The 112268-nt window shown below is 73.6% G+C and carries 103 protein-coding genes and 1 pseudogene (1 of these 104 cut by a window edge); 62 read left to right on the top strand and 42 right to left on the bottom strand.

Translation table 11 applies throughout. The features are described from left to right. The 3 genes from pucD to ACFYXU_RS26355 all read left to right on the top strand — a co-directional run. A protein-coding gene (gene pucD / locus ACFYXU_RS26365; protein ID WP_376516486.1) for a xanthine dehydrogenase subunit D crosses the window boundary here: on the top strand, positions 1–928 show its 3' portion. 1472 nt of this gene lie to the left of the window's left edge; the window shows 928 of its 2400 coding nt (coding positions 1473–2400); its start codon lies off the left edge, out of view; it ends in the stop codon at positions 926–928. 269 nt (positions 929–1197) lie between these two features. Further along, entirely contained in the window at positions 1198–2670 is a 1473-nt protein-coding gene (locus ACFYXU_RS26360; RefSeq protein WP_376516484.1) for an NCS2 family permease, read from the top strand. 40 nt (positions 2671–2710) lie between these two features. Then, complete coding sequence (locus ACFYXU_RS26355; RefSeq protein WP_389408570.1) at positions 2711–3847, top strand: XdhC family protein; 1137 nt, start codon at positions 2711–2713, stop codon at positions 3845–3847. A 123-nt stretch (positions 3848–3970) separates the two neighbouring features. Here ACFYXU_RS26355 and ACFYXU_RS26350 read toward each other — a convergent pair whose 3' ends face one another. Beyond that, entirely contained in the window at positions 3971–5284 is a 1314-nt protein-coding gene (locus ACFYXU_RS26350) for an ROK family protein (RefSeq protein WP_389460246.1), read from the bottom strand. Positions 5285–5485: 201 nt separating this feature from the next. Continuing rightward, on the bottom strand, positions 5486–6091 hold the full coding sequence (locus tag ACFYXU_RS26345; protein ID WP_329856972.1) for a TetR/AcrR family transcriptional regulator: 606 nt from the start codon (positions 6089–6091) through the stop codon (positions 5486–5488). Between the two features lie 115 nt (positions 6092–6206). On the opposite strand from ACFYXU_RS26345, the gene ACFYXU_RS26340 reads away from it, so the two are divergent. Then, positions 6207–7352 carry an acyl-CoA dehydrogenase family protein gene (locus ACFYXU_RS26340; protein WP_329856971.1) on the top strand — a complete coding sequence of 382 codons (1146 nt, stop codon included), beginning with the start codon at positions 6207–6209 and terminating at the stop codon, positions 7350–7352. A 127-nt stretch (positions 7353–7479) separates the two neighbouring features. Further along, the gene (locus tag ACFYXU_RS26335) at positions 7480–7932 is read left to right on the top strand and encodes a DUF6221 family protein (RefSeq protein WP_376516476.1); all 453 of its coding nucleotides are present in this window, start codon (positions 7480–7482) and stop codon (positions 7930–7932) included. 1 nt (position 7933) lies between these two features. Here ACFYXU_RS26335 and ACFYXU_RS26330 read toward each other — a convergent pair whose 3' ends face one another. Both ACFYXU_RS26330 and ACFYXU_RS26325 read right to left on the bottom strand, forming a co-directional pair. Further along, positions 7934–8113: a hypothetical protein gene (locus tag ACFYXU_RS26330; protein WP_329849237.1), complete on the bottom strand. Its 180-nt coding sequence runs from the start codon at positions 8111–8113 to the stop codon at positions 7934–7936. Positions 8114–8510: 397 nt separating this feature from the next. Beyond that, positions 8511–9692 carry an MFS transporter gene (locus ACFYXU_RS26325; RefSeq protein WP_389460244.1) on the bottom strand — a complete coding sequence of 394 codons (1182 nt, stop codon included), beginning with the start codon at positions 9690–9692 and terminating at the stop codon, positions 8511–8513. Between the two features lie 56 nt (positions 9693–9748). On the opposite strand from ACFYXU_RS26325, the pseudogene ACFYXU_RS26320 reads away from it, so the two are divergent. Further along, positions 9749–10294 (top strand): annotated as a pseudogene (locus ACFYXU_RS26320) (CGNR zinc finger domain-containing protein); the annotation flags it as partial. A gap of 120 nt (positions 10295–10414) precedes the next feature. Here the strand turns inward: ACFYXU_RS26320 and ACFYXU_RS26315 are convergent. The 3 genes from ACFYXU_RS26315 to cynR all read right to left on the bottom strand — a co-directional run bounded on the left by ACFYXU_RS26315 (position 10415) and on the right by cynR (position 12864). Next, a complete protein-coding gene (locus ACFYXU_RS26315; RefSeq protein ID WP_389408574.1) occupies positions 10415–11044 on the bottom strand; it encodes an ankyrin repeat domain-containing protein in 630 nt (209 codons plus the stop codon). A 37-nt stretch (positions 11045–11081) separates the two neighbouring features. Then, entirely contained in the window at positions 11082–11645 is a 564-nt protein-coding gene (locus ACFYXU_RS26310; RefSeq protein ID WP_389460557.1) for a heme-binding protein, read from the bottom strand. Positions 11646–11964: 319 nt separating this feature from the next. Then, on the bottom strand, positions 11965–12864 hold the full coding sequence (cynR, locus tag ACFYXU_RS26305) for a transcriptional regulator CynR (protein WP_389460242.1): 900 nt from the start codon (positions 12862–12864) through the stop codon (positions 11965–11967). Between the two features lie 83 nt (positions 12865–12947). Between cynR and ACFYXU_RS26300 the strand changes: the two genes are divergently transcribed. From ACFYXU_RS26300 to ACFYXU_RS26280, 5 genes are all read left to right on the top strand, one after another. After that, positions 12948–13544 (top strand): carbonic anhydrase, encoded by a 597-nt coding sequence (locus ACFYXU_RS26300; protein WP_376516467.1) that lies wholly within the window; start codon positions 12948–12950, stop codon positions 13542–13544. A 34-nt stretch (positions 13545–13578) separates the two neighbouring features. After that, positions 13579–14049, top strand: coding sequence for a cyanase (gene cynS / locus ACFYXU_RS26295; protein WP_389460240.1), 471 nt, complete (start codon positions 13579–13581; stop codon positions 14047–14049). Positions 14050–14289: 240 nt separating this feature from the next. Beyond that, positions 14290–15051, top strand: a complete 762-nt coding sequence (locus ACFYXU_RS26290) for an SDR family NAD(P)-dependent oxidoreductase (RefSeq protein ID WP_389460238.1) — start codon at positions 14290–14292, stop codon at positions 15049–15051. A gap of 88 nt (positions 15052–15139) precedes the next feature. After that, positions 15140–15847 carry a TetR family transcriptional regulator gene (locus ACFYXU_RS26285; RefSeq protein ID WP_329855072.1) on the top strand — a complete coding sequence of 236 codons (708 nt, stop codon included), beginning with the start codon at positions 15140–15142 and terminating at the stop codon, positions 15845–15847. Between the two features lie 131 nt (positions 15848–15978). Further along, a complete protein-coding gene (locus ACFYXU_RS26280) occupies positions 15979–16362 on the top strand; it encodes a zinc ribbon domain-containing protein (RefSeq protein ID WP_389460236.1) in 384 nt (127 codons plus the stop codon). A gap of 77 nt (positions 16363–16439) precedes the next feature. Here ACFYXU_RS26280 and ACFYXU_RS26275 read toward each other — a convergent pair whose 3' ends face one another. From ACFYXU_RS26275 to ACFYXU_RS26260, 4 genes are all read right to left on the bottom strand, one after another. Beyond that, positions 16440–17396 carry an electron transfer flavoprotein subunit alpha/FixB family protein gene (locus ACFYXU_RS26275; protein ID WP_329855070.1) on the bottom strand — a complete coding sequence of 319 codons (957 nt, stop codon included), beginning with the start codon at positions 17394–17396 and terminating at the stop codon, positions 16440–16442. Between the two features lie 33 nt (positions 17397–17429). Continuing rightward, complete coding sequence (locus ACFYXU_RS26270; protein ID WP_329855069.1) at positions 17430–18215, bottom strand: electron transfer flavoprotein subunit beta/FixA family protein; 786 nt, start codon at positions 18213–18215, stop codon at positions 17430–17432. Between the two features lie 28 nt (positions 18216–18243). Beyond that, positions 18244–19416 carry an acyl-CoA dehydrogenase family protein gene (locus ACFYXU_RS26265; protein WP_376514116.1) on the bottom strand — a complete coding sequence of 391 codons (1173 nt, stop codon included), beginning with the start codon at positions 19414–19416 and terminating at the stop codon, positions 18244–18246. A 150-nt stretch (positions 19417–19566) separates the two neighbouring features. Further along, entirely contained in the window at positions 19567–20223 is a 657-nt protein-coding gene (locus ACFYXU_RS26260; protein ID WP_389460233.1) for a ScbR family autoregulator-binding transcription factor, read from the bottom strand. 414 nt (positions 20224–20637) lie between these two features. Between ACFYXU_RS26260 and ACFYXU_RS26255 the strand changes: the two genes are divergently transcribed. The 5 genes from ACFYXU_RS26255 (at position 20638) to ACFYXU_RS26235 (ending at position 24528) form a co-directional block, all read left to right on the top strand. Then, complete coding sequence (locus ACFYXU_RS26255) at positions 20638–21231, top strand: TetR family transcriptional regulator (RefSeq protein ID WP_389460231.1); 594 nt, start codon at positions 20638–20640, stop codon at positions 21229–21231. 177 nt (positions 21232–21408) lie between these two features. After that, complete coding sequence (locus ACFYXU_RS26250; protein ID WP_376514121.1) at positions 21409–22140, top strand: DJ-1/PfpI family protein; 732 nt, start codon at positions 21409–21411, stop codon at positions 22138–22140. 201 nt (positions 22141–22341) lie between these two features. Next, complete coding sequence (locus ACFYXU_RS26245) at positions 22342–22548, top strand: cold shock domain-containing protein (RefSeq protein WP_329851982.1); 207 nt, start codon at positions 22342–22344, stop codon at positions 22546–22548. Positions 22549–22680: 132 nt separating this feature from the next. Continuing rightward, on the top strand, positions 22681–23058 hold the full coding sequence (locus tag ACFYXU_RS26240) for an ArsR/SmtB family transcription factor (RefSeq protein WP_376514123.1): 378 nt from the start codon (positions 22681–22683) through the stop codon (positions 23056–23058). Positions 23059–23139: 81 nt separating this feature from the next. Beyond that, complete coding sequence (locus ACFYXU_RS26235) at positions 23140–24528, top strand: MFS transporter (protein ID WP_389460228.1); 1389 nt, start codon at positions 23140–23142, stop codon at positions 24526–24528. On the opposite strand, the gene ACFYXU_RS26230 is transcribed toward ACFYXU_RS26235, so the two are convergent. After that, positions 24477–25205 carry a TetR/AcrR family transcriptional regulator C-terminal domain-containing protein gene (locus ACFYXU_RS26230; RefSeq protein ID WP_384568620.1) on the bottom strand — a complete coding sequence of 243 codons (729 nt, stop codon included), beginning with the start codon at positions 25203–25205 and terminating at the stop codon, positions 24477–24479. The genes ACFYXU_RS26235 and ACFYXU_RS26230 overlap by 52 nt on opposite strands. Before the next feature lie 142 nt (positions 25206–25347). On the opposite strand from ACFYXU_RS26230, the gene ACFYXU_RS26225 reads away from it, so the two are divergent. Both ACFYXU_RS26225 and ACFYXU_RS26220 read left to right on the top strand, forming a co-directional pair. Continuing rightward, complete coding sequence (locus ACFYXU_RS26225; RefSeq protein WP_389460226.1) at positions 25348–26847, top strand: MFS transporter; 1500 nt, start codon at positions 25348–25350, stop codon at positions 26845–26847. Positions 26848–26981: 134 nt separating this feature from the next. Next, positions 26982–28229 carry a serine hydrolase domain-containing protein gene (locus tag ACFYXU_RS26220; RefSeq protein ID WP_389460224.1) on the top strand — a complete coding sequence of 416 codons (1248 nt, stop codon included), beginning with the start codon at positions 26982–26984 and terminating at the stop codon, positions 28227–28229. 63 nt (positions 28230–28292) lie between these two features. Here ACFYXU_RS26220 and ACFYXU_RS26215 read toward each other — a convergent pair whose 3' ends face one another. Both ACFYXU_RS26215 and ACFYXU_RS26210 read right to left on the bottom strand, forming a co-directional pair. Further along, on the bottom strand, positions 28293–28994 hold the full coding sequence (locus ACFYXU_RS26215) for a sigma-70 family RNA polymerase sigma factor (RefSeq protein WP_389460222.1): 702 nt from the start codon (positions 28992–28994) through the stop codon (positions 28293–28295). 135 nt (positions 28995–29129) lie between these two features. Beyond that, a complete protein-coding gene (locus tag ACFYXU_RS26210) occupies positions 29130–29915 on the bottom strand; it encodes a hypothetical protein (protein ID WP_389460220.1) in 786 nt (261 codons plus the stop codon). Positions 29916–30205: 290 nt separating this feature from the next. Between ACFYXU_RS26210 and ACFYXU_RS26205 the strand changes: the two genes are divergently transcribed. Together ACFYXU_RS26205 and ACFYXU_RS26200 are read left to right on the top strand one after the other, a co-directional pair. Continuing rightward, positions 30206–31345 (top strand): MFS transporter, encoded by a 1140-nt coding sequence (locus tag ACFYXU_RS26205; RefSeq protein WP_389460554.1) that lies wholly within the window; start codon positions 30206–30208, stop codon positions 31343–31345. A gap of 174 nt (positions 31346–31519) precedes the next feature. Beyond that, positions 31520–32608, top strand: coding sequence for a sugar ABC transporter permease (locus ACFYXU_RS26200; RefSeq protein ID WP_389460218.1), 1089 nt, complete (start codon positions 31520–31522; stop codon positions 32606–32608). A gap of 98 nt (positions 32609–32706) precedes the next feature. Here ACFYXU_RS26200 and ACFYXU_RS26195 read toward each other — a convergent pair whose 3' ends face one another. Then, complete coding sequence (locus ACFYXU_RS26195; protein WP_389460216.1) at positions 32707–33873, bottom strand: acyl-CoA dehydrogenase family protein; 1167 nt, start codon at positions 33871–33873, stop codon at positions 32707–32709. Positions 33874–34027: 154 nt separating this feature from the next. On the opposite strand from ACFYXU_RS26195, the gene ACFYXU_RS26190 reads away from it, so the two are divergent. Both ACFYXU_RS26190 and ACFYXU_RS26185 read left to right on the top strand, forming a co-directional pair. Beyond that, on the top strand, positions 34028–35833 hold the full coding sequence (locus tag ACFYXU_RS26190) for a CoA transferase (RefSeq protein WP_389460214.1): 1806 nt from the start codon (positions 34028–34030) through the stop codon (positions 35831–35833). Beyond that, a complete protein-coding gene (locus ACFYXU_RS26185) occupies positions 35830–37803 on the top strand; it encodes a class I adenylate-forming enzyme family protein (RefSeq protein ID WP_389460212.1) in 1974 nt (657 codons plus the stop codon). The genes ACFYXU_RS26190 and ACFYXU_RS26185 overlap by 4 nt, the downstream gene beginning before the upstream one ends. Before the next feature lie 105 nt (positions 37804–37908). On the opposite strand, the gene ACFYXU_RS26180 is transcribed toward ACFYXU_RS26185, so the two are convergent. The 3 genes from ACFYXU_RS26180 to ACFYXU_RS26170 are packed head-to-tail and all read right to left on the bottom strand — an operon-like array spanning position 37909 to position 40201. Further along, entirely contained in the window at positions 37909–38712 is an 804-nt protein-coding gene (locus tag ACFYXU_RS26180) for an ABC transporter substrate-binding protein (RefSeq protein WP_389460210.1), read from the bottom strand. Then, a complete protein-coding gene (locus tag ACFYXU_RS26175) occupies positions 38661–39569 on the bottom strand; it encodes a metal ABC transporter permease (protein ID WP_389460208.1) in 909 nt (302 codons plus the stop codon). Before ACFYXU_RS26175 ends, ACFYXU_RS26180 begins: the two co-directional genes overlap by 52 nt. Then, complete coding sequence (locus ACFYXU_RS26170; protein ID WP_389460206.1) at positions 39566–40201, bottom strand: ATP-binding cassette domain-containing protein; 636 nt, start codon at positions 40199–40201, stop codon at positions 39566–39568. Before ACFYXU_RS26170 ends, ACFYXU_RS26175 begins: the two co-directional genes overlap by 4 nt. Before the next feature lie 146 nt (positions 40202–40347). On the opposite strand from ACFYXU_RS26170, the gene ACFYXU_RS26165 reads away from it, so the two are divergent. After that, complete coding sequence (locus tag ACFYXU_RS26165) at positions 40348–40734, top strand: VOC family protein (protein WP_329852005.1); 387 nt, start codon at positions 40348–40350, stop codon at positions 40732–40734. A 45-nt stretch (positions 40735–40779) separates the two neighbouring features. Here the strand turns inward: ACFYXU_RS26165 and ACFYXU_RS26160 are convergent, their stop codons facing one another. Beyond that, positions 40780–41946: an agmatine deiminase family protein gene (locus tag ACFYXU_RS26160; protein WP_361397508.1), complete on the bottom strand. Its 1167-nt coding sequence runs from the start codon at positions 41944–41946 to the stop codon at positions 40780–40782. Positions 41947–42270: 324 nt separating this feature from the next. Here ACFYXU_RS26160 and ACFYXU_RS26155 point away from each other — a divergent pair, with 324 nt between their 5' ends. Both ACFYXU_RS26155 and ACFYXU_RS26150 read left to right on the top strand, forming a co-directional pair. Next, entirely contained in the window at positions 42271–43803 is a 1533-nt protein-coding gene (locus ACFYXU_RS26155; RefSeq protein ID WP_389460204.1) for a serine/threonine-protein kinase, read from the top strand. A 119-nt stretch (positions 43804–43922) separates the two neighbouring features. Further along, positions 43923–44510 carry a TetR/AcrR family transcriptional regulator gene (locus ACFYXU_RS26150; RefSeq protein ID WP_376514151.1) on the top strand — a complete coding sequence of 196 codons (588 nt, stop codon included), beginning with the start codon at positions 43923–43925 and terminating at the stop codon, positions 44508–44510. A gap of 115 nt (positions 44511–44625) precedes the next feature. Here the strand turns inward: ACFYXU_RS26150 and ACFYXU_RS26145 are convergent, their stop codons facing one another. Both ACFYXU_RS26145 and ACFYXU_RS26140 read right to left on the bottom strand, forming a co-directional pair. After that, complete coding sequence (locus ACFYXU_RS26145) at positions 44626–46581, bottom strand: amino acid transporter (protein ID WP_376514153.1); 1956 nt, start codon at positions 46579–46581, stop codon at positions 44626–44628. Positions 46582–46756: 175 nt separating this feature from the next. Further along, positions 46757–48769, bottom strand: coding sequence for a sigma-70 family RNA polymerase sigma factor (locus ACFYXU_RS26140; RefSeq protein ID WP_389460202.1), 2013 nt, complete (start codon positions 48767–48769; stop codon positions 46757–46759). A 246-nt stretch (positions 48770–49015) separates the two neighbouring features. Here ACFYXU_RS26140 and ACFYXU_RS26135 point away from each other — a divergent pair, with 246 nt between their 5' ends. From ACFYXU_RS26135 to ACFYXU_RS26125, 3 genes are all read left to right on the top strand, one after another. After that, positions 49016–49756: a class I SAM-dependent methyltransferase gene (locus tag ACFYXU_RS26135; RefSeq protein WP_389460200.1), complete on the top strand. Its 741-nt coding sequence runs from the start codon at positions 49016–49018 to the stop codon at positions 49754–49756. 234 nt (positions 49757–49990) lie between these two features. Next, positions 49991–51337, top strand: a complete 1347-nt coding sequence (gene gdhA / locus ACFYXU_RS26130; protein ID WP_376514159.1) for an NADP-specific glutamate dehydrogenase — start codon at positions 49991–49993, stop codon at positions 51335–51337. A gap of 210 nt (positions 51338–51547) precedes the next feature. After that, positions 51548–52900 (top strand): diacylglycerol/lipid kinase family protein, encoded by a 1353-nt coding sequence (locus ACFYXU_RS26125; protein ID WP_389460199.1) that lies wholly within the window; start codon positions 51548–51550, stop codon positions 52898–52900. Positions 52901–53033: 133 nt separating this feature from the next. Here ACFYXU_RS26125 and ACFYXU_RS26120 read toward each other — a convergent pair whose 3' ends face one another. The 3 genes from ACFYXU_RS26120 to ACFYXU_RS26110 all read right to left on the bottom strand — a co-directional run bounded on the left by ACFYXU_RS26120 (position 53034) and on the right by ACFYXU_RS26110 (position 55575). Next, on the bottom strand, positions 53034–53990 hold the full coding sequence (locus ACFYXU_RS26120) for a tellurite resistance/C4-dicarboxylate transporter family protein (protein ID WP_389460197.1): 957 nt from the start codon (positions 53988–53990) through the stop codon (positions 53034–53036). Further along, complete coding sequence (locus ACFYXU_RS26115; RefSeq protein ID WP_376514165.1) at positions 53987–54592, bottom strand: histidine phosphatase family protein; 606 nt, start codon at positions 54590–54592, stop codon at positions 53987–53989. Before ACFYXU_RS26115 ends, ACFYXU_RS26120 begins: the two co-directional genes overlap by 4 nt. A 152-nt stretch (positions 54593–54744) precedes the next feature. Then, positions 54745–55575 (bottom strand): glycoside hydrolase domain-containing protein, encoded by an 831-nt coding sequence (locus tag ACFYXU_RS26110; RefSeq protein ID WP_389406410.1) that lies wholly within the window; start codon positions 55573–55575, stop codon positions 54745–54747. A 231-nt stretch (positions 55576–55806) separates the two neighbouring features. On the opposite strand from ACFYXU_RS26110, the gene ACFYXU_RS26105 reads away from it, so the two are divergent. The 3 genes from ACFYXU_RS26105 (at position 55807) to ACFYXU_RS26095 (ending at position 59836) form a co-directional block, all read left to right on the top strand. Further along, positions 55807–56955: a PP2C family protein-serine/threonine phosphatase gene (locus ACFYXU_RS26105; protein WP_389406409.1), complete on the top strand. Its 1149-nt coding sequence runs from the start codon at positions 55807–55809 to the stop codon at positions 56953–56955. A 314-nt stretch (positions 56956–57269) separates the two neighbouring features. Then, positions 57270–59162 carry a choice-of-anchor A family protein gene (locus ACFYXU_RS26100; protein ID WP_389460194.1) on the top strand — a complete coding sequence of 631 codons (1893 nt, stop codon included), beginning with the start codon at positions 57270–57272 and terminating at the stop codon, positions 59160–59162. Between the two features lie 188 nt (positions 59163–59350). Next, a complete protein-coding gene (locus ACFYXU_RS26095; RefSeq protein ID WP_389460192.1) occupies positions 59351–59836 on the top strand; it encodes a hypothetical protein in 486 nt (161 codons plus the stop codon). A gap of 85 nt (positions 59837–59921) precedes the next feature. Here the strand turns inward: ACFYXU_RS26095 and ACFYXU_RS26090 are convergent, their stop codons facing one another. Next, complete coding sequence (locus tag ACFYXU_RS26090) at positions 59922–60335, bottom strand: arsenate reductase ArsC (RefSeq protein ID WP_389460190.1); 414 nt, start codon at positions 60333–60335, stop codon at positions 59922–59924. A gap of 82 nt (positions 60336–60417) precedes the next feature. Between ACFYXU_RS26090 and ACFYXU_RS26085 the strand changes: the two genes are divergently transcribed. Both ACFYXU_RS26085 and ACFYXU_RS26080 read left to right on the top strand, forming a co-directional pair. Continuing rightward, on the top strand, positions 60418–60732 hold the full coding sequence (locus ACFYXU_RS26085; RefSeq protein WP_384569681.1) for an ArsR/SmtB family transcription factor: 315 nt from the start codon (positions 60418–60420) through the stop codon (positions 60730–60732). Between the two features lie 38 nt (positions 60733–60770). Beyond that, positions 60771–61577 carry an aquaporin gene (locus tag ACFYXU_RS26080; protein ID WP_389460187.1) on the top strand — a complete coding sequence of 269 codons (807 nt, stop codon included), beginning with the start codon at positions 60771–60773 and terminating at the stop codon, positions 61575–61577. A gap of 19 nt (positions 61578–61596) precedes the next feature. Here the strand turns inward: ACFYXU_RS26080 and ACFYXU_RS26075 are convergent, their stop codons facing one another. Beyond that, positions 61597–61959 carry an ArsR/SmtB family transcription factor gene (locus tag ACFYXU_RS26075; RefSeq protein ID WP_376513099.1) on the bottom strand — a complete coding sequence of 121 codons (363 nt, stop codon included), beginning with the start codon at positions 61957–61959 and terminating at the stop codon, positions 61597–61599. Positions 61960–62112: 153 nt separating this feature from the next. On the opposite strand from ACFYXU_RS26075, the gene ACFYXU_RS26070 reads away from it, so the two are divergent. Next, positions 62113–63477 (top strand): FAD-dependent oxidoreductase, encoded by a 1365-nt coding sequence (locus ACFYXU_RS26070; RefSeq protein ID WP_389460185.1) that lies wholly within the window; start codon positions 62113–62115, stop codon positions 63475–63477. A gap of 174 nt (positions 63478–63651) precedes the next feature. After that, positions 63652–64089, top strand: coding sequence for an NUDIX domain-containing protein (locus ACFYXU_RS26065; protein ID WP_389460183.1), 438 nt, complete (start codon positions 63652–63654; stop codon positions 64087–64089). Positions 64090–64348: 259 nt separating this feature from the next. Here ACFYXU_RS26065 and ACFYXU_RS26060 read toward each other — a convergent pair whose 3' ends face one another. Together ACFYXU_RS26060 and ACFYXU_RS26055 are read right to left on the bottom strand one after the other, a co-directional pair. Continuing rightward, on the bottom strand, positions 64349–64765 hold the full coding sequence (locus tag ACFYXU_RS26060) for a hypothetical protein (protein ID WP_389460181.1): 417 nt from the start codon (positions 64763–64765) through the stop codon (positions 64349–64351). Between the two features lie 187 nt (positions 64766–64952). Next, a complete protein-coding gene (locus tag ACFYXU_RS26055; protein ID WP_376513107.1) occupies positions 64953–66059 on the bottom strand; it encodes a magnesium and cobalt transport protein CorA in 1107 nt (368 codons plus the stop codon). A 168-nt stretch (positions 66060–66227) separates the two neighbouring features. Here ACFYXU_RS26055 and ACFYXU_RS26050 point away from each other — a divergent pair, with 168 nt between their 5' ends. Together ACFYXU_RS26050 and ACFYXU_RS26045 are read left to right on the top strand one after the other, a co-directional pair. After that, positions 66228–67346, top strand: coding sequence for a winged helix DNA-binding domain-containing protein (locus ACFYXU_RS26050; protein WP_389460178.1), 1119 nt, complete (start codon positions 66228–66230; stop codon positions 67344–67346). Then, positions 67343–67810, top strand: a complete 468-nt coding sequence (locus ACFYXU_RS26045) for an SUKH-3 domain-containing protein (RefSeq protein ID WP_389460176.1) — start codon at positions 67343–67345, stop codon at positions 67808–67810. The genes ACFYXU_RS26050 and ACFYXU_RS26045 overlap by 4 nt, the downstream gene beginning before the upstream one ends. A gap of 185 nt (positions 67811–67995) precedes the next feature. On the opposite strand, the gene ACFYXU_RS26040 is transcribed toward ACFYXU_RS26045, so the two are convergent. Further along, positions 67996–68820, bottom strand: a complete 825-nt coding sequence (locus ACFYXU_RS26040) for a helix-turn-helix transcriptional regulator (protein WP_329852038.1) — start codon at positions 68818–68820, stop codon at positions 67996–67998. A 91-nt stretch (positions 68821–68911) separates the two neighbouring features. Here ACFYXU_RS26040 and ACFYXU_RS26035 point away from each other — a divergent pair, with 91 nt between their 5' ends. After that, positions 68912–70600, top strand: a complete 1689-nt coding sequence (locus tag ACFYXU_RS26035) for an AMP-binding protein (protein ID WP_389460174.1) — start codon at positions 68912–68914, stop codon at positions 70598–70600. Then, the gene (locus ACFYXU_RS26030; protein ID WP_389460172.1) at positions 70597–72201 is read left to right on the top strand and encodes an AMP-binding protein; all 1605 of its coding nucleotides are present in this window, start codon (positions 70597–70599) and stop codon (positions 72199–72201) included. The genes ACFYXU_RS26035 and ACFYXU_RS26030 overlap by 4 nt, the downstream gene beginning before the upstream one ends. A gap of 98 nt (positions 72202–72299) precedes the next feature. Here ACFYXU_RS26030 and ACFYXU_RS26025 read toward each other — a convergent pair whose 3' ends face one another. From ACFYXU_RS26025 to ACFYXU_RS26010, 4 genes are all read right to left on the bottom strand, one after another. Continuing rightward, the gene (locus ACFYXU_RS26025) at positions 72300–74582 is read right to left on the bottom strand and encodes an NACHT domain-containing protein (RefSeq protein ID WP_376513116.1); all 2283 of its coding nucleotides are present in this window, start codon (positions 74580–74582) and stop codon (positions 72300–72302) included. 655 nt (positions 74583–75237) lie between these two features. Next, entirely contained in the window at positions 75238–75765 is a 528-nt protein-coding gene (locus ACFYXU_RS26020) for a GNAT family N-acetyltransferase (RefSeq protein WP_389460170.1), read from the bottom strand. A gap of 19 nt (positions 75766–75784) precedes the next feature. Beyond that, positions 75785–76615: a TIGR04222 domain-containing membrane protein gene (locus tag ACFYXU_RS26015; protein WP_389460168.1), complete on the bottom strand. Its 831-nt coding sequence runs from the start codon at positions 76613–76615 to the stop codon at positions 75785–75787. Positions 76616–76723: 108 nt separating this feature from the next. Continuing rightward, positions 76724–77989, bottom strand: coding sequence for a hypothetical protein (locus ACFYXU_RS26010; RefSeq protein WP_389460166.1), 1266 nt, complete (start codon positions 77987–77989; stop codon positions 76724–76726). A gap of 233 nt (positions 77990–78222) precedes the next feature. Here ACFYXU_RS26010 and gcl point away from each other — a divergent pair, with 233 nt between their 5' ends. Beyond that, complete coding sequence (gcl, locus tag ACFYXU_RS26005; protein WP_361397584.1) at positions 78223–80010, top strand: glyoxylate carboligase; 1788 nt, start codon at positions 78223–78225, stop codon at positions 80008–80010. Here gcl and ACFYXU_RS26000 read toward each other — a convergent pair whose 3' ends face one another. Further along, positions 80011–81030: an ArsR/SmtB family transcription factor gene (locus tag ACFYXU_RS26000; RefSeq protein ID WP_389460164.1), complete on the bottom strand. Its 1020-nt coding sequence runs from the start codon at positions 81028–81030 to the stop codon at positions 80011–80013. 58 nt (positions 81031–81088) lie between these two features. Between ACFYXU_RS26000 and ACFYXU_RS25995 the strand changes: the two genes are divergently transcribed. Continuing rightward, on the top strand, positions 81089–82321 hold the full coding sequence (locus ACFYXU_RS25995; RefSeq protein ID WP_389406392.1) for an MFS transporter: 1233 nt from the start codon (positions 81089–81091) through the stop codon (positions 82319–82321). A gap of 423 nt (positions 82322–82744) precedes the next feature. Here ACFYXU_RS25995 and ACFYXU_RS25990 read toward each other — a convergent pair whose 3' ends face one another. The 3 genes from ACFYXU_RS25990 to ACFYXU_RS25980 all read right to left on the bottom strand — a co-directional run bounded on the left by ACFYXU_RS25990 (position 82745) and on the right by ACFYXU_RS25980 (position 86158). Next, complete coding sequence (locus ACFYXU_RS25990) at positions 82745–84202, bottom strand: catalase (protein WP_376513127.1); 1458 nt, start codon at positions 84200–84202, stop codon at positions 82745–82747. Positions 84203–84389: 187 nt separating this feature from the next. After that, entirely contained in the window at positions 84390–85280 is an 891-nt protein-coding gene (locus ACFYXU_RS25985) for a 2-hydroxy-3-oxopropionate reductase (protein ID WP_389460161.1), read from the bottom strand. Positions 85281–85324: 44 nt separating this feature from the next. After that, positions 85325–86158 (bottom strand): TIM barrel protein, encoded by an 834-nt coding sequence (locus ACFYXU_RS25980; RefSeq protein ID WP_389460159.1) that lies wholly within the window; start codon positions 86156–86158, stop codon positions 85325–85327. Between the two features lie 137 nt (positions 86159–86295). Between ACFYXU_RS25980 and ACFYXU_RS25975 the strand changes: the two genes are divergently transcribed. The 9 genes from ACFYXU_RS25975 to ACFYXU_RS25935 all read left to right on the top strand — a co-directional run bounded on the left by ACFYXU_RS25975 (position 86296) and on the right by ACFYXU_RS25935 (position 94560). Beyond that, positions 86296–86550, top strand: a complete 255-nt coding sequence (locus tag ACFYXU_RS25975) for a hypothetical protein (RefSeq protein ID WP_329852054.1) — start codon at positions 86296–86298, stop codon at positions 86548–86550. Positions 86551–86594: 44 nt separating this feature from the next. After that, positions 86595–86933: a helix-turn-helix domain-containing protein gene (locus ACFYXU_RS25970; protein WP_389406465.1), complete on the top strand. Its 339-nt coding sequence runs from the start codon at positions 86595–86597 to the stop codon at positions 86931–86933. Positions 86934–87088: 155 nt separating this feature from the next. Beyond that, positions 87089–87613 (top strand): 2-oxo-4-hydroxy-4-carboxy-5-ureidoimidazoline decarboxylase, encoded by a 525-nt coding sequence (uraD, locus tag ACFYXU_RS25965; protein WP_329852055.1) that lies wholly within the window; start codon positions 87089–87091, stop codon positions 87611–87613. Beyond that, positions 87610–87999, top strand: coding sequence for a hydroxyisourate hydrolase (gene uraH, locus ACFYXU_RS25960; RefSeq protein WP_116158141.1), 390 nt, complete (start codon positions 87610–87612; stop codon positions 87997–87999). The genes uraD and uraH overlap by 4 nt, the downstream gene beginning before the upstream one ends. Positions 88000–88004: 5 nt before the next feature. Further along, a complete protein-coding gene (gene pucL / locus ACFYXU_RS25955) occupies positions 88005–88928 on the top strand; it encodes a factor-independent urate hydroxylase (RefSeq protein ID WP_329852057.1) in 924 nt (307 codons plus the stop codon). 70 nt (positions 88929–88998) lie between these two features. After that, on the top strand, positions 88999–90417 hold the full coding sequence (locus ACFYXU_RS25950) for a nucleobase:cation symporter-2 family protein (protein ID WP_389460156.1): 1419 nt from the start codon (positions 88999–89001) through the stop codon (positions 90415–90417). Between the two features lie 48 nt (positions 90418–90465). After that, positions 90466–91854 (top strand): 8-oxoguanine deaminase, encoded by a 1389-nt coding sequence (locus ACFYXU_RS25945; RefSeq protein WP_329852059.1) that lies wholly within the window; start codon positions 90466–90468, stop codon positions 91852–91854. A gap of 307 nt (positions 91855–92161) precedes the next feature. Then, entirely contained in the window at positions 92162–93610 is a 1449-nt protein-coding gene (locus ACFYXU_RS25940; protein WP_376513136.1) for a nucleobase:cation symporter-2 family protein, read from the top strand. 191 nt (positions 93611–93801) lie between these two features. Next, the gene (locus tag ACFYXU_RS25935; RefSeq protein ID WP_389406390.1) at positions 93802–94560 is read left to right on the top strand and encodes an aspartate/glutamate racemase family protein; all 759 of its coding nucleotides are present in this window, start codon (positions 93802–93804) and stop codon (positions 94558–94560) included. A 22-nt stretch (positions 94561–94582) separates the two neighbouring features. On the opposite strand, the gene ACFYXU_RS25930 is transcribed toward ACFYXU_RS25935, so the two are convergent. Continuing rightward, positions 94583–95215 (bottom strand): hypothetical protein, encoded by a 633-nt coding sequence (locus ACFYXU_RS25930; protein WP_376513140.1) that lies wholly within the window; start codon positions 95213–95215, stop codon positions 94583–94585. A 164-nt stretch (positions 95216–95379) separates the two neighbouring features. Here ACFYXU_RS25930 and ACFYXU_RS25925 point away from each other — a divergent pair, with 164 nt between their 5' ends. Both ACFYXU_RS25925 and ACFYXU_RS25920 read left to right on the top strand, forming a co-directional pair. Then, positions 95380–96318, top strand: a complete 939-nt coding sequence (locus ACFYXU_RS25925; protein ID WP_389406389.1) for a fibronectin type III domain-containing protein — start codon at positions 95380–95382, stop codon at positions 96316–96318. Positions 96319–96512: 194 nt separating this feature from the next. Continuing rightward, positions 96513–98330 (top strand): hypothetical protein, encoded by a 1818-nt coding sequence (locus tag ACFYXU_RS25920; protein WP_389460153.1) that lies wholly within the window; start codon positions 96513–96515, stop codon positions 98328–98330. A 155-nt stretch (positions 98331–98485) separates the two neighbouring features. Here the strand turns inward: ACFYXU_RS25920 and aceB are convergent, their stop codons facing one another. Together aceB and ACFYXU_RS25910 are read right to left on the bottom strand one after the other, a co-directional pair. Next, positions 98486–100108 carry a malate synthase A gene (gene aceB / locus ACFYXU_RS25915; protein WP_376513145.1) on the bottom strand — a complete coding sequence of 541 codons (1623 nt, stop codon included), beginning with the start codon at positions 100106–100108 and terminating at the stop codon, positions 98486–98488. Positions 100109–100333: 225 nt separating this feature from the next. Continuing rightward, positions 100334–100948, bottom strand: coding sequence for an NTP transferase domain-containing protein (locus ACFYXU_RS25910; RefSeq protein ID WP_389406387.1), 615 nt, complete (start codon positions 100946–100948; stop codon positions 100334–100336). 195 nt (positions 100949–101143) lie between these two features. Between ACFYXU_RS25910 and ACFYXU_RS25905 the strand changes: the two genes are divergently transcribed. From ACFYXU_RS25905 to ACFYXU_RS25870, 8 genes are all read left to right on the top strand, one after another. Then, the gene (locus tag ACFYXU_RS25905) at positions 101144–101461 is read left to right on the top strand and encodes a DUF5955 family protein (RefSeq protein ID WP_376513148.1); all 318 of its coding nucleotides are present in this window, start codon (positions 101144–101146) and stop codon (positions 101459–101461) included. 262 nt (positions 101462–101723) lie between these two features. Next, positions 101724–104408, top strand: a complete 2685-nt coding sequence (locus tag ACFYXU_RS25900; RefSeq protein WP_389406386.1) for a LuxR C-terminal-related transcriptional regulator — start codon at positions 101724–101726, stop codon at positions 104406–104408. Positions 104409–104597: 189 nt separating this feature from the next. Next, positions 104598–106235: an MFS transporter gene (locus tag ACFYXU_RS25895; protein WP_389406385.1), complete on the top strand. Its 1638-nt coding sequence runs from the start codon at positions 104598–104600 to the stop codon at positions 106233–106235. Between the two features lie 121 nt (positions 106236–106356). Then, positions 106357–106554, top strand: coding sequence for a hypothetical protein (locus ACFYXU_RS25890; RefSeq protein WP_329852098.1), 198 nt, complete (start codon positions 106357–106359; stop codon positions 106552–106554). A 46-nt stretch (positions 106555–106600) separates the two neighbouring features. Then, the gene (locus tag ACFYXU_RS25885; RefSeq protein WP_376513154.1) at positions 106601–107092 is read left to right on the top strand and encodes an SHOCT domain-containing protein; all 492 of its coding nucleotides are present in this window, start codon (positions 106601–106603) and stop codon (positions 107090–107092) included. A 33-nt stretch (positions 107093–107125) separates the two neighbouring features. Then, positions 107126–107566, top strand: coding sequence for a hypothetical protein (locus ACFYXU_RS25880; protein ID WP_389406384.1), 441 nt, complete (start codon positions 107126–107128; stop codon positions 107564–107566). Continuing rightward, a complete protein-coding gene (locus ACFYXU_RS25875) occupies positions 107563–108123 on the top strand; it encodes an amphi-Trp domain-containing protein (protein WP_389406383.1) in 561 nt (186 codons plus the stop codon). The genes ACFYXU_RS25880 and ACFYXU_RS25875 overlap by 4 nt, the downstream gene beginning before the upstream one ends. Before the next feature lie 128 nt (positions 108124–108251). Continuing rightward, a complete protein-coding gene (locus ACFYXU_RS25870; protein WP_329852104.1) occupies positions 108252–108476 on the top strand; it encodes a hypothetical protein in 225 nt (74 codons plus the stop codon). Here ACFYXU_RS25870 and ACFYXU_RS25865 read toward each other — a convergent pair. Then, a complete protein-coding gene (locus tag ACFYXU_RS25865) occupies positions 108466–109092 on the bottom strand; it encodes a response regulator transcription factor (RefSeq protein WP_329852105.1) in 627 nt (208 codons plus the stop codon). The two genes, ACFYXU_RS25870 and ACFYXU_RS25865, sit on opposite strands and share 11 nt — an antisense overlap. Before the next feature lie 2 nt (positions 109093–109094). After that, positions 109095–110267, bottom strand: a complete 1173-nt coding sequence (locus ACFYXU_RS25860) for a histidine kinase (RefSeq protein WP_389406382.1) — start codon at positions 110265–110267, stop codon at positions 109095–109097. 112 nt (positions 110268–110379) lie between these two features. Between ACFYXU_RS25860 and ACFYXU_RS25855 the strand changes: the two genes are divergently transcribed. Continuing rightward, a complete protein-coding gene (locus tag ACFYXU_RS25855) occupies positions 110380–111456 on the top strand; it encodes an ABC transporter permease (RefSeq protein WP_389406381.1) in 1077 nt (358 codons plus the stop codon). After that, the gene (locus tag ACFYXU_RS25850; protein WP_384572590.1) at positions 111453–112133 is read left to right on the top strand and encodes an ABC transporter ATP-binding protein; all 681 of its coding nucleotides are present in this window, start codon (positions 111453–111455) and stop codon (positions 112131–112133) included. Before ACFYXU_RS25855 ends, ACFYXU_RS25850 begins: the two co-directional genes overlap by 4 nt. The last annotated feature ends 135 nt before the right edge of the window (positions 112134–112268 follow it).

Below are 112268 nucleotides of genomic sequence, written 5' to 3'. Positions count from 1 at the left end.
CGAGGGCTTCGACGACTACTCGACCGCCAAGATCCGCATCGAGGTCATCAACGGCGAGGCCGTCGCCACGGTCCACACCGCCATGGCGGAGGTCGGCCAGGGCGGCGTCACGATCCACGCGCAGATCGCCCGTACCGAGCTCGGTGTCCAGCAGGTCACCATCCACCCCGCGGACACGCAGGTGGGCTCGGCCGGTTCGACCTCCGCGGGCCGCCAGACGTACATGACCGGCGGCGCCATCAAGAACTCCTGCGAGATCGTCCGCGAGAAGGTCCTGGAGATCGGCCGGCGCAAGTTCGGCTCGTACCACCCGGCCTGGGCGAACGCCGAACTCCTCCTGGAGGGCGGCAAGGTCGTCACCGACGGCGGCGAGGCCCTCGCCACCATCGCGGACGTCCTGGAGGACCAGGCCGTGGAGGTCGAGGAGGAGTGGAGGCACCGTCCCACCCAGGCCTTCGACCTCGTCACCGGCCAGGGCGACGGCCACGTCCAGTACGCCTTCGCCGCGCACCGCGCGGTGGTGGAGGTGGACACCGAGCTCGGCCTCGTCAAGGTCATCGAGCTGGCCTGCGCGCAGGACGTCGGCAAGGCGGTCAACCCGCTCTCCGTGGTCGGCCAGATCCAGGGTGGCACCACCCAGGGCCTGGGCGTCGCGGTGATGGAGGAGATCATCGTCGACCCGAAGACCGCGAAGGTGCGCAACCCCTCCTTCACGGACTACCTCATCCCGACCATCCTCGACACGCCGACCATCCCGGTCGACTACCTCGAGCTGGCCGACCCCAACGCGCCCTACGGCGTCCGGGGCATCGGCGAGGCCCCCACCCTGTCGTCCACCCCGGCCGTCCTCGCGGCGATCCGGGCGGCGACGGGCCTGGAGCTCAACAAGACGCCGGTCCGCCCCGAGGCGCTCACCGGCACCCTCTAGGACTCTCCGGGCGGTGCGTGCCTCCCAGGAACGTCACACTTCCCCCGCCCGCACCGCCCGGAGCATCCCCCCACCGCAGTACCCGCGTCACCAGCACCACCGCAGTACCCCCGCAGTACGGCAGTACCCCGCAACACGGCAGTACCCCGTTCGTCTCGGGCCGTCCCCCGGGTCGTGCAGCCAACGAAATATCCCAAATCCCGCGGCTTTTCACGTCAGAGCTACGAAGTCTGATGCGGGTGCCCCTTTGAACCTTGGGAGTAGGCCCCATGACCCAGTCGTCTGTGGAGCCCAAGACCGCCGCTGAGGAAGCGGGCTCCGGCTCGCGCACCCCCGCCGGACGCTCTTGGCTCGACCGGTACTTTCACATCTCGGAGAGAGGATCCACCGTCGCGACGGAGATCCGCGGCGGCATCACCACCTTCATGGCGATGGCGTACATTCTCCTGCTCAACCCGATCCTCCTGGGCGGCCCGGACGTCGACAAGCACGTCCTCGCCTCCTCCGCCGTCATCACGGCGACCGCCTTCGCGGCGGCGGTGACCACCCTGCTGATGGGCTTCGTCGGCAAGGTCCCGCTCGTCCTCGCGGCGGGGCTCAGCGTCTCCGGTGTGCTCGCGACCCAGGTCGTGCCCCAGATGACATGGCCGCAGGCCATGGGCATGTGCGTCGTCTACGGTGTGGTGATCTGCCTCCTGGTGGTCACCGGTCTCCGCGAGATGATCATGAACGCGATCCCGCTGCCGCTCAAGCACGGCATCACCATCGGCATCGGCCTCTTCATCGCGCTGATCGGCTTCAACAAGGCCGGCTTCGTGGGCGCGGGACCGCAGTTCGGCCCGCCCATCACCATGGGCTCCGGCGGCGAGCTCGTCGGCTGGCCGGTCCTGATCTTCGCGATCACCCTGCTCGCGATCTTCGCCCTCCAGGCCCGCAAGATCCCCGGCGCGATCCTCATCGGCATCGTCGGCGGCACCGTCATCTCCCTGATCGTCAACGCCGTCGCCGACGTCCCGGCCAAGGGCCCGGGCGCCTGGGCCAACGGCGCCCCCGAGCTCAAGGGCAGCGCGGTCTCCCCGCCCGACTTCTCGCTCTTCGGCGACGTCTCCTTCGGCGGCTGGGGCGACGTCGGCTACATCACCGTCGGCGTCATCGTCTTCACGCTCGTCCTCGCCGGCTTCTTCGACGCCATGGCCACCATCATCGGCGTCGGCACCGAGGCCAACCTCGCCGACGACAAGGGCCGCATGCCCGGCCTGTCCAAGGCGCTGTTCATCGACGGCGCGGGCGGCGCGATCGGCGGCGTCTCCGGCGCCTCCGGCCAGACCGTGTTCGTCGAGTCCGCCACCGGCGTCGGCGAGGGTGCCCGCACGGGCTTCTCCTCCGTCATCACCGGCCTGTTCTTCGCGGCCGCCATCTTCTTCACCCCGATCACCCAGATCGTGCCCCGTGAGGTCGGCTCCGCCGCCCTGGTCGTCATCGGCGCGATGATGATGATGAACGCCAAGCACGTGAACTGGGGCGACAGCTCCGTCGCCATCCCGGTCTTCCTGACCGTCGTCCTGATGCCGTTCACGTACAGCATCACCCCGGGCGTCGCGGCCGGCGTCATCGCCTACACCGTCATCAAGGTGGCGCAGGGCAAGGCCCGCGAGGTCGGAGCGTTCATGTGGGCCCTGACCGCGATCTTCATCGTGTTCTTCGCCCTCCACCCGATCGAGAGCTGGCTGGGCGTCAGCTGACGCCCGGCGACACCCTCCGCACACACCCAAGGAGACCGACATGCTGGACATCGCCGAAGAGCTGCACCGGTGGGTCGAGCAGGGACGCGCATTCGCCGTCGCCACCGTGGTGGCGGTCGGTGGCAGCGCGCCCCGGCAGCCGGGAGCCGCTCTCGCCGTCGACAGCGAGGGCACGGCGATCGGATCGGTCTCCGGCGGGTGTGTGGAGGGCTCGGTCTACGACCTGTGCGTCCAGGCCCTCGAAGACGGCAGGACCGTCGTCGAGACCTTCGGCTACAGCGACGAGGACGCCTTCGCGGTCGGTCTGACCTGCGGCGGCATCATCGACATCCTCGTCACCCCGGTCCGCGGCGGGGTCTTCCCCGCCGCGCTCTCGGCCGCCGCCACGGGGGAGGCGGCGGCTCTGGCACGGATCGTCGGGGGACCGGACGACCTGATGGGCCAGGCGCTCCTCGTCCACCCCGACGGCTCGTACGAGGGGAAGCTCGGCGGCCACCCCGAGCTGGACCGCACCGCGGCCGGCGAGGCCCGGGCGATGCTCGACGCGGGCCGCACCGGCACCGTGGAGATCGGCGAGGACGGCAGCCGCTGCGGACAGCCGCTGACCCTCCTGGTCGAGTCCTCCGTCCCCGCCCCCCGCATGATCGTCTTCGGCGCCATCGACTTCGCCGCCGCCCTCGTCAAGGTCGGCAAGTTCCTCGGCTACCACGTCACCGTCTGCGACGCGCGGCCCGTCTTCGCGACCGCGGCCCGCTTCCCCGAGGCCGACGACATCGTCGTCGACTGGCCCCACCGCTACCTGGAGTCGACCGAGGTCGACGGCCGGACCGTGCTCTGCGTCCTCACGCACGACGCCAAGTTCGACGTCCCGCTCCTCCGGATCGCCCTCAAGCTTCCCGTCGCCTACGTCGGCGCGATGGGCTCCCGCCGCACCCACGAGGACCGCAACGCGCGCCTCCGCGAGGTCGGCGTCACCGAGATCGAACTCGCCCGCCTGCGCTCCCCGATCGGCCTCGACCTCGGCGCGCGCACGCCCGAGGAGACCGCCCTGTCGATCGGCGCCGAGATCGTCGCCAACCGCCGCGGCGGCAGCGGCCTCTCCCTCACGGGCGCCCACACCCCGATCCACCACGACGTCCCCCGCGCACCGCACGGGCGCATCGGCTCCGTCGCCTAGGCGGTCCCCGGAGCCGGCGGCGAACCGGCTCCTGCGGAAGGCGGCGTCCGTCGTGGCTCCGTCGCCCGGGGGTGTCGGTCGCCGTCACCCGGGTGGCCCGCGCCGCCGCCGGCGGCGGCCGCCTCAGTGCGCCGCCCTGTCCCGTACGGTCGACGCCCACGCCGGCTGCGCCTCCACGGGCGTGTCCGATCCGGCCCGCCGTCCGCCCCGGGCGAAGAAGTCCGCGAGCGGCAGGATCGCCGCGCCGACGGTCACCGCGTCGGGGCCAAGGGTGCCCAGCCCGACGGTGACCCGGGCCGCCGGGTACCGCAGCGCGTACTCGGTCGCGTACCCCTTCACCGTCTCCAGGAAGCGGGCGCCGAGCTGGAGGCCGGCCCAGCCGCCGACCAGGATCCGCTCGGGCTGGAAGAGGTTGATCAGGTCGGCGAACCCGGCGCCCAGGTACTCGGCGGTCTCCTCCAGGACCCCGAGGACCGCCGCGTCGGGCGCCGTCCCCGGGTCCGCCGGGTACGCGGCCGCCAGCATCGCCGTCAGGGCCGTCTCCTCGTCCGCGCCCGCCGGCGGCTCCCCGCCCGCCTCGCGCCACCGCTCCAGCAGGGCCTCGGCCCCCGCGTACGCCTCCAGGCAGCCCCGCGCGCCGCAGCGGCAGCGGCGGCCGCGGACCCGGACCGTCAGATGACCCCATTCGAGCGCCTGTCCGGGCGCCATCGGGTCCGTGACCACGCAGGCGCCGACGCCGGAGCCGAAGAGCACGACGACCGCGCTGCGCGCGCCCCGGCCGGCGCCGAACCACATCTCCGCCTGGCCCAGGGTCTTGGCGCCGTTGTCGATCCAGTACGGCACCGAGGCCGGGAGGTCCACGCTCGCGCGGAGCAGCCGCTCCAGCGGGACGGCGTCCCAGCCGATCGTCTGGCCGTGCACCACCGCGCCCTCCTCGGTGCCGTGGGCGACGATGCCGGGCACGCCGACGCCGACGCCGAGCAGCCGCTCGGCGGGGACGTCCGCCTCCCGCAGCACCTCGGCGATGCCCTCGCGGACATGGGCCACCACGACCCCGACCTCGTACCGGTCGTGCGGCGCGGCACCGTCCACCGCCAAGGGGCGCTCGGTGCGCGCGAGTTCGGTCAGGGTGAGGTCGAACAGCTCGATGCGGACGCGGGTCTCGCCGACGTCCACCCCGATCATGCAGCCGCTGCCGGGGGTGACCCGCAGCAGCGTGCGGGGGCGCCCGCCGGCCGAGTCGACGCTGCCGGCCTCCTCCACCAGGCCCTCCGCGACGAGTTCGGCGACCACGTTGCTGACCGATCCGGAGCTCAGCCCGGTGGCGGGGCCCAGGGAGAAGCGGCTGAGCGGGCCGTCGAAGTACAGGCGCTGGAGGACGGCGGTGCGGTTCTCGCGTCGCAGGTCCCGCACGGTGCGGCCGTTCCGCATGGTCACTTGGCCCCCAGGTGGAGTAGTCCTGACCGCAAGATACCGCTGAAGGGGCCGGGGTGCCCTCTTCTCTTTTATTTTAAGTCACGACCTGAAATAAGCCGGGGGAGAGGCTGCTCCGCCTTCACCTCCTGAACGCGGCGGACCGCTCGCCCTCCCGCGTCCGGCGCCGGGCGTTCAGGCCCTGCGGAGTCCTGCGCCGGACGCTCAGGCCCTGCGGAGTCCGCTGAGCAGCAGCTCGGCCAGCTGCTCGTACGCCTCGGCGTCGGCGAGCCCCGTCGCCGCGGCCACCTGTCGCCGCTGGATGCGGACCATCACGGAGGAGATGACGTCGGCCGCGAAGGTCACGTGCACCTCGCGGAACACCCCGGCCCGCACGCCCTCCTCGATGAGCTGCTGCACCCGGCCCGCCGCCGCGCGGGTGTTGCGCTCGTAGACCTCCGCCGCCGGCTCGAAGGCGGCGACATCGTCGAAGAACTGCGGGGAGACGGGCGCCAGTTCGGCCGAGACCGCCCGCAGGTAGGCGGCGAGGCGCTCGGCCGGATCCGTCGCGGCGGCGAGGACCGCCTCGACCCGGGCCGTGGCGCGCCGGAAGAAGTGCACGACCGCCGCCCGGACCAGCTGCTCCTTGCTGCCGGCCAGGCCGTACAGCGTCCGCTTCGAGCAGCGCAGGCGCGCGGCGAGGTCGTCGAGCGTCAGCCGGGCGAAGCCCTCCCCGACGAGCAGGGCGACGAGGTCCTCGAAGAGGGCGGCGCGGCGCGCCGCCCCGCGGCCCGTCAACTGAGGGGCGTCGGCGGCGGAGGTCTCGATCACCCCGCCAGTATTCCAGGCCGCGCTTCCCGGGGGTTACGGCGGCACCCTTCTGCGCTACGCTAACCGGTACTGAAGTACCTTTCCCAGTACCACTTTGCGCGCCGCTGGAGTCGCCATGGATGTCGACCGCCTGCTTCCCACCCCCGAGGCAGCGGACCTCATCGCCCTCACCCGGGAGATCGCCGACAAGGAGCTCTCTCCCCGGGTGGACGAGCACGAGGCCGCCGAGACGTACCCGGAGGGTCTCTTCACGACCCTCGGCGAGGCCGGGCTCCTCGGCCTCCCGTATCCCGAGGAGTTCGGCGGCGGGGGCCAGCCCTACGAGGTCTACCTCCAGGTCCTGGAGGAGCTGGCCGCGCGCTGGGCCGCCGTCGCGGTGGCCACCAGCGTCCACACCCTGGCCTGCCACCCGCTCCACACCTTCGGCACGCGGGAGCAGAAGGAGCGGTGGCTCCCCGCGATGCTGGAGGGCCGCTCCATCGGCGGCTACAGCCTCTCCGAGCCCCAGGCCGGCTCCGACGCCGCCGCCCTCACCTGCAAGGCCGAGCGCCAGGACGACGGCAGCGGCTACCGGATCACCGGCACCAAGGCGTGGATCACCCACGGCGGCAGGGCCGACTTCTACGCCCTCTTCGCCCGCACCGCCCCCGGCGGCCACGGCATCTCCTGCTTCCTCGCCCCCGGCGCCGCGGACGGCCTCAGCTTCGGCGCGCCCGAGCGCAAGATGGGCCTCCAGGCGGTGCCGACGACGGCCGCGTACTGGGACGGCGCCCTGATCGAGGAGGACCGGCTCGTCGGCGACGAGGGCCAGGGTCTCCAGATCGCCTTCAGCGCCCTCGACAGCGGCCGCCTCGGCATCGCCGCCTGCGCCACGGGCCTCGCCCAGGCGGCCCTGGACGCCGCCGTCGCGTACGCCAACGAGCGCACCACCTTCGGCCGGCGGCTCGTCGACCACCAGGGCCTGGGCTTCCTCCTCGCCGACATGGCCGCCGCCGTCGACGCGGCCCGCGCCACCTACCTGGACGCGGCCCGGCGGCGCGACCTCGGCCGCCCCTTCAGCCGGCAGGCGAGCGCGGCCAAGCTGATCGCGACCGACACGGCCATGAAGGTCACCACGGACGCCGTGCAGGTCTTCGGCGGGTACGGCTACACCCGGGACTTCCCGGTCGAGCGCTACATGCGCGAGGCGAAGATCACCCAGATCTTCGAGGGCACCAACCAGATCCAGCGGCTCGTCATCAGCCGGGGCCTGGCGCGGTAGCCGAGCTCCCGCCGGGGACGCGGGGGACCTCTTCGTGCGTGGCTACCCTCGTACCGGGTCCTCCGTCCCCGCAGGAGAACCGCCTCGGCCGGCGGACCCGCCGATCCTCGACGGTCCGGGAGGGCCCATGAGCGACCTGATCGCGTTCCTCCGTGCCCGGCTCGACGGCGACGAGCGGGCCGCCCGCGCGGCTCACCGTCCGGCAGCCGGACCCCGGGACGTCGCGCCCGGCCGGGACGGCGGCGGGACGGGTGATGTCCCCGCCTCGGCCGAGGCGGACCACATCGCGCGCCACGACCCCGCGCGGGTGCTGGCCGAGGTCTACGTGAAGCGGCAGCTGATCGAGGCCTCCGCGGCGGGCTGCCCGCCGGTGTGCGGCGCCGAGGGACGGCACTCCTTCGGCAGGTCGTGCGCGCTCGCCTGGATGGGCCCGGTCGAGGAGGACGACGGCGGGCGCTGGATCCACGACGACACCGGGGCGAGGTTCGCCGCCCCGCCGGTCACCACCGAATGGACGCTCCGGCTCCTGGCCCTGCCGTACAGCCGCCACCCCGACTATCGCGGTGAGTGGCGTCCGTAGCTCAGGCCGCCAGCCCCTGACCCGCCTGCGTCGCCTCGGCCCACGCCGCCACGAGCACCTGATAGATCCGCTGCTCGTCTGCCGTCAGCGGGCGGCGCTGCTCCCCGGCGCGGGCCCACAGGGTGCGGATCGCGTCGTTCAGGGCGTCGGGGCTCGGGGTCTCTCTGTGCGCAACGGACATGACGACAAGAGTAGGGCCCCGGTCTGACAGCTCGGGCACTCCGCCGACGTGGGGTCCGCCACGTAGGCGCACGCGGACCCGGCCGAGGCGGCTCCCGCCCCCGTGCCCCGGGCGGGTCGGGGCGCTCAGTGCCAGCCGGTGTACCCGTCGGAGTGTCCTCCGCCACCTTCGCCCCGTGTCAGGCCGTACAGGAACAGCCCGAGCACGATCAGCGCGAGCAGCACGGTCCAGAAGGTGTCCGGGAAATCGCCGGGAGGCCCGGGGGCTCGGGGCGGAACATCGCCGGGAGGCCCAGGGGCCCGGGGCGGAACATCACCCTGGTCCTCGGTGTCGTCGCGTCCCTCGTCGCTCATGCCCCACCCCCGTGTACGCATGGCACCGCGCCCCGCGCCCGACGTCAAGCCTCCCGACGCCCCGGACGGGCCGGGAGCGGGGTCCGAGCGGCCCGTTCCCCCCTGCCGACCGCGAGGAGGGCCGTCGCCGTCGCCGCCGTCAGGGCGGCCGGGAGCGACCAGGCCGCCAGGGGGCCCGCCGCCGCGGCCCCCACCGCGAAGCCGGTGATCTTGAGGCTCGCGCCGGTGGTGAAGACCTGACCCCGCAGACGCTCCGGCGCCTCCCGGTGCCGCACCGCGAACAGGGCGGTGAGCTGCGGCCCCTCCCCGAGGCCCGAGACGAGGAACGCCGCCACCAGGAGCGCGGGCCGCCCCGTCAGGGCGAGCGCGGGAGCGAGGGCCTGGACCAGCGCACCGGCCCGTACCAGCGCGTCGGGCGTGAGGGGCGGCGGGAAGCGGGCGAGCAGGGCGTTGGCGGCGAGCGCGGAGACCGCCGCGCCGGAGAGCAGCGCCGCCCCGCGGCCCGCCCCGCCGAGGACCCGCTCGCCCAGGAGCGGTACGCAGGCCGTCAGCATGCCCTGGGCGACGCAGGAGACCACGGAGGTACGGGTCGCCCGGGCCAGGCTCCGGTTCCGGAGCACCGCGCGCGTCCCGGCGGCGAGGGCGCCGAGGACCGACCGGGACGTCCCGGTGGTCCGTGCCCGCGCGGGGAGGGCCCAGGCCGCCGGAGCGGCAGCGGCGACGAGGGCCGCCGCGAGCACCACGGCCGTGGGAGCCCCCAGCACCTCCGCCGCTCCGCCCGCGAGGACCGGCCCCGCGAGGGCCGCCGCGCCGAAGGTCATGGTGTCGAGGGCGTTGGCCCGGGTCAGCCGGCCCTCCGGCGCCACGGCGGGCAGCTGGGCGGACCAGCCGCCCGAGAGGGCCGGACCGGCCAGGCCCGTCAGGAGCGCCGTCGCCACGATGACGGGGAGGGGAAGGCGCCCCAGTCCCGCCAGGACGAGCGTGAGGCCCCCGGCGTACAGCACGAGCGCCCCGGCCAGCGGACGGCCCGGTCGCGCCGCCCGGTCCAGGAGCGCCCCGAGCACCGGCCCGCCGAGCGCGGCGGACAGGCTCAGGCCCGCGAGCAGCGCCGATGCCCCGGCGGTGGATCCGGCGACCGCGAATCCGGCGAGCAGCAGCGCCGGTCCCGCCGCCTCGTCCCCCGTACGGGCCACCAGGGCGCCGGTCAGATACGTGTGGGTCCGCATCCCCCGGACCGTACGGAGGTAACTCAAAACTCCGCAAGATGCGTTACATTCCGGGGATGCCCGCCCCCGAGGACGACTGGTCCACCCGTCACTCCGTCCTGACGACGGCCCGCCGCACGGCCGCCCTCCTCAACGCGCTCGCCGGCGACCGGCCCGACCCGGACCGCGTCGCCGCCGTCCTCGTGGAGTACGGGGAGGCCGGGCCCGTCGCGCTCGGACCCGACGAGGTCGCCGGAATGCGCGCGGCCGCCGCCCTGCTGCGCGAGGTCTTCGCCGCCCCGAGCGCCGACGAGGCCGCGACCGTCCTCAACCGGCTCCTGAGCGAGCACACCGGGCCGCTCCGACTGACCTCGCACGACGGCACCGCGCCCTGGCACGCCCACATCGACCGGGACGACGACGCGCCCTGGGCCGACTGGCTGCTCGCCTCGTCCTGCATGGCGCTCGCGGTTCTCGTCTGGGACCGGCAGCGCCCGCCCGGCGGGACGTGCGCCTCGGGCAGCTGCCGGAACGTCTTCGTCGCCCAGGGCAGCGGGCCGGAGCGCCGCTACTGCTCCCGTCGCTGCGCCACCCGCGAGCGGGTCGCGGCCCACCGGGTCCGGCAGTCGGCCGGGGGCCCGGGCGGGGAAGTACCGGGCGGGTCGGGCAGTTCCGCGCGCGGCGGGGGCTCCGGCGGGTCCGCGAGCGCCGGGGGCCCAGACCGTCTTGCGTCCGCCAGGGGCTCAGGCCGCTCCGTGCCGGGTCGGTCGTGAGCCCGGGGCCGCCGTCCTGAGGAGGGCGGCGATCCCGGTCAGGCCGTGACGCTCGGCGTGGTGGAGCGCCGTGCGGCCGTACGGGTCGGGGAGCTCGGGATCCGCGCCCGCCGCGAGGAGCAGCGCCACCACGTCCTGGTGGGCGCGGGCTCCCGAGCCGAGGATCACGGCCTCCAGGAGCGCCGTCCAGCCGAGCCGGTTGACGTGGTCGACGTCGATCGCCGTCTCGTGGAGCACCGCGCGGACGTACGGCACGTGGCCGCGCTCCGCCGCGGGGATGAGCGCGGTGCCGCCGTAGCGGTTCGTCAGCCGCAGGTCGGGGCCCGCCGGGAGCAGGGCCCGCATCATGGCGACGCTGCCCGTGACGCCGGTGACCAGCCACGGGCTGTCGGACCGGTCGTCCCGGGCGTTCGGGTCGGCGCCCGCGTCGAGCAGCGCCCGCGCGGCGGGGACGTGGTCGCGCAGCGCGGCCCGCAGCAGCGGGGTGCGGCGGTGCCCGTCCCGGACGTCGACGCGGGCGCCCGCGTCGAGGGCCGCGCGGACGGCGCGGGTGTCGCCGCGCGCGGCGGCCGCCAGAAGGGTGTGGTCGAGCGGGTTCATGGCGGGATTCCTCGTCCGCGGGCGCCGGCCCGGGGTCCTACCTGCCGAGGGAGGCGACGCCGGCCTGGGCGAACTTCTCGTCGAGGTCGCCGGAGGGGGCGCCGGCGACTCCGATGCCGGCGATGGGGGCGCCCTTCGCCGTGACCGGGGCGCCGCCGGCGAGGAAGAGGGTGCCGGGGATGTCCTTCAGGGTGGGGGCGTTGGCCAGGCGGCCGGCGAGGACGGAGGTGGGGGCGTTCCAGGAGACGGCGGTGAAGGCCTTGCGCTCGGCCGACTCGTAGGACTGCGGGCCGGCGCCGTCGCCGCGCAGGGTGACGATCGTGTTGCCGTTGCGGTCGACGACCGCGACGGAGACGCGCTGGTTCTCCTTCTCGGCGGCGTCCAGGGTCGCCCGCGCCGCCTTCGTCGCGGCCTCGATCGTCAGGTGCGTCGACGTCGTGGTGTTCTTGTTCCTGACGTCGGCCTTGGCGGCGGCGGCCGGCGCGGCGGCGGTGTCCTGGCCGGTGGCGCTCGCGGAGTAGGCCCCGAAGCCGCCGAGGGCGAGGGCGGCGACGAGCGCGCCACCGGTCACGACACGGGTGCGCGAGGAGGCCTTCTTCACGTGCTTCATGGGATCTGCTCCAGTGAACTCGGGGAATCGCGGGGGCCGTCGGGAAGCCGTGGCCCGCTCTCCCCTCCATCCTGGGCGCGCACCCCTCCGCCGTCCGTCGGCGTCCCGGCTGCCTCCGGGGCCCGCAACGGCCGACCCGGAGGTCATCCGATCGGTTGACCCCGCGATGCGAGGGGGTGTTGTCGCCGCTCCTACCCGGTGGGGCCCCTGCCGGAGTGGGAGTGTTGTCGCCGCTCCCGCCCGGTGGGGCCCCTGCCGGAGCCTCGCACGGCGCTCTGCCCTCCGTAGGCGCCCGCCCGGGGTCCCGCCCTCAGCGCCCCCGCGTCTCCGTGCCCCAGCGCGCCGCCACGTCGGCGAAGGCGCCCGCCGCCGCGCTCCGGTAGCCGGCCGCGCGCCGCAGCAGGGCGACCGCGCGGGCCGGGAGCGCGGGGGAGAGCGGCACCGGGGTCAGCCCCGGATGGTCGCGGGTGACGGCGTCGGGCAGGACCGTCGCCAGGGTGGTGCGCCGGACGATCTCGGTGAGCGCGGTCACGGAGTTGGCCTCCACCGCTACCACCGGCCGGACCCGGTGCCCGGACAGGTACGCGTCGATGTGCAGACGGGTGGCGAAGTCCGCGCTGAGCAGCGCGACATGATGTCCCGTCAGTTCGGCCGCCGCGACCGGCTCGGTCCGTCCGGAGAGGGGGTGCTCGGGGCCCACGACGAGCCCGAGGGTCTCCGTGAACAGCTCCGTGGCCTCGATGCCCGCGAGGTGCTCGCCGTGGAAGGCGATGCCCAGGTCCAGCCGGTCGGCGAGGAGTTCGGCCTCGATGCGGTCCTGCGGCAGCTCCCGCACCTCCACGCCGATGCCCGGATGGCGGGTGTGGAAGGCGGCGACGAGCGGGCCGGTGAGGTACGCGGTGAACGTGGGCGTGACGGCGAGCCGGAGGTGGCCCCGGGACAGGTCCCGCACGTCGAGCACCGCCCGCTCGCCCGCCGCCAGGTCCCGCAGGGCGCGCCGGGCGTGGCGCGCGTAGGTCTCCCCGGCGTCCGTGAGGCGCACGGTGCGGCCGGTCCGGTCCAGGAGCTGCGCCCCGAGGGCCTTCTCCAGCTGCTTGATCTGCTGGGACAGGGTGGGCTGGGCGACACGGAGCTCCTCGGCGGCCCGGGTGAAGCCGGCGTGCTCGGCGACGGCGAGCAGATAGCGGAGGTGACGGAGTTCCGGCTGCATGCGACCGACTATAGATCCCATCTATAGCAGACATCGACAGCAGGTCTTGGACGCTATAGGTCCTGGTCGTGCACGGTGGGGACATGCCCCACTTCGCCGAGGGAATCGCCCGCTTCCAGCGGGAGGTCTTCCCTGCCCAGGCCGGTCTCTTCGCCCGCCTGGCCACCGTCCACCGGCCCGGCACGCTGTTCATCGGCTGCTCGGACGCCCGTGTCGTACCCGAACTGATCACCCAGACCGACCCCGGAGAGCTCTTCGTCATCCGCACCGCCGGCAACCTCGTCCCCGCCCACACCCCGGGCACGGACGCCGTCACCGCCGGGGTCGAGTACGCCGTGGCCGTCCTGGGCGTGCGGGACGTCGTCGTCTGCGGGCACTCCGCCTGCGGCGCGATGACCGCGCTCGCCGAGGGCCACGACCTGACCGCCGCGCCCGCCGTCGCCGCCTGGCTGCGGCACGCCGACGCCTCCGTCGCCCGCGCGGCGGCCGCCGGGACACCCGACGTGGCCGCCCTGGTGCGGGAGAACGTCGCCGCGCAGCTGGCGAACCTCACCACCCACCCCTCCGTGGCCCGCGCCCTCGCCGCCGGCGAGCTGCGCCTGCACGGCTGGGTCTTCGACATCGCCGAAGGCACCGTCGAGGAACTCCCCGCCGCGGCCGCCCCCGCGCTCGCCGCCTGATCCACCGATCCCCTCAAGGAAGGACGTACCCCTCGTGGTGCACTCCCAGTTCGACCCCACCGCCCGTCGCGCCCTCGCGGTCGCCGCCGTCGACGCCAAGATCCGCGAGGACCTGAGCTGGCAGCAGATCGCGGACGTCTCCGGCCACTCCGTCGCCTTCACCACCGCCGCCGTCCTCGGCCAGCACGCGCTGCCGGAGGAGTCCGCCCGGGCCGTCGCGGGGCTGCTCGACCTCGACGAGGACGCGGTGCGCCTGCTGCGCACGATCCCGACCCGCGGATCCCTCGACGGTGCCGTCCCCACCGACCCGACCGTCTACCGCTTCTACGAGATGCTCCAGGTCTACGGCAGCACGCTCAAGGAGCTCGTGCACGAGCAGTTCGGCGACGGGATCATCTCGGCGATCAACTTCAGGCTGGACGTGAAGAAGGTCGCCGACCCGGAGGGCGGCGAGCGCGCCGTCATCACCCTGGACGGCAAGTACCTGCCGACCAAGCCCTTCTGACGCAGCCCCCGGGGCGGGTCCGGCCACCTCGGCCGGACCCGCCCCGGCGGAGGTCCGGCCGTGACCGGGGAAGCCGGGCCGGAGCGCGCGCGCCGGCCTCCGCTTCCGGGGGCGCTCCCCACGGTTCTATGGTGGGCGGCGCAGATCGCGCGGACCGCGCGGTCCTCCGCGGGCACGCGCCCGATCCGGCGGCCAACCCGGCGGCAGGGTCGCACCCGCACGACACGAACGAGGAGTTCCATGGACATCGCAGGCTCCGCCGCTCTCGTCACCGGCGCCGCCTCCGGCCTCGGCGCCGCCACCGCCGCCGCGCTCGCCGCCCGCGGCGCCACCGTCTACGGCCTGGACCTGGACAAGGCCGTGGCCGCCGCGGGAGAGGTCCCCGAAGGCGTCCGGCTGCTCGCCGCGGACGTCACCGACGAGGACCAGGTGCGCGAGGCGCTCGCCGCGGTCGACGCCGACGGCGCCGAGCTGCGGCTCGCCGTGAACTGCGCCGGCATCGCCCCCTCCGCCCGCATCCTGGGCCGCAAGGGACCGCACGACCTCGACCTCTTCCGTACGGTGCTCCACGTCAACCTGCTCGGCACCTTCAACGTGATGCGGCTCGCCGCCGAGGCCATCGCCCGCCACGAACCGGACAAGCACGGGCAGCGCGGCCTCGTGGTGAACACCGCCTCGATCGCCGCCTTCGAGGGCCAGGTCGGGCAGATCGCGTACGCCGCCTCGAAGGCGGGTGTCGCCGGCATGACCGTCACCGCCGCCCGCGACCTGGCCCAGTTCGGCATCCGTGTCGTCACCATCGCCCCCGGCATCGTCGACACCCCGATGATGTCCGGGTTCGGCGAGGACGTCCGGGCCGGTCTCGCCGCGAGCGTCACCTTCCCGCAGCGCCTCGCGCGTCCGGAGGAGTACGCCCGGCTCGTGACGATGATCGCCGAGCACGACTACCTCAACGGCGAGACCATCCGCATGGACGGCGCCCTGCGGATGACCGCCCGCTGAGCCTCCGTACCCCCGTGACAGCACTCGGTGTCGGAAGTCTCCGGCACCGAGTGCCGCGCGAGGGTGCGGTGGATGTTAGGTTCGGGCCATGGGAACAGCGTCGACGAACTCCACGAAGCCCGCGATGCGGGACTCCCTCATCGCCGCGGCCTTCCAGCTCTTCCTGGAGCGGGGCTACGAGCAGACCACCGTCGACGACATCGTCACGCTCGCGGGCGTCGGCCGGCGGTCCTTCTTCCGGTACTTCCCGTCGAAGGAGGACGTGGTCTTCCCCGACCACGAGCAGTGCCTCGCCGACATGACCCGCTTCCTCGCGGCGAGCGCCGACTCCGACGACCCGGTCGTCCGCGTCTGCGACGCCGCCCGGCTCGTCATGCGGATGTACGCCGAGAACCCCACCTTCTCCGTGCAGCGCTACCGGCTCACCCGCGAGGTGTCCGGACTGCGCACCTACGAGCTGTCGGTGGTCTGGCGGTACGAGAAGACCCTCGGCGACTACCTGCGCACCCGCTGGGCCGACCGCAGGGACGGCACCCTGCGCGCCAACGTCGTCGCGGCGGCCGTGGTCGCCGCCCACAACCACGCCCTGCGGCACTGGCTGCGCTCGGGCGGCGAGGGCGACCCGCTGGCCGAGGTCGACGGTGCCCTGGAGTTCGTCCGCTCCACCTGGGCCACCGGGCAGGTCGTGGACGCGCCGGCCGAGGAGACCGAGGACGTCGTCGTGGTGATCACCAAGCGCTCCACCCCCATGTGGCGCGTGGTGCGCGAGGTGGAGTCGAGCCTCGGAGAGGGCTGAGGGACCTCCGCGGAGTGCCCAGGGTTCTCAGTATCTCTAATTGAGGGAACTCAGGTCTTTATTTGATGGCACTCAGTGCCATATCTTTGCTCCATGCACGGTCGAGCCGCCGAGTGCGAGGAGAAGGCATCGTGTTCCACACGGGACTGAGGAGCGGGACCGCCGTCCAGGCCGACGAGCCGGCCCCCGACTCCGAGCTGTACTTCCAGCGCTGCCGCTGGTGCCACACCACCACCTTCCAGCGCCTGCTCTGTCCGACCTGCGGGTCGACCGACCTCGCGCCCGAACTCAGCGAGGGCGAGGGCGTGATCTCCGTGCGACGGGGGGTCGCCGCCGCCGACGCCGACCTCTGGCCGGTCCACATGACGGAGGGCTTCGTGGTCCGCTGCCGGGTCGACGGACCGCCGCACGCGGTGCGCCCCGGCGTCCGGGTCAAGGTCTCCGGCGCCGCGCTCTCCGGGGTCAGGCCGGTCGTGCGGCTCTGCGAGGAGGTTCCGCTCGACGGCTGGTACTGAGCGCGGACGTGACGGGAGGGGGCGGGTGGCACAGAGTGCCACCCGCCCCCTCCCGTCATGTGAGGACGACTCCGGAGTCAGCGCGTGCCGATCTCGTCCGTGAGCTGCGGCAGCACCTCGAAGAGGTCGCCGACCACGCCGTAGTCGACCAGGTCGAAGATCGGGGCCTCGGGGTCCTTGTTGACCGCGACGATCGTCTTCGAGGTCTGCATGCCGGCCCGGTGCTGGATCGCGCCGGAGATGCCCGCCGCCACGTACAGCTGGGGCGAGACCTGCTTGCCGGTCTGGCCCACCTGGTTGGCGTGCGGGTACCAGCCGGCGTCCACGGCGGCGCGCGAGGCGCCGACGGCCGCGCCCAGCGAGTCGGCGAGCTTCTCGACGACCGCGAAGCCCTCGGCCGCGCCCACGCCCCGGCCGCCGGAGACCACGATGGGGGACTCGGTGAGCTCGGGGCGGCCGCTGGAGACGCGCGGGGTGCGCGAGACGACCTTGGCGGCGTTGCCGGTGAAGGCGACGGTGACGTTCTCGACGGCGCCGGCGGCCGGGGCGGCCTCCGGGGCGGCGGAGTTCGGCTTGACGGTGATGACCGGGACGCCGTGCGAGACCGTCGACCGCACCTGGTACGAGGCGGCGAAGACGGACTGGGTGGCGACCGGGCCCGACGCGCCGGCCTCCAGCTCGACGGCGTCGGTGATCAGACCGGAGCCGAGGCGGAGCGCGACGCGGGCCGCGACCTCCTTGCCCTCGCCCGAGGAGGTGACCAGGACGGCGGCCGCCCCCTTCTCCTGGGCCAGCTGGGTCAGCGCGTCGACCTTCGGGACGACCAGCTGCTCGGTGAACTCGGCGCCGTCCGCGACGTACACGGTGGCGGCGCCGTACTCGCCGGCCGTGGCGGCGATCGAGGCCGCGGCCTCGCCGGCGCCGAGGACGACCGCCGAGGGCTCGCCGATGCGGCGGGCCAGGGTCAGCAGTTCGAGGGCCGGCTTGCGGACCGCACCGTCGGCGTGGTCCACGAGAACCAGGATCTCAGCCATGATTCCTTGCTCCTGAGGTGGGATGACGGTGGATCAGATGAACTTCTGGGTGGCGAGGAAGGCGGCGAGCTGCTTGCCGCCGTCGCCCTCGTCCGTGACGATCGTGCCCTGGGTGCGGGCCGGGCGGGCGGCCACGGCGTCGACCAGGGTCCAGGAGCCGCCGAGGCCGACCTCGTCGGCGTCGATGTCCAGGTCGTCCAGGTCCAGCTCCTGGACCGGCTTCTTCTTGGCGGCCATGATTCCCTTGAAGGAGGGGTAACGGGCCTCGCCGGACTGGTCGGTGACCGAGACGACGGCCGGCAGCGGGGCCTCCAGGAGCTCGGTCGCGGCGTCGCCGTCACGACGGCCCTTCACGAGACCGTCCTCGACGGAGAGCTCCGACAGCAGGGTGACCTGCGGCAGGCTCAGGCGCTCGGCGAGGAGCGCGGGCAGGACGCCCATCGTGCCGTCGGTCGAGGCCATGCCGCAGACGACCAGGTCGAAGCCGGTCTTCTCCAGGGCCTTGGCCAGGATCGCCGAGGTGGCGATGACGTCGGAGCCGTGGATGTCCTCGTCGTTGACGTGGACGGCCTTGTCGGCGCCCATCGACAGCGCCTTGCGCAGCGCGTCCTTGGCGTCGTCCGGGCCGACCGTGACGACGGTGACCTCGGCGTCGTCGGACTCCTCCGAGATGCGCAGGGCCTGCTCCACCGCGTACTCGTCGAGCTCCGAGAGGAGTCCGTCGACGGCCTCGCGGTCGGTCGTCAGGTCGTCGGCGAAACCGCGGTCGCCGGTCGCGTCGGGGACGTACTTCACACAGACAGCGATCTTCAGGGTCACGGCCTGTCTCCTTTCGAGGAACGGGTGGTTACGGGAGGTTGCGGGCCATGACGATGCGCTGGACCTGGTTGGTGCCTTCGTAGATCTGGGTGATCTTGGCGTCGCGCATCATGCGTTCGACGGGGTAGTCGCGGGTGTAGCCGTAGCCGCCGAGGAGCTGGACGGCGTCGGTGGTGACCTCCATGGCGATGTCGGAGGCGAAGCACTTGGCGGCGGCGCCGAAGAAGGTGAGGTGTTCCTTGGCGCCGTCGGCGCCGGTGGAGACGCGTTCGGAGCGGGCGGCGGCGGCGTAGGTGAGCTGGCGGGCGGCTTCGAGTTTCATGGCCATGTCGGCGAGCATGAACTGCACGCCCTGGAAGTCGGCGATGGGCTTGCCGAACTGCTTGCGCTCGGTGACGTAGCCCTTGGCGTAGTCGAGGGCGCCCTGGGCGATGCCGATGGCCTGGGCGGCGATGGTGATGCGGGTGTGGTCGAGGGTCTTCATGGCGGTGGCGAAGCCGGTGCCCTCGGCGCCGATCATGCGGCTCGCGGGGATGCGGACGTTGTCGAGGTAGACCTCGCGGGTGGGGGAGCCCTTGATGCCGAGCTTCTTCTCGGGGGCGCCGAAGGAGACGCCTTCGTCGGACTTCTCCACGACGAAGGCGCTGATGCCCTTGGAGCGCTTGTCGGGGTCGGTGACGGCCATCACGGTGTAGTACTCCGAGACGCCGGCGTTGGTGATCCAGCGCTTGACGCCGTTGAGGACCCAGGAGTCGCCGTCGCGCACGGCGCGGGTCTTCATCCCGGCGGCGTCGGAGCCGGCGTCGGGCTCGGACAGGGCGTAGGAGAACATCGCGTCGCCCTTGGCCAGGGGTGCGAGGTACTGGTGCTTGAGCTCCTCGGAACCGGAGAGGATCACCGGCAGCGAGCCCAGCTTGTTGACCGCGGGGATCAGCGAGGACGAGCCGCAGGCGCGGGCGACCTCCTCGATCACGATCACCGTGGCCAGCGCGTCCGCGCCCGCGCCGCCGTAGGCCTCGGGGACGTGCACCGCGTGCAGGTCGTTGGCGACCAGCGCGTCCAGGGCCTCCTGCGGGAACCGGCCCTCCTCGTCCACCGCCGCCGCGAACGGCACGATCTTCGCCTCCGCGAGGGCACGCACCGACTCCCGGAGCATGTCGTGCTCCTCGGAAGGCCGATACAGGTCGAAGTCCTTACCCATGATGTGGAGCTCCCCTAGACGCTTGTGGCACTGAGTACCCTCAGCAAAACACACTCAGTGCCATGACGCCAGAGCGCCCCGACGCTGTTCTGCGTCGGGGCGCTCTGTACCGGCCGGTCGGTTTTCCGTCCAGGGGTGCGTGCGGGGCGATCAGCCCGCGCGCCGGAGCTTGGTCGCGTCGTACTCCACGGCGAGCTGCCGGGCGCGACCCTCGGTCAGGTCGAGACCGGTCAGCAGGGCCGGCGTGCAGATGCTGGGCAGCAGGCACTGCAACAGGACCGCGACCCGGTGCAGGAGATCGTTGCGGTCACACATGATCTGGGACATCGTCTGGATCCCCGCGTACGCGCCCGCGAAGAGCTCTGCGGTGTCCGTCACGTCCACGTGGACGAGGAGTTCACCCCGCGACTTCGCGACGGTCATGATCTCCGACGCCTGGTCGACCCAGGCCCGGAAGGGCGCCGCACGGTCCACGCTGACGGCGCCGCTGTCCAGGGTCAGCGCCACGCTGGCGCGCACGAGGGCGTCGTGCTGGAGCCGGTGGGCCAGCAGGAAGGCCTGGTCCGCGAGCTCCTGGAGCTTGATGGGCTGGGGCGTCATCGGCTCGTCCAGCATCTGGGCGTTGAGCACGCCGAGGGCGAGGTCCTCCTTGGACGTGAAGTGGAAGTAGAGCGCCCCCTTGGTCACCCCGGCGCGCACCAGGATCTCCCCGATGGTCGTCCGCTCGTAGCCGCGCTCCGCGAAGACGGTCGCGGCCGACTCCAGGATCGCCCGTCGGGTCTTGATTGCACGCGCTTGCTGTGCCAAGGCGCCTCCCGCTGTATCGCTGTCTGTGCCCGTGGTGTGACGTGAAGCATTGAAAAGGAAACCGGGCTGTACGTATCCTAGGCGGGGCGGACCCGCTCCCCAGGGGTGCGGGGACTCTAACGGATCCCCCACTCCTCCCGGTTCCCCTTCACTGTTCGCCGGCCTGCCGCGCGCCCCTTCTTCTCTCCGGTGACGTGAGACCGTCGCGCCCCCGTGCAGGTGGCCGAGACGATACGCCAGGCGACCATGCTCCCCGCTCGGGCCGAAATCGGGGTACCCGCCGAGGATCAGTTCGTCATGTGGGCCTCCCGGAGCCACCGCACGGAGCCCCGCGGGGCGCCGTCCCGGTCGTGGGTGGACCGCGATCCGGGAGTCGACCCGTCGGCCGGTGCCCCGTGGATAGGCTGGGGCGCGATGACACGTTTCCGCGAGAGCGTCCGGTCCCTCCTGCGTGAGCAGGTGCTCGACGCCGCCCACCGGCTCGTCGCCGCCGACGGCTGGGGCGTGCTGCGCATGACCACCCTCGCGCGGGCCGCCGGCATCAGCCGCCAGACGCTCTACAACGAGTTCGGCTCCAAGGAGGCCATCGGCACGGCCCTGATCCAGCGCGAGCTGGAGGGGTTCCTCGTCGGCATCCAGCGCGAACTCGACTCCCATCGCGGGGAGTTGGAGGAGGCCGCCGCCGCGGGCGTCGGCTACACGCTCCAACAGGCCGTGGACAACCCCCTCGTCAAGAGCGTCCTGGTCGCGCCGCGCGGCGGCGAGGACGACCTCCTCGCCTACCTCACGACCCGCCCGGAGCCGGTCTTCGGCACGGCGATGGCGATGCTCGACGCGTACGCGGCCGAGGCCTGGCCCGAGGTCGACGAGGAGTCCCGGGGACTGGCCGTCGAGGCGATCGTCCGCCTCACGGTCAGCCACATCGTGCAGCCGGTGGCCCCGCCGGAGGAGTCGGCCCGGCGCATCGCCAGGATCACGGCGCGCATCGCCTGCCCGCGCGACGCCTGACCCGGCGGCGGGGTCGGTGGTGGGCCCGGTGTCGACCCTCCTGGCCCGACGGCGGGCGACGTGGGGAGCGGGACCGTCGGCGGGGCGACCCTCGGGGCCGGGAACCGGGAAGCGGCGGGGGCGACTGCCTCGACGCGACACAGAACGTCGGGACCTGCCACCTCCTGGGGGAGAACCATGAACCGCCGCGACCTGCTCCGCGCCACCTCCGCCCTCGGCGCCACGACCGCGCTCGGGGGCGTCACCGCCGCCGGGACCGCGCACGCCGCCGCCCCGGCCCCGGCGCGCCGCCCGCTCCGCGTCCACCTCGTCCTCTTCGACGGCGTCGAGGAGCTCGACTTCGCGGCCCCCTACGAGGTGCTCTCCGCCGCCGGGTTCTTCTCCGAGCGGCCGGTGGAGGTCCGGTACGTCTCGGCCGGCGGACCCGGCACCGTCACCGCCGCCTACGGGACGAAGGTCCGGGTCGAGCACTCCTGGGCCCCGGACGAGGCCGATCTGCTCGTCGTGCCGGGCGGCGGCTACGCGCGCCGGGACAGCCCGGGCGTCTGGGCCGAGATCGACCGGGGCACCCTGCCCCGCGCCCTCGCCGCCGCGGTCCGGCCGGGGCTCACCGTCGGCGCGCTGTGCACGGGCGTCATGCTGCTCTCCGCCGCCGGGCTGACCCGGGGCCGCCCCTGCACCACCCACCACAAGGCGCGGCCCGACCTGGAGCGGCAGGGCGGTGTCCTCAAGGGGGCCCGGGTGGTGGACGACGGCGACCTGGTGACCGCGGGCGGTGTCACCTCGGGTCTGGAGCTCGCCCTCTGGCTCGTCCGCCGCGAGCTCGGACCCGACGCGGCGAACGGCCTGGAGGCCATGCTCGAGTACGAGGCCCGGGGCACGGTCTGGGTGCGGCCGGGGCGGCGCTGACGCGGGCGCCGGGGAAAGGGTGAGGCCCGCTGACGGACACGGGGGATCTCCGGCAGCGGGCCTCTGTTGAATATTCTACTAGATCATCGGCGATGGTTCGCCCGGCCGTCGGCGGTGGCGAAGGGCGGCCCGGCGGGGTACACCTCCCCTGAGGCGTGCACACCCCCGACCGCCTCGCCCCCCGACGACGAGGAGGCCGCCGTGGAAGGCAGAAGCACAGGGTTCGTCCAGTCCTTCAACCGTCTCGGCGGGTACGGCTTCGTCGTCCCCGTGGGCTCGGAGGAGCAGGTGTACTTCAGCGCCGAGGACATCGAGGGCGAGGAGCGGACGGTCTCCGAGGGGCAGCAGCTCTCCTTCGTGCTGGTCCTCGGGGAGGGCCGCTTCGAGGCCAAGGAGATCCGCCTCTGACGGGACGGCCCCGCGCGGCGCCTCCTTTCACTGAAGGTGGCGGGAGGCGGCTGTACGCGACCCGCGCCGCCGCTCCGCCGGAGTCCGACGCGCGCCGCCTCCCCGTCCGTGCCCCCTGGGTACGGTGGGCCCATGCCCACGTCCGAGCCCCAGCCCCCGGCGACCGGCCCCGCGCCCGCCGCCCGCCCGCACGAGCGGAACCCGGGGGTACGCGAACTCGGAGCGGCGGCCGAGGTGTTCGGGCTGCTCTCCGACCCCACCCGGCTCCATCTGGTGTGGCTGCTCACCCGGGGCGAGGCCGATGTCACCGCCCTGACCGAGGCGTGCGGGGCCGCGCGGCCCGCCGTCAGCCAGCACCTCGCCAAGCTGCGCCTCGGCGGGCTCGTCACGACCCGCAAGGACGGCCGCCGGGTCGTCTACGCCATGCCGGACGGCCATCTGAAGCGCCTGGTGGTCGAGGCGATCAGCCGGGCCGACCACCAGGTGACCGGCGAGCCCTGGCACGACTGACGTAAACATGTGCGCACGCGTGCACATGTCCGCTACGGTGGAGGCCTCAGCCGTCCGCCGTGGCCGACCGGGGGCGTCCCCATGCTGTCCGTCCTGCGCAACCGCACCTACCGGCGCCTGTTCGCCGCCCAGGTCGTCGCCCTCACGGGCACCGGCCTCGCGACCGTCGCCCTGAGCCTCCTCGCGTACGACCTGGCGGGGGCCGACGCCGCCGCCGTGCTCGGCACCGCGCTCGCCCTCAAGATGGCCGCGTACGTGACGATCGCCCCGCTCGCCGGGGCGCTCGCCGACCGCCTGCCCCGGCGAGCGCTGCTCGTCTCGATGGACCTCGCGCGGGCGACGGTCGTGCTCGCCCTGCCGTTCGTGACCGAGGTCTGGCAGGTGTACGGCCTGATCCTCCTGCTCCAGGCCTCGTCCGCCGTCTTCACCCCGGCCTTCCAGGCGACGATCCCGCAGGTCCTGCCCGAGGAGCGCGCCTACACGGAGGCCCTCTCGCTCTCCCGGCTCGCCTACGACCTGGAGAGCCTCGCCAGCCCTGTGCTCGCCGCCGCGCTCCTCGCCCTCGTCCCGTACTCCTGGCTCTTCACCGGGACCGCGGCCGGCTTCCTCGCCTCGGCCCTCCTCGTCCGCACCACGGCCCTGCCCGAGCCGCCGGAGCCGGGTGCCGCACCCGCGCACCGGCTGCCCGCCCGGGTGGCCCTCGGGGTGCGGCTGGTGCTCGGCACCCCCCGGCTGCGCGCGCTCCTCGCCCTCGACCTCGCCGTCGCGGCGGCCGGGGCGGTGGTCCTCGTCGACACCGTGCTCCTGGTCCGCGACACCCTCGGGCGCTCCGCCGCCGACGTCCCGCTGGCGCTCGGCGCCTACGGCGCGGGCTCGATGGCCGTGGCGCTGCTGCTGCCCCGCGCCCTGGGCCGGGCGGACGACCGCGCCGTCATGGTGCGGGCGGCGTTCGTCCTGCCCGGCGCCCTCGCGCTGCTCGCCCTCGGTCTCGCCCCGGGGCCGGGCGCCGCTTCCTGGCCCGGGCTGCTCGCGGTGTGGCTGGTCCTCGGCGCCGCGGGGTCGGCGGTCCTCACTCCGGGCGGCCGGGTGGTGCGGCGCTCGGCCGACGGGGCCGACCTGCCGGCCGCCTTCGCGGCCCGGTTCTCCCTCTCGCACGCCTGCTGGCTGCTCACGTATCCGCTCGCCGGTGTGCTGGCCGCCGGGGCGGGTCCCGCCGTCTCGGCGGCCGTGCTCGGAGGTCTCGCTCTCCTCGGGGCCGTGGGCGCGGCGCGCCTCTGGCCCCGTGAGGACCCGGCCGAGCTGGCGCACGTCCACCCCGAACTCCCGGCCGGTCACCCGCACCTGGCCGGTGCGGGCGCGCACCACGTCCACGCGTTCCGCATCGACGCGCTGCACCGGCGGTGGCCGCCGGCGTCGGGTCAGCGCGGGAGCCGCATCTCCAGGCCGTCCAGGACCACGTCGAGGCCGTAGGCGAACTTGGCGTCCCGCAGGGCGACGGGGTCGGCCGCCGAGCTCGTGGCGGCGTCGGCGTACGCCTCGGCGAGGTGGTCGTGGCCGGCCGCCGCCTGCTGTGCGGCGGGCATGAGACGGGCGATGAACCCGGCCTCGGTCTCCCCGGAGCGGGCCACCGTGCCGAGCCAGGCGGCCTCCGTGGTGCTCATGCCGATGACGTACGACAGGAGGGTGTCGATCGCGCGGCTCGGCTCGGGGAAGCCGGCCGCCGTGAACAAGGCCGCGAGCCGCTCCGAGTACGACATCAGGTTGGGCCCCAGATAGGCGAGTCCCGCCTGCCCGAGGGTGGAGGAGAGCCAGGGGTGGCGCAGGGCCGTCGCGCGGAAGGACGTGGCGGCCTCGGTGGCGGCGGCCCGCCAGGGGCCGCCCGGGGGCGGCACGGTGATCTCGCCGGCGACCTCGTCCACGGCGAGCTCCATCAGCTCGTCCTTGGTGGCGACGTGGCGGTAGAGGGAGGTCGCGCCCGCGTTCAGTCGGGCGCCGAGCTTGCGCATGCTGAGCGCCTCGATGCCGTCGGCGTCGAGCATGACGACCGCCTCGCGGACGATCGAGGCCCGGCTGAGCGCCGGCTGGTCGGGGGCGGACCGCTCGCGGGTCCACACGGACGCGACGGGGTTCGCCTTGGCGGCGGTCATGATCCTCCTCGGTCTCTGCGTACAACGTGCGCATGCAGCGTACAGGCTACCGCTCTTGCGAACACTGTACGCAGCTGCGTACAGTGTTCGCATCGACGGGCGCTCCAGGGGGAGCGAACGAGAACCCGAGGGGGAACTCCCGATGGAAACCCGCAACCCACGCCGCTGGTGGATCCTGGTCGTGCTCTGCCTCAGCACCCTGGTCCTGGTGGTCGACAGCATGGCGCTCACCGTGGCGGTGCCGTCCATGACCGAGGACATCGGCGCGGACGCCCAGGACATCCAGTGGATCCTGGACTCCTACATCCTCGTCTTCGCGGGACTCCTGCTCACCTCGGGAAGCCTCGGGGACCGCTTCGGCCGCCGGAAGGTCATGGTCCTCGGCCTGCTGCTGTTCGGCGCGGCCTCGCTCGCCGCCACCGTCTGCACCACCCCGGGCGAGGTGATCGCCGCCCGCGTCGCCATGGGTGTCGGCGGCGCGCTGATCATGCCCTCGACGCTCTCCCTCCTCATCACCGTCTTCGACGAGGACGAGCGGCCCCGCGCCATGGCCGCCTGGGGCTCCGTGTCCATGCTGGGCCTCGTCGGCAGCCCCGTCCTCGGCGGCGTCCTGATCGACCACTTCTCCTGGCACTCGATCTTCTTCATCAACGTCCCGGTCGTCGTGCTCGCCGTCGCCGCCGCCCTCACCCTGATGCCCGAGTCCAAGGGCCCCTGGCAGAAGCCCGACCCGCTCGGCGCGCTCCTCTCCGCCGTCGGCATGACGGCCCTGATCTGGTGGATCATCGAGATCCCGCAGCACGGCGCCTTCGAGGGCCGCTCGCTCCTCACCCTCGCGGTCGCCGTCGTCACCCTCGGCGGATTCGTGGTCTGGGAGAACGTCACCCCGGCGCCGATGGTCCCGCTGGTCCTCTTCAAGCACCGCAACTTCAGCGGCGGTTCGCTCTCCCTGACCCTCGTGCAGATCGGCAACGGCGGACTGCTGCTCGTCCTCACCCAGTACCTTCAGTTCGTCCTCGGCTACTCGCCCGTCAAGGCCGGCCTCGCCTTCGTCCCGCTCGCCGTCGCCGCCCTCCTCGGCAACGGCGCGGGTGCCGGACTCGCCGCGAGGACCGGCAACCGGCCCCTGATCCTCGGCGGCATGCTCGTCATGGCCGCCTCCTTCGCCCTGCTCACCACCGTCGACGCCCGGTCCGGCTTCACCGTCCCGGCCGTCGCCCTCGGTCTGCTCGGCCTCGGCGCCGGCCTGGCGATGCCGGCCGCCGTCGGCGCCCTGATGAGCACCATCCCCGAGGAGAAGGCGGGCGTCGGCTCGGCGCTCAACGACACCATCCAGCAGGCCGGCACGGCGCTCGGCATCGCCATCCTCGGCTCGCTCCTCACCAGCACCTACGCCTCCGAGATGCCGGCCGACGCCCCCGAGCAGGCCAAGCAGTCCATCGGCGGCGCGCTCGCCGCGGCCCGGGGCGACGCCGGCCTGGTCGCCGCCGCCCGCGAGGCCTTCACCTCCTCGATGTCCACCACCTTCACCATCAGCGCCGTCGGAGTCCTCGCGGCCGCCGTCCTCGCCACCCTGGTGATGCGCGACGCCAAGGCCGCCCCCGTCGCCACCGGGGCGGAGGACAGGGAGCTCGCGGCCTGACCCGCCCGAGGTCCGCGAGGAAGGGCCGGTGCCTCCGGGCACCGGCCCTTCCGTCTGCCCCACATGGATGCTGTTCGCCGAATGTGTGGAGTGTTCGTACGGAGCACGGCGGTTCGTCCCCACATAGTGCGGGCATGACACCCACCCCCACCCGGACCCGGGCCCGGTCCCGCAGGGCCCTGCTCTGCGCTGCCCTCCTCGCGCTCACGGTCCAGGCCGGCGCGGCCGCCCCCGTCCTCGCCCAGGACCCCGCGGGCCCCGGAGGCCCCGGCGGGCGCGACTGCGTGCGCACCGAGCGGCCCCTGGACGGCAAGGCCCGCCGCGTCCTGGACATCACCCGCAAGGCCAAGAGCGACCTCAAGCTGAACTCCGTCGAGGTCAAGGTGACCCTCGACGGACGCGAGGTCCTCACCGACGCCCTCGGCGAGTCCATGACCGGCGTCCCCGCCGAGCCCGACATGCACTTCCGGGCCGGATCCGTGGCCTTCGCCCACATCGGCACGCTCCTCCTCCAGCTCGTCGAGGACGGCACGGTCGACCTCGACGCCACCGTGCGGCAGTGGCTCCCCGACGTCCCCAAGGCGAACCTCATCACCCTGCGGATGCTGGCCACCAACACGACCGGCCTCCACGACTACGTCACCGACCCGGCCTTCGGCGCCGAGCTGGAGACGCACCCGTTCCGCCAGTGGACCCCGGACCAGCTCCTCGCGTACCCGTACAGCCACTCCTTCTGGTACGAGCCGGGCACCAGCTGGAGCTACTCGCACGCCAACTACCTCCTCCTCGTCCAGGCCCTGGAGAAGATCACCGGAACCCGGATCGACCGCCTGGTGAGGGAGCGGGTCACCGGCCCCCTCGGGCTGCGCGACACCCGGAACAACTTCACCCCGGACATCCCGAGCCCGGTCCTGCACGCCTTCACCTCGGACCGCGGCCTCTACGAGGAGTCCACCTTCTGGAACCCCTCCTGGACCACCGCACCGGGCGCCGTCATCACCACCGACATCTGCGACCTGGCCACCTCCGCGCGGGCGATCGGCAGCGGCGAACTCCTCTCGCCCCGCTCGTACCGCACCCTGCTGAACCCGGGCACCGTCGGCCTCGGCGGCGCCAGCCCCACCTGCCCGGCGTCGATCTGCCTGAAGCAGACCCCGGCCAAGCACTTCGGCCTCGGCGTCATCGTCGTCAACGGCTGGGTGCTGCAGAACCCGTCGTTCTCCGGGTACGCGGCGATCCAGGCGTACCTCCCGTCGAAGCGGCTCGCCATCGCGGTCTCCTCGACGAAGACCCCGACCACCCCCGACGGCAACACGGCCGAGGTGGTCGCCCGGCGGATCGCCGCCGCGCTCGCACCGAACGACCCCCTCGCGATCTTCTGAGCCCCCGTCACCCCGCCTCCCGAGGAACCCTGGTGCCGCCGGGCGGCGGCACCAGGGCCCGGATCAGGCGAGGACGGGCAGCGCGGGCGACGGCCGCCGCCGCACGGGGGCGTCCGCCCCGGCCGGTTCGGCCCGGGCGCGCTCCTCGCCCGCGCTCAGGAGCGCGACCAGGGAGGCGCGGGCCCGGGCGACCCGGGACCGTATCGTGCCGACCGGACAGCCCGCCGCCTCCGCCGCCTCCGCGTAGGACAGGCCGAGGAGCTGGGTCAGGACGAAGGCCTCCCGGCGCTCCTCCGGGATCGCCGCCAGGAGCTCCGCGAGGGCGACGCCGTCCTCGAACCCGGGAAGCCCGCGCGGCTGCGCCCGCTCGGCCGCCGTCTGCCAGTCGTCCTGGTCGGAGAGGCGGGGCCGGGCCGCCGCGCGCCGCAGGCTGTCCACGACCGTGCGACGGGCGATGGTGAGGAGCCACGTCCGCGCCGAGGAACGTCCCTCGAAGCGGGGCAGCGCGGTGAGCGCCCGCAGGAAGACCTCCTGCGTGAGGTCGTCGGCGGCCTGCCGGTCGGCGCTCAGGTACGCCACGTACCGCCAGACGTCCCGGTGCAGCGCCCGCACGAAGAGATCGGTCTGGGAGGGGCCGCCGTCCCGGGCGGCCAGCGCGAGCCGGGTGGTCGCCGCGTCGCTCTCCGCCGAGGGCAGGGCGCGCGTCGAGCTTGTGCGTGCTTTCACAAGCGGGGGGTGGGCGGGGGAGGGCAGGGCAGGAGTCATCGCCACAGGTCCTTAGGGCAAGAGGGGTCCGGCGCGCCGTCAGGGCGCCTCCGGTGCGTCGTACGGCCCGCCGAGGAGCGGGCCGATGCCCGGGGCGGGACACACGGGTGTCCTTCGCCCCCGGGGATCCGGCTGTCAGAGGACAGCGGTCGCCCGGGGAGGCCCTCTCGTGAGCAGCGTGCGGGCGAGGAGGAGCCGCCGGGGGACCCGCCCGGCACCGGGCCGCGCACGGCGGACCCGCGGCCGGTCCGCGGCCGGGGGTGCCGCCGCCAGGAGCAGCCCGAGCAGACCCGGCAGGCCGAGCGGCCGCAGCAGCCCGGCGGGAGCGGCGCGCAGCAGACGGAACGCGGCCCGTTCGCCGTACGCGAGCCAGAGGCCGCTGAGCAGCGCGGCGAGGAGGTGGGCGGCGAGCATGCCGGCCGAGGAGGTCATGTCCGTCATGTCGTGCCCGGCGGACCCGGCGGCGGGGGGCGCCGCGGTCAGGTGTCCCATGACCATGGCGGCCGACGCCCCGTGGTCCATGTGACCCATGTGGCCCATGTCCATCGACCCCATGGCCATGTGAGGCATCGTCATGGGGTCCATGCCCGTGTGAGGCATCGTCATGGGGGCCATCGCCATGTCGCCGTGGCCCGCGCCCGCGCGGCCGGCCGGGAGCGCCCCCGCCGCCGACTGGGACCACGAGAAGGCCAGGTGCAGCGCGGACTGGACGGCGACGGCGGCGGAGGTCACGGCCAGGAGCCCGCGCTCACGCCCGCCCAGCGCCCAGGCGACCACCAGCGTCCCGGCGAGACCCGCCCCGAGCGTCCGGGCGGGCACGGCGTGGCCCGACATGAGGATGTGGCCGAGGGCCGCGAGCAGCACGCAGACGGCCGCGAACATCGCGGCGCGCACGGCTCGGGAACATCGGCCTGGTGTCATGGCGCGCCCATCCTTGCACCCCTTTCGGAGGCGTACGGGCGGGCCTCGGCCGCCGGGGCCGCCCCCTCGACCCGTCCGGCACATGCCTACGCGAGATGTGGTGCGTCCCACAAGACCACCCCGGGAACTCCCCCGACGCGGGGCACGACTTCTCCGGTCGGCGGCCGACGCGTCCGGGTCTCGGCCGCCACCGGAAGGGGAGGCGCGTGAGGACCGAGAGGACGGCGACGGAAGCGTCGCCCGGACACGGACACCCCGGCCGGGGCCTGACCGCGCTGCTCACGACCGCCATGGCCTTCTCGATGATGCAGCTCTTCCTGCTGGGCGCCCTCGGGCCCCGGCTGGTCGACCGACTCGGCGTCACGGAGACCGAGTTGGGCCTGACGACGACCGTCGGGTTCGGCGCGGCGGCCGTGCTGTCGCCCGTCGGCGGCCGGATCGTCGACCGGGGCGGCCCGCGCCGCTCCCTGGTCGCCCTGCTCCTGCTCTCGGCCGCGGCGCTCGGACTCATCGCCGCCGCCCCGGGCGTGGGCCTGCTGCTCGCCGCCGTCGCCCTCGGCGGAGTGCCGCAGGCCCTGGCCAACCCGGCGACCAACCAGGCGATCCTGGCCGCCGTGCCCGCCGCGCGGCGGGGTGCGGTGACCGGGACGAAGCAGTCCGGCGTGCAACTCGGAGCCTTCGCCGCCGGACTGCCGCTCGCCACGGCGGCCGGTCTCGTCGGCTGGCGGGGCGCGGTCGGGGTGGCGGCGGGCGCGGCACTCCTGGCCGCTCTGTGGGCATGGCGGTCGCTGCCGGCGGACGCGGAGCCTCCGGCGGGCCGCGCACCCGCGCCCGGCGGGACGCGGGCCGGGAAGTCCGGCGGACCCGTGCCCTGGCTGGCCGGCTTCTCGCTGTTCCTGGGCGCCGGGATCGCGTCCGTGAACACGTACCTCGTCCTGTTCGGCGTCCAGCGCCTCGGCCTGGGCCCGGCCGTGGCAGGCGCGCTGATCGCCGTGCTAGGCGTCGCCGGCATCGCGGGACGCGTCGGCTGGTCGCGGGCGGCCGTGCCCGGCCGGGCCGAGTGGCTCCCGGGCGGCCTCGCGGTCGGCGCGGTCGGCGCGGCGGCGCTCCTGGTCGCCGCCCCGTACGCGGAACCGCTGGTCTGGGTGGCCGCGGTGGCGGTGGGCGTGTGCGCGGTGTCCGGCAACGCGGTCTCCATGGTGCTGGTCATGCAGCGCTCGGCACCGGGCCGGGCCGGGCGGGACTCGGCCCGCGTCGCCGCCGGGTTCTTCGCCGGGTTCGCCCTCGGGCCGCCGCTCTTCGGGCGGCTCGCCGAGAGCGGCCGGTACGGGACCGGCTGGGGCCTGGTCGCCGCCGAGTTCGCCCTGGCCGGAGCGGTCGCCCTGACCTGGGCGGCCCGGGACCGCTGGACGGGGAAGGGTGAGCGATGACGGGGCTCGGGTGGGCGGAGGCGGCGTGGGACGGTGAGACGGCTCGTGACCGCCGGACGCGGAAGGGTGCGGCGCGATGACGGGACTCGGCTGGACGGAAGTGGCGTGGGACGCGGTGGTGTGGGTGGTCGGTGAGAGGGCCCGGGACCGCCGGACGCGGAAGGGTGCGGCGCGATGACGGGACTCGGCTGGGCGGAGGCGGCGTGGGACGCGGTGCTGCGGGGGGTCGGTGAGACGGCCCGGCAGGTGGGGGACCGTTTCCCGCTGTACGCGGACCCCGTCGACGGGCGCTGGACCACGACCGGGCGGGGCTCCTGGACCGGCGGGTTCTGGGCCGGCCTGCTGCGGCTGCGGGCGTTGCGCACGGGCGAGCCGGCCGACCGCGCGGCGGCGGCCGCGTGCACCGCCCGCCTCGTGCCCTGGGCGGAGGCGGACACCGCGACCCGGGGCCTGATCCTCTGGTACGGAACGGCACTCGGCGGCGCCGAGGCCGGGCTCCTGCGGGAGCGGGCCGCCGCCTCCGCCCTCGCCGCGTACGACCCCGGCCTCGGACTCGTCCCCTGGGGAGCGGCGCTCGGCGGCCCCCGGGCGCGGGCCCGCGCGGACGGCGTCCCCGGCCTCGTCCCGCTGCTCGCCTCCTCGGGGCCGGACGGAGAAGCGGCGGCCGCCGGCCATCTGCACCGCCACCTCGACCTGTGCCTCGACGGAGCCCCAGCCGAACGACCGAGCCCGGCCTGGGAGTTCATGGACGGAAGCGGCTGGCGCGCCTGCCCCGACCCGGAGCCCGGGTGGACCCGGGGCGAGGCATGGCTGCTCCTGGCCGTCGCCGACGCGCTGCTCCGCGCCCGGCCCGCCCGAGACACCCTCTGGCGGCCGGAGCGACTGCGCGAGGCCGCCGAACTGCTCATCAAGCAGGGGGAGTTCCTTGACGGCCCGCTCGTCCCGCCGGCCCGCGCCCACCACCCGGACGGCCCCCTCGACACCTCCGCCGCCGCCATCGGCGCCGTCGCCCTGCTGAAGCTGGCCCACCTGCCCGGACCGGAGGCGGCCGCCCACCGCACGCGCGCCGAGTCCGTCCTCCGGCACCTGACCCGGCGGCACCTCGCCCGGCCGGGCGGGACGCACCCGGCCGGGCTGCTGCGGGACGGCTGCTACGACGCCGCCTCGGGCACGGCCGTCCGCCACGCCCTCGTCTGGGGCGACTTCTTCCTGGCCCTCGGCCTCGGCGCCCTGCTCGACCGGGTGGACCTCCGGCGGGTGTAGGCCGGCGGGACGTCGGACGGACCTTCGGCGGGTGTGGGGCGGCCCGACGCCGGGCGGACCTCCGCCAGAGGGAGAGGGCCACGGCCCCCCGCTCCGCGTCAGCCCCGCGCCCGCAGGACGCGCCGGGCGACCGAGGTCACGTGCAGCTCGTCGGGACCGTCGAGCACCCGGGCCGTCCTGCCGGTGCGCAGCAGCGCGGGCAGCGGCGTGTCGGGACCGAGCCCCGCCGCGCCGTGCACCTGGACGGCGCGGTCCGCCACCGACTGGAGGGTCCGGGCGGCGGCGGTCTTCGCGAGACCCGTCTCCACGTGCGCGTCCCGGCCCGAGGCGACCAGTTCCATCGCCTCGTACACCAGGGGGCGGGTCGTCCGCAGGGCGAGCAGGGCCTCGAACACGTGCTGCTGGACCAGCGGTTGATCGGCCAGCGGACCCCGCACCCCCGCGCGGGAGCGGGCCCGCGCGCACATCAGGTCGAAGGCGCGCTGGGCCTGCCCGATCCAGCGCAGCGCCCGCAGGGTCCGGCCCAGCTGGAGCCGCTCCCCGGCGACGGCGATGGCCCGGCCCGGCTCCCCGACGACGTGGTCCCCGGGGACGACGACACCGTCGAACGCGATCTCGTACTGCCCTCCGGCGCCGAGCACCGGCAGCTCGCGCACCACCCGGAACCCGGGCGCGGACGTGGGCACCAGCAGCAGCGACAGGCCGTCCCGGTCGCCCGGAGACCCGCTCGTCCGCGCGAGCACCGTCACCAGGTCCGCGTCACCCGCGCCCGAGACGAACCACTTCCGGCCCGTCACCCTCCACACCCCGCCCGGACGCCGCTCCGCCCGCGTGGCGGTGAGCACCGGTTCGCTCCCCGGGACGTCCGGCTCCGTCATCGCGTAACACGTCCGCAGCCGGCCGGAGACCAGGGGCCCCAGGACCTCCTCCCGCACGGCGGGCGCCGCGTGCCGGGCCAGCATCGTCACGTCGAGCAGCGTCGCCGAACCCAGGGCGGCCGGGCCGTGGTCGCTGGCGCCCTCGGCCTCCGCCACCGGGGCGTACACGGCCAGCGGCAGGCCGCCGCCGCCCAGCTCGGCGGGCAACGGCAGTGCCCAGAGGCCGCGTTCCCGCGCCTCGGCGCGCAGCCGGGTCCGCACGGCCGAGGCGTCCGCACCGCCCGCGTCGAGCCGCGCTTCGTACGGGATCACCCGCTCCCGCACGAACTCCGCCACCCTCGGGCGCCATTCCTCCGCACCCGGCACCGCGCCACCGCCGACCGTCACGCCCTCGCTCCGCTCTCCTCGTCCCGCTCCGGGAACTCGGCAGAACACCCGTCCGACTGTCTGCCCGGGGAAGGGGTCGGGCGGACCGGCCCGGCGGTTCCCCGCTCCGTACGGACCACAGCGCGGGCCACCGCCGCGCGACGAGAGGAGAGGCATGGCGTCCCCAGCGACCCCGCAGACCGTCCGGCCGCTCGACACCCTGGCCTTCCACGTGACCGGACCCCCGCCGCTGACCCGGGTCGTCGAGGACCACCTCGGACGGCTCGGCGCCCGGCGCCGGCACGCGGCCACCGACGAACGGGGCACCACGCCCGCCGACGAAGCGCTGACCGTCCTCACCGGCGACGGCCTCGCCCCCGTCACGGCCCGCACCCGCTGGGGCCCGCCCGGCTCCGGCCTGGTCGACGAGGCCACCGTCCAGGCGGCGACCGGCGTCATGGGCGTCCACGGGCGGCGCGAGGGGGCCCCGCGCGGGCTCGCCGCCGACTACCTGGCCACCGCCACCGGCGTCCTCACCGTGCAGGGCCTGCTCGCGGACCTCATCGGCCGGGCGCGCGGCGGCGGGTCGTCCGGGACCCTCACCACCAGTGCCGACCGGGCCGGACTCCTCGTCGTCTCCCAGTACCTCGCCGCCGCCGGGGCCGACGAGGCGGAGGCCGCCGAACTCACCCCGGGCGGACCGCCCTTCACCTCAGCCGACGGAGTGACGTTCGAGCTGGAGACGCTCGACCCGGGCGCCTGGGCCGCCTTCTGGCGGGCCCTCGGCGCCCCCGCCGCCGCGATACGCGACGGATGGCGGCCCTTCCAGTTCCGCTACGCCACCGCCTGCGCGCCCTTCCCCGCCGCCCTGCACGTCGTGACCCTGGCCCACCCGATGGAGCGCCTCCGACGCGCAGCCGCCCTGTCCGGCGCCCAGGTGTGCCCCTTGCGCACGCTCGCCGAGCGCGCCGGGGAGGACGACGGGGCGGACCCGTGGGCCCTCCGGCTCCTCGGACCGGGCCGGGTGTCCCCCCGGACGACGGAGACCGCCCGCCCGGCGGCCGGACGCCCCCTCACCGGTCTCACCGTCCTGGAGGCGGGGCGGCGGATCCAGGCGCCGCTCGCCGCGCACCTGCTCGGACTGCTCGGCGCCGAGGTGATCCGGATCGAGCCGCCGGGCGGCGACCCCCTGCGCGGGATGCCACCCGCCTGCTCCGGCGTCTCCGCCCGCTGGCTGGCGCTCAACCGGGGCAAGGAGGCCGTCGAGATCGACATCACGTCGGAGCGCGAGCGAGGCCGGCTGCGGGAACTGGCCGCCGGAGCCGATGTGTTCCTGCACAACTGGGCGCCCGGCAAGGCCGCCGCGCTCGGCCTCGACGCCGAGGACCTGGCCGCCGTCAACCCCGCGCTCGTGCACGCCTACACCAGCGGCTGGGCCGACCGGATCGAGGACGCCCCCCTGGGCACGGACTTCATGGTCCAGGCCCGCACCGGCACCGGCGAGGCCGTCCGCCCGGCGGGGGAACCGCCCGCGCCGTCCCTCATGACGCTCCTCGACGTCCTCGGCGGGCTCCTCGGCGCCGAGGCGGTCCTCGCGGGCCTGCTGCTCCGTGAACGCACCGGGCGGGGCGTCCGCGTCGACTCCTCGCTGCTCGGCGCCGCCGACACCCTCACCCGGCCCGCGCTCGACCGGGCCCGGCGGGGGCACGACCCGCGCCGCCCGCGCGGCTTCCGGCACCCCTCGCGCACCGCCGAGGGCTGGGTCGCCGCCACCGACGCCTGCGCCCCGGCCGCCGCCGCGTACGACCTGACGGAGCTCTCCACCCGGGAGGCCCTGGAGCAGCTGGACCGGCACGGACTGGCCGCGACCCGCGTCACGACCGACCTGAACGAGCTGCACCACGACCCGCGTCTGTCCGGCCCGATCGGCCGGGACGCGCACGGCGCCCCCGCCGTCCCCGACCCCTGGAGCCACGCATGACCCCTCACCGGATCACGCCGCACCCCGTCGAGACGCCCCCGACACCCACCCGAGGCCCGACGGCACCGCAGCCCCCTGAAGCACGGACACCCCCGGCGCCGGGGACGCGCGCCGGAGCGCTCCCGGCGCCGCCCGACGGCGTCGCCGCTCCCGCCGCCGAGGCCGGGGTGCCTTCGTCATCGCCGCCCGGGGTCGCCGCACCCGCCGCCGAGGCCGGAGCGCTCCCGGCGCCGCCCGACGCCCCCTCCGCACCCGCCGCCGAGCGTCTCGTGCTGCGGGATCTGCTCCCCGCCGCCCTGCGCCGCGCCTGGGCGGCCGACGGCAGTTGTCCCGACCTCGATCTGTACGGCCTGTTCCGCGCGCGCCGGATCGCCGAACCGCACCGCACGGCCCTCCTCGACGCCGAGGGCGCGCTCAGCTACGCCGCCCTCGACCGCGGGGCCCGCTGTCTCGCCGCCGGGCTCGCCGGGCTCGGCATCGGGCCGGGCGATGTCGTCGGCGTCCAGCTCCCCAACCACCGCGACGCCGTCGTCGCCGACCTGGCGCTCGCCGCCCTCGGCGCCGTCGCCCTGCCGTTCCCGGTGGGACGCGGCGTACGGGAGGCCGAGAGCCTGCTCGGCCGGGCCCGCGCCGTCGCCGTCCTCGCCGCCACCGCCCACCGCGGCGCGCACCCCGCCGCCGACCTGCACGCCCTGCGGACCGCGCTGCCCGCCCTGCGGCACGTCGTCGCCGCCGGGCCGGGCCCCGCGCCCGGGGGGACCGTGCCGCTGGCCCGCCTCCTGCGCACCGACGCCACCGGATTCGCGCCCGCCCGGCCCGACCCCGAGTCCGCCGCCCGGATCCTGGTCTCGTCCGGCTCCGAGGCGGAGCCGAAGATGGTCGCGTACTCGCACAACGCCCTCGCCGGCGGCCGGGGCAACTTCCTGGCCTCGCTGATCCCCGACGGGACCCCGCCGCGCTGCCTGTTCCTCGTCCCGCTCGCGTCGGCGTTCGGCTCCAACGGCACCGCCGTGACGCTCGCCCGGCACGGCGGAACCCTCGTCCTGCTGGACCACTTCACCCCGGACGCGGCGCTCGCCGCGATCCGCGCGCACGCGCCGACCCACGTCCTCGGCGTCCCCACGATGGTCCGCATGATGCTGGAGCGCCTGGAACGGGAGCCGGCCGGCACGGATCCGCCGCCGGCTCCCACCGCGCTGGTGCTCGGCGGCGCCCCGCTCGACGCGCGGACGGCCGGGGCGGCGGCCGAGGCCTTCGGCTGCGCGGTGGTCAACCTGTACGGCTCCGCCGACGGCGTCAACTGCCACACCGGGCTCGGCGAGGCCCTGCCGCCCGCCGACGGCACCGGTGTCCTCGCGGGACGCCCCGACCCCCGGGTCACGGACATCCGCATCGCCGACCCCGACACCCACCGGCCCCTCCCGGACGGAGCCGTCGGCGAGATCCTGTCCCGGGGGCCGATGACCCCGCTCTGCTACGTGGGCGCGCCCGAACTCGACGCCCGCCACCGCACGGAGGACGGCTGGGTCCGTACCGGGGACCTCGGCCTCCTCGACGCCGACGGCCTGCTGCACGTGGTCGGGCGGCTCAAGGACGTCGTCATCCGGGGCGGCGCCAACATCAGCCCGGCGGAGGTGGAGCGCGCGCTCGCCGGACATCCCCGGATCCGGGACGTGGTCTGCGTCGGGGTCCCGGACCCGCTGATGGGGGAGCGGCTCGCGGCCTGTGTCGTGCCCGCGGGCGACGGCCCCGCGCCCGCCCTCGACACTCTCGGCGCGTTCCTGACGGGTCTTGGCCTCGAACCGCGCAAGCACCCCGAACGGCTGCTCGTCGTCGCCGAACTGCCCCTCACGGCCGCGGGCAAGCCCGACCGCGCGGCCCTCGCCCACCGAGCGGCGACGGCCGAGCCCGGGCCGGTAGCGACGTGCGAGTTCTCGCGCGCCGCCGCCCGACGCGAACGGGCCCAATGACGCCGGGGCCTCGCGCGGCGCCGTGCGACGAGGCCCCACGCGAAGGGGCCCGGTGACACCGGTCACCTGGCCCCTCGTGGCGGACCGGCGGCCACCTGCGGACCCCTACGACCCCAGCGCCTTCTTCAGCTCGGCGGCGGCCCCCCGGTACACCTCCACCAGATCCAGGCTCTCGTCCGGGTAGTTGACGATCTCCACCTGCTCGGCGCCGGAGTCCGGCAGGACCGTCCCGGTGGACATGTGGGCGTTGTCCAGGACGAACCCCGGCTTCCGGGCGGACAGTTCCGCCAGCTGCGCGGGGGTGACGGCCTCGGGCCCGTACGTGCCGACCGGTGTGACGCCCGCCAGCTTCGCCGACCACGCGGTGAAGACCTGGGTGACGACGACGGGGCTCCGGCCGCCCGGCCAGGCGGCCTTCAGCTCCCCGCCGAGCCGGTCGTACTCGCGGTCGAAGCCCTTCCGCCACGCCGCCGCCGCGTTCCCGGTGCCGAACAGCCCGGCGAGCCGCGTCACTTCGGCCCGTACGCGGTCCGGGTCGTTGTCGAGGTTCACCTCCACGAGCCTCGCCTTCGACCCGGCGGCCTCCTTGATCTTTCCGGCGTACGGCTCGAAGGGCGCGTACAGCACGAAGTCCGCCCCGGCGACCGCCGCGAGGTCCGAGGGCTTCGGGTCGTAGTCGGGTGCGTGGTGCACCGAGCGGGGGACGATGACCGTGACGTCCTCGGCGCCCGCGGCCCGGGCGAACGCGCCCTCCCAGGTCGTCGTCACGACGACCGACGGACCGGCGGCCCCCGTCCCGTCGGACGACCGGGCCGGGGCCTGCCCACCGCAGCCCGCGGTGAACAGGAGCGCGGCGCTCAGTGCGAGGAGCGGGCCGAGGGAAGCGATGTGGACGCGGGTGCGCGCCATGAGCGGTTTCTCCGTTCGGGGAGCAGATGGACGGCGAGGGCGACCGCGCCCGCCGTCAGGACGAGGACCGGTCCCGGCGGCCAGTCCAGCCGCAGGGCCACGAGGAAGCCGGTCAGATTGACCGCCACCCCGATGCCGATCGCCCACAGGGTGATCGACCTCAGCGAGCCGCCGAGCCGCCGGGCGGCCAGCGCGGGAAGCAGGGTCAGGGCGTCGACGAGCAGCGCCCCGGTGAGCCGGATGGCACCGGCCACCGCGACGGCCACCAGCACCAGGAGGGCCGTCGTGAGCGCCCGGACGGGGACGCCCGAGCACTCGGCGAGCTCCCGGTCGTACAGCAGCAGCCCGATCTCGCGCCGCCGCCACCAGAAGAGTCCGGGCACGACGACGGCGAGCACGCCGAGGACGACGAGGTCCGGAGTGCCGACGGACAGGATGGAGCCCCAGAGCAGCGCGAAGGCGCCCGAGGCGTTGACCCCCGACACGGCGAGCACCAGCAGCGCCGCGGCGATGGCCAGGCTCATCAACAGGCCCATGGCGCCGGAGAGTCCGCCGGGCGTGCGGGCCAGCGGGGCGATCCCGGCTCCGGAGAGCGCGCAGGCGACCAGGGCGCAGACCATCGGGTCGATCCCGGTGACCAGGCCGACCGCGATCCCGAGCAGCGCCACGTGCATCATCGCGAACCGCACCGGCATGATGTCCAGGCCGACGATCACGACGCCGACCACCGGCAGGGCGATCGCCGCGACGAGCAGTGCCAGCCCGGCCCGCTGCACGGGGACGAGCTGGAGCAGGGTGCCGAGGTCGGCGGAGGCGAGCACCGTCCCTGCCGGCGCGGACACGGGTCCCGCGCTCACCGGACCTCCCGGAGGCGTCCGGCCGCCATCTCCAGGACCCGGTCGCAGCGCGCGGCGAGGGCCCGGTCGTGCGTCACCACCACCAGCGTGACGGGGAGCGCGGTGAGCAGGTCGGCGGCCTCCTCCTGCCCGTCGAAGTCGAGGGCGGCGGTCGGTTCGTCGGCGAGCAGCACGCCCGCCCCCGCGGCCACGGCGCCGACCGCCCTCGCCACGTACATGCGCTGCAACTGCCCGCCGGAGAGCGTGTCGAGCGACCGCCGGGCGAGGCCCGCCACGCCCAGCAGCTCCGCCGCCTCAGCCGCCGCGGCGGGACCGGAGCCGCTGGCGAGGAGCTCCTCGCCGAGCAGGGGGAAGCGGCCCACGGCCGGTTTCTGCGGGATCCAGGCGCAGGCCCGGCGCCGCCACGCCCAGCCGGCCGCCGAGCGGGCCTCGCGGCCCCCGACCTCGACGGTCCCGGCGACCTGCCGGTGCAGGCCGAGGACGGCGCGCAGCAGGGTCGTCTTGCCGGACCCGTTCGTGCCGGTCAGCGCGACGCGCTCACCCGCGGCGACGTCCAGGTCGACCCCGCCGACCGTCTCGCTGCGGCCGTGCCGGCAGGAGAACCCGCGCATCCGTATGTCCAGTCCGCCCATCCACCCGTCCCGTTCGCGTCCCGCCGGGCCCTCCGCCGGGGCCGTCGGTCCTGGAGGAGTCGTACGCGGGGCGTGTCGGGTTCCCGCGCGGCGGCGGGCAGATGGTTGTGTCGGGGGCTCAGCCCCGCACTCAGGAGGAGAACGGCATGCGGATCCACGTGACCAGCGTCTTCGTCGACGACCAGGACAAGGCCCTCGGCTTCTACACGGAGAAGCTGGGCTTCGTGAAGAAGACGGAGGTGCCGCTCGGCGACTACCGCTGGCTGACCGTGGTGTCGCCGGACGCCCCCGAGGGCACCGAGCTGCTCCTGGAGCCGGACGCGCACCCCGCCGCCAGGGCGTACGCGCACGCCCTGCTCGCGGACGGCATCCCGGCCACGTCCTTCGCCGTGGACGACGTCCGCGCGGAGTACGAGCGGCTGAGCTCCCTCGGGGTCCGCTTCACCCAGGAGCCGACGGAGGCGGGGCCGGTCGTCACGGCGGTCCTGGACGACACCTGCGGCAACCTGATCCAGATCGTGCAGCTGCCCTGATCCGCCGGGGAGGCGGTGGTGGGGCCGCCCGCCTCCCCGGAGGGGTCAGGCGGCGGGCTTTCCGGGCTGGTCGTGGGTCGAGCAGTGGATGCCGCCGCCGCCCGAGGCGATGGTGTCGATCTGGAGCTGGACGACCTCCCGCTTCGGGAAGTGCTCCTGGAGGATCCCGCGCGCGCGGTCGTCGGCCTTCCGATCGCCGAACTTCGGCAGGAAGACGGAGTCGTTGGCGACGTAGAAGTTCGCGTACGTCGACACGAAGTCGTCGCCCTCGCCGGTGATGAGGTCGAGGTCGGGCTGCGGCAGGTCGATGATCTCGAACCGCCGTCCCCGGGCGTCGGTGGCCTTCTCCAGGACGGCGCGGGCCTGGTCGGCCGAGCGGGACCAGGAGTCCGGGGGAGAGCCGGGGAAGGCCTGGTCGAGGAGGACCACGCCGGGCGCGGTGAACCGCACGAGGCTGTCGACGTGCGCGTCGGTGATGTCCTGGCCGCGGACGCCCGCCAGCCAGACCACCTTCTCCACGCCGAGCGTCTCGATCAGCTCGTCCTCGATCTGGTCCCGGGTCTTGCCGCGGTTGCGGTTGTTGTTCACGATCGAGCTCTCGGTGACGAGGAGGGTGCCCTCGCCGTCGGTCTCGAAGGAGCCGCCCTCGGCGGTGAGCGGAGCCACCTCGCGGGGGATGTCGTACTTGGCGAGCAGCCTGCGGCCGACCAGGGCGTCGTTGTCGTGGGTCTGCTTGTTGCCCCAGCCGTTGAAGTTGAAGTCGATGCCGACGAGCTCGTCGCCGTCCTCGACGAAGACGGGGACGGTGTCGCGGGCCCACAGGTCGTCGACGGGCATCGGGATGACCTCGACCCGCGAGCCGCACGCCCGCTGGGCGGCGGGCAGCTGCTCCGGGCGGGCCATCATGACGACCGCCTCGTACTCCCCGACGGCCCGGGCGATGCGGGCGATGTCCTCGCGCACGTAGGGCAGCTCGTCGCCCCAGACGGAGTCGAGGGCGGGCCAGGACATGAAGGTGCGGGTGTGGCTCTCCCACTCGGCGCCGAAGCGGCGCTCGGAGTCCTGGGCGCCGGGGCTGCTGCTCGTCCCGGCGGCGGCGCCGCCCTGGGCTGACTCCCCGGGGCCGCAGGCGGCGGCGCCGAGGGCGAGCGCGCCGCCGATTCCGGCGAACGTCCGCAGGGCCGTGCGGCGGGAGGGGTGCGGGTGGGACACGGTGTGCTCCGATCATGGGCGGGCGAGACGGTCCGGCGCCGGGGGCGTGTGACGCGCGGCGGCGGGAATCGCTGGCCTGGCCTCACGCGGGTCGCGGGCGCCCGGGTACGGGCGGCGCGGTGGGCGTGAGTGGGGGTGGCCGTACCTCCCACTCTGACACTGACCGGATTTTCAGTCAAACGGCCGCGCGGCGTGGCGGATCCGGTGTCGCCCGGTCGGCGGACGGGGTGAAGGGTGGCGCACGGCCCTTGTGTGGCAAGGCCCACGGACCGGCGCACTCGTGTCGTATTGACTGAAACTTTGGTCAAAGGCACGATCGTGTCCATGTCCTCCACGTACCCTCCCGGGCCACGGCCGGCCCACGCGCCGCCCGCGCCCGACGACCCCCGAGAGATCGGCGGCTACCGGATCCAGGCCCGGCTCGGCGCCGGCGGCATGGGCGTCGTCTACCTCGCCCACACCCCGGGCGGGCGGCCCATCGCCCTCAAGGCGGTGCGCGAGGACTTCGCCGCCGACCCCGAGTTCCGGCTGCGGTTCGCCCAGGAGGTCGCCAGCGCGAGCCGCATCCACGGCCTCTTCACCGCGCAGGTCGTGGACCACGGAGCCGACGACCCCGTCCCCTGGCTCGCCACCGCCTACGTCCCCGGACCTTCGCTCCAACAGGTCGTCGAGCGCCACGGCCCGCTCCCCGTGCGCACGGTGCTGCTCCTCGTCGCCGGGATCGCCGAGGCCCTCCAGGCCATCCACTCCGCGGGCGTCGTCCACCGCGACCTCAAGCCCGCGAACGTCCTGATCGCCGAGGATGGCCCCCGCGTCATCGACTTCGGCATCGCGCGGGCCGCCGACGCCACCGGACTCACCGGCACCGGCCTGCGGATCGGCACCGCCGCCTACATGGCGCCCGAGCAGGCCCTCGGCCTCGCCGTGACGCCCGCCACCGACGTCTTCGCCCTCGGCGCCCTCGCCGCCTACGTCGCCGGGGGAGCGCTGCCGTTCGGCACCGGTCCCGAGTCGGCCGCGCTCTACCGCGTGGTGCACGAGCCGCCCGACCTCACCCAGGTCCCCGCCGACCTCCACGCCCTCCTCGAACGCTGCCTCGCCAAGCGGCCGGAGGACCGTCCCGTACCGGCCGAGCTGATCGCCGCCGCGCACGCCCACCCGGCCGTGGGCCCCGCCCCGGAGTTCACCGAGGGCTGGCTGCCGGGCGCCGTCCGGCAGGAGCTGCCGGGTGGCGCGGCCCCCGTCCGCACGCCGTCGCTCCACGACCGCCCCACCCACGCGGGCCCGGCCGCCCCGGTCCCCACCCAGCGGGTGCCCGAGCCCCCCACCGGCACCGACCGCGCCCCCGGCGACGCACGACCGGCGCGCCGGGCCCGGCGCCGGCGCGGCCGCACGGCCCTGATCGCCGGCGCCGTCACCCTCGGCCTGCTCGCGGCGGCGGGCGGCGCCGTGTACTACCTGGACGGGACGGGGACGGGCCCCTCGTTCACGCCCGGGTACGCCGACGTCGAGCTGACCGCCCCCGACCACGGCTACGAGTTCGACCTCGGCGCCGGGAAGGTGGTGCCCGCCGAGACCTCCGACTGGTACCTGAGCCGCGACAAGGACGCGCTCGTCCTGCCCGAGGAGGCGGACGCCTTCGTCGCCTCCGGGTACGTGCTGAGTCCCGAGGACTGCGACCGGGGCATCGAGACGGAACCCGTCACGAGCCTGCCCCTCGACGACCTCGCCGACGAGCGGCCGTTCTGCGTCCGCAGCCCCGACGGCGGGCGGCTCGTCATCGGCCGGCTCGTCGACGGGGGGCCGGGCGAGGGTCCGGTCTCGGTGGTCCTCAGCCAGTACAGGAAGGACGGCTGAGCGCCCGTACAGGAAGGACGGCCGAGCCGCAGCACCGGAGGGACGGCTGAGCGGCGCCGGTCCCGGCCGGGGCGGCGCCGTCGATCACTCCGCACGCCGCTCCGGATAGGGTTCACGGCATGGCGTCTCGTAGTACTCAGATCCTTGAAGCAGCCGCCCGGGTGATCGCCCGGCGCGGGGTCCGCGGGCTCCGCGTGGAGGAACTGGCCGCCGAGGCCGGGGTCTCCACCGGCCTGATCTACTACCACTTCAAGGACCGCACCGGAATCCTGCGCCACACCCTGGAGTTCATCAACGACCGGGCCGAGCGGTACACCACCCCGCAGGACCCCGACGCCGAGCCCCTCGGCCCGCGCGAGGAACTCGACCAGGTCCTCTGCCTGGAGCTCCAGGACACCCCGGAGGTCCGGGAGAACAGCTCCGCCTGGGGCGAACTGCGCGCGAGCGCCGTCTTCGACCCCGTCCTGCGCGAGGACCTCGCCCGCGCGACCCTGCAATGGGTGCAGGAGGTCGCCGGACTCCTGGGCCAGGTGCGGCCCCTGGCGCCCGCGGCCGCCCTCGCCGCCTCGGCCGAGCGGCTCACCGCCCTCCTCGAAGGCCTCAGCATGCGCTGGCTGAGCGGCGGCCTGGCGATCGACCACGCGCGCGTCCTCATGCGCGAGGCGATCGAGGTGGAACTGACCCGGCTGGACGCGTCCCGGCCGTAGCCCGCGGCACGTCTGCCGCCCGCCCTCGCGCCTCACGGCCGTAGCCCCGCGCGGAAGGGCCCCGGCCGAGACGGCCGGGGCCCTTCCGCGCGGGGCCTGCCGCCCGCCTCCCGGGTCAGCCGACGTGGACGCGCGGGCGGCGCTTCCGGTCCGGCTCGGCCTCCCGCAGGACCTCGCGGGTCACCGGGGCGACCTCGCCCTGGCCGAGGAGGAAGAAGCGCAGGAAGTTGGCGAAGGGGTTGCCCTCGGTCCACTCGAAGTAGATGTGCGGGCTCACGCCGGTGAGGTCCCGGGCGTGGAGCAGCAGCGCGGCCAGCGCGTTCGGGATCGAGGAGGACTCGACGGTCAGGACGCGGTAGCGGTCGTGCAGGACCTCGCCCCGCACGGTCAGGCCCGCCTCGAACTCGGACGGGTCGGTGACCGTCACCTCGACGAAGACGAAGTCCTCGGTGGTCGGCAGGTCGTTGTCGGCGCGGATCTGCTCGATCTTGTCGCGGTACTCGGCGACGTCCCGCCGGTCCGGCTCGTTGGCGACGAAGCGCGGGGTGCGGCGGGAGATGTCCTGGATGAAGCGCTGGGCCATCTCGTCGAGCTCGATGTGGGTCACGCGCAGTTCGAAGGCGCGGCCGAGGCGGGACAGCAGCGAGATGAGGATGATGCCGGCGATGAAGCAGGCACCGATCTTCACGCCGTCGGGGCGTTCGATGACGTTGACGACGGTGGTGTAGAGGAAGACGGCGGAGATCACGCCGAAGCCGATCGTCCAGCCGCGCTGGCCCGCCTTGCGCGCCGCGATCGTCACCGCGATGGCGGCCGAGCAGATCAGGACGAGGACGCCGGTGGCGTACGCGCCGCCCTGGGCGTCGACGTCGGCGTCGAAGATCCACGTCACCAGGAAGGCGACCAGGGTGAAGACGATGACCATGGGGCGCACCGCGCGCGCCCAGTGCGGGGCCATGCCGTACTTGGGCAGGTAGCGGGGCATCAGGTTGAGCAGTCCGGCCATGGCCGAGGCGCCCGCGAACCAGAGGATCGCGATCGTGGAGACGTCGTAGACCGTGCCGAAGGTGTTGCCCAGGTACTCGTGGGCCAGGTAGGCGAGCGCGCGGCCGTTGGCGCTGCCGCCGGACTCGAACTCCTGGTGCGGGATGAGCACCGTGGTGATGAAGCTCGTGCAGATCAGGAAGACGCTCATGATCAGGGCGGCGGTGGTGAGCAGCTTCTTCGTGCCGCGGATGCGCCCGGCCGGGCGGTCCTCGGTGTCGTCCGGCGCGCCCTGCACGTGGGGCATGACGGCGACGCCGGTCTCGAAGCCGGACAGACCCAGCGCGAGCTTCGGGAAGACGAGGAGGGCGACGCCGACCATGGCGAAGACGTTGCCGTGTTCCGCGGTCAGGGCGGCGGTCCAGTCGGTGACGACGTGACCCTCGGTGATCACGTGCCAGAAGCCGCTGACGACCACGACCACGTTGAGGGAGAGGTAGATCCCGACCAGGACGACGGCGACCCCGATGGCCTCCAGGAAGCCCTTCAGGAACACCGCGCCGAGCAGCGCGATCAGCACGAGCGTGATGATCATCTGCTTGTTGTGCAGGGCCTCTTCGAGATGGGGGTTCTCGACGAGGTGGGTGGAGGCGTCGGCCGCCGACAGCGTGATCGTGATGAGGAAGTCGGTCGCCGCGAAGCCGAGCAGGGTGAGGACGAAGAGCTTGCCCTGCCAGAAGGAGAGCAGCCGCGAGAGCATCGCGATCGAGCCCTCGCCGCGCGGGCTCTCCTCCGCCACCCGCCGGTAGACGGGCAGCGCCCCCGCCAGCGTGACGATCACCAGGACGATCGTCGCGACGGGGGAGAGCAGCCCGGCGGCCAGGGCCGCGATGCCGGGCTGGTAGCCGAGGGTCGAGAAGTAGTCGACACCGGTCAGGCACATCACCCGCCACCAGCGCTGCCCCTTGTGCCCGGCGTCCGGGGCCGACTCCTTCGGCCGGGAGGGCTTCCCCTTCCCCATGTCGGAGAGGCCCTCCAGCATCCACGCGCGCAATCGTCCGGTGCGGGCGTCGTTCGTGGTGGCCATCGGGTGTCCCTGGGGGTTCGGTGAGCGTCGACTTTCGGCCATCCGGCGGACGGCCGGGCAAGCCTAAGCAGACCGCGGGCCGCCGATCCGGGGTCACGCGTCAGGGAAGCGTCAAGATCCCCCTCTCGGACGTCGTGCTGGTCACACCGCCGCCTCCCGGGGCCCCCGAGGGGCCTCAGCGGCTCCCGAAGACCTGCGTCCAGTAGGGGCCGCCGGAGCTGTGCAGGCCGATTCCGATCTCCTTGAAGTCGCAGTTCAGGATGTTCGCCCGGTGGCCGGGGCTGTTCATCCAGGAGTCCATCACCTGCGCGGGTGTGGCCTGGCCCTTCGCGATGTTCTCGCCGTACGTCGACCAGGCGTACCCGGCGGCCGTCACACGCTCGCCGGGGCCGTCGCCGTCGGGGTTGGTGTGGTCGAAGAAGTCCCGCGCGGCCATGTCGTCGGAGTGGCCCTGGGCGGCCTTGGTCAGCAGCGGGTGCTCGGTGAGCGGCCCGCAGCCCGCCTTGGACCGTTCGGTGTTGACCAGGTCGATCACCTCCTGCTGGGTGGACCCGGAACCCGAACCCGAACCGGAGCCGGACCCGGATCCGGTGGTGGAGCCCGAGCCCGATCCCGATCCGGAGGTCGGCCGCGTGGCGGGAGGGGCCGTGTCGGGCGTGCGCGGGGCCGTACGGGTCGGACGGGGCGGCGCCGGCGGTGCGGTGCGGGAGGCCTTCGGCGTGGGGCGCGAGGCCTTCGGGGAGGCCGAGGGGGTCTTCGACGCGGACGGCGAGGGCGCGGCCGTGGAGGACGCGGTCGCCGGGGTCGCGGTCGGCTCCTGGGCGGTGGGCAGGCCGCCGTCGGCGGTCGCGGCGAGCGTCGCCTCCCGGGCCTCCGTCCCCTCGTCCGGGCCGGAGGTCAGGGTGAACGCGCCCCCGGTGACCGCCACCACGGCTATGCCCGCCGCGACGACCAGACGCCTGCGGCCGCGCTCCCGCCGCTGCTGACGCCGCCGCCGGACCGCCCGCGTGCTCCGGGCCCCCCGGCCCGTGCCCCGCCCACCCGGGCCGGACACCGCGCCGGGACCCGCGGGACCCGCGGGGGCCGACGGCGCGGCGAGGGTCGTGGCGAGCGGATCGGCCGCCGGGTCGTGGCCCTGGACCGGGGGACGGACACCGCCCTGACCGGAGCCGTACGGGACCTCCTGGCCGGAGCCGTACGAGAGGCCCTGATCCGGCCCGTACGAGGAGCTCTGGCCGGAGCCGTACGGAGAGCCCTGGCCGGATCCGTACGAGGGCCCCTGCCCGGAGCCGTACGACACGCCCTGATCGGGCCCGTACCCGGCACCCGCGTCCGCCGCCCGCTCCGAGGGCGCCGCCCCGCCGAGCTGCGTGCCCGCCGCGGCCGTCTCGAAGCCGGCCCGGTCGCGGACGCCCGCCAGGAGCAGTGCGGCCGGGGGCACGAGGAGCAGTCCGGCGAGCAGCCCCTCCGCCGGGACGAGCCCGCTCCACAGCCCCGCGCAGTACGCGCACCCGCGCGCGTGCCGGGCCAGCCGCTTGCGCCACAGGGCCGACGGCCGCCCGTCCCACGTGCCGGTCTCGTACCGCAGCGTCGTGCAGGGCGGGTTCTGCGACAGCGCCCGCACCACGATCCGCGCGGCCTCCAGCCGGTCCTTCATCCGCTGGACCCGCACCGCTGTGTGCTGGGGGGACAGCTGGAGCGCGTCCGCCACCTCGTGCCGGCTCAGCTCGCCGGCGCACTCCAGCCACCACAGGGACAGCAGCTCCCGGTCCTCCGGCTCCAGCCAGCGGGTCGCCTCGGCGGTCTCGCGCCGCTGGCCGGACAGGTTCAGCCGGACCACGGCCAGCTCCACGAAGTCGGATCCCGGCTGGGCGATCTCCTGCGCGTCGTCGAGGCCGCCCGCCGGGAAGCCGGCCTGCCGCTGCCGCTGCCAGTGGGTCCGGACGCCGTTCATGGTGATGGCGACCAGCCAGGACCTGAAGCTGTCCGGGGAGCGCAGGTCGCCGAGCCCGGCGAGCGCCCGCAGCATCGTCTCCTGGACGACGTCGTCGACATCGTGGTGCCCGTTCATCGCCCGGCCCACGATGTTGTAGACGAGCGGCAGGTGCAGTGCGACGAGCCGGTCCTGCGCCCGAAGGTCACCGCTCTGTGCCGCCCTGACCAGTTCCGTACCGTGCTGTGCGCCCATGCTCCGAATCACCCTGCCTGTTTCCGCTGTCGTGGACGGCCAACACAGGAGGAGATCGCGGGGAGCCGGACCGATAACAGGAATCCGCGAACGAGTTCCGGGAGGCTTCGGACTCCCGTAGAGGAGGACAGGTCGACCGCCCGGTCTTCGTGCCTTCCGCCCATACGAGGTTGCGCGCCGTTCCGGCGAGACTGCCGAGGCAGACGGATCACCAGGCACGACCGAGCACTGGGGAGGACCGCGCCCATGGGTGTGCAGCTGTACGACGAGATCGGTGAGGCCTTCGAGGGGTTCAAGTCCCTTCCGCTGACACGGTACGGGGAGGTGCCCAGCTTCCTGAACCTGGTCGGCGACGTCCGCGGCAGGACGGTCCTCGACCTCGCCTCCGGCACCGGCTTCTACAGCCGGGAACTGAAGCGGCGCGGGGCCGCCGACGTGCTCGGCGTCGACGTCTCCACCGAGATGGTCGCCGCGTCGCTGGCGTTCGAGGAGAGCGAACCGCTCGGCGTGCGGTACGAGGTGGGGGACCTCGCCGCACTGCGCCCGTTCGGTGAGCGCTTCGACCTCGCGCTGGGCGTCCAGGCGCTCAACTACGCGCCGGACGTCGCCACCATGGAGGCGATGTGCCGCAACGTGCGCCGGAACCTCAAGCCCGGTGCCGAGTTCTTCCTCCTCGTGCAGAAGCCCGACTACCGCTTCGACGGGCCTTCCCTCGCCAAGTACGGCTTCCTCTGCGAGGCGACCGGCGAGGAGATCGAGACCGGACCGCGCGTCCGGATCACGGCGCTCCTCGAACCGCCCATCTCCTTCGTCGGCGCCTGCCCCCGCCGCGAGGTCTACGAGCTCTCCCTGTGCGCGGCCGGCTTCGAGGACCTGACCTGGGTCCCGCTGGAGATCTCCGAGGAGGGGGTCCGGGAGTTCGGCGCGGAGTTCTGGGCGGACTGCCTGGCCAACCCGCCGTTCGAGCTCCTGCGCTGCCGGGCGTGAGACACCCGGGCACCGCACGCCTCGGATCGACTAGAAAAGACCTGGGAACGGCCGGCGCGATGGCGTAGAGCCGTTGTCGGACCTGCAAGCGGGGGGAACACGCGTACGTGCCCAGGGCCGGGACCGACGCCGCGGAGGCGGCATCGGCACCGGCCCGGGCACGGCCGGCGGAGACGTCGGCGACCCGCCCGGGGACCGGCAGCGGAACCCTGAACCACACGGAAAGAGACACGCATGAACGTCAGTGAGCACATCGACTCCGTCTACGCGGAGGTCCGCCGCCGCAACCCCGGCGAGGCCGAGTTCCACCAGGCGGCCGCCGAGGTGCTGGAGACCCTCGGGCCCGCGCTCGACCGCCACCCCGAATACGCCGGGGCCGGGATCGTGGAGCGGCTCGTCGAGCCGGAGCGACAGCTGATGTTCCGGGTCCCGTGGGTCGACGACCAGGGCACCGTGCGGGTCAATCGCGGCTACCGGGTGGAGTTCAACAGCGCCCTCGGCCCGTACAAGGGTGGCCTGCGGTTCCACCCGAGCGTCAACCTCGGCATCGTCAAGTTCCTCGGCTTCGAGCAGATCTTCAAGAACGCGCTGACCGGCATGGCCATCGGCGGCGGCAAGGGCGGGTCCGACTTCGACCCGAAGGGCCGCTCGGACGGCGAGATCATGCGGTTCTGCCAGTCCTTCATGACGGAGCTCTACCGCCACCTGGGCGAGCACACCGACGTCCCCGCCGGTGACATCGGCGTCGGCGCGCGGGAGATCGGCTACCTCTTCGGCCAGTACAAGCGGATCACCAACCGCTACGAGTCGGGCGTCCTCACCGGCAAGCCGGTCGCCTGGGGCGGCTCGCACGCCCGCACCGAGGCCACCGGCTACGGCGCGGTGTTCTTCGCCCAGGAGATGCTCGCCACCCGCGGCCAGGACTTCGACGGACGCCGCGTGGTCGTCTCCGGCTCCGGAAACGTCGCCGTGTACGCCGTGGAGAAGGTCCACGCCCTCGGCGGCCGCGTGGTGGCGTGCAGCGACTCCACCGGCTACCTCGTCGACGAGGACGGCATCGACCTGGAGCTCCTCAAGGACATCAAGGAGGTCCGGCGCGCCCGGATCTCCGCGTACGCCGAGGCCAAGCCGTCCGCGGTCTTCTCCGCCCGGGGCACCATCTTCGACCTCCGCTGCGACATCGCCCTGCCCTGCGCCACGCAGAACGAACTGCGCCGCGAGGACGCCGTGGCCCTCGTGAAGAACGGCGTCCGCGCCGTCGCCGAGGGCGCGAACATGCCGTGCACGCCCGAGGCGGTGGAGGTGTTCCGGGAGGCCGGGGTCCTCTTCGGCCCCGGCAAGGCCGCCAACGCGGGCGGCGTCGCCACCTCCGCCCTGGAGATGCAGCAGAACGCGGCCCGCGACACCTGGACCTTCGAGCAGACCGAGGCGCGCCTCGCCGACGTCATGCGCGACGTCCACACCCAGTGCCGCACCACCGCCGAGGCGTACGGCGCCGACGCGGACGACTACGTGCTCGGCGCCAACGTCGCCGGCTTCCTGCGCGTGGCGGAGGCCATGCTCGCGCAGGGCGTCATCTGACGCGGACCGACTGACGGGCTGACAGACAGAGAGACAGAAAGACAGACGGACGGCGGCGCGACGCGACACCGCGGCGCGCCGCCCCCGCGGTGTCATCCGCACGGGCCCGGCCGGGATGCCCTCCCGCCCGGGCCCGTGCACGCTGGTGCCCCGGACTGTGCGCGCGGTCGCGGGACCGTGCGCGCGGTCGGACACCACGAAGGGGACGCCATGGGCACCACGCCGACGAAGGGCCCCGAAGCGGACGGGGGAGCACGGCTGCTCGCGCGCCTCGCGGTGCTCGCCGTCGTCGCCTCCCTGGTCGTCCTCGTGATCACCCTGGGGGACGGCGGACTCCTCGTGGTCGGAGCCGGCCTCCTCGGACTCGTCCTGTGCGCCGCCGGCATCTGGTGGTTCGTCGCGCACCGGGGCGCCGTCCGGCTCCTCGGGGCACTCCTCGCGGTCGCCGCACCCGTCGGCGTCATCGTCCTCTTCGCGCACGACGGCCTGTGGGTCACGGCCCTGGTCCTCTGCCTGTGCTGGGCCGCCGCGCTGGCCTGCGCACGGACCGCGCTGCGCAGATCGGCACCCGAGCGGGCGCAGAAGGCCGCCCCCGCGGCCCGGCCGAAGCGGCCGGTCCTCATCATGAACCCGAAGTCCGGGGGCGGGAAGGTCGAGCGGTTCGGCCTCGTCGGACGGGCGGAGGAGCTCGGCGCGCGGGTGATCCTGCTCGACCCGTCCGCCCCCGCCGACGTCGCCGCACTCGCCCGCGAGGCCGTGAGCGACGGCGCGGACCTGCTCGGCGTCGCCGGCGGCGACGGCACCCAGGCCCTCGTCGCGGAGGTCGCCGCCGCACACGACCTGCCGTTCCTCGTGGTGTCCGCCGGCACCCGCAACCACTTCGCCATGGACCTGGGCCTCGACCGCGACGACCCGGCCCGCTGCCTCGACGCCCTGACCGACGGGGAGGAACTCCGGATCGACCTCGGCGATGTCGACGGCCGGCCCTTCGTCAACACCGTCTCCTTCGGGGTGTACGCGGACATCGTCCAGCGCCCCGAGTACCGCGACGACAAGGCGGGCACGATCCTCGCCGTCATGCCGGACCTGCTGCTCGGCGAAGGCGTGCGGCGGCTCGACGCACGGATCGACGGCACACCGCTCACCGCCCAGCAGGCCGTGCTCGTCAGCAACAACCCGTACGTGTCACCCGACGAGTTCAGCGGCTCCGGCCGCCGCCCCAGCCTCCACGACGGCGAGCTGGGCGTGCTCGGCATCCGGGTCGAGGACGCGGCGCAGGCCGCCGATCTGGCCGTGCGCGGCTCGCAGTCCACCGGCCTCACCGTGCTGTCCGCCCACCGCGTCGAGGTCACCTCCGACGCGGACGAGATCCCCGTGGCGGTCGACGGCGAGGCGCTGCGGATGCCCACCCCGGTCGTGTGCGTGCTGCGCCCGGGCGCCCTGCGGGTCCTGGTGCCACGCGACCGCCCAGGCGTCCCCGTACCCGTGCCGCCCGTGCGCTGGCGGCGGATCCTCGACCTCGCCTTCGGCCGCCCGGAGCGGTCCGGAGCAGCGGAGAGGTGACGGACCGAGACCGGACCGGACCGCCCGCACCCCGGACGTCGACGTCGACGTGACGTCCCGGGAGCTGCGCCGGACCGTGACCGCCCACTCGGCCATCGCGTCGTCACCGTCACCGTCACCGTCACCGTCACTGTTACCGTGGCCGGCCTGGTCTCCGCCCTGGTCTGGGGGCGGTACGGGCCAGGCCGTACGCGGTCGCGAGCCAGGCGGCGACCGCGATCCCCAGCAGGACGCGCCCGAGGCTCCCCAGCCAGTGCACCCCCGTCGCGGCCGAGGTCGACAGGGCCGCGACCGCCGTCATGCCGAGCGGGAAGACCGTCGCCCACCGCAGGACGTCGTAGCCGGGACGCGGGCGGACGAGCTCGCCGCACAGCAGCACCGCGTACCAGGACAGGTCGAGGGCGACCAGTACGAACGTCGCCGTGCGCAGCGCCCCCTCCGCACCGTCCGGCCACGCGCCCGCGACGAGGAGCTTCGACCCGGCGAGCGCCGAGATCCCCAGGGCCCCGCCCGCGATCCAGTGGTCGCCCGCGCCCGTCACCACCTCGCGCACGTCGAAGCGGGCCAGCGCGTCGGCGTACAGCACGAGCCCGAGGAGGAACAGGGCCAGGGCCACCCGGGCGAGCCAGCCGCCGGACTTCGGCGCGAGCAGCGCGGACAGCACGGCGAGGCCCTGGGTGGCCACACAGACGAGGAACACCGCGCCCCGCGCCCGCCGGGTCAGGTGCCGGAGCACGGCGACCAGCAGCACCGGCCAGATCAGGGCGCCGAGCACCAGGAACGCCACGGCCACCGGGGTGGCGCCGAGGAGCTCGAACCGGGCGCCGAGCACCGTCGAGGCGGCCACGCCCGTGAGCGCGGGCGGGGTGCCGGCGCTCGCCGCCCAGCGCCGCCGGTCCCTGACCAGCAGGGCCGCGAAGCCGTACGCGAGGAGCAGCCACACGGCCGTCGCCAGGCACAGCGCCACCACCGAGACCGCTTCGAAGCCGGTCTGGGAGAGGCCCACCGACAGGATGCCGGTCGCCAGGACCGCCGCACCCGCCGCCGGCGGGACCGCCGTCCGACGGGCGCGCCGCGCCCCGCCGGTCACGCGCGGGGAAGGGGGCGCTGGTTCCAGCCCGCGACCACCGGAAGGCCGTGCTCGGTGGACAGCCGTCCGACGGTCGCCGTCGTCAGGAGGAACAGCCGCCCCTCGGACGCCGGAAGCTCCAGATAGCGGGCGGTGAGGACCCGCAGCAGATGCGCGTGCGCCACCACCACGCCGTCCTCCGCGGAGCCCGCCAGGCGCGGCGCGAGGCGCGCCAGGACCCGGTCGGCCCGCCGCCCCACGTCCGCGGCGGACTCGCCGGGACTCCCGTCGGGATGCGGGGGCACCCCGTCACGCCAGAGCGACCAGTCGGGCCGGGTCTCGTGGATCCGGGCGGTGGTCAGCCCCTCGTAGCCGCCGTAGTCCCACTCGCACAGGTCCTCGTCCGTCACGGCGCCCCGCAGACCGGCGAGTTCGGCCGTGTGCCTCGCCCGCCGCAGCGGACTGGTGAGCACGAAGGCGAAGGACCGTCCCGCGAAGAACGGGGCGAGCGTGCGCGCCTCCGCCTCGCCGTCCGGGGTGAGTGGCAGATCCGTGCGGCCGGTGTGCCGCCCGGAGGCGCTCCACTCGGTCTCGCCGTGCCGGATCAGGAGGAGGTCACCCATGGCCCGCCGCTCCTTCCGCCCGTCCGGCCCGCGGATCCGCATGCTACGCGCGCGTCCCCCCGCCGGCCCGCTCCCCGCGCGCGACGCGCCCCGGCGGCAGCCGGTCGGCGGTCCGGCTGGCCGATGGTCCGGGCGGTCGGCGGTCCCGCTGGTCAGCCGACGATGGCGACCGGCGCGTCCCAGGCGTTGCGGTCGACGTTGATGGTGTAGCCGCCGCGGGTCTCCTTGCTGTTGGCCTTGTACTGGTGGCCCCGGCTGTGGTCGGTGTAGAGCTTCGGGTCCCAGGGCCAGTCCCCGGTGGTGGTCTCCTGGCCGTTCCACAGGGCGTACCAGAGGTTCCCCGGCAGGTCCGTACGGTCCTTGGCGGTGGCGATCGCCTTGGCGCTGGAGCTGCTGAAGCCGTAGAGGCCGGCGCGGTAGGTCTTGGCGCGCAGCGTCTTGGTGAAGGAGCGCACGTAGGCCAGGGTCGCGTCGTTGCACGCCTTGTCGGCGATGTCGTACGACTCCATGTTGAGGTAGATCGGGCTGCCGGCCTTCATGCCGAGGGCCGAGGCCTTGGCGACCGCGTCGGTGGCGTTGCTCGCCCCGACGGAGGCCGCGGTGGCCGCGGTGAACCGCTCCTTGTTCCCGCTCTTCTGGCACGGCGGCTGGGCGCCGACGTACAGGGGGATGACCCGCCAGCCGAGCGTGTCGACCGACTTCACCCACGGCTTGGTCAGGTTGGGCTGGGCGCAGCCGCGGTTCTTCCCGCCGATGTAGACCGCGACGCCGCTGTAGTAGCCGTCCTTCTTCCACGCCTGCATCGCGCCGAGCGAGGGCGCCGTGCAGGCGTCGAACGCCCGGCCCGTGTAGGTCTTCTGAGCAGGCCACACGGAGGCCGCCATCGAGGTCTGCGCCGCGATCCCCGCACCGGCCACGACGACGACCCCCGTCGTCGCGAGCGCGATGTAGCGGCCCTTCCTGGACAACCGGTGCTTCGACATTCCCCACCCCAGACGCAATCGGGCCCCGGCGCTCCGGGGCCCGCTCACCCTATCGGGGGACACCGGAGCCACGGCGGTGGGAGGGCTCCGGTGGGTGGGGGGCCGGTGGGGGACGACGGCCCCTGTCCGCGAGGGTCCCGCGCGTCGCGCGTCCGGCCGGGGACGCGGTCCCGCGCGACCCGGATCCGGTGCCCGCATACTGGGCGGCAGCAGCCCACTCCGGGAGGTCTCGTGACCGACAGCCCGCGGGGCGAGCGCACCGGGCCCCCGCCCGGTTCCCGCGCCGCCGCCGGCCGCCGACCGGCCCGCGCGCTCCCGGCCCTGTTCCTGGTGACCGGGGTCGTCTTCCAGCTCAGCACGCCCGAGGCGCTGACGGGAGCACCCCTCTTCGTCTCGGCCCCGCTGGTGTCCGCCCCGCTCTTCACCTGGTGGGGCACGGTGCTGTTCGGGGCGCTCGGCTTCGCGGCGACGGCCGTCCTCTACGCGGTCACCACCAGCATGGGCGACACGGCGTCGCTCCACGGCCTGGCGACGGAGCTGGCCACCCTCGTCCTCGTGACGGCGATCGCCGTCCTCCTGAACCACATCGTCCGCCGCGACCGCGAGGCCGCCGCCTCGGCGCGGGGCGTCGCGGAGGCGGCGCAGAAGGCCGTGCTGCCCACCCCCGATCCGCGCGTCGGCGGCCTCCGGCTCGGCGCCCGGTACGAGGCGGCCCGCAAGGACACGCTCATCGGCGGCGACCTCTACGCCGCGCGCGCCACCCCGTACGGGGTGCGGATCGTCATGGGCGACGTGCGGGGCAAGGGCCTCGGCGCCATCGAGACGGTCTCGGTGATCCTCGGGGCGTTCTGGGAGGCCGCGGAGAACGAGCCGTCGCTGACCGAGGTGGCCCGGTGCCTGGAGCGCTCGCTGACCCGCGAGGGAGCGAGCCGTACCGGCCTGGACGACGCGGAGGGCTTCGCCACCTGCGTACTCGTCGAGATCCCGCCCGGACACGAGGTGCTGAGGGTGCTCAACAAGGGCCATCCCGAGCCGCTGCTCCTGCACCCGGACGGCACGGTCACCGTGCTCACCCCGGGGGAGTTCTCGCTGCCGCTGGGGCTCGGCGACCTCGCCCCGGAGCCGGAGCGGGCCGACGTCTGGGACTTCCCCGCGGACGCCACCCTGCTGCTCTACACGGACGGCCTGTCGGAGGCGCGCGACGGTACGGGCGTGTTCTTCGACCCGGCCTCCTGGCTGGCCGGACGGGCCTCCGCGTCCCCCGACCGGCTGCTCGGCGCCCTGGTGGGCGACGTACGGCGCTTCACCGGCGGAGCGCGCTCGGACGACATGGCCCTGCTCGCCGTCCGCCGCCCGGCGCCGGGCCCGGTCCGGGGGTGAGGGGCGGGGCGACGGGCCGGTCCCGGGGACGGGTACGAGCGGCGGGACTGGCACGAGCGGAGGGACGGGCGCGGGCGGCGGGGCTGGTTCGGGGGCAGGGCGCACGGATAGCGGGGGCGGTGCGGGGGTGACAGGCACGGGCGGGGCGGCGCGCGCTGGGAGCGGTAGGCACCAGCTGAGAGCCGCGCCCGGCGCCGCGCCGATACTCCCCCTGGCCCCCAGACTTCACACCCCCCGGTGATCATGATCCCTGTCCGGCCCAACCCCGGGCCGCGCGGATGGTGCGCCGGGAAGGGCCCGCCGAGACTCCGGGCATGAGAGACCACACTTCCCGGAGACAGGGGCGCGCCCGGCGCCGGACCGTCTCGGCCGGACTGTCCTGCGCCGTCACCCTCGCCGCCGTCCCCGCCCTGATCCTCGGCCCGGGCGTCACGGCCGCCTACGCGGCGCCGCTGCCCGGCGGACTCGGCCCCTGTGTGCCGGGGGACTGCCCCGACCCGTTCCCCGGCATCGACAACCAGGGCATCAAGGGCCGCGACGCCGGCATCAACATCTTCGTGGGGGACGACTTCCTCGTCCGGGGCCGGGCGGCCGAGGCCGAGGGCCGCGTCGTCGTCCTCGACGACTTCGACCAGAACAAGGACGCGACCGCGGGCGGCCTCTACAACCTGGGCATCGTCGGCGTCGGCTCCCGGGTCGTCCCGCCCAGGGACGCGGACTTCCTCACCACCGGCGGGGACGTCACGATCGCCGCGAACCAGCGTCTGGAGACCACCGGCGGTCTCGTGGACGAGATCGGGACCGTACGCCACGCGGGCACCGTCACGGGGAACGTGACCGGCACCCTCGTCCAGGACGCGAACGCCGTCGCCCCGTACGCGGGTCTGCGCGACCAGCTCACGGCCGCGAGCCGCTGCTACGCCCGCGTCGACGGCAACCCCCGCACCCCCACCGGCACGGCCGTCAACCAGGGCACCCAGACCCTCTTCACGGGAGACGGGGCGTCCATGCTCCAGGTCTTCAACGTGGACTTCGACATGACCACCGCCACCGGCGGACAGCAGGGCATCGTCTTCGCGGGCATTCCCGCCGGTGCCACCATCCTGGTCAACGTCACCGGCGCGAACCGCACTCTCAGCACGTACAGCGGCGGCATCGACGACAGCACCGACCCGCTCAACGCCTACCGCGAGCGGCTGTTGTGGAACTTCCCCGACGCCACCACGATCCAGCTGGCGGGCACCGGACAGTTCCAGGGCAGCTTCCTGATGGGCGAGCAGTCCTCGATGACGACCGTGACCCTGCCCGGTATCAACGGCCGCTTCTTCACGACCGGTTCGGTCACGCACACGAGCTCCGCGACGGGCGGCGGCGGCCAGGAGTTCCACGCGTACCCCTTCACCGGTGACCTGCCCGACTGCGGCGACGGACCCGCCCCGACGAGCGGCGCGGTGAAGGTGGTCAAGAGGGACGCGCAGACGGGCGCGGTGCTGCCGGGCGCGACGTTCCGGCTGTGGGAGGAGACGAACGGCACGGCCGGTCTCCAGACCTCGGGCGACGACCCCGACACGCAGGTCGGCACGGCGTGCGTGACCGGAGCGGACGGGGTCTGCGCGCGGACCGTGGAGACGGGGACGTACTACTGGCAGGAGACCGACGCCCCCGACGGGTACGACCTGCCGACGCCCGCCGTCTTCGGGCCGCTCGTCCTGACCGACGAGAACGCGGCCGAGGGCGTCTCCGTCACCGCCTCCAACACCCGCACCCCCGTGCCTCCGGGCACCGGGTCCCTCACGCTCCTCAAGTCCGACGCCGACAGCCACCTGCCGCTGGGCGGGGCGACGTTCGAGCTGTGGGAGGAGACGAACGGGCGCGCCGGCCTGCAGACCGACGGCGCGGACCCGGACACCCGGACGGGGACGCCCTGCACGACGAACGCCGCCGGTCTCTGCGCCTTCAAGGACCTCGACCACGGCACCTACTACCTGCGGGAGACCGGGGTCCCGGACGGGTACGTCCTGCCGGCCGACCCGGTCGCCGGCCCGTTCGTGGTCAGCGGTGACCAGGAGAGCCAGGTCGTCCGCCTGGACAACAGCAAGGGCGAGGACCCCTGCGAGCCCACGGGCTACGGCGACGAGGACGGCTACGGCGACTCGGGCTACGGCGACTGCGCCAAGACCCGCGCCCGCTCCGGCCACGCGGCCTGAACCCCCACCGGCCGGTCCGCCGGGCCCCCTCCAGGGCCCGGCGGACCGGCCGGCCCTTGATCTCCGCGCGGCGACCCGGCCATGATCGGCCCCTGGGCGGCCGCCCGGTGCCCGAGGTCTTCCTCGCGGTCCCCACGCGGACGCGCTCGTCACCCGCTGGGCGCGGCGCTCCACGGAAGGAAACGGCCTTGGTCCCCTGGACGGTGGAAGTCGACCGGATCGACTGGCAGGCGTACGCGTGCCGGTGCGGTGAGCGCGGCCACGTCGGAGAGGACCTGCGCCGGATCATCTCCGCCCGGTCGGCGGCCGAGACGGGCGGGGCGACCCTCGAAGGACACGTCGAGGACGAGGTGATGATCGCCCCGGTGGCCGTCCCGGCGACGGGCGTCATCATGGCCGCGCTCCAGGAGGACCTGTGGGCGGAGACCCGTGGCGAGCTGATGCTCGTTCTCTGGCGCGTCGTGCTCGGCGCGGTGGACGAGCGCGAGAAGGCGGAGATCCACGACCGCGTCCGCGACGGCCTCTGGATCCTCTACCGCGAGGCCGCACGCGGCGACACCGAGAGCGCGCTGGAGATCCTCGAACACGTCGAGCACGACAGGGCCCGCCTGGCACACTTCCGCGCCGCCGCCGCACCCCGCCTGAAGAAGCACATGGGGCGGCCAGGAGCCTGAGGATCACGGACACGGACACGGATACGGATACGGATACGGATACGGATACGGGCTCCGGCATCCGCGGCGGCGCCGTGCGTGCGCGTCAGGCGGCCCTGGCGTCCATGTCGGCGATCAGGCCCTTGACGAGGGTCCTGATCTCGTCGCGAATGGCCCGGACGGCCTCGACGCCCTGCCCCGCGGGGTCCTCCAACTGCCAGTCGAGATAGGTCTTGCCGGGGAAGTACGGGCAGGCGTCCCCGCAGCCCATGGTGATGATGTAGTCGGACGCCCGGGCCGTCTCCGCCGTCAGGGCCTTCGGTGTCCGGTCGGAGATGTCGATGCCCAGTTCGGCCATGGCGGCGACGGCCGAGGGGTTGATCCGGTCACCCGGAAGGGACCCCGCGGAACGGACCTCGACCCGGTCGCCGGCGAGGTGGCGCAGGAAGCCGGCGGCCATCTGGGAGCGGCCGGCGTTGTGGACGCAGACGAAGAGCACGGAGGCGAGCGGAGCGGTCATCGGTCCTTCTCGGGGCGGGGCCGGGGCGCATCGGATCAGTCCAGGCTGGTATCAGCTCCGGATGATATGAAAGTATCAGTCCATGACGACATCAGTCGACGCTGATCTGATCAGAGTGCTGGGTGATCCCCTGCGCCTCCGGATCGTCACCCTGCTCGCCCACGAGACGCTGTGCACCACTCACCTCATGGAGGAGACCGGTGCCCGGCAGACGAATCTCTCGAACCACCTGAGGGTGCTGCGCGAGGCAGGGTTCGTCGAGACGGAGCCCTGCGGCCGGTTCACGTACTACCGGCTCAAGCCGGAGGTCATGGAGCGGCTCGCCGACCAGTTCGGCGCGCTCGCGCGGACCGCGCGGCTGACCGCCGAGGCGAACGTCAGACGTTCCTGCCCCTGAGGCCGTCCGAGCCCCACCCCGCCGAGGAGTGCCCGCCCGTGTCCACCACCGAGCCCGCCACGAGCGCCGCCCCGCCGCCGCGACCCGACCCCGACGTCACCCAGCCCCGTATCCCACCTCAAGTCCCACCCCGTGCCCCGCTCCACGCGCGAGCCGCCGCCGAACTCGTCGGCACGGGCGCCCTGGTGGCGATCGTCGTGGGGTCCGGCATCCAGGCGACCCGGCTCACCGAGGACGTCGCGCTGCGGCTCCTCGCCAATTCCACGGCCACGGTCTTCGGTCTGGGCGTCCTGATCGCCCTTCTCGGGCCGGTGTCCGGCGCGCACTTCAATCCGGTGGTCAGCGTGGCCGAATGGTGGACCGCCCGCCGGGGCGGGGCGGGCCTGACGGGGCGCGAGCTCGCCGTCCACGTCCTTTCCCAGACCACCGGCGCGATACTCGGTGCGGCCCTGGCGGACGCGATGTTCGGGGAGCCGCTGGTGAGGTGGTCCGCGCACGACCGCTCGGCGGGCCATCTGCTCCTCGGGGAGGTCGTGGCAACGGCCGGCCTCGTCCTGCTGGTCTTCGGCCTGGCCCGCACGGACCGGCTGCGTCTCGCGCCCGTCGCGGTGGCCTCGTACATCGGGGCGGCCTACTGGTTCACCTCGTCCACGTCCTTCGCGAACCCGGCGGTGACGCTCGGGCGCGCCTTCACGGACACGTTCGCGGGCATCGCACCCGCCTCGGTGCCCGCGTTCGTCGGCGCGCAGGTCGTCGGAGGGGCGATCGGCCTGGCCCTGGTCGCGCTCGTCTTCCCGCGCGGGCGACCGGCCGCCGGACGACCCGGACCGAGGCCGCGGCGCTGACCGGCGGCGCCCGCGCCGGTCAGGCGGTGGCGGCCTGGGCGAGCAGGGCGCCAAGGGAGGCGAGGACCGCGGGCTCGACGCGGTAGTAGACCCAGGTGCCGCGGCGCTCGGAGGAGAGCAGCCCGGCTTCCTTGAGCTTCTTCAGGTGGTGGGAGACGGTCGGCTGCGAGACGCCGACGTCGGAGATGTCGCAGACGCACGCCTCGCCGCCCTCGTGCGAGGCGACGGCCGAGAACAGGCGCAGCCGGACCGGATCGCCGAGGGCCTTGAACATCCTCGCGGTCCGCTCGGCCTCCTCGGCGTCCAGCGGGCGCTCGGTGAGGGGCGGGCAGCAGGGGGCGACCTCGGGGTCGAGGACCGGCGGAGCGGTGACATTCGACATCCCTCTATGTTGACACACATCAAACCAGAACCTACCCCCAGACCACCTCCGACCTGGCTACTTCGATGAACTCCTAAATTGACGACTGTCGATCCAGATGCCAGGCTTGGCGAGACAAGACATCGATGGATATCGAAACAGTGGAGGGCCGTCATGAACACCACCGCCACCGACCAGCTGCCCGTCGTGGTCGTCGGGGCCGGGCCCGTCGGTCTGGCCGCCGCCGCGCACCTCGCCGAGCGCGGCCTCGAACCGCTGGTCCTGGAAGCCGGCCCGACGGCCGGCACGGCGGTGCGCGCGTGGGCGCACGTCCGGCTCTTCTCCCCGTGGGAAGAACTCACCGACGCCGCCGCCGAGAGGCTCCTGGCCCCCACCGGATGGGTGAAGCCCGACCCGGCGGCCTACCCCTCCGGCGGTGACTGGGCGGAGCGCTACCTCCAGCCGCTCGCCGACGTCCTGGGCGACCGGGTCCGCACCGGTGTCACGGTCACCGGCGTGTCCCGCGCCGGACGCGACCGCATCGTGGACGCCGACCGCGAGGCCCAGCCGTTCGTCGTCCACGTCGCCGACGCGGACGGACGGGAGGAGCGACTGGCCGCCCGCGCGGTGATCGACGCCTCCGGCACATGGTCCACCCCGGGCCCGGCCGGAGCGTCCGGTCTCCCGGCCCTCGGGGAGAAGGCCGCCGCGGACCGCGTCAGCCACCGCGTCCCCGACCTCAAGGACCCTGCCGTCCGCGCCCGGTACGCGGGCAGGCGCACCGCCGTCATCGGCTCCGGCGCCTCCGCCTTCACCACCCTCGCCGCCCTGGCGGAACTGGCCCGGGAGCAGGAGGGGACGCAGGCCGTGTGGATCCTGCGCCGCGGCATCTCCGGCTCCACCTACGGCGGCGGTACGGCCGACCAGCTGCCCGCCCGCGGCGCACTGGGCCTGGCCGCGAAGGCGGCGGTGGACGCGGGCCACGTCACCGCCGTCACCGGCTTCCGTACGGAGGCGATCGCGCGTGCCGGCGAAGGCCTGGTCCTCGTGGCGGAGGACGGTCGGCGCCTCGACGGGATCGACGAGGTCATCGTCATGACCGGCTTCCGTCCGGACCTCTCGTTCCTCTCCGAACTCCGCCTCGACCTCGACGCGCGCCTCCAGGCCCCGGCCGGGCTCGCCCCGCTGATCGATCCCAACCAGCACTCGTGCGGCACGGTCTATCCGCACGGCGTGAAGGAGCTGTCCCACCCGGAGGAAGGGATCTACCTGGTCGGCATGAAGTCCTACGGCCGCGCTCCGACCTTCCTCGCCCTCACCGGCTACGAGCAGGTCCGCTCCGTCGCCGCCGCGATCGCGGGCGACCAGGAGGCGGCGGAGCGCGTCGAACTGGTCCTCCCGGAGACCGGAGTGTGCGGCGGCCCGGGCCTCTTCGACCAGCCGAAGGCCTCCGGCCTCCCCGAGCCCGGCTGCTGCACCCCCGCCCCCACCCTCCTCCAGCTCGGCGTCACCACCCTGCCTGAGTCCTCCTCCTGCTGACGCTGCGGCTTCCTTCGTGAAGGTGATCTCCCGGGAGCAAGGGATCTCGATGACATCCGAGGCACACAGGGTGCTGCCACCTTTCGTGACATCGCGATTGTTAGGAGCACCGTTCACGTCGACGGCGACCGGCTGCTCCACTGGGTCCGTCGACAAGCAAGGAGACGAACCGAAATGATCGAACGAGTCCGCGCCGTCCTGGTCACCGCCGACGACACGATGCTGGTCATCCGCCGCACCAGGCCCGGCATCCCCGTGTACTGGGTCCTGCCCGGCGGCGGCGTCGAACCCGGTGACGAGTCCCGGGAGTCAGCACTCCACCGGGAGATCCACGAGGAGATCGCGGGGAAGGCCGACATCATCGGCCTTCTCCACACGCTGGAGACCGGCGACGAGCGCCAGCTCTTCTACCTCGCCCGCATCGCGACCTGGTCCTTCGAGGATCGCACCGGTCCCGAGTTCAGTGCCGAGGGCCGCGGCGAGTACGCACTGGAGGAGGTCCCGCTGACCCTGGAGGGGCTCGACGGCATCGAGCTCAAGCCCGAGGAGATCGCCCATGTGTTGAGGGGAGTGATCGGCGCGGGAAGTCTCGGAGTCGAGGCGTCGCTCTGAGCCGGCGCGTACGTCGTCCTGCCGCAGGGACCGGCTCTGAGATGAGCGGGTCCCCGCGCCCTTCCGTGGTCAGCGCGAGGAGCCTCCGGGCTCCTCGTCCTGCCCCGGCAGCAGCCGCAGGGCTCGCGAAAGCCAGGGGCGTTCCCGTGCGGGAGAAGGGCGGAGCTGGAAGACGTCGCGCGACGACCTCGCCTTGGCGTGAGCGAGCGGGGGCACAGCACACGCTGTGCCCCCGTTCCCGTTGGGCTGGCTGTCGGACTCAGCCGGTGAGGCTCTTGCGGCGGACCCGCATGCCGTACTTCGTCCCCTCGGGTCCACCGCTGCTGCCCCAGCCGACGGTCGTGGCGACGTCCCAACCCCTCTGTGCCTTCATCTGGGCCGCGAAGCTGCGGAGGTTGTGGATCGTGCAGCCGCAGTCCAGCGAGACGTCGATGCTCAGATACGGGCTGCGGGGATTGTCGTTCCCGTACGAGGTCTCCTCCCACCGCACCTCGTGGACGTGCTCCTTGAGGCCGGTCCGCTCCTCGTCGTGCTTGATGCCGTGGGCCTTGGCGTACTCGTCCAGGTCGTCGATCACGAACAGGTGGCTGGACCACGTGCCCGGCCAGACCGCGAAGAGCCGCGAACTGCCGGCCAGAGCTCGTTCGTAGGCGGCACGGTCAGCCCCGTGTGTCACTCTGCCGTCGTCGTGGACCTCGATGTAGCACGTCGTATGTGCGGTGTACGGGAAGTCCCTTCCCGCAGCCGCTGCACTCCTCGGTTCCAATCGGCTCTCCCTGTGTGCGATGCCCCACGGGGAAGTCAACAGCATCCAGGGATCAGTCGGCAGGGCGTCGCTCCCCGCCTTCTCCCCAGATCCTTCGCTACAGCCAGTCCTTCCGCTTGAAGACCACATACAGGCTCACGCACACCACCGCCATCAGCACCACCGCGAACGGATACCCGCCCGCCCAGTGCAGCTCCGGCATGTGGTCGAAGTTCATGCCGTAGATCGTGCCGACCAGCGTGGGGGCGAACAGGATCGCCGCCCACGAGGAGATCTTCTTGATCTCCTCGTTCTGTTCGAAGCCCGCCTCCGCCAACGCGCGCATCTCCGCGTTCTGCTGTTGGGTGACCAGGGTCGCGTTGACCGTCAGGATGTCCGTCAGGGCCTGTCGGAAGCCGTCGACGCGTTCGCTCGTGTGGGTGACGTGGTCGGCGACGTCCCGCAGGTAGCGCTGGAGTTCCTCGTCCGTGCCGTACTTCGCGAAGCCCGCCATCAGGGCGTGCAGCATGCCCACCAGGGGGCGGGTCGCGCGCTGGAACTCGACCATCTCGCGGGAGAGTTCGTAGATGCGGCGGGAGACCGACGGGTCGCCGCCGAAGACCTCCGTCTCGATCTCGTCGATGTCGTTCTGGACACCTGCCACCACCGGGGCGTAGCCGTCCACCACCGCGTCGAGGATCGCGTACAGCACCGCCTCCGGTCCCAGGGCCAGCAGGTCCGGGTTCTCCTCCATGCGGCGGCGGACGGCCGAGAGGTCCGGGGCGGCGCCGTGCCGCACCGTGATCACGAAGTCCGGTCCCACGAAGACGTGCAGTTCGCCGAAGTCGACCTCCTCCGGGGCGTCCAGGTAGCGGGCCGCGCGCAGGACGACGAAGAGCGTGTCGCCGTACCGTTCCAGCTTGGGGCGCTGGTGGGCCTCCAGGGCGTCCTCGACGGCCAGTTCGTGCAGGTCGAACTCGGCCGCCAGGGAGTGGAGTTCCTCCTCGGTGGGGCGCTGGAGCCCGATCCACGCCATGCCGTCCGGGTGCTCGCGCAGCTGGCGGAAGGTGTCCGCGAGGGTCGCGGGGGAGGCGACCCGCCGGCCGTCCCGGTAGAGCGTCGACCGCACCACGCTCGGCTCCGCCGAGGGCGGCCGCCCGGACGAGTCCTCGGGCGGCGGTTCGGCCTGGCGGCGCCGGGCCGCGCGGGGGTGGCGGTCGGGCATCGGCGTGCGCCTCCTCCTCGGTCGGCAGGCGTCGGTGGGCCTCGGGCGGCGGTCGGCGGGCGGGGTGCCGGGCCTAGAGCAGGATATATGGGGTGAATCCTTCGCGTTCGTATACGGGCGTCGCCTTTGCGGACCGTAGCTGTCCGCAAGGCTCGATACCGTGCCGACATGGCCCTCAAGACGACCCACCCCGTGCTCGGCCCCCGCGCCCTGAACCGCGCCACCCTCGACCGGCAGCTGCTCCTGCGTCCCGCCCCGCTCGGCGTCGAGGAGGCCGTCGCCCACCTCGTCGGCCTCCAGGCCCAGAACACCAAGCCCCCGTACTACGCGCTCGCCGCCCGCCTCGACGGCTTCCGGCCCGAGGACCTGTCCGCCCTGATGGAGTCCCGGCGGGTCGCACGGATCGTCTCCCTCCGGTCCACCGTCCACACCCACACCGCCCGCGACGCCGTCGGCCTGCGCCGGCTCGTCCAGGCGGGGGCCATCGACCGGGAGCTGAAGATGTTCCGCAAGGGCCTCGACGGCGTCGACCTCGACCGGCTCACCGCCCTCGCCACCACGTACGTCGAGGAGCGGCCCCGCACCCCCAAGGACCTGCGCGAGCACCTGCTCCAGGAGTGGCCGGACGCCGACCCGCTCGCCCTCACCATCGCCGCCCGGTGCCTCCTCCTGATGGTCCAGGTCACCCCGCGCGGCCTCTGGCGGCGCAGCGGGCAGGTCGCGCTCACCACCGTCCGGACCTGGTTCGACGCGCCGACGGAGGAGGCCGCCGACCTCGACGAGACCGTGCGGCGCTACCTCGGGGCCTTCGGCCCCGCCTCCGTCAAGGACATGCAGCTCTGGTGCGGCCTCACCCGGCTCCGTCCGGCGTTCGAACGGCTGCGGCCCGAGCTCCTCGTCTTCCGGGACGAGCACGGCACCGAACTCTTCGACCTCCCCGACGCACCCCGCCCCGACGAGGACACCCCCGCCCCGCCCCGATTCCTCCCCGAGTTCGACAACCTGCTGCTCTCGCACGCCGACCGCACCCGCGTCGTCCCCGCCGAGCACCGCACCCGCACCTGGACCGGCAACCAGGCGCACCGCACCTTCCTCCTCGACGGCTTCCTCGCCGGCCTCTGGCGGCTCGACGAGGCGAAGGACCGCACCACGCTCACCATCGAGCCCTTCGCACGGATCACGCGGGCGGAGCGCGCCGCGCTCACCGAGGAGGCGGAGCGGACGCTGCGCCTCCTGGCACCGGCGGACGTCCCGTACGAGATCGTCACCGCGGAGGCGGGACGGTGACACGGGACGAGGTGGAGGCCGCCCTCACGGAGGCCGGCTGGTTCCCGGGGCGTGACCTCGGCGCGCGGCTCCCCGGGATGCTGGCCTTCGTGGCCGACCGGTTCGCCGAGGAGGGCCACCCCGTGGAGGCGTTCCCGGCGGCCGCGGACTTCGTCCGGGAGTTCGGCGGACTGCGCCTGGTCATTCCCGGGACGCCGCCGGACGCCGTCGGACTCACCCCGCACTGGATCTACGAGGAGAGCGGCGAGGACGTCGCCGAACTCGCCCGCGCCTTGGGGGAGAGGCTCTTTCCCGTCGGATACGAGACCTTCGACGGGGCCATGGTCCTCGTCGACGAGACCGGGCGCTTCTTCCTCCTGCACCACACGGGCCCCTCCTACCTCGGAGCGGACCCCTTCGAGGCCGTCGGCCGTCTGCTGCGCGGGCCGCTGGAGGACGCCCGGGGGTACGTCGTCCGGGGCTGACCGGTGCGGGCCGCCTGAGTATGCCGTCCATCCCTGACCCGTGCAGGTGACGGACGCTCGGGAGTACTCCGTCCATCCCTGACCCGTGCAGGTGACGGACGCTCGGGAGTACTCCGTCCATCCCTGACCCGTGCAGGTGACACCCGCCCGGAAGTACTTCCTCCGACCCTGCCCCGCCAGCCCCCCTACGGCAACACCCCCGCCCGCCTCGCCGTCACCACCGCCTCCAGGCGGGTGTGGGCGCCCAGTTTGCGCATCGCCGAGCGCAGATAGCCCTTCACCGTCTCCGGGCGCAGGCCCAGCCGCGCGGCCGCCGTCGCGTTCGTCGCGCCCGAGGCGACCGCCGCCAGGACGTCCGTCTCGCGCGGGGTCAGGCCCACCCGGGGGACCGCCGGCGCGGCGCCGGAGGCGGATTCCAGGCGGCCGCAGACGGCGAGGAGCCGTTCGCGGAGCGCCGGGTCGACGACCTTCGGCGCCAGCTCGCGCAGCTCCCCGTACGCCTGCCGGACCTCCTCCCAGGACGGGCCCGGCGCGGGCGGCGCGAGCAGCTGCCGCACCTCGTCCCGTACCGCCAGGGCCTGCTCCACGTCGCGGGCCGCCGCCATCGCCGCGTCGAAGACGCGGTCGCCGAGCGGGAGGGACTCGCGCAGCGCCCCGTACAGCACGCCCCGCACCTTGCGGCGCACGACCACCGGGACGGCGATCACCGCGCGCAGCCCCTCCGCCGACACCGGGACGTCGTACTCGTGGGTGATGTGCCGCGACGCCGGGTAGTCCGTGACCGCGCACGGCCGCGACAGCGCGAGGCACTTCCCGCCGAGGCCCGAGCCGGCCGAGATCGTCAGCCCGCGCAGCGCCGGCGTCGCCGCCCCGCTGAGCTCGGCGATCCGCATCGTGCGCCCCGCGGCCCCCTCCTGGAGCAGTCCGCCGAACACGACGGGCAGCCCGCCGGCGCGCTTCAGCCGCGACAGGGCCGTCCGCAACTCCACCGCTTCCGTCATCTCGGGCACGGGACCACTCCTTCACCCCCGAACGGGGGTAGTGAGACCTGGGTCACCGATTACACGATGTCCGGGACAGGTCCCGCAATGAGGAGGACACATGACGCCCACGAGCGCGACCGGCGCCACGGAGAGGTTCCGGGCCGCCCGGGACTTCCTGCTGGAGCATCGCGAGGACTACGAGACGGCCTACGAGGGCTTCGCCTGGCCCCGGCCCGACCGGTTCAACTGGGCGCTCGAATGGTTCGACGTCATCGCGCGCGACAACGACAGGACCGCGCTCCACATCGTCGAGGAGGACGGCTCCGAGACACGGGTGAGCTTCTCCGAGATGTCCGCCCGCTCGAACCGGGTCGCGAACTGGCTCCGGGCCCGGGGCGTCCGCGCCGGGGACCGGATCATCCTGATGCTCGGCAACCAGGTCGAACTGTGGGAGACGGTGCTCGCCGCGATGAAGCTGCGCGCCGTCCTCATCCCCGCCACCCCGCTCCTCGGCCCCGCCGACCTGCGCGACCGCGTCGACCGGGGGCGCGCCCGGCACGTGATCGTGCGGGCCGAGGACACCGCCAAGTTCGACGACGTCCCCGGGGAGTACACCCGGATCGCGGTCGGCGGCGGCGAAGTCGGCGGCTGGCTGGGGTACGAGCACGCCGACCGGGAGCCGGACGTGTTCGAGCCCGACGGCGTCACGCGCGCCGACGACACCCTGATGCTGTACTTCACCTCCGGCACGACCGCCCGCCCCAAGCTGGTCGAGCACACCCACGTGTCGTACCCCGTCGGCCACCTCTCGACGATGTACTGGATCGGCCTCAAGCCCGGCGACGTGCACCTCAACATCTCCTCGCCCGGCTGGGCCAAGCACGCCTGGTCGAACCTCTTCGCCCCGTGGAACGCGGAGGCGACGGTCTTCATCCACAACTACACCCGCTTCGACCCGGCGCGCCTCATGGAGCAGATGGAGCGCCACGGCGTCACCAGCTTCTGCGCCCCGCCGACCGTGTGGCGGATGCTGATCCAGGCCGACCTGACCCGCCTGAAGACCCCGCCGCGCGAGGTCGTCGCCGCCGGCGAACCGCTGAACCCCGAGGTCATCGAGTCGGTGCGGCGCGCCTGGGGCGTCACCATCCGGGACGGCTTCGGCCAGACCGAGACGGCCGTCCAGGTGTCCAACAGCCCGGGCCAGCGGCTCAAGGAGGGTTCCATGGGGCGTCCGAGCCCCGGCTTCCGGGTCACCCTCGTCGACCCTGTGACCGGCCGGGCCGACGTCGAGGAGGGCGAGATCTGCCTCGACCTGGACGCCCGCCCGGTGGGCCTGATGACCGGCTACCACGGCGATCCGGAGCGTACGGCGGAGGCGATGGCGGGCGGCCACTACCGCACGGGCGACATCGGCTCCCGGGACGCGGACGGCTACATCACCTACATCGGGCGGGCCGACGACGTCTTCAAGGCCTCCGACTACAAGATCAGCCCCTTCGAGCTGGAGAGCGCCCTCCTGGAGCACGAGGCTGTCGCGGAGGCGGCCGTCGTCCCCGCGCCCGACCCGCTGCGGCTCGCCGTCCCCAAGGCGTACGTCGTCCTGGCGGCGGGCTGGGAGCCGGACGAGGAGACCGCGAAGGCCCTCTTCGCCCACTCGCGCGCGGTCCTCGCCCCGTACAAGCGAATCCGCCGCATCGAGTTCGCCGACCTGCCCAAGACCGTCTCCGGCAAGATCCGGCGCGTCGAACTGCGCCGGCTGACGGCGGAAGGCGGCGGCAAGGAGTACGCGGAAGGGGACCTCGCGTGAACCCGTCCTACACCCACGGCACCTCCACCACCGCCCTGCTCGGCGACACCATCGGGGACAACCTCGACCGGGCCGTCGCCGCCTGGCCCGAGCGGGAGGCACTCGTCGACGTGCCGTCCGGGAGGCGGTGGACGTACGCCGCCTTCGGAGCCGATGTCGACCGGCTGGCCGGCGCCCTGCTCGGCAGCGGCGTCCGCAAGGGCGACCGGGTCGGCATCTGGGCCGTGAACTGCGCCGAGTGGGTGCTCGTCCAGTACGCCACCGCCCGCATCGGCGCCATCATGGTGAACATCAACCCGGCTTACCGCGCCCACGAGTTGGCGTACGTCCTCCGGCAGGCCGGCGTCTCGCTGCTCTTCGCCTCGCTCGCCCACAAGACCAGCGACTACCGGGCCATGGTCGAGCAGGTCCGCCCGGAGTGCCCGGAGCTGCGGGAGAGCGTCTACTTCGGCGACCCGAGCTGGGACGCGCTGCTCGCCCGGACACCGGGGGAGCTGCGCCCGGAGCCGCTCTCCTGCGACGAGCCCGTCAACATCCAGTACACCTCGGGGACGACGGGCTTCCCGAAGGGCGCCACGCTCTCCCACCACAACATCCTCAACAACGGTTACTTCGTGGGCGAGATGATCGCCTACAGCGAGCAGGACCGCGTCTGCGTCCCGGTGCCCTTCTACCACTGCTTCGGCATGGTCATGGGCAACCTCGCGGCCACCTCGCACGGCGCCTGCCTGGTCATCCCGGCCGCCTCCTTCGACCCCGCCGCCACGCTCCGCGCGGTCCAGGAGGAGCGCTGCACCTCGCTGTACGGGGTGCCGACGATGTTCATCGCCGAGCTCAACCTGCCCGACTTCGCCGCGTACGACCTCTCCACCCTCCGCACCGGGATCATGGCGGGCTCGCCGTGCCCGGTGGAGGTGATGAAGCGGGTCGTCGCCGAGATGAACATGGCCGAGGTGTCGATCTGCTACGGCATGACCGAGACCTCGCCCGTCTCCACCCAGACCCGCCGCGACGACGACCTGGAACGCCGCACCGGGACGGTCGGCCGGGTCATGCCGCACGTCGAGGTGAAGGTCGTCGACCCCGCCACCGGCCTGACCGTGGAGCGCGGCACGGCCGGGGAGCTGTGCACCCGCGGCTACAGCGTGATGCTCGGCTACTGGGAAGAGCCGGAGAAGACCGCAGAGGCGATCGACGCGGGCCGCTGGATGCACACCGGGGACCTCGCGGTCATCCGGGACGACGGCTACGTGCAGATCGTCGGACGCATCAAGGACATGATCATCCGGGGCGGGGAGAACGTGTACCCGCGCGAGATCGAGGAGTTCCTCTACGGACACCCCAAGATCGCCGATGTCCAGGTCGTCGGCGTCCCCGACGAGCGGTACGGCGAGGAGATCCTGGCCTGCGTCATCCCCCGCGACCCCGCGTCCCCGCCCACCCTGGACGAGATCACGTCCTTCTGCCGCGACCGGCTCGCCCACTACAAGATCCCGCGCCGGATGGAGATCCTCACCGAGTTCCCGATGACCGTGAGCGGCAAGGTCCGGAAGGTGGAACTGCGGCAGACGTACGCGGACAGGAACGTCACGCAGGAGTAGATCTTTCGGCCTCAGAAGGTTCCGGCCTCGCCGCTCTCTGGTGACCGATACCGGGATCCCGCCTCCCGAAGGAGCGCGGGTCCCGGCACGGGGGCAGGCTAGGAATCCAGGATGCTGTCCTTGCTCACCTGCGGCGCCTGGAGAATCCGCCGCACCCGCGGAGCCATACCCCGGACAGGCAGGTAGATCTTGTTACCACTGGCCCGGGCGGTGGCAACCAGCTCTGCCGCGGTGAGCCGCTGGACCGCTTCGGGGACGAGCTCGCGGTGCTTCGCGTCGAGCCCGCGGAAGAGGGCGGACTCCTTGCGGCCGGTGCCCCGCTGCGCGTAAACCTTCTTCAGTATGGTCAGTACCACCTTGTTCATCGGGGTCGTCTTCAGGGCCAGGATGCCCTTCCCCGTGGACATCTGAGCGTCGAACTGCACCACTTCGCACTCGACGAATCGCTCACTCTGGAGGGCCGACCATCCTGCCACTCCCGCCATCTGGCCGATGATGCAGGACTGGAAATGCGGGAGTGCGTAGCCGTCGTAGTCCGTGAGGTCGAGCTCCTGGATGACGCAGTCATGGAAACTCAGCCAGTCGTAGCCCTTGGCGTCGGCAGACAGGGTGAAACTTCGCAGTTCGATCTCATGCAGCGCGATTGCCGTGCGGGCCTCGTCTCCGGGCCACAGCCGTGCCGTGACTCGGACGATGTCGGCGACCACGGCGTCTGACACTCCGCTGCGCTGAAGAGCGATGGCCGACGAGTACGCACGCCCTGGACTCGCACTGGCCTCGTGGCTCAGTTGGACGGCGGCGACGTCGATCCCGACCTCGTCCAGGCACGCGACGCTGCCGGTCATTTCCATCAACGGGCTCTCGGTGTTGGGCTCGAGCACACAGGCCACCACGTCGCCGGCCCGGGCCGCATCCGCCAGGGAAACGTCCACGAACCGCCGAGAGCCGTCCACGCTGTCCATGGCGCCGAGTCCGGGGAGTCGTTGCAGGAGCTGGTACGAGCCCTCGTCAGGAGCGTAGCCGCACACCGACTGGAACACGGAGGTCAGCTCATCCTGGGAGATAGGCCCCAGACCGTCGGTGGAGCGGCGTGCCTGAGTGGCAAGTCGCTCCAGCACCTTGCGGATCGTGAAGCCGTCGACCCCCATCTCCATGCTCGCTTCGCGTTCGGCGATGCGGTCCAGCATCATGTGCCATCCCTCACCCGCGGAGCGTCCGAACGTGTCCTCCATGGAATTCTGCAGCGCGCTCGACGAACCCAGGTAGCTCAGCAGCAGCGGACGTGAGGGCAACCAGTCGGGAAGAGCCTCCTTCCAGCCGTAGGCGTCGAGGATCTTGCGTGCTTGTTCATCGGTCGGCTCGCCGGCCATGAGGTACAGCGAGTCGTCACGGGTGCCGAGTGCCAGCCGCATCTCCCGCTCGCTGTCGAAGAAGTGCGCCCTACCGGCCAGGACGACGGAGGTGGTCGTCCGCGATTCGCGACAGAACCGGCGCACGAGCTCCACCGAACGGCGCCGGATGTCGCGCATGGCGGACGTCTTGCCGAGCCAGCCCGGCGTGGCTATCTCGTCGAAGCCGTCGAGAATGAGAGTGACGTCGCCCGAGCGCCAGGCACGGACGAGCTGAGTGGGGTGGGGAAAACCGATTTCGCGAGCATGCCGCTCGAGGGCCTCCACAGGGCGGACCTGCCCTTGGTGGTCGCGCAGGTTGAGCAGGAGCGGAAAGGGCTTGAACGGATCCTGTCGGTGTGCCTTGGCAAGTCGGCGGTACAGTTCGCGCAGAAACATGCTCTTTCCTGCTCCGTAGTCCCCGTACAGGAGGACGGACTGGCCTGTCCTGACCGCCTCGGACACGCTCGTCACGGAGTAGGGGTCGCCGGTGCCGCTTTCCGTCGGGTCGACGGCGACGTAAGGCTTCAGAGCTTCGTGATCTCCGCTGCTCGGCTCTCGCGCACTACCGAAGGGGTAGAGCGGACGCAGTTCGAGGTACTTCAAGGAGTCGACGAGCTGGCCGCGCAACTGCGCGAAGCTGCATGCGACGAGAGGCTGGCCCAGCGTCTTGATGACCTGGCGCTGGTCGGCCGTGGGTTCGTCGCGTGTGACGAAGAAGCCCTTGACCGACTTGAACGGGTGCTCCCGGGACTTGGCCAAGCAGGCCTCGTACAGCTTCCTGCCGTCCTTCTCGGCCTTCCTCTTCAGCCGGGAGACGGTGCATTCGACGATGACGACGGAATCCGCAGTGACGAAGACACCGTCCCGCTCCGCGGTGCCGATGTAGGTCGAACCCTGGAATTCGTTCTCCCCCGCGAAGAGTGCACGTGAGATCCGCAGCACCTCCGCCTCGAACGCGGCCTCTTCCTGCTGCTTCTCATCCGGTGCCAATGAGCCCCCTCAGCCGTGAGTGACGTCACATCATATTGCAGGTATGGAGCAGGTCTTCATCTCTCGGAGTGGGTCTAGCCAGAGCAAGTGGCGGCTTCCGCGGGCGTTCGGTCCGGGGCCGGGTGCGGGCCATCCCTGGCCTGGGGATGCGGATGCGACCATGACCGTTTCGGTCTGGGGGCAGTCGTCGTGGATTCCGGCGGTTGATCGGAAGGTCAGGGGTCAGCCCTTGTCGTCGCAGGCGAGGTGGGTTCTGCTGGTCGGTCCACCGCGGGAGCGTCCGCGGCTCGGCTCTCCGAGCGCCCTGAGGCGGCCGCATGCTGCTGGGCCCGGACGACCGTGGAGTCGATCGCGACCAGCCAGTCCACCTCGGCGTGCGTCGGTGCCGCAGCCACAAGACGGTCGAAGGTGCCGTCGGAGGCCCTGCGGACGAACCTTACGTGGACGGTCTACCGCGGCCGAACCGCTCGGGCAGATCCCTCCAGGGCGGCCCGGGGCGGAACTTGAACACGATGCCGTCGAGAATCTGGCGATTGTCCCGCTATCGGCTGCGAGTTCGGCCCGCAGGCGGCAGCCATTGGTCCGCTCACCGCCGCGTAAGAATCTCTCCCCACCGCAACCGAACCAACAATCCGGGAATCGGACAAGACGCTTCCTAGGTGGTGTCCCGGCCGAGGTCCCGACGCATGCAGACGCGGGGCCACACCGACAGGCCGTGGGCCGCCTCCGCCCGGCTGATGGCGCGCAGCCCCTCCGTGAGCGCGGGATCGGAGTCGGCGAGCGGCCGGAAGCCGAGGCGCGCGTAGTACGGGGCGTTCCACGGGACCTCGGTGAAGGTCGTCAGGGTCAGGGCCGCGAGGCCCCGCTCCCTGGCGGCCGCCGCCAGGTGCTCGATCAGCGCCCGGCCGACGCCCCGGCGGGCGGCGTCCGGGTGCACCGACACCTGCTCGATGTGGGCGGCGCCGTCGACGGTGTCGTTCAGGAGGTAGCCGACGGGACGGTCGGCGGCGTCCACCGCGACCCAGGCCCTGCCCGCGCTGCGGTACGCCTCCAGGACGTCCAGGGGCAGCGGGTCGTCGTCGGCGATCGCCGCCATGCCGAGGGTGCGGAACGGCTCGCCCGCCGCCCGTTCGATGTCCTGGAGCAGCGGGAGTTCGGCCGGAGCGGCCGCTCTGATGCGCATACGACAGTATGGCGCGGCCTCAGCGGGAGGGACCGCCCGCACCTGGGGCTCCGTCCGACGGCGGCCGGTTCCGGTCGCCCTCGCGGTCGCTCCGGGGCAGACCGTCGTCCTCCCACGGGCGGTCGAGGAGCCCGCCGTCGCGCGAGAAGCGGGGCAGGAACAGGGTCAGGGCCGGATCGCCGTACAGCGCCACGTACAGCTGCACGAGCCGCCCGTCCGTGACCTCCCGGCGGTGCTCCGGCAGCGGATACCGCTCCCGCAGGGCGGCCAGGAGCCGCCGCGCCGCCCTCGTGGTGTCCGGCAGCCGCAGCAGCGCCACCGCCCCGAGCACCGCCGGCACCCCGGCCGCGAGCGCCCGGGTGAGGTTCCCGCCCGCGGCCCCGGTCGCGAAGGGGCCCACCAGCGCGGTCAGCGGCACGCACGCGAGCAGGGTCCTGGCCGCCCACCATCGCGCGAGCGGGCGCAGCAGCCCCGCCCCGCGCAGCTCGCCGCGCAGCGCGTCCACCGCCCGCCGCGCCTCGGGGCGCAGCGTGAGCGTCCGCAGGGCCAGGGCCCGGTGCAGGGCCCCGTGCACTCCGAGCTGCACGGGGTCATGTGTGCGGCCCGGTCCGCCATTGGCGCGAATCGTATGTTTGCGGCCGGCCGCGACCGCGCCGCGCTGGTGCAGCGCCACCAGGGCCACGGTGACCGCCGCCCGCCGTCCGCCCCGCAGCAGCGCGAGGGCCTGCGGCGGGGGCGCGCCGTCCGCTCCGGGCTCCTCGCTGCGGGTTCCGCAACTCCTCAACAGCACTGCTGCGAGCAGCAGTTCGAACCAGGCCGCCCCGATGAACCACCACATCCCCGTCGGCATGACACCCACCCCCGAAGGTGTTGTGCCCGGGAGAGCGTGATCGTCACGCGTGAATGGCCGATTTCGGATGCCGAGGAGTTGTGAGGAGGGCGGTGGCGGGCCTTGCGCTCAGGCGCCGCCGGTGGTGAGCGCCCGCGCCGCGTCGTTGACCGGCTGCGGGGTGCCGGTGAGGTCGAGGACGAAGAGCGGGAGGCCGATTTCGGCGGCGCGCGTGTGGGCCTCCGGGGTGTAGCCCGCGAGCGAGAAGAACACGCTCACGGTGGCGGAGGTCAGCCCATTCAGCCAGAGGCACTCGACGGCCCGCAGCCCGGCCGGCCGGGTGCTCGGATCGACCTGGGCGACCAGGCCGGGCGCCCGCAGGTCCACGCCGGACGTGGGGCGCTCCTCGGGCTGGACGACGTCCCGGAAGCCGAGCCAGCGCAGGTATCCGGCCGCCGCGGCGACCGCGTCGCGCGAGGTCCGGATGGTCACGGGCCGGAAGGGCCCGCGCACGGGAACGGGGTGCGGGGCGGTGGCGGGCGGCGGGACGCGCACGGGATAGCGCTCGGCGAAGGACTGGGGGCCGACAGGGCCGGAGCCGGGGGCGGGGCCCGTGGTGAGGCCGGAGTCGGGGTCGGAGCCGGGGTGGGCGGTGGGGTCTGGGTCGGGGCCGGGGTCGGTGGTGGGCTGGGTGGTCGGGTCGGACTCGGGAGTGCCCGTCCCGCCCCGGGCCCTCGGGCCGGGCCCGAACCAGGGGGAGCCGGTCTCGCCGGGCAGGGCCCGCGGCTCGTCGTCGGTCCCGTCGGCGTCGGCCGTACCACCGTCGCCCGTACCGCCGTCTCCTTCGTACGCCTCCCCGCGGCCGGCGGGCGTCCCGTCCAGTCCGTCGGCCGTCCCCTCCGACCCGCCGGGGGCCGTACGGCGGCGCCGACCGCCGACACCTGCGGCGCCGGTGGCCGGGTCGCCCGCCGTCGACGGTCGGAGCTCCTCAGGGCTCTGGCCAGCGGTGGGGCGGCCGCCCGTTCCCGCCGCTGCATCCTCAGCGCCGGGTACGTCCACCCTTCCCGCCGCGGCACCCTCCGCTCCGGCCACATCCGCGTCGGGAGCCTCCTCCGTACCAGCCGGATCCTCCGCCCCGGGCCGTACCGGTATCCGCAGCACCGTGCCGCACGGGCACCGCAGCTCCGGGTGGGGCCAGTCGTGCTCGTGGCCGCAGGCCCCGCAGCGGACGGTGACCCAGGCGGCGGCCCAGGTCCGGTGCCTGATCGGCTCCGCGGGCTGGTCCGCCGCGACGGTCGGCGCGACCGGGCTGCCGCACGAGCAGGGGAAGGCGGGTGGCGCGTACGGCCGTGTCCGCAGGCACTCCGGACAGCGCACCGGTACCGACTCGCCCACAGCCCAACCCCCTGTCGTCGGGCCCATGGTCCCCCCATCGGGCACCCCGGGGGAGGGTGTTCGGCCACTTCCGTGATCCCGGCGGGCGGACTTCTCTTGACGGCTCTCCGCACGCCGACCTACATTGCTTCCGTATAGCAGAACAGTATTTCCGCATTACGGAAACAGGCGGTTCGGGCCTCCCGAGACGAGCCACCCGCCTGGATCCGCCCGGCCGAAGCAGGAGCACTCCCATGCCTCGTATGACCGCCGCCGCAGCGGCCGTTGAGATCCTCAAGCGCGAAGGCGTCACCCAGGCGTTCGGCGTCCCCGGCGCGGCGATCAACCCCTTCTACCGCGAGCTCAAGAACGTCGGCGGCGTCAGCCACACGCTCGCCCGCCACGTCGAGGGCGCGTCCCACATGGCCGAGGGCTACACCCGTGCCCAGGCCGGCAACATCGGCGTCTGCATCGGTACGTCCGGCCCCGCCGGCACCGACATGATCACCGGCCTGTACTCGGCGATCGCCGACTCCATCCCGATCCTGTGCATCACCGGCCAGGCTCCGGTCTCGAAGCTCCACAAGGAGGACTTCCAGGCCGTCGACATCGCCACGATCGCCAAGCCGGTCACCAAGGCCGCGACGACCGTCCTGGAGGCCGCGCAGGTCCCGGGCGTCTTCCAGCAGGCCTTCCACCTGATGCGCTCCGGCCGTCCCGGCCCGGTCCTCATCGACCTCCCGATCGACGTCCAGCTGACCGAGATCGAGTTCGACCCGGAGACCTACGAGCCGCTGCCGGTCTACAAGCCGTCCGCGACCCGCGCGCAGGCCGAGAAGGCGCTGAGCTTCCTGCTGGAGGCCGAGCGCCCGCTGATCGTCGCCGGCGGCGGCATCATCAACGCCGACGCCTCCGACCTCCTCGTCGAGTTCGCCGAGCTGACGAACATCCCGGTCATCTCCACCCTCATGGGCTGGGGCACCATCCCGGACGACCACGAGCTCGCCGCCGGCATGGTCGGCGTCCAGACCGCGCACCGCTACGGCAACGCGACCTTCCTGGAGTCCGACACCGTCATCGGCATCGGCAACCGCTGGGCCAACCGCCACACGGGCTACAACCTGGACGCGTACACCAAGGGCCGTAAGTTCGTCCACGTCGACATCGAGCCCACCCAGCTCGGCAAGATCTTCGCCCCCGACTACGGCATCGCCTCCGACGCCAAGGTCGCCCTGGAGCTCTTCGTCGCGATCGCCAAGGAGTGGAAGGCCGCGGGCAAGCTCCCGGACTTCTCCGCCTGGGCCGCCTCCGCGCAGGAGCGCAAGGCCACCCTCCAGCGCCGCACGCACTTCGACAACATCCCGATGAAGCCGCAGCGCGTCTACGAGGAGATGAACAAGGCCTTCGGCCCGGAGACCCGCTACGTCACCACCATCGGCCTCTCCCAGATCGCGGCCGCGCAGTTCCTGCACGTCTACAAGCCGCGCCACTGGATCAACTGCGGCCAGGCCGGCCCGCTCGGCTGGACCATCCCGGCCGCCATCGGCGCCGCCACCGCGCAGCCGGACGTCCCCGTCGTCGCGCTCTCCGGCGACTACGACTTCCAGTTCATGATCGAGGAGCTGGCGGTCGCCGCCCAGCACAAGGTCCCCTACGTCCACGTCCTCGTGAACAACGCCTACCTCGGTCTCATCCGTCAGGCGCAGGGCGGCCTCGGCATCAACTTCGAGGTCAACCTCGAGTTCGAGAACATCAACACCCCGGAGATCGGCGTCTACGGCGTCGACCACGTCAAGGTCGCCGAGGGCCTGGGCGTCAAGGCCATCCGCGTCACCGACCCGGACAAGCTCGGCGAGGCGCTGGAGGAGGCCAAGAAGCTGGCCGTCGAGCACCAGGTCCCGGTCGTCGTCGAGGCCATCCTGGAGCGCATCACCAACATCGCCATGAGCAAGACGGTCGACATGAGCGACGTCACCGAGTTCGAGGACCTGGCCACCGAGCCCGGCCACGCGCCGACCGCGATCAAGGCCCTCCAGGTCTGATCACGGAGCAGCGAGTCGACCCCCGTCCCGAGGAGCACCGGGACGGGGGTCTCCCTGTGCCGCCACGAGGACCGCGCCCGCCTCCGTCCACTCGTAGAGGACCGAGCGGCCCGCCCTCCCGCGCCGGACGAGACCGGCGTCGAGCAGCACCTTCAGGTGCCGGCCCACCGAGCCGAGCCCCTGCCCGGTGAGCGCCACCAACTGGCTGGTGGACAGCGGGGATCCGAGCCGCACGAGCACGCCGGCACGGGCCTGCCCGAGCAGCGCCCCCAGAGCCTGGGGGACCCCGGGACCGGCCGTGTCCGCCAGAACTCCCGCGCAGGCGTAGACGATCGCGTACCGCTCCGTCCCCTCCCACGACACCCAGCCGGTCGCCGGGGTCACCGGCACCAGCAGCAGCCGCCCCCGGTCGATCGAACGCGGCGGATAGTCACGGGTGTTGACCTGGAGCCGCCCGTCGCCCAGCCAGCGCATCCGCCCCGGGCACAGCTCGTCCAGCGCCGACGCCCAGCCGCCCCGGCTCAGCAGCGCCGTCCGCGCCACCACGTCGGCCTCCAGGATCCTGCGCCGCCGCGCCCACTCCGGCCGCACCGTCTCCCGCCAGACCCAGCCGAGCACGCCCGCGAGCCGCTCCGGGAGGTCGCGGGCCGAGCGCAGCGGCTCCGGGACCGGCCCGCCGATCGCCACCGCCAGCTGGTCCACGGCGTCCGGGGGCCGGGTCGCCCGCACCGCCTCGACCTCCTCCTCGAAGCTCCGCTCGCGGTCGCCCAGCGGGGTCGGGGTGAGGAAGTCGGCGTTCCAGGTGGGGCCGATCGCCGCCCGGACGAGCAGCGCGTCGAGCGGAGCGGCCGCCAGCCGCTCCCGGTACGCGGGCAGGTGCCGGGCGAGCCAGGCGCGCTCGCCCGGATGCCCGGGCGCGCCCCGGTGGAGGGTCTTGAGCGAGGCGACCGTCTCGGCGAGCGGCGAGAGCACGAACCCGCTCCCCGCCAGGGTGTCCGTACCGATCCGCCACCAGCCCATGTTTCGCCTCCCCGCGAAACAGTACCGGTGGCCCGCGCGCCCTCCGAGACTCCGCTGCATGCCCCGCTACCGCACGCTCTTCCGCACGCCCGAGTTCACCCCGCTCTTCGTCACCGCCGCCGCCCACACGGCCGCCCAGACCGTCGCCGGACTCGGCCTCGCGACCCTCGTGTTCCGCTCCACCGGTTCCCCGCTGCTCTCCGCCCTCGCCCTCTTCGGCCCCTCGCTCGCGCAGCTGCTCGGCGCGACCACCCTGCTCTCCGCCGCCGACCGGCTGCCGCCGCGCGCCGCGATCTCCGGCATCGCCCTCTTCTTCGCCCTCGGCACCGCCGTCCTCGCGGTCCCCGCCCTGCCGACGTGGGCGCTCTTCGTGATCCTGCTCGCCGAGGGGCTCGCGGCCTCGCTGGGCGGCGGGGTGCGGCACGGGCTGCTCAACGAGGTCCTCCCGCGCGAGGAGTACCTCCTCGGCCGCTCCGTGATGAACATGGCCACCGGCGTCTTCCAGATCGGCGGCTTCGCCACCGGCGGGCTGCTCGTCGCGCTGCTCTCGCCGCGCGGCACGGTGCTGGCCGGCGCGGGGCTCTACCTCGCCGCGGCCCTGGCCGCCCGCCTCGGTCTCGGGGCCCGGCCGCCGCGGACGGCGGGCCGGCCGTCGGTCGCCGAGACCTGGCGCACCAACGGCCGGCTCCTGGCCGTGCCCGCGCGCCGCCGCGCCTACCTCGCGCTCTGGGTGCCGAACGGTCTCGTCGTCGGCTGCGAGTCGCTCTTCGTGCCGTACGACCCCGAGCGCGCCGGGCTGCTCTTCGCCTGCGGCGCGCTCGGGATGCTGGCGGGGGACACCGTCGTCGGCCGCTTCGTACCGGCGCGGCTGCGGGCCCGGATCCGCTTCCCGCTCCAGGCGCTGCTCGCGGCCCCGTTCCTGGTGTTCGCCCTCGGCCCGGGACGGCCCCTGGCGCTCGTCCTCGTGGCCGTGTCGGCGGTGGGCTACGGGGCGAGCCTGCTGCACCAGGAGCGGCTGATGGCGCTCGTGCCGGAGGAACTGAGCGGCCACGCCCTCGGGCTGCACAGCTCGGGGATGCTGGCGCTCCAGGGAGTGAGCGCGGCGCTGGCCGGCACGCTCGCCCAGGCCACCTCACCGCGTACCGGCATGGCGCTGCTCGCGCTCGCCTCGCTCACCGTGACGCTCCTGCTGGCCCGCGCGGAGCGCGGCGAGGGATCCGGGGAGCGCGGCGGGGCACCGTCGGGAGCGGTACGGCCGGCTGCTCAGGGGGACAGCCGGCGAACGGCCTGAGTGCGACCGCGAGCACCGGCAGGGCCGTAAAGAGGAGAAGTGCGGGAAAAAGAAGAAGAGCGCGGAACCAGGGACCGTAAACCTGGTTCCGCGCTCTCCCGTTGTGCCCGTCCGACGGCACGAGGCTGGCGCGACAGGACGTTCGCGCCGCCGGACGGAGTCTGGGGATGTGCTCGGTCTCGGGGATGTTCCCGAGGAGGGGGCGTTGGGACCGCGGCGGTGCCGACGGGCGCCATGGTGATCCTCTTCCTTCAGGTCAGGAAGGGGGCCCGGCGTCCTTACCACCGCACTGGCTCGGAGCCGCCGCGGTCCTCACGCTTGTCCGGTCCGCCGACCACCCCTCATCCGGGCCGGCGATCCGGACCACGTACGGCACTGACCTCCCGTCAGGTGCCGTACGCAGTCTGGGTACTGCTGCGCGGATCAGTCCTCGCGCAGCGCCTCGACCGCCTCGCGGACGCGCTTGCCGTAGTCGGCGTCGGCGGCCTCGAAGTGGGCGAGGTTCTTCTCGATGACGTCCTCGCGGGAGACCTGGGACAGACCGCCGGCGATGTTGGCGATCAGACGGCCCTTCTCGGCCTCGGACATCAGGCGGTAGAGCTCACCGGCCTGGAAGAAGTCGTCGTCCTTGGTGTGCGCGGGCGCCTCGTGCGTGCCGGTCCAGCCGTGGATCGCGAGCGGCGCGGAGAGCGCGGCGTCGGTCTGGGCCGGGCCCGAGTACGAGTTGGGCTCGTAGTTCTTGTCGTGGCGCGAGCCCTGGCGGGTGGCCATGGCGCCGTCCCGGCCGTAGTTCTCGGCGACGGTCGCCTTGGGGGCGTTCACCGGGAGCTGGGTGTGGTTCACACCGAGGCGGTAGCGGTGGGCGTCCGCGTAGGCGAAGAGACGGCCCTGGAGCATCTTGTCCGGCGAGGGACCGATGCCCGGCACGAAGTTGTTCGGGGAGAACGCGGCCTGCTCGACCTCGGCGAAGACGTTGTCCGGGTTGCGGTCGAGGACCAGACGGCCCACGCGCTGGAGCGGGTAGTCGCTGTGCGGCCACACCTTGGTGAGGTCGAACGGGTTGAAGCGGTAGTCGGCGGCCTCGGCGGCCGGCATGACCTGGACGTAGAGGGTCCAGGACGGGTTCACACCGCGCTCGATGGCCTGGAGCAGGTCCGTCTGGTGCGAGTTGGCGTCCTTGCCGACGAGCTCGGCGCCCTGCTCGGCGGAGAGGGAGCGGATGCCCTGGTTCGTCTTGAAGTGGTACTTGACGAAGAAGGCCTCGCCCGCCTCGTTGGTCCACTGGTAGGTGTGCGAGCCGTAGCCGTTCATGTGACGGTACGAGGCCGGGATGCCGCGGTCGCCCATGAGCCAGGTGATCTGGTGGGTGGCCTCGGGGGCGTGCGCCCAGAAGTCCCAGACGTTGTCCGGCTCCTGCTTGCCCGTGAAGGGGTCGCGCTTCTGCGAGTGGATGAAGTCGGGGAACTTGATCGGGTCCTTGATGAAGAACACCGGGGTGTTGTTGCCGACGAGGTCGTAGTTGCCCTCTTCGGTGTAGAACTTCAGGGCGAAACCGCGGGGGTCGCGCACCGCGTCCGCGCCGCCGAGCGAGTCGGCCACGGTGGAGAAGCGGAGGAAGGTCTCGGTCTTCTTGCCGACCTCGCGGAGGAAGTCCGCCTTGGTGTACGCGGTGACGTCGTCGGTCACCTCGAAGTAGCCGTACGCGCCGGAACCGCGGGCGTGCACCACGCGCTCCGGGATCCGCTCACGGTTGAAGCGCGCGAGCTTCTCCAGCAGGTGCTGGTCCTGGAGGAGGAGAGGGCCACCGACGCCGGCGGTGGCGGAGTTCTGGTTGTCGGCGACGGGGGCGCCGGACTCGGTCGTAAGCACGCGCTTCGACATCGTGACCTTCCGTACGGGAGCTCTGCTGACGGTCCGAGGAGCGTAAATTCGGCTCGAACAGCACGTCAACAGTTTGTTGAAAATGAAGTGTGGTGTTCCGGTCGGCGACGACGCCTGGGCGCGACAGGACAGGTTGTCAGCGCCGTCACCGACCGGAAATCAGGGGCCCCGGTGAAGGGGCGGGGGATCAGACCTGCTGGCCGGAGAGGCGCTCGACGGCGCGGAGCAGGGCCGAGTGGTCCAGGCCGCCGTCACCCTGGGCGCGCAGCGACGCGACGAGCTGGGCGACGACCGCGCCGACCGGGAGGGCGGCACCGACGTTGCGGGCGGCGTCGGTGACGATGCCCATGTCCTTGTGGTGCAGGTCGATCCGGAAGCCGGGCTTGAAGTCCCGGTTCAGGAAGTTGTCCTTCTTGCGGGTCAGCACGGTCGAGCCGGCCAGACCGCCGTTGAGGACGTCCAGGGCGGCCTGGAGGTTCACGCCGGACTTCTCGAGGAAGACGACGGCCTCGGCACAGGCCTGGATGTTCACCGCGACGATCAGCTGGTTGGCGGCCTTGACCGTCTGGCCGGAGCCGTGCGGGCCACAGAGCACGATGGTCTTGCCGAGGGCCTCCAGGATCGGGAGGGCCTCGTCGAAGTCGGCCTGCTCGCCACCGACCATGATCGAGAGCACGGCCTCGATCGCGCCGGCCTCGCCACCGGACACCGGGGCGTCGATGACGCGGATGCCCTTCTCGGCGGCGTTCTTCGCGAGGTCGACCGAGGTCTGCGGGGTGATCGACGACATGTCGACGATCAGCGCGCCCTGCTTGGCGTTCTCCAGGATGCCCTCGGGGCCGTAGGAGATGGCCTCGACCTGCGGGGAGGCGGGCACCATCGTGATGATGACGTCGGCGTCCTTGACGGCCTCGGCGATCGACGCGGCGGCGTTGCCGCCGGCCTTCGCGAGACGCTCCAGCTTGTCCTGCTCCAGCGTGAAGCCGGTGACCGAGTAGCCGGCCTTGAGGAGGTTCTCGGACATGGGGGAGCCCATGATGCCGAGGCCGATCCAAGCGATCTTGGGGAGGTTGCTCATGAGGGTGCCTCTCAAAACAAGGTGGTACGGGGAGGGAGCCTGCGTCAGCGGGCGGCGCGGGCCTCGGCCGGGAGCCATTCGAAGGACGCGGCGGCGTCGGCGGCCTTGTACTCCAGGCCGACCCAGCCGTCGTAGCCGGCCTTCTTCAGCTCGTCGAGGAGCTGCTCCAGCGGCAGGTCGCCGGTGCCCGGCGCGCCACGGCCCGGGTTGTCCGCGATCTGGACGTGGCCGGTCTTGGCCGCGTACTGCGCGATGACCTGGCTGACGTCCTCGCCGTTCATCGACAGGTGGTAGATGTCGAGGAGGAACTTGGCGTTGCCGAGGCCGGTGGCCGCGTTCACCCGGTCGATGACCTCGATGGCGGAGGGGGCGCTCACCAGCGGGTAGAGCGGCGACTCCGGCTTGTTCAGGGTCTCGACGAGGAGGATCGCGCCGACGCGGTCGGCCGCGCGGGCGGCCAGGACCAGGTTCTCCAGGGCGAGGGCGTCCTGGACCTGCGGGTCCACGCCCTCGACGCGGTTGCCGTAGAGCGCGTTGAGCGCCTTGCAGCCGACCGAGGCGGCGAAGTCGGCGGCCACCTCGATGTTGGCGCGGAAGCGGTCCGACTCTTCCCCGGGCACGGAGAGGGCTCCGCGGTCCGGGCCGGGGAGCTGCCCGGCGTAGAAGTTCAGGCCCACCAGCTGGGTGCCGGCGTCCTCAAGGGCCTTCTTGAGGGCGTCGAGCTCGCTCTGCTCGGGGGTGGCGGTGTCGATCCAGGGCCACCACAGCTCGACCGCGGTGAAGCCCGCCGCGGCGGCGGCCGCGGGGCGCTCCAGGAGCGGGAGTTCCGTGAAGAGGATCGACAGGTTCACATCGAAGCGCTGGTCCGTGTATCCCATGAGGGGCGGCGCTCCTTCCGTATTGCGGAAGTAAGTTTCTGTCTGACGGAATGTTGCAAGGCGGGCGTCGTACTTGTCAAGAGGTCCCCGCAGGTCCGGGGCTCCCGCGTGGCGGGGTGGGGCCGTAGCGTGGGGCCATGGAGCGTTTGAGAGTGGAGTTCACCACCGAGCCGTTCGACCTCGACGAGGCGCCGGCGCACGCGGTCGTGGCCCGTGAGGTCATCCAGTCCGCGGAACTGGACGCGGTCGACGTCGGCCCCTTCGGAAACACGGCGGAGGGCGGCGCCGACGCGGTGCTGACCGCCGTCGACGCCCTGCTGCGCCAGTCCCTCGCGGCCGGCGCCACGCGTGTCTCGCTCCAGGTCAACGTCATCGGGGAGGGCGAGAAGTGAGCGAGCACCCCTTGGTGGCGGCCGTGAAGCCGCTGGTGGACGCGATGGGCGCCGAGCTCCTGGTCCCCGCGCAGGCGGAGGGCGACGACGTCGTCCTGGCCTGGGAGGGCGAGGACGTCCTCGCCGTGCGGCTTCCGCAGCTCTCGGACTCCCTGGACCACATCCTCGCGGCGATGGAGCGGCGGCACGGGATGCCGCTGGCCGATCTGGACCGCAAGACGAAGCAGGAGGTCGTCCGGATCCTGGAGGCACGCGGTGCCTTCTCGGTCCGTCACGGAGTGGAGACGGTCGCGGGCGCCCTCGGCGTCAGCCGTTTCACCGTGTACAACTACCTGAACCGGGAGACCGCCCTGAACAGGGAAAAGGCCACCAAGGGCGAGTAGTTGATCATGTAGGGCCTCAAGCCGTCGTCCGCATGTCGGGACGACGGCTTTTGTGTGGCCGAGTTTTCAACAAAGTGTTGACGTTGTGTTGCGGAGGGCGTTAGCTATCCGCAGCCCGTCCGACGCACAGCGAAAAACAGCCACGGAGGCTTCCCGTGACTTCAGGTACGACACCGGGTCTCACCCGGTTCAACACCTCCTCGGACAGCGAGGCCGTAGCCGCGCTCCACGAGGTGTGTTCCAGTTCGGCGTGGGGGAGCAAGCTTCTCGCCCAGCGCCCGTACACCACCGCCGAAGCCCTCTTCCTCGCCAGCGACGCCGCCATGGCCGAGCTGACCGCCGAGGACCTGGCCGAGGCGATGGCGGGGCACCCGCCGATCGGTCGTCCGAAGGCCGGGGACCCGACGTCCTCCCGCGAACAGAGCGGGATGGCCGGCGCCTCCGCGGAGCTCAAGGCCGAGATGCTCGAACTCAACCTGGCCTACCAGGACAAGTTCGGTCATGTCTTCCTCATCTGCGCCACCGGCAGGACCGGCGAGCAGATGCGCGACGCGGTCCGGGACCGGATCGGCAACTCGCCCGAACAGGAGCGGGAGATCGTCCGCACCGAACTGGGCAAGATCAACCGCATCCGCCTGACCCGTCTCGTCGAGACCTCCGAGGAAGAGAGCTCCGCATGAGCACCGACACCACCGCCTCGGTGTCCACGCACATCCTGGACACCAGCATCGGCCGCCCGGCCGAAGGCGTGGCCATCACGCTCGCGGCCCGCAGCGGCTCCGACGCGGAGTGGGTCACGCTCGGCGGCTCCGCCACCGACGCGGACGGGCGCTGCAAGGACCTGCCGGCGCTGCCGGAAGAAACCACCCACGTGCGTCTCGACTTCGAGACCGAGACGTACTTCGCAAAGAAGCAAGCCGAGGCGCAGCAGGACGCCCCCCGCGTAAGGGACAGCGGTGCGTTCTTCCCGGAGGTGGCGATCACGTTCGCCGTCAAGCCGGGCGAGCACTACCACGTACCGCTGCTGCTCAACCCGTTCGGCTACTCCGTTTACCGAGGGAGCTAGCAGACATGCCCACGATTCTCGGCCAGAACCAGTACGGCAAAGCAGAGAACCGCGTCGTCAAGATCACGCGGGATGGCGCCACCCACCACATCAAGGACCTGAACGTCTCCGTCGCCCTCTCCGGCGACCTCGACGACGTCCACCTCACCGGCTCGAACGCCCACTGCCTCCCCACCGACACGACGAAGAACACCGTCTTCGCGTTCGCCAAGGAGTACGGCATCGAGTCCGCCGAGCAGTTCGGCATCCACCTCGCCCGCCACTTCGTGACGAGCCAGGAGCCGATCCACCGGGCCCGCATCCAGATCGAGGAGTACTCCTGGGAGCGCATCGCCTCCTCGGACGCCAACTCCAAGTTCATCGGCTCCGACGAGGTGAACCACTCCTTCGCCCGCAAGGGCCAGGAGACCCGCGTCACCCAGATCACCTACGACGGCGAGAAGTGGGAGGTCATCTCCGGCCTCAAGGACCTCGTCGTCATGAACTCCACCAACTCGGAGTTCTGGGGCTACATCAAGGACAAGTACACCACCCTCCAGGAGGCGTACGACCGCATCCTGGCCACCCAGGTGTCCGGTCGCTGGCGCTTCAACTGGACCGACGACGACCAGCGCATGCCCAACTGGGAGCGGTCCTACGAGCAGACCCGGAAGCACATGCTCGAGGCCTTCTCGGAGACGTACTCGTACTCCCTGCAGCAGACGCTGTACCAGATGGCCACGCGCATCATCAACCACCGCTCGGAGATCGACGAAGTCCGCTTCTCGCTCCCGAACAAGCACCACTTCCTGGTCGACCTCGAGCCCTTCGGCCTGAAGAACGACAACGAGGTCTACTACGCCGCCGACCGCATGTACGGCCTCATCGAGGCCACCGTCCTCCGCGACGGAGCCACGGCGCAGATCCCGGTCGACATGACCAACCTCTAAGCGGCATCTGAGTGACGGCCCCCGCCCGCCCGCAGTCGGGCGGGGGCCGCACCAGACCGGAGGGAATCTCATGGCACAGCCTGCAAAGGGGCCGGCAACCGCCGAAGGCCCGTGTTCCACCCCTCCGTCCACCCACGGCCCGGCTCCGGCCGACTGCCACCCGGTGGACGAGAAGCTCCCCGCCTCGCGGCTCGTCCCCGCGGCACTCCAGCACATCGCCGCGATGTACGCCGGCGTCGTCACCCCTCCGCTCATCATCGGCCAGGCCGTCGGCCTGGACGCCGCCGGCATGACCCGGCTCATCGCGGCGAGCCTGCTCATCGCCGGCTGCGCGACCATCCTTCAGACCCTCGGCCTCGGACGCTTCGCCGGAAACCGGCTCCCGTTCGTGAACGCCGCCTCGTCCGCCGGCATCGCCCCGATGCTCGCCATCGCCGAGACCACCGCCCCCGGGCACGAACTCCCCGCCATCTACGGCGCGGTGATGGTCGCCGGAGTCTTCTGCCTCGCCGTCGGACCCTTCTTCGGCAGGCTCCTGCGCTTCTTCCCGCCGCTCGTCACCGGCGTCGTGATCACCCTCATCGGTGTCACCCTGATGCCCGTGCCCGTCGGCTGGGCCCAGGGCGGCGACAAGACCGCCGCCGACTTCGGCGCCATGAAGTACCTGGCACTCGCCGGCTTCACCCTCGTCGTCATCCTGCTCTTCCAGCGCTTCGGCAAGGGCTTCGTCAAGCAGATCGCCCTGCTGCTCGGTCTGCTCATCGGCACCCTCGCCGCGATCCCCTTCGGCCTGGCGGACTTCAGCGCCCTGCGCGAGGCCCCCGTCGCGGCCCTGCCCGCCCCCTTCGCCTTCGGCGCCCCCGAGTTCCAGCCCGCCGCGATCCTCTCCCTGTGCATCGTGATGCTGGTCCTCATGACCGAGTCCAGCGCCGGCATGCTCGCCCTCGGCGAGATCTGCGAGCGCCGCAGCGACGGCAGGACCATCACCCGCGGCCTGCGCACCGACGGCATCGCCACGCTGCTCGGCCCCGTCTTCGGCGGCTTCCCGACCTCCGCCTTCGCGCAGAACGTCGGCGTCGTCTCGCTGACCCGCGTCCGCTCCCGGTACGTGGTCGCCACCGCCGGCGGTGCCCTGCTCGTCCTCGGCGCCTTCCCCGTCCTCGGCGCGGTCGTCTCCATGGTCCCGATGCCCGTCCTCGGCGGCGCCGGCATCGTCCTCTTCGGCTCGATCGCGGTCAGCGGCATCCGTACGCTCTCCGAGGCCGGCCTCGACGACAGCTCCAACATCATCCTGGTGGCGGTCGCGCTCGGAGCGGGCATCATCCCGCTCGCCGCCCCCACCTTCTACGCCGGTTTCCCCGCCTGGGCCCAGACCGTGCTCGGCTCCGGCATCAGCGCCGGCGCGCTCGTCGCGGTCCTGCTCAATCTGTTCTTCCACCATCTCGGCACCCGGAGCCGTCACGCGGCTCCGGCACTCAAATCCTCCTAGGGTCCTGCCGTGCCCACACCATCCCCGAGGAATGAAGGAAGCACCGCCATGGCAGCACCTTCGGCAGCCCAGCGCATCGTCATCGAGAACGCGGCGATCGCGACCGTCGACGCGAACGACACCGAGTACGCCTCCGGCTACCTGGTCGTCGCCGACAACAAGATCGAGTCCATCGGCGCCGGCAAGGCGCCCGAGGGCCTGGAGAACGTGGTCCGCCGGATCGACGCCACCGGTCACCTGGTGACGCCCGGCCTGATCAACACCCACCACCACTTCTACCAGTGGATCACCCGAGGTCTCGCCACCGACCACAACCTCTTCAACTGGCTGGTCGCGCTCTACCCGACGTGGTCGCGCATCGACGAGTCGATGGTCCGTGCCGCCGCGCAGGGCTCCCTGGCGATGATGGCCCGTGGTGGCGTCACCACCGCCATGGACCACCACTACGTCTACCCGCAGGGCTCCGGCGACCTCTCCGGCGCCATCATCGGCGCCGCGTCCGACATGGGCGTCCGCTTCACCCTGGCCCGCGGCTCCATGGACCGCAGCGAGAAGGACGGCGGCCTGCCGCCGGACTTCGCCGTCGAGACCACCGAGGGCGCGCTCGCCGCGACCGAGGAGACCGTCCGGAAGTACCACGACGCCTCCTTCGACGCCATGACCCAGGTCGCCGTCGCCCCCTGTTCGCCCTTCTCCATCTCCACCGAGCTGCTCCGCGAGGGCGCCGCGCTCGGCCGCCGTCTCGGCGTGCGCATGCACACCCACGGCTCCGAGACCGTGGAGGAGGAGAAGTTCTGCCACGAGCTCTTCGGCATGGGCCCGACGGACTACTTCGAGTCCACCGGCTTCCTCGGCGAGGACGTGTGGATGGCGCACTGCGTCCACATGAACGACTCCGACATCGAGGCCTTCGCCCGCACCAAGACCGGTGTGGCCCACTGCCCCTCCTCCAACGCGCGCCTCGCCGCCGGCATCGCCCGCGTACCGGACATGCTCAAGGCGGGCGTCCCCGTCGGCCTCGGCGTCGACGGCACCGCCTCCAACGAGTCCGGCGAGCTCCACACCGAGCTGCGCAACGCGCTCCTCATCAACCGCCTCGGCGCCCACCGCGAGGCCGCGCTCAACGCCCGCCAGGCCCTGCGCCTCGGCACCTACGGCGGCGCCCAGGTCCTGGGCCGCGCGGACAACATCGGCTCCCTCGAGGCCGGCAAGCTCGCCGACTTCGTCCTCTGGAAGATCGACGGCCTCGGCCACTCCTCGATCGCCGACCCGGTCTCCGCCATCGTCTTCGGTGCGGCGGCCCCGGTCACCGCCTCCTTCGTCAACGGCAAGCAGATCGTCGAGAACAACCGACTCCTGTTCGCCGACGAGGAGCAGATCGCGCGCGACGCGCGCGCGGAGGCGCAGCGCCTGGCCCGGATCACGGCCCAGAGCTGACCCTCCCCATGGAGTCCGACCGAGGGGGACGGCCCTCGGTCGGTCGCCGCGGACCCGAGCGGGGTCCGCGGCAGCCCGACCGGGTGGTGCCGGACGCCCAACGCGTCCTGCACCACCCGGGACGGTGAACCCTGCCCGCACCCCCACGCCGGCACCCGTCCCCTCCCGCGCCGCACCCCTCCGCGGCACGCCTCCGCCCCACCGCACCACCCCGCACCGAGCCGCACCTCCTGCACCCCGCATCGCTCCGCTCCACCTCCATGAACCCCGCGTCACCGCCGACGCGTAACCGACCGGAGGAACCGCCGTGGCCGCCACGCCCCAGGTTCGCAATGCAACAGAAGCAGGCTCCGCCCCCGAAGACCGCGAGACGCATCCGGTCGACGAGACGCTGCCCCCACTCAAGATGCTCACCAGCGGCCTCCAGCACGTCGCCGCGATGTACGCGGGCGTCGTCGCCCCGCCCCTGATCGTCGGAGCGGCCGTCGGCCTCTCCGGCACCGAACTCACCTTCCTCACCGGCGCCAGCCTCTTCACCGCAGGCCTCGCCACCTTCCTCCAGACGCTCGGCGTCTGGAAGATCGGCGCCAAGCTGCCGTTCGTCAACGGCGTCACCTTCGCCGGCGTCGCCCCGATGCTCGCGATCGTCGACACCACCGAGAACAAGGCCGACGCCCTCCCCGTGATCTTCGGGGCGATCATCGTCGCCGGACTCCTCGGCTTCGCCGCCGCTCCCTTCTTCTCCCGGCTCGTGCGGTTCTTCCCGCCGGTCGTCACCGGGACCGTGATCACCCTCATAGGCGTCTCCCTCCTGCCGGTCGCCTTCGGCTGGGCCCAAGGGCCCAACCCCGCGGCCAAGGACTACGGTTCGACGACCTACCTGTCGCTCGCCGGCATCACGCTGGTCGTGGTCCTGCTGCTCCGCCGCTTCACCCGCGGCTTCCTGAAGCAGGTCGCGGTCCTCGTCGGCCTCGTCCTCGGCACCCTCATCGCCATCCCCTTCGGCGTCACGGACTTCACCCCCGTGCAGGAGGCCGACATCGTCGGCTTCCCGTCGCCCTTCCACTTCGGCGCCCCGCAGTTCGCCCTCGCCGCGATCATCTCCATGTGCGTCGTCATGCTGGTCTCGATGACCGAGTCGACCGCCGACATGCTGGCGCTCGGCGAGATCGTCGAGCGGCCCGCCGACGAGAAGACCATCGCGGCCGGACTGCGCGCCGACACCCTCGGCTCCGCGCTCAGCCCGCTCTTCAACGGCTTCATGTGCAGCGCCTTCGCGCAGAACATCGGCCTCGTCGCCATGACCAGGATCCGCAGCCGCTTCGTCGTCGCCGCCGGCGGTGGCTTCCTCGTCCTGATGGGCCTCTCGCCGGTGGCCGCCTCGCTCATCTCGGTCGTGCCCCGGCCCGTCCTCGGGGGCGCCGGCGTCGTCCTCTTCGGCTCGGTCGCCGCGAGCGGCATCCAGACCCTGGTCAAGGCCGGCCTGGAGAAGGACAACAACGTGCTGATCGTGGCGGTCTCGCTGGCCGTCGGCATCATCCCGATCACCAAGCCGGACTTCTACCACGCCTTCCCGGAGACCGCGCAGATCATCCTGGACTCCGGCATCTCCACCGGCTGCGTCGCGGCCGTCCTGCTCAACGTGGTCTTCAACCACCTGGGCCGGGGACGCGACGCCGACGAGGTCACGGCGCCCATGGAGCCGGGCGACGAGATCTCCGGCAGCGCGTCGGCGAAGGCGGCGCACGTCCACTGAACCCGCTCCTCGCCCCACCGCCCGCCCCGGACCCCGCGCACACCGCGGGGCCCGGGGCCGAGGCGTGTGCGGAGGGTACGGAGGGCGGGGCTGCGGCGGGTGCGGACCGTACGGACCGTGAGGCTGCGGCGGGTACGGACCGTACGCCGCCCGGATCCGTGGTGTGGGCGGACCGTACGGAGCCTCGGTGTGTGGCGAGGTCGGACCGTACGGAGTCCGGGGCCGAGGCGCACGCGGAGGGCACGACGCCCAGGTCCGCGGCGCACGCGGACCGCACCGCGCCCCGGGCCGTCGTCCTGATCAACCCCAACACCTCCGCCGCCACCACCGCGACGATGACCGCCCTCGCCCGCCGCGCCCTGGGGCCCGCCCTCCCCGTCCGGGGCGTGACCGCCGCCCGGGGGCCGCGCATGCTCACCGATCCGGAGGCCCTGCGCGCCGCCGCCCCCGAGGTCCTCGCCGCGGGGCGCCGCGCCGTGCACGAGGGAGACTGCGCCGCCCTCCTGGTCGCCGCCTTCGGCGACCCGGGCCTCGCGGCGCTCCGCGCGGCGGTCCGCGTCCCCGTGGTCGGCCTCGGCGAGGCCGCGCTCCTGGAGGCGGCCGACGGCGGGACCCCCTTCGGCATCGCCACCGTCACCCCGCTCCTCGCCGACACCATCCACGCGCGCGTGACCGCCCTCGGCCTCGCCGACCGGTACACCGGCCTCCGGCTCACCGCCGGCGCCCCCGAACGCCTCGCCGCCGACCCGGAACTCCTCCTCGACCGGCTGGAGCACGCCGTCCGTGCCTGCGCCGAACGGGACGGGGCCCGCGCCGTCGTCATCGGCGGCGGCCCGCTCGGCGAGGCCGCCGAGGCGCTCCGGGCCCGCTGCGCGGTCCAGGTCGTCGCCCCGATCCCGGCGGCCTGCCGCGCGCTCACCCGCCTCGCGGCGCGGGAGCCCCGGCACTGACCGCACCCACCCGGCAGGCGCCTCACCGCTCCACCTCCATCCGCCGACGGCACTCCCGGGCCAGCGGTGGGTACGCGGCGGCGATGGCCTCGTACAGCCGGCGCCTCAGGAGCCGCTCGGCCTCGCCCCGGCCGGTCTCCCCGTACAGCCCGTCCAGCAGCGCCTCGTACCGCGCGAGGGCGTGCCGCAGATAGCTCACCTGCCACCGCACCAGCGCCCCGGAGGGCGGGGGCACGGGCGCGGGCCGGGCCGCCGCCGTCTCCGGCGGTGCGCCCTCCCGCCGCGGCCCGGGGCTCCGGGCCCCCAGCAGGTGCCGGTGCCGCACGGCCCGCCGCTCCAGCTCCGGCCGGGGCAGCAGGGGCACCTCGATGGGCTCCGCGCGGATCGCGGCCAGCACGGCGGCCCGCCGCCGCTCGGCGTGGACGCCGTAGGCCGTGGCGCGGGTCCGGCAGAGCGCCGCCGCCTCGGTGAACCCGGGTGTGCGCTCCACCGTCTCCACCCGGGCCAGGAGATAGAGCCGCACCGGCGCGAGGGACCAGCGGCGCGGATCGCGCCCCTGCACGTCGGGTGTGCCGAGCAGCTCCCGCACCATCGCGTCGCTCCAGCCGCGCCGCCGCATCCCGGCGAACGCCACATAGGTCGTACGGTCCGTCATGAATCCCCCTCGATTGACTACGGAGCGTGACGATTCCAGTGAAGCGCACCCCACTGACAACGCCCCCTTGCCGAGTCGGGGCCGACTGTGCGATATAGGTCTGGACCATTTCGACGGACGGAGGTCGGCTCGTGCAACGCCCGCTCGCCGCAAGCCTGTTGGCCATGCTCGCGCTCGCGATGACGCTCGCGCTCACCGCCTGCGAGGGCGCCGCGGCCCCCGCGCCGAAGGACACCGCGGCGCCCACCGCCCCCTCCGGGGTCACCGCCACCGCCGGCAGCGCGAGCACCGTCCACGTCATGTGGAGCGCGTCCACCGACGACCGCGGCGTCACCGGCTACGCCGTCTACCGCGAGGGCCGGAAGGTCAAGGACCTGCCCGCCACCACCCTCATGACCGACGTCGTCGGCCTGACCCCCGCGACCCGCCACCGCTTCACCGTCCGGGCCCACGACGCCGCGGGCAACGTCTCGCCCCCCAGCGCCACCGTCACCGCGACCACCCTCCGCGCCGCCGCCGAGGACCGCACGCCCCCCACCGCGCCGAGCGCACTCCGCGCCACCCCCGACGGCGCCCGGGCCGCCACCCTCCACTGGGCCCCGGCCCGCGACGACACCCGGGTGACCGCGTACGACGTCTACCAGGCCGACGTCCGCGTCCACACCGTCCCCGGTACCGCCACCACCGCCCGCCTCACCGGCCTGCGCCCGGGCACCGCCTACGCGTTCACGGTCCGCGCCCGCGACGCCGCCGAGAACTCCTCCCCGGACAGCGCGCCGGCCGACCTCACCACCGCGTCCGCCCCCGGCGCCCCGCCGAACACGGCCCCGCGCGACGTCACCGCCACGGCCGGCAAGGGCGAGATCACCCTGACCTGGATCCCGCCGAAGACGGGCGCCCCCGTCACGGACCACGAGCTCCACCTCAACGGCCGCTTCACCACCACGATCATCTGGGGCACCACACCGCCCCCCGGCCGCGCCACCTACACCTTCCCGGTCCAGGACCCCCCGGGCACCCGCTACACCGTCACCCTCCGCGCCCGCCTCCCCGACGGCACCTGGGGCGACTTTTCGGCACCGAGGACGGTGGTCGTCCGCTGAAGTCGCCACCGCCCGGCCGGAATCGCGCCCACCCGCCGACGGCCGGGCGAGCGCCCCGCGCGGGACCCCTCGCCGTGCCGCCGCGGGCCGGCCGCGTCCGGCGCCTCGCCCCCGCCGCCCGCGCGCTCCGCCGACACTCCTGACGCGGGGTCCTTGCCCGCCGGAAGCGGTCCCCCGGAATTACCCTGGGAAGCGTGGCCGAGACCGTTCTCACCAACACCGGGCTCGACAGCTTCCTCGACGGAGCGCCCGAGCATCGTGACCCCGCGTTCGTGCGGGCCGCCGAAGCCGTCCTGGGGCTCCTCGCCCTCCGCGGAGCCGACCGGGCGACCGGGGTGCCCGAGCCGACGCCGGGGCTCGTGCGGCAGCTCCTCGTGGAGGACCTGCCGACCTTCGTCTACGCGCCGCCCGGCGAGCTCGCCGCCTATCCGGCCGTCCTCGGCGCCCTCGCCGCGCGCTTCGACGGCGGGCGGCGCGAGCGGGTCGCCGTGGTCCTCGCCGAGGCCGCGCCCGACTTCGAGCGGGCCATGAACGACCCCGGCAACCTCACCTGGCACCGCTGGTACGCCTCGCTCCTGCGGACCTGCGGCGCCGACCTCGCCGATCCCGAGGACGTGCGGCGCCGGCTCGCCGCCCTCGACGGCGCGCCGCTCCCCGCCGGGGTGCGCCGCGCCCACCTCATGGGGCGGACGGCGCTCGCCGACGTCCTGCTCGCCGAGGCCCTCACCCGCGCCTACGTCCGGGACGCCGAGGCACCCCCCGCCTCCGGGCCGCTGCTCACCGACCACGCCGTCGCGTCCGGCATCGGCCGCCTCGCCTCCGCGCTCCAGGACCGGTGGACCGCCGCCGGGCTCGCCGAGCAGCTGGCCGGCCCGTACGCGCGCTTCGCCCCCGGACCCGAGGCCTTCCCCCATCTCGTCCTCGCCGATGCCCTCCTCGACGAGCACCTCGACTACTACGGGGACCCCGCCGCCCCCGAACCCCCGCCGCCCGCCATCGAGGCGGCGCCCGTCGAGGAGGGCGCCGACCTCCTCATCGCCGTCGTCGAGGAGCTCACGGAGGAGGAGTTCGAGCCCTACGGCGACGAGGCGCCGCACCTGCTGTACGCGGTCTACCAGCGCGGCTGTTCGGCCGACTCCGTCGCCCGCAAGGCCGCCGAGTACGAGGACTGGTCCGTCGACCCGGCCCTGGAGGACGTGCCCGTGACGGTGCCGGACGCGGCGGTGCGGGGCGGGGCCGCGCCGGACGCGTCACCCGGCCCGTACACGGTCCCGCCCCTTCCCGAGCTCGTCCGTCTGCTCGGCACCACCGGTCTCGACGAGGCCGACCGGGCGCGGCTGGAGGGACCGGCCCGCGACCTCGCCGCGGTCCTCGACCAGCTCGCCGCCACCGGTCTGGTCTTCCGCGCCGGGGACGCCTTCGGGCTGACCCCGCGCGGTGCGGGCGTCGTCCGCTATCTGCTCGGCGTGCGCGGGGTCGCCGCGCCCGACGCCGCCGAGGCCGCCGCGTGGACCGCGCCGGAGGTGGTCGCCGCCGCCGGGGGCTGGTCCCCGACCGTCGCCGCGCGGGTGCTCGCCGACTGGCTCCGCGCGCGCGCGGACACCCCCGACGCCTGGGCCGGGCTGCTCGCCGCCCTCGGCACCGTCCACGCCGGCACCTCGCGGGCGGCCGCCACCCGGGAGCTCTTCGCGGTCCTCGACACGGCCGCCGCACCGCCCGAGGCCCTGCGCGGTGCCCTCCGCGACCCGGTCGTCGGCGCGTACGCCCTGGAGGCGCTGCGGGAGCGGGGCGAGGAGGCGGACCCGATCCAGGTGCGGACCTCGGCCCGGGCCCTGCGGGTGCTCGACGCGCTGCCGGCCAAGAAGGGGCCGCTGGAGACCCGGCGTGCCGCGTTCGACGAGGCGGCGGCGGCCTGGCCGGGCGGTTCCGCCGCACTGGTCCGCGCGATGGCCGCCGCGGACCGGCACGAGACGGAGCGGGTTCTCCACCCCCTCGGCATCGCCCTCCCGTGACGGCAGCCGTCACCCGGCCGCGAGGTGCGTCCCCGAGGGCCCCGGCCCCCGTGGTTCCGCGTCGAAAGGGCTCCGCCCCCGGTGCTGTGCGACACCGGGGGCGGAGCCCTGTTCAAGAGGTGTACGGCCGCTGTGCGGTCGGCCGACGGGGTGCGTCAGCCGACCAGCTGCTCGTACGCCGGAAGCGTCAGGAAGTCGGCGTAGTCCGCGTCCAGGGAGACGTGCAGGAGCAGGTCGTGGGCCTGCTGCCAGCGGCCGGCCGTGAAGGCCTCCTCGCCGATCTCGGCGCGGATCGCGGCCAGTTCCTCGGCGGCGACCGCGCGGGCGAGCTCGGGGGTGGCGGTCTCGCCGTTCTCGAACACGACGCCGGCGTTGATCCACTGCCAGATCTGCGAGCGGGAGATCTCGGCGGTGGCCGCGTCCTCCATCAGGTTGAAGATGGCGACGGCGCCGAGGCCGCGCAGCCACGCCTCGATGTAGCGGATGCCGACCTGGACGGCGTTGCGCAGGCCGTCGTACGTGGGCTTCGCGTCGAGCGAGTCGATGGCGATGAGCTCGCCGGGCGCGACGGAGACGTCCTCGCGGAGCCGGTCCTTCTGGTTCGGCCGGTCGCCGAGGACGGCGTCGAAGGAGGCCATCGCGATCGGGACCAGGTCGGGGTGGGCGACCCAGGAGCCGTCGAAGCCGTCGCCGGCCTCGCGGTCCTTGTCGGCCTTGACCTTCTCGAAGGCGACCTTGTTCACGTCGGCGTCCTTGCGGGACGGGATGAACGCGGCCATGCCGCCGATCGCGTGCGCGCCGCGCTTGTGGCAGGTCCGCACGAGGAGTTCGGTGTACGCGCGCATGAACGGGGCCGTCATCGTGACCGCGTTGCGGTCCGGCAGGACGAACTTGGCCCCGCCGTCACGGAAGTTCTTGACGATGGAGAAGAGGTAGTCCCAGCGGCCCGCGTTCAGTCCGGCGGCGTGGTCGCGGAGCTCGTAGAGGATCTCCTCCATCTCGTACGCGGCCGTGATGGTCTCGATGAGGACCGTGGCGCGGACGGTGCCCTGCGGGATGCCGACGTAGTCCTGGGCGAAGACGAAGATGTCGTTCCAGAGGCGGGCCTCCAGGTGCGACTCGGTCTTCGGGAGGTAGAAGTACGGGCCCTTGCCGAGGTCGATCAGCCGCTGCGCGTTGTGGAAGAAGTAGAGGCCGAAGTCGACGAGCGCGCCGGGCACCGGGCGTCCGTCGAAGGTGAGGTGACGCTCCTCCAGGTGCCAGCCGCGCGGCCGCATGACGACGGTGGCGAGCTGGTCGGCCGGCTTGAGCGCGTACGACTTGCCCGACCGCGGGTCCGTGAAGTCGATCTTCCGGGTGTACGCGTCGATCAGGTTGACCTGGCCGAGGACGACGTTCTCCCAGGTCGGCGCCGAGGCGTCCTCGAAGTCGGCGAGCCAGACCTTCGCGCCGGAGTTCAGCGCGTTGATCGTCATCTTGCGGTCCGTCGGGCCGGTGATCTCGACGCGGCGGTCGTTCAGGGCGGCCGGGGCCGGCGCGACCTTCCAGGAGTCGTCGGCGCGGATCGCGGCGGTCTCCGGAAGGAAGTCCAGGGTGGACGTACGGGCGATCTCGGCGCGACGCTCCGCTCGGCGGGCGAGGAGCTCGTCCCTGCGCGGGGTGAACCGCCGGTGCAGTTCGGCGACGAAGGCCAGGGCGGCCTCGGTGAGCACCTCCTCCTGACGCGGGAGGGGCTCGGCATCGACGACGGCCAGGGGGGACGGCGCTGGTGCGGACATGAACTGTCACTTCCTTCAGCGGACTTCACGGGCGGTGCCAGGCGGCCGCCGGGCGTCGTGTTCGGCACGGAGTGCCGCAGGCGCCGAGATACGGCCGCGAGCGCCTTCTGAACGAGCAGGCGCTTCTGAACAGTGGATACTAGTTTCCTCATGGTGGAAGTTCAATGGTTTGTTGATGTCGAGATTCTCCGGATCGACAGAACATGGCGCTCGGTGCCAGACCCTTCACTCCAGGTGGGACAGATCCGCCTCCGTGTCGATGTCGTAGGGCTCGGCCACATCCGAACAGTCCACCGGGGTGATCGCATCCCGGTGCGCCGCCAGGTAGTCCCGCGCCCCCCGGTCGCCCACCGCCGTCTCCGCGATGCCCGCCCAGTGCCCGGCGCCGAACAGCACCGGATGGCCGCGCACCCCGTCGTACGAGGCGGCCGCCAGCGCGTCCCGCGAGCCGTACGCCGCCCGGACCCGGGCCACCGCATCGGCCCCGATGCCCGGCTGGTCGACCAGCAGGACAAGGGCCGCGTCCACACCGCGCGGATCGGCGGCCAGCGAGCCGAGCCCCGCCCGCAGCGAGGAACCCATCCCGTCCGCCCAGTCCGGGTTGTCCACCAGGACGCACCCCGGCAGCTCCGCCCGCTCCCGTACGAGCTCCGCCGACGCGCCCAGCACCACGTGCACCACCTCGCAGCCCGCCGCCCGCAACACCCCCACGGCGTGCTCGACCAGGGGCCGCCCCCGATGCGTCAGCAGCGCCTTCGGGCGCCCTCCGAGCCGGCGTCCGCCTCCGGCGGCGAGCAGGAGTCCGGCGACGACGGGGGTTCGATCTTCCACAGCTTTCATAGGATCTGCATACCTCATCAGGCGGAATCACACGGTCGCCTGAATTCCCTCCACCGGGGGTGGCGCGCCGGGGTGGCGAAGGAGTTAACTGACCCCCACTCATGGCGCCCGACCGCCGTCCGGGGGGTCGGCTCGGAGTGCTCGGAGTGTTCGTCGTACGGAGTTCTGCGCACAGTGCTGTGCGGGGGGAGAACCATGTTGCGAAGCGTGGGGCAGAGGCGAGTGACCGGCGAGGGCGTGGACCCCAGGGTGGCCGAACTGCGGTCCGCCGTGTCCCGGCTCCGACGGGAACTGGCCGCGCACCGGGTCGAGTTCGCCGACCGGGGCATCGCCGAGGACGAGCTCGCCGCCCTGGACGCCATGGCGCTCAGCGGTGACCCGGAGGTGCGGCGGCTGCGCCGCTCCCTGCTGCTCGTCGCCGGCTCCGTCGGCTCCGTCAGCGCCCTCGCCCAAGGCCTCGAGGCGGTCCGGCGCGCCGTCGACCTCTTCGGCCCGCCACCGGCCGGACGGTAGCACCACGACGGGGCCCGGCGGCCCGGCCCGCCACCGGCCGGACGGTAGCCCTCGACCGGGCCCCCGAGCGATGTACCGCCGGCCTCCCAGCCCCCATAGGCCCCCGCCCGAGACCCCGCCCGAAGGGTCCCCGTGGCCGGGGCCGTCGAGTACCCCCCAGGGGTGCGCACGGTCCTGTGCGGTGGCCGGTTCGGGGGGAAGCCTTCCATCCTGAGGGGGATGACCGGGCCTCGGCAGGCCGGGCCGGAAGGCGGTGGTGGACGTGGCGGCCACGGATCGAGGGGCCCCGCGGGGCACCCCGGACGCCGAAGGCGCCGACCCGCCCGGGGACCCGTTCCCGCGGGCCCGGTTCGCCCTGCCCGCGCGCCCCGGCACCTTCCTGCGCCGCGACCGGCTGGCCGAACACCTCGCGCAGGCGCTGCTCACCCCGCTGACCGTGGTCAACGGCTCCGCCGGGGCCGGCAAGACCCTCCTGGTCGCCGACTGGGCCGCGCGCCTCGGGCAGCCCGTCACCTGGCTCACGCTCGACGCGACGGCCGAGGGCCCCGGGACGTTCTGGGCCCAGCTGCTCCAGTCCCTGAACGCCCACGGCGTGCCGGTCCCCACCGCCGTCGGCCTCCCCGCCGACGCCACCCGCGTCCACCACTCGCTCCTGAGCCGCCTCGCCCGGGAACTCGCCGGGCACGACCGGCCCGTCACGGTGGTCATCGACGAGTTCGACCGGATGACCGACCCCGAGGTCGCGCGGCAACTGGAGTCCGTCCTGCGGGACGCGCGGCCGGGACTGCGCCTCGTCCTCGTCAGCCGTACCGAACCCCTCCTCCCGCTCCACCGCTACCGCCTCGCCGGAGAGATCACCGAGATCCGCGACGCCGACCTGGCCTTCACCACGGAGGAGGCCGTCGACCTCCTGGAGCTGCACGGTCTCACCCTGGCCGCCCCGGTGGCCCGCGCGCTGGTGGAACGCACCCGGGGCTGGGCGGCCGGCCTCCGGCTGAGCGCCCTGGCGGCACGGTCGAGCCCCGACCCCGAGCTCTACCTGAAGGAGTTCGAGGCGGGACGCGGCACGATCGCCGACTTCCTGCTGGCCGAGGTGCTGGACCGGCAGCCCCCCGAGACCCAGGACCTGCTGCTGCGGGTCAGCGTCCTCGACCGCTTCCGCCCCGGCCTCGCGGACGCCCTGACCGGGCGCCGCGACGCCGCCGCGATCCTCGCGGACCTGCACCGGGGGAACGCCTTCGTCGAGGACTTCGGACAGGGCTGGTACCGGCTCCATCCACTGTTCCGGGAGATCCTCCTCGCCCATCTGCGGCGGCGCGCCCCCGGCCTGGAGGCCGAGCTCCACCGGCGGGCCGCGCACGGGCTGCGACGCTCCGGGAGCCTGCCCGAGCTGCTGGCCCACGGCGCCGCCGCGCGGGACTGGACCTACCTCGCGCGGGCCCTGGTGGACGATCTGGAGATCGGACGGCTCCTCACCGGCCCGGGAGGACCGGGGGAGCCCGTCGACTGGTTCGCGGGGAGGGACGGGGACTCGCCCGACCCCGCCGTCGACCTCGTCCGCGCCGCCCGCGAGCTGGCCCGGTCCGACCTCGACCGGGGCCTGGCCCACCTGAGCCGGGCCGAGGAGCGGCTCGCGTCCGGCGACGGCGACTCCCCGGAGGCCCGGCTGACCTGTGCGCTCCTGGAGGCGCTCGCCGGGCGGCTGGCCGGCTCGACGCGCCTGGCGGAGCGGGCCACCCGGGCCGCCCTGCACCTCGTGCCCCGCCTGCCGTCCCGGCTCCTGGAGGACCACCCCGAACTCCACGCCCTGCTGCTGACCCACACCGGCTCGTCCGCGCTCTGGGCCGGACGCCTCGACGAGGCCCGTGAGGCCCTCACCGCGGTGGTCCAGGGGCCCCGTACGGCGTCCACGGCGTTTCCGAGGATGGAGGCACTCGAACGCCTGGCGTTCCTCGACCACCTCGACGGGAGGCCGGGCGCGGCGGAGCGCACGGTCCTCGCGATGACCGCTGAGGCCGAGCGGCACGGTCTGACCCCGCCCCGGGGCTCCGGGCTCGGGCAGGTGGTCCTGGCCGCCGTGGCGCTCGGCCGGGACGACGTGGACCGCGCCGAGGCGCTCCTCGCCGGGGTGCCCGCGTTCTCGTCCCCCGACCCGGTGCCGGCCGCCGCCGTCCGCGCCGTGACCGCCGGGGTACTGCTGGCCCGGGGGCGGACGGACGCCGCGCTGACCGTCGCGGCCCGGCCCGTCCCGGCCGCCGACGCGTCGCCCTGGGCGCCGGGCACCGCCGCCCTGGTCGTCGCGGACGTCCACCTGGCCGAGGGCCGCCCCGACGCGGCCGTCGAAGCCCTCCGGCAGGCCGGCGGGGACCGGGCCGACGGGGGCCGGTCGCTCTGCGCCGTCGCCCTGGCGCGGGCCCACCTCGCCGCCGGGGACCCCGCGGCCGCTCTCCGGCAGCTGGACGCGCTCGCGGCCCGGGGGAGCCCTGGACCGGCGGTGACCGTCCCGGCCGCGCTCGTACGGGCCCGGGCGGCGGCCCTGGACGGAGACCCCGCCACCGCCCGGGAGCTGCTCGCGCAGGCCCTCGCCGAGGGCCGTCGGGAGGACCTCAGAGGCCCCTTCCGGAGCACCGGCCGCTGGATCGACCCCTACCTCGCGGAAGCGTCACTGCGGGCCCGGGCCACCGGATGGCTGCTGCCCGGACCGGACCCGCGGCACGGCCCGGCGGCGACCGGCCCCGGACCGGGAACCCCGGTGGAGGGGCTCAGCGAGCGGGAGCGCGACGTCCTGGAGCGGCTCGCCCGGGCGATGTCGACCGAGGACATCGCCGCCGACCTTTACGTGTCGGTGAACACCGTGAAGACCCACCTCAAGAGCGTCTACCGGAAGCTGTCGGTGCACCGGCGCAACGAGGCCGTCCGCCGCGCCCGCGAGCTGGGACTGCTGTGACCGTCCGCCGTCCGCCGCGCCCGCGAGCTGGGACTGCGTGACCGTCCGCCGCCCGCCGTCCCGCGCCCGGCGTCACCCGGGGCGGGTGAGGCGGAAGGCGGCCGATTCCGGTGTGATGGGCGCGGAGGGCGTGCTCACCCCCTCCGCCGCCGGGGGCACCGGCGGTCCGGGTCCGGCGAGGTGGCGACCGTGAGACGTTGGCGCGCTCTGATCGTGCTGGGGACGGCCCAGTTCCTCATGGTGCTGGACACCTCCGTCATGAACGTCTCCATCAGCCAGCTCGTCGAGGACTTCGACACCGAGGTCACCGCCATCCAGGCCGTCATCACGCTGTACGCCCTGGTCATGGCCGCCTTCATGCTCATCGGCGGCAGGTTCGGGGACATCCTGGGCCGGCGCCGCGTCTTCCTGATCGGCATGACGGTCTACGGCGTGGGCTCGGCCGTGACCGCCGTCGCGCCCACCCTGTGGGTCCTGGCCCTGGGCTGGTCGGTCGTCGAGGGGCTCGGCGCCGCCCTGGTGCTCCCTTCCATGGCGGCCCTCGTCGCCGAGTCCTACCGGGGCCGCGACCGCTCCGTGGCGTACGGCGTCATCGGGGGACTGGCCGGGGCCGGCATCGCGGTCGGTCCGCTGCTCGGCGGCTGGGTGACGACGTACCTCACCTGGCGCCTGGTCTTCGCGGGCGAGGTCGTGGTGGTGCTGGCCGTGCTCCTGTGCCAGGGGGCGATCCCGAAGCGGCCGCCGGTGGGCCGCCGCCCCGGCCTGGACGTCGTCGGCGCCGTGCTCTCGGCGGTCGGCCTCGGGCTCGGTGTGCTCGGCGTCCTCCAGAGCAGCAGCTGGGGGTGGGTGCAGCCGCGGAACCCGCCCTTCACCGTCCTCGGCTTCGCCCCCACGCTCTTCGTCGTCGGGGCCGGCGTCCTCGTCCTGTACTTCTTCCGCGTGTGGGAGGAGCGGCGGGAGGCCCGCGGCGCCGATCCGCTGGTCCACCTGGCGCTGTTCCGCAGACCCGCCCTGTCCTCGGGCCTGATGAGCCTGGTGAGCCAGAACCTCATCCTGCTGGGACTGTTCTTCACGATCCCGCTGTACCTCCAGGTGGTGCAGGGCCTGGACGCGTTCGAGACCGGACTGCGGCTCCTGCCGGTCTCCGTCACGATGCTGGTGGCCTCCCTGGGCGGCGCGGGGCTCGGCCGCCGGGCCGGCCCGCGGCGGATCGTGCGGCTGGCCCTGGTGGTGCTGCTCGCCGCGATCGGCTGGCTCCTCGCCACCATCGACCCCGTCCTCGACGACGCCCAGTTCTTCGGGGCCATGGCGCTCCTCGGCCTGGGCACGGGGCTGCTCGCCTCCCAGCTCGGCAACGTCGTCCAGTCGAGCGCGGGGGAGGAGGAGCGCAGCGAGGTCGGGGGCCTTCAGTTCACCGCCCAGAACCTGGGCTCCGCCCTCGGCACGGCCCTCATCGGCTCGATGCTGATCGGAGCCCTGGCGCAGGCCTTCACGACCCAGGTCGAACAGGACCCGAGGCTCTCGGAGGCGGCCCGCCAGCAGACGAGCGTCGCCCTGGAGTCGGGCGTCAGCTTCGTCCCGACCGACCAGGTCCACGCGGCGGCGGAGGACGCCGGGCTGCCGCCGCACGAGGTGGAGGCCGTCACCGACTCGTACGCCTCGGCCCAGCTGAACGGCCTCAAGGCGGCCGTCCTGGCCACCGGGGGCATCACCCTGGCGAGCTTCCTGGTGACACGCGGTCTGCCCGGTGCGGGCGGGGCGACCGGCGGGGGCCGCGAGCGGGACGCCGAGGACCCGGCCCCGGACGCGCCCGAGTCCCGCGACTGACTCACCCGCGCGGGGTGAGGCGGGCGGGCCGGTGAAGGCGGACCATCGGAGCAAGGTCAGGAACGGCCGGAAGGGACGGGCACGACCCACCAGGTGACAGTCGCCACGGGAGGGACACGCGATGCAGTACGAGATCCGCGTGGACGGCCTCATGTCCGAGACGCTGATCGGATCCTTCCCCGAGCTGGAGCACGTGATGATCTCCGGCCAGACGGTGCTGTACGGCCCGCTCGTGGACGAGGCTCACCTGTACGGCCTACTGGCCCGCTTCCAGTCGCTCGGACTGCACGTGGTGGAACTGCGGCGGCTGCCGGAGTGACCGCCGTGGACCCCGGCACGAGAAGGAACCGGAACGGAGCACGGACATGGACACACCGATCTACCTCGCCTACGACTACCCACTGCTGAGCGCCTTCTGGACCATGCTGTGGTTCTTCCTGTGGGTCCTGTGGTTCATCCTGCTCTTCCGGATCATCGCCGACATCTTCCGGGACCACAGCATGGGCGGCTGGGGCAAGGCCGGCTGGCTGGCCTTCGTCATCCTGCTGCCCTTCCTCGGCGTGCTGGTCTACGTCATCGCCCGGGGCAAGGGGATGGGCCACCGGGAGGTCGAGCACGCGGTCAAGAAGCAGGAGGCCTTCGACGCCTACGTGCGCGAGACCGCCGGGAGCGGCGCCCGCACCAGCCACGCCGACGAGCTGTCCCGCCTCTCCGACCTGCGCAACCGCGGCGACATCACCGACGAGGAGTTCCGCAAGGCCAAGGAGATGGTCCTGAAGGACGACCGCGCGTCCGCGCCCGCCGGCACCGGCACCACCACGCCCGCCGACACCGGCAGCACCTCGCCCCGTCCATGAGACGGGCCCGGGACAAGGAGAGGGGAGTCTGAGATGACCTCCACGCACAGCGGGCACACGTCATCGGCGAAGTACGCGTGGGCCGGCGGCCTGCGGATGTTCGCCGCCGTCATGCTCGCCCTGGCGGGACTGCTCGGCATCTTCCGGGGGATCATGGCGATCGCCAAGGACGACGTCTTCGTCACCACACCCAACTACGTCTTCCAGTTCGACGTCACCGGCTGGGGCTGGATCCATCTCTGCCTCGGCATCGTCGCCCTGCTCGTCAGCTTCGGGCTCTTCGGGGCGGCGGCCTGGGCGCGGTACACCGGCATCGGCATCGCCGCGCTCGTCGTCATCGCCAACTTCCTGTCGCTGCCGTACTACCCGTGGTGGTCCGTCATCATGATCGCGATGTCCGGATTCATCATCTGGGCCCTGTGCGTCGATCCCGCGGACGCCGGGGGCGGCTCCGGCACCGGGAGGCAGCCGTGAGTGACCTCAAGTTCGAGCAGAAGGGCGCGATGTCCCGCGCCGAGGCCGCGGCCCAGCTCGAATCGCTCGCCGCCGCGCTGAGGGCGGGCGGGGACGCCGAGCTCCGGGTGGGGCCCGGCGTGCTGAGCCTGAAGATCCCCGAGACGCTCCGCGCCGAGGTGGAGTTCGAGGTCGAGGACGGCGAGATCGAGCTGGAGATCGAGCTGAAGTGGCCGATCGACGGCGCGCCCGAGCCACCCGCGCCGAAGAAGGCGGCGGCGAAGAAGCCTCCCGCCGGGAAACCCGAGGGCAAGAAGGTCCCGGCGAAGAAGGCACCGGCCAAGAAGGCCCCGGCGAAGAAGGCCGTGGCGAAGGAAACCCCGGCCAAGAAGGCCTCAGCCAAGAAGGTCGCGTCCAAGAAGGCCTCAGCCAAGAAGGCCTCGTCCAAGAAGTCAGCGCCCCCTGCCAAGAAGCCGGCGTCCAAAAAGCCCACGTCACCGGCCCAGAAGGCCTCACCCAAGCAGCCCGCGCCCAAGAAATCGGCCGCCAAGAAGTCGTCCGCCAAGAAATCCGCGTGAGCCGGGGGTACTCCCGGGGGTCCCGGGGGTCCGAGTGCTTCGATTTCACCCGCTTGACCTGGTCGCCGTGCCGGTGCCGCCGGGCGCGAGTTGGGTGGGACCCGGACCCCCGGAGAACGGAACCTGCCATGTACGAGATGCACATCGCGCCCGACCACTCCAGCGGACTTCCGGTCTGGCACGTGATCGCCAAGGAGGCGGTCAGCAGCCTCTGCGGTCAGCGCGTCGACCGCGGAGCGGACGGAACCCCGACGGACCGGCACTGCCTGCCCTGCATGAGGTCCCTCCAGGACCTCATGGGCGCCAGGACCGCCGTGTCGGCCGAGGAGCGGACGGACGGCCTCACCGCCTGATCAGCCGCCGCGCCGTCGCCGCGGCCACCGCGGCCGTCCGCGAGTCCACGCCCAGCTTCGCGAAGACGTGCACCAGGTGGGACTTCACGGTGGCCTGGCTGAGGAACAGCGCCTTGCTGATCTGCTGGTTCGACAGGCCCTCGCCGACCAGCTGGAGGACCTCCAGCTCGCGTTTGGTCAGGGCCTCCGCCGGCGTCCGCATCCGGTCCATCAGCCGGTGCGCCACCGCCGGCGCGAGGGCGGACTGCCCGGCCGCCGCCGTGCGGACCGCCGCCGCCAGCTCCTCCGGCGGCGCGTCCTTCAGGAGGTAGCCGGAGGCGCCCGCCTCGACCGCCGCCAGGATGTCCGCGTCCGTGTCGTACGTCGTGAGGACCAGCACCTTCGGCCCGCCCGGTGCCGCCGTGATGGCCGCCGTCGCCTCCGAGCCGTGCATCCCGGGCCCGAACTGGAGGTCCATCAGGACCACGTCCACGCCCCCGGCCGCGGCCAGCTCCACCGCCCGCTCGGCCGTGGCCGCCTCCGCGACCACGGCGAAGCCGGGTTCGGTGTCGAGGACCGCGCGCAGGCCCGCCCGTACCACCGGGTGGTCGTCGGCGAGGAGGAGTCGGATGGTCATGATCAGGCTCCAGCGGGGAGGGGGAGGGAGACGGCGACGGCGGTGCCCTGGCCGGGCGCCGACTCGACGGTGAACGTGCCGCCCAGCGACTCCGCGCGCGAGCGCATCGCCGGGAGCCCGAAACCGCCGTCGGAGGAGGGGCGTACGGAGGCGGGGTCGAAGCCCCGGCCGTCGTCGACCACGTCCAGGGTCACCGACGCGTCCATGAACGACAAGGTGATCTCCGCCCGCGAGGCCGAGGCGTGCCGCACCGTGTTCGCCAGCGCCGACTGCGCGATCCGCAGCAGCGCCACCTCGTACGGGGTCGGCAGCTCGGCCGGGGTGCCGCTCACCGAGAACCGCACCCGGGGTCCCGCCTCCGGGGCCCCCGCGGCGACCGGCTCGCAGAGCCGCTCCAGGGCTGCGGCGAGCGAACCGCGCTCCAGGTCCGGCGGGGACAGCGCCCGGACGAACCGCCGCGCCTCCGCCAGATTGTCCTGGGCCGCCTCACGGGCCCGGCCGATGTGCCCCGCGGCGGGGGAGTCCGGCGGGAGCACCCGCTCGGCCGCCCGCAGCAGCAGCTGGATCGAGGACAGGCCCTGGGCGAGCGTGTCGTGGATCTCCCGGGCGAGCCGCTCCCGCTCGGCGAGCGTCCCCGCGTGCCGCTCCGCCGCCGCGAGCTCCGCGCGCGTCGCGATCAGCTCCTCGATGAGCCGCCGCCGGCGCTCGCTCTCCCGGTACAGGGCCTGGTAGCCGAGGACCGTCGCCACCGCGACCGCCGCCCCGAGCAGCGGCCCGATGAACACCCCCGGGTTGAGGCCGGCGCCGTGTCCCACGTACGAGAGGATCGCCGCGCCCGCCGTCAGGACCACGGCCGGCAGGGACCAGCGGGTGGGCAGCAGGTGCAGCTGGAGGAAGTACAGCGGGAAGGCCAGCCAGAGCGCCTCCGGCGTGAGCCAGAGCAGCGCGAGCCAGGCCACTCCCAGGACCGCCAGCCAGACGGCCGCGGCCCGCTGGGAGTCCCGCACGGCCGGCAGGTAAGAACCGGCCGCGTAGACCACGCCCATCAGCACCGCCGCCACCGTCCCGGCGGTCGTGTGCGCCCGTACCGCCGCCAGGACGAGCAGGCCCGCCATGAGGAGGTGCAGACAGAGGCGCAGGGCACGCAGGGCGGGGGTGAGGGAGCGGGGATCCATGGTCCCACCAGCGTAGACACCGGGCGCCCGCCCGGACTCAACCGAAAGTTTGATTGCGGAGCCATCCGTGGCGCGATGCCCGCGGGGCACCTCGCGGACCACTCTGGTCAGCATGTTCGTGGCATGGAGAGACCTGAGATTCGCCAAGGGGCGTTTCACCCTCATGGGCACGGTGATCGTGCTGATCACCCTGCTGGTGGGGTTGCTGTCCGGGCTGACCGCCGGACTCGCGCGAGAGAACGTCTCGGCGATCACCGGTCTGCCCGCCGACCGGCTGGCCTTCGCGGCGCCGCCGTCCGGGCAGTCGGTCTCCTTCACCAACTCGACGGTGACGGAGGAGCAGTGGCGCGGGTGGGCCGGCCGGCCCGGGGTGACGGAGGCCGATCCGCTCGGCATCCGCACCCTCAACGCCGCCGCGGGGGACCGCACGGCTGCCGTCTCCGCGTTCGGCTCGGAGCCGGACGCCGGCCTCGCGCCGGGGGCCGTGGGCGCGGGCCGGGCGGTCCTGTCCGAGTCGGCGGCGGAGGAGCTGGCCGTGGCCGAGGGCGACACCGTGCGCCTCGGCCCGCTGGAGGTCACCGTCTCCGCGGTCTCCGGCGACGCCTCGTACAGCCACACGCCCGTGGTGTGGACCTCCCTCGACGACTGGCAGAAGCTCGGTCACAGCGGCACCACCGCCCAGGAGCAGGCCACCGTCATCGCGCTGAGCGGCGACGGCGTGGACTGGGCGGCCGGTGACGAGGCCGTCGGCACCGAGGCGCGCACCCTCGACGGCGCGCTCACCGCCATAGGGTCCTACCAGGCCGAGAACGGTTCGCTCCAGCTGATGCGCGGCTTCCTCTTCGCCATCTCCGCGCTCGTCATAGGAGCGTTCTTCACCGTCTGGACCATCCAGCGCAGCGGTGACGTCGCCGTCCTCAAGGCGCTCGGCGCCTCCACCCCGTACCTCCTCAAGGACGCCCTCGGGCAGGCCGTCCTCATGCTCACCGCCGGGACCCTGCTCGGCACCGCGCTCGCGGTCGGCATCGGCGCCCTCGTCAGCGGCGGGAACGTGCCGTTCGTCCTGGAGCCGCTCACGGTCCTCGGGCCGGCCGCGGTGATCGTCGTCCTCGGCCTCCTCGGCGCCGCCCTGTCCATCCGGCGGATCACCGCCGTCGACCCCCTCACCGCCCTCGGGAGCGCCCGATGAGCCTCGTCCTCGACGCCGTCACCCTCACCTACCCCGACGGCGACGGCCGGCTCACCGCCCTCGACGCCGTCTCCCTCACGGTCCCCGCCGGTACGCTCACGGCCGTCGTCGGCCCGTCCGGCTCCGGCAAGTCCAGCCTCCTGGCCGTCGCCGCCACCCTGGTGACGCCGGACGAGGGGCGGGTCGCCGTCGCCGGTACGGACACCGGCGGCCTCACCGCCGCGGCCAAGGCGGAGCTGCGCCGGGAGCACATCGGGATCGTGTTCCAGCAGCCGAACCTGCTGCCGTCGCTGAGCGCGGTGGAGCAGCTCCAGGTGATGGCCCATCTGTCCGGGCGCCCGCCGAAGGCGGTACGGGACCGGGCCATGGACCTGCTCGGCGCGGTGGGCCTCGCGGACCAGGCGCACCGGCGCCCGCACCAGCTGTCGGGCGGTCAGCGGCAGCGGGTGAACATCGCGCGGGCCCTGATGAACGAGCCGTCCGTGCTCCTGGTGGACGAGCCGACGAGCGCGCTGGACCACGAGCGGGGGGCGGCGGTCATGGACCTGGTGGCCACGCTGACGGCGGAGCGCGGGACGGCGACGGTCCTGGTCACCCACGACCGCACGCACCTGGCCCGCACGGACCGCACGGTCACGGTCCAGGACGGCCGTCTGACGGAGTCGGTACGGGCCTGAGGGCCGGTCACGGAGGACGGAGAACGGCCGGGGGGGGGCCCCCCGCGGGGGGGGGGGGGCCCCCCCCCCCCCCCGGGGGGGGGGGGGCCCCCCCCCCCCCCCGGGGGGGGGGGGGTGGCCCAGGCCCCCCCACCC

This window comes from Streptomyces sp. NPDC002232 (assembly GCF_042890295.1).
Taxonomy (GTDB): domain Bacteria; phylum Actinomycetota; class Actinomycetes; order Streptomycetales; family Streptomycetaceae; genus Streptomyces.
This window is presented reverse-complemented; position numbering and strand designations above follow the sequence as displayed.

Coding starts and splice junctions, on each gene's coding strand:
- ACFYXU_RS26360 (WP_376516484.1), top strand. CDS start 1,198: ATGACCCAGTCGTCTGTGGAGCCCAAGACCGCCGCTGAGGAAGCGGGC.
- ACFYXU_RS26355 (WP_389408570.1), top strand. CDS start 2,711: ATGCTGGACATCGCCGAAGAGCTGCACCGGTGGGTCGAGCAGGGACGC.
- ACFYXU_RS26340 (WP_329856971.1), top strand. CDS start 6,207: ATGGATGTCGACCGCCTGCTTCCCACCCCCGAGGCAGCGGACCTCATC.
- ACFYXU_RS26335 (WP_376516476.1), top strand. CDS start 7,480: ATGAGCGACCTGATCGCGTTCCTCCGTGCCCGGCTCGACGGCGACGAG.
- ACFYXU_RS26330 (WP_329849237.1), bottom strand. CDS start 8,113: ATGTCCGTTGCGCACAGAGAGACCCCGAGCCCCGACGCCCTGAACGAC.
- ACFYXU_RS26325 (WP_389460244.1), bottom strand. CDS start 9,692: ATGCGGACCCACACGTATCTGACCGGCGCCCTGGTGGCCCGTACGGGG.
- ACFYXU_RS26315 (WP_389408574.1), bottom strand. CDS start 11,044: ATGAACCCGCTCGACCACACCCTTCTGGCGGCCGCCGCGCGCGGCGAC.
- cynR (WP_389460242.1), bottom strand. CDS start 12,864: ATGCAGCCGGAACTCCGTCACCTCCGCTATCTGCTCGCCGTCGCCGAG.
- ACFYXU_RS26300 (WP_376516467.1), top strand. CDS start 12,948: ATGCCCCACTTCGCCGAGGGAATCGCCCGCTTCCAGCGGGAGGTCTTC.
- ACFYXU_RS26290 (WP_389460238.1), top strand. CDS start 14,290: ATGGACATCGCAGGCTCCGCCGCTCTCGTCACCGGCGCCGCCTCCGGC.
- ACFYXU_RS26285 (WP_329855072.1), top strand. CDS start 15,140: ATGGGAACAGCGTCGACGAACTCCACGAAGCCCGCGATGCGGGACTCC.
- ACFYXU_RS26275 (WP_329855070.1), bottom strand. CDS start 17,396: ATGGCTGAGATCCTGGTTCTCGTGGACCACGCCGACGGTGCGGTCCGC.
- ACFYXU_RS26265 (WP_376514116.1), bottom strand. CDS start 19,416: ATGGGTAAGGACTTCGACCTGTATCGGCCTTCCGAGGAGCACGACATG.
- ACFYXU_RS26255 (WP_389460231.1), top strand. CDS start 20,638: ATGACACGTTTCCGCGAGAGCGTCCGGTCCCTCCTGCGTGAGCAGGTG.
- ACFYXU_RS26250 (WP_376514121.1), top strand. CDS start 21,409: ATGAACCGCCGCGACCTGCTCCGCGCCACCTCCGCCCTCGGCGCCACG.
- ACFYXU_RS26240 (WP_376514123.1), top strand. CDS start 22,681: ATGCCCACGTCCGAGCCCCAGCCCCCGGCGACCGGCCCCGCGCCCGCC.
- ACFYXU_RS26235 (WP_389460228.1), top strand. CDS start 23,140: ATGCTGTCCGTCCTGCGCAACCGCACCTACCGGCGCCTGTTCGCCGCC.
- ACFYXU_RS26230 (WP_384568620.1), bottom strand. CDS start 25,205: ATGACCGCCGCCAAGGCGAACCCCGTCGCGTCCGTGTGGACCCGCGAG.
- ACFYXU_RS26225 (WP_389460226.1), top strand. CDS start 25,348: ATGGAAACCCGCAACCCACGCCGCTGGTGGATCCTGGTCGTGCTCTGC.
- ACFYXU_RS26220 (WP_389460224.1), top strand. CDS start 26,982: ATGACACCCACCCCCACCCGGACCCGGGCCCGGTCCCGCAGGGCCCTG.
- ACFYXU_RS26215 (WP_389460222.1), bottom strand. CDS start 28,994: ATGACTCCTGCCCTGCCCTCCCCCGCCCACCCCCCGCTTGTGAAAGCA.
- ACFYXU_RS26210 (WP_389460220.1), bottom strand. CDS start 29,915: ATGACACCAGGCCGATGTTCCCGAGCCGTGCGCGCCGCGATGTTCGCG.
- ACFYXU_RS26205 (WP_389460554.1), top strand. CDS start 30,206: ATGGCCTTCTCGATGATGCAGCTCTTCCTGCTGGGCGCCCTCGGGCCC.
- ACFYXU_RS26200 (WP_389460218.1), top strand. CDS start 31,520: ATGACGGGACTCGGCTGGGCGGAGGCGGCGTGGGACGCGGTGCTGCGG.
- ACFYXU_RS26190 (WP_389460214.1), top strand. CDS start 34,028: ATGGCGTCCCCAGCGACCCCGCAGACCGTCCGGCCGCTCGACACCCTG.
- ACFYXU_RS26185 (WP_389460212.1), top strand. CDS start 35,830: ATGACCCCTCACCGGATCACGCCGCACCCCGTCGAGACGCCCCCGACA.
- ACFYXU_RS26180 (WP_389460210.1), bottom strand. CDS start 38,712: ATGGCGCGCACCCGCGTCCACATCGCTTCCCTCGGCCCGCTCCTCGCA.
- ACFYXU_RS26170 (WP_389460206.1), bottom strand. CDS start 40,201: ATGGGCGGACTGGACATACGGATGCGCGGGTTCTCCTGCCGGCACGGC.
- ACFYXU_RS26165 (WP_329852005.1), top strand. CDS start 40,348: ATGCGGATCCACGTGACCAGCGTCTTCGTCGACGACCAGGACAAGGCC.
- ACFYXU_RS26155 (WP_389460204.1), top strand. CDS start 42,271: ATGTCCTCCACGTACCCTCCCGGGCCACGGCCGGCCCACGCGCCGCCC.
- ACFYXU_RS26150 (WP_376514151.1), top strand. CDS start 43,923: ATGGCGTCTCGTAGTACTCAGATCCTTGAAGCAGCCGCCCGGGTGATC.
- ACFYXU_RS26145 (WP_376514153.1), bottom strand. CDS start 46,581: ATGGCCACCACGAACGACGCCCGCACCGGACGATTGCGCGCGTGGATG.
- ACFYXU_RS26140 (WP_389460202.1), bottom strand. CDS start 48,769: ATGGGCGCACAGCACGGTACGGAACTGGTCAGGGCGGCACAGAGCGGT.
- ACFYXU_RS26135 (WP_389460200.1), top strand. CDS start 49,016: ATGGGTGTGCAGCTGTACGACGAGATCGGTGAGGCCTTCGAGGGGTTC.
- gdhA (WP_376514159.1), top strand. CDS start 49,991: ATGAACGTCAGTGAGCACATCGACTCCGTCTACGCGGAGGTCCGCCGC.
- ACFYXU_RS26125 (WP_389460199.1), top strand. CDS start 51,548: ATGGGCACCACGCCGACGAAGGGCCCCGAAGCGGACGGGGGAGCACGG.
- ACFYXU_RS26115 (WP_376514165.1), bottom strand. CDS start 54,592: ATGGGTGACCTCCTCCTGATCCGGCACGGCGAGACCGAGTGGAGCGCC.
- ACFYXU_RS26110 (WP_389406410.1), bottom strand. CDS start 55,575: ATGTCGAAGCACCGGTTGTCCAGGAAGGGCCGCTACATCGCGCTCGCG.
- ACFYXU_RS26100 (WP_389460194.1), top strand. CDS start 57,270: ATGAGAGACCACACTTCCCGGAGACAGGGGCGCGCCCGGCGCCGGACC.
- ACFYXU_RS26090 (WP_389460190.1), bottom strand. CDS start 60,335: ATGACCGCTCCGCTCGCCTCCGTGCTCTTCGTCTGCGTCCACAACGCC.
- ACFYXU_RS26085 (WP_384569681.1), top strand. CDS start 60,418: ATGACGACATCAGTCGACGCTGATCTGATCAGAGTGCTGGGTGATCCC.
- ACFYXU_RS26075 (WP_376513099.1), bottom strand. CDS start 61,959: ATGTCGAATGTCACCGCTCCGCCGGTCCTCGACCCCGAGGTCGCCCCC.
- ACFYXU_RS26070 (WP_389460185.1), top strand. CDS start 62,113: ATGAACACCACCGCCACCGACCAGCTGCCCGTCGTGGTCGTCGGGGCC.
- ACFYXU_RS26065 (WP_389460183.1), top strand. CDS start 63,652: ATGATCGAACGAGTCCGCGCCGTCCTGGTCACCGCCGACGACACGATG.
- ACFYXU_RS26055 (WP_376513107.1), bottom strand. CDS start 66,059: ATGCCCGACCGCCACCCCCGCGCGGCCCGGCGCCGCCAGGCCGAACCG.
- ACFYXU_RS26050 (WP_389460178.1), top strand. CDS start 66,228: ATGGCCCTCAAGACGACCCACCCCGTGCTCGGCCCCCGCGCCCTGAAC.
- ACFYXU_RS26035 (WP_389460174.1), top strand. CDS start 68,912: ATGACGCCCACGAGCGCGACCGGCGCCACGGAGAGGTTCCGGGCCGCC.
- ACFYXU_RS26020 (WP_389460170.1), bottom strand. CDS start 75,765: ATGCGCATCAGAGCGGCCGCTCCGGCCGAACTCCCGCTGCTCCAGGAC.
- ACFYXU_RS26015 (WP_389460168.1), bottom strand. CDS start 76,615: ATGCCGACGGGGATGTGGTGGTTCATCGGGGCGGCCTGGTTCGAACTG.
- gcl (WP_361397584.1), top strand. CDS start 78,223: ATGCCTCGTATGACCGCCGCCGCAGCGGCCGTTGAGATCCTCAAGCGC.
- ACFYXU_RS26000 (WP_389460164.1), bottom strand. CDS start 81,030: ATGGGCTGGTGGCGGATCGGTACGGACACCCTGGCGGGGAGCGGGTTC.
- ACFYXU_RS25995 (WP_389406392.1), top strand. CDS start 81,089: ATGCCCCGCTACCGCACGCTCTTCCGCACGCCCGAGTTCACCCCGCTC.
- ACFYXU_RS25990 (WP_376513127.1), bottom strand. CDS start 84,202: ATGTCGAAGCGCGTGCTTACGACCGAGTCCGGCGCCCCCGTCGCCGAC.
- ACFYXU_RS25985 (WP_389460161.1), bottom strand. CDS start 85,280: ATGAGCAACCTCCCCAAGATCGCTTGGATCGGCCTCGGCATCATGGGC.
- ACFYXU_RS25980 (WP_389460159.1), bottom strand. CDS start 86,158: ATGGGATACACGGACCAGCGCTTCGATGTGAACCTGTCGATCCTCTTC.
- ACFYXU_RS25975 (WP_329852054.1), top strand. CDS start 86,296: ATGGAGCGTTTGAGAGTGGAGTTCACCACCGAGCCGTTCGACCTCGAC.
- ACFYXU_RS25970 (WP_389406465.1), top strand. CDS start 86,595: ATGGGCGCCGAGCTCCTGGTCCCCGCGCAGGCGGAGGGCGACGACGTC.
- uraH (WP_116158141.1), top strand. CDS start 87,610: ATGAGCACCGACACCACCGCCTCGGTGTCCACGCACATCCTGGACACC.
- pucL (WP_329852057.1), top strand. CDS start 88,005: ATGCCCACGATTCTCGGCCAGAACCAGTACGGCAAAGCAGAGAACCGC.
- ACFYXU_RS25950 (WP_389460156.1), top strand. CDS start 88,999: ATGGCACAGCCTGCAAAGGGGCCGGCAACCGCCGAAGGCCCGTGTTCC.
- ACFYXU_RS25945 (WP_329852059.1), top strand. CDS start 90,466: ATGGCAGCACCTTCGGCAGCCCAGCGCATCGTCATCGAGAACGCGGCG.
- ACFYXU_RS25930 (WP_376513140.1), bottom strand. CDS start 95,215: ATGACGGACCGTACGACCTATGTGGCGTTCGCCGGGATGCGGCGGCGC.
- ACFYXU_RS25925 (WP_389406389.1), top strand. CDS start 95,380: ATGCTCGCGCTCGCGATGACGCTCGCGCTCACCGCCTGCGAGGGCGCC.
- aceB (WP_376513145.1), bottom strand. CDS start 100,108: ATGTCCGCACCAGCGCCGTCCCCCCTGGCCGTCGTCGATGCCGAGCCC.
- ACFYXU_RS25910 (WP_389406387.1), bottom strand. CDS start 100,948: ATGAAAGCTGTGGAAGATCGAACCCCCGTCGTCGCCGGACTCCTGCTC.
- ACFYXU_RS25905 (WP_376513148.1), top strand. CDS start 101,144: ATGTTGCGAAGCGTGGGGCAGAGGCGAGTGACCGGCGAGGGCGTGGAC.
- ACFYXU_RS25890 (WP_329852098.1), top strand. CDS start 106,357: ATGCAGTACGAGATCCGCGTGGACGGCCTCATGTCCGAGACGCTGATC.
- ACFYXU_RS25885 (WP_376513154.1), top strand. CDS start 106,601: ATGGACACACCGATCTACCTCGCCTACGACTACCCACTGCTGAGCGCC.
- ACFYXU_RS25880 (WP_389406384.1), top strand. CDS start 107,126: ATGACCTCCACGCACAGCGGGCACACGTCATCGGCGAAGTACGCGTGG.
- ACFYXU_RS25870 (WP_329852104.1), top strand. CDS start 108,252: ATGTACGAGATGCACATCGCGCCCGACCACTCCAGCGGACTTCCGGTC.
- ACFYXU_RS25865 (WP_329852105.1), bottom strand. CDS start 109,092: ATGACCATCCGACTCCTCCTCGCCGACGACCACCCGGTGGTACGGGCG.
- ACFYXU_RS25860 (WP_389406382.1), bottom strand. CDS start 110,267: ATGGATCCCCGCTCCCTCACCCCCGCCCTGCGTGCCCTGCGCCTCTGT.
- ACFYXU_RS25855 (WP_389406381.1), top strand. CDS start 110,380: ATGTTCGTGGCATGGAGAGACCTGAGATTCGCCAAGGGGCGTTTCACC.
- ACFYXU_RS25850 (WP_384572590.1), top strand. CDS start 111,453: ATGAGCCTCGTCCTCGACGCCGTCACCCTCACCTACCCCGACGGCGAC.